We start from the raw sequence: 101,905 nt of genomic DNA, 5'->3' as shown, positions 1-101,905 counted from the left end.
CTGTCACCAACCGCTTGCACAGCAGCACCCCCGACACGAGTTAACAAAGTACTACTAGGGCCGACAGGTATCGATTCGCGACAGTCCTGTGCTCCTGCTAGAGTTGACGACGTCGCCGGGAGGCCGACCGGGAGGCCGGTCAGACCGAAACGCGGCGGGCGTCATTAGCTCAGTTGGCAGAGCAGCTGACTCTTAATCAGCGGGTCCAAGGTTCGAGTCCTTGATGACGCACGAGCAGAGTGGCCTCGGCCGAGGTGCCGGGGTCACGCTTGTTCCGAGGCCGGTGGAACGTCTCACATCGGCCCGCGTCCGATCCGGAGCACGTCGAGGTTCCGGTACACTGGGTGGAGGAAGACAGGGCCGAGAGCCCGGTCTCCGAACAACACGCGTCATTAGCTCAGTTGGCAGAGCAGCTGACTCTTAATCAGCGGGTCCAAGGTTCGAGTCCTTGATGACGCACAGGAGTGAGCAAAGGCCCCGGTCCGTGGACCGGGGCCTTTTTCGTGCGGGCGCCCCGGCCGGACCCGGCCCATGCATATCCGTGGGAACCGGAGAGTCTTCTCGGGCATCCCACCTGCGGAGAGGGGGACACCGAACAGCTGTCCTCCGAAGTGGTGCGGAACAGGAAAAATGTGGATCAGATGAAACCGCCGCCACCGCTCTCACGTCGTTTCCTTACGGCGGTCGAGAGCTGCCCCATCGGCCCGGAGCGGCTGTGGCCAGGAGCGAAGAGTGATTCCCCGAGTGTTCTCGGTGCGCTGCCGTGGTCCGGGAAAACGGAATCGACGTGCAGGACCCGATGAGGGAAACCTGCCTTGTCCCGTCCATGCGGGATCCCCTGAAAACCCCTGGAGTACATTCATGCCCTCAGTCCTCAACGCCCCCCGCATCGCCTCCTCCGTCGTCGCCCTCGGCGCAGCGGCCGTGCTGACCGGCTGCGGTGTGCTGACCAGTGCGCTCGGTGGCGGCGAACTCGGCGGGAACGTCCTCTCGGTCGGGGTCGGTGACTGCTTCGTGGTCTCGGAGATGGACCAGTCGTTGTTGGAGGGCGAGGTCTCCGATGTGCCGCTGGTCGACTGCTCCGAGCCGCACGACGGCGAGTTCTTCCACGTCGAGGTGCTGCCCGACGGCGACTTCCCCGGGGACCGGTCCGTCGGTGAGCGGGCCACCGAGGCCTGTGAAGGCCAGGCCTTCACCGACTTCGTGGGCACCGACTACGCCTCGAGCGAGATCTGGGCGTACCACCTCGTGCCCACCCGGCAGAGCTGGGAACAGGCCGACGACCGCGAGATCCTCTGCTACCTGGAGACCACCGGGATGGTCAACGGTAGTCAGCAGGGCGCGGGGATCTGACGAACGTGAGCGGCCGCTCACGCCTGCGACCAGCACGGGCACGGTTGCGGGTGCGATCCGGCGCCGTACGTCCGTGCCGCACGGCCTCGGGTTGATACCAGCTGCGAGGTGTGCGTATCCGTAACGTGCCACCGGCCGAGATGCCGGTGTGCGAACAACGAATCAGTGGAGTGCTCATGTTGTCCGAAACGCGCCGTCTGCTGGCCGGCCGCATTGTCCTCGGGAGCCTCGCAGCCGGTGCCGCGTTGTCCCTCTCGGCGTGCGGCCAACTGCCCCTGCTGCCCCCGGCCCTGAGCGGCGACAGCGCTGAGGAGACCGCTTCCCCCGAGCCGGCCGAGGAGGAGCCGGCCCAGGAGGAGACGACCGACGACCCGTTCGAGACGCAGGACACGCCGGAGGAGGTGGACCCCGAGGACACCGACGTGTTCTCCCTCCGTGTCGGCGACTGCCTCAACGAGATGAATTCCAACATTGACGAGACCGTCTCCGAGGTGCCGAAGATCGACTGCGGGGAGCCGCACGACTTCGAGGTCTTCCACACCACCGACCTGAACGGTGGCGACACCTTCCCGGGCGAGGAAGAGGTCGCCGATCTGGCCGACGAGGCCTGCGTCGACGCCTTCGAGGATTTCGTGGGGGTCGCCTGGGAGAGTTCCAGCCTGGAGTACACCACGCTCTTCCCGACCGCTCAGGGTTGGGAGGACCACGACGACCGCGAGGCACTGTGCATGGTGCTCGACCCCGCGGGTCAGACCGAGGGAACCCTGGAGAACGCCCGCTTCTAGGACGCTTCCGACGCTGAGGGACCCCCGGGGCTCTGCTCCGGGGGTTCTTCGTGTCCGGACCCGCGCAGGTGCAAGGTCTTCCTGCAACAAAAAACCTGCGCGCCCCTGGTGCGGGGGTCGTCGTTCCGTTACGGTGACTCTCTATTAGGAAAGTTTCCTAATAGATGTCCTTCAGTCCCCCCGCCGAAGGAGCACCCCTCCCGTGGCCACCGACACCGCGGCTCCGACTCCGCCGCCCGACGCCGGGGGCGACGCCACGACCGCACGGGACGACGGGGCCCGCCTCCCGCCACTGCGCCGGATCTGGTCGAACTACGTGTTCGTGAAGGTCCGCAAGGCCCTCGTCGTCGTGTTCGTCGTCGCCAACGTGACCTTCTTCCTGGGCCGGGCCATGCCGGGCGACCCCATCGACGTCATGGCCGGGCGCCTGACCCAGGGCGGCATGTCCATGGAGGAGGCACGCGCGATCGCGGCCAACTCCCTGGCCTACGACCCCGATGCCCCGCTCTGGAGCCAGTGGTGGGAGTTCGTCACCGGCCTGGTCACCCTCGACATGGGCAACACCATCAACCGGCCCGGACAGAGTGTGGCCGAGGCCATCACCGCCTACCTGCCCTGGACCATGTTCAGTATCGGGATCGGCACCCTCCTGGCCATCACCACCGGCTTGGCCCTGGGAATGGTCATGGCCTACTGGCGCAACCGCGTCCTCGACCACGTTCTCAGCGTCGTGGCCTCCGTGCTCGGGGCGACCCCCAACTATCTCATCGCGATGCTGCTGGTCGTCGGCGGCGGCATGTACCTGGGCTGGTTCGACCCCGTCGAACTGCGCGGCACACTCAGCCCCGGGGTGCGCCCCGGCTTCACCGCGGAGTTCCTCGGGGACGCCCTGTACCACGCCGCCCTGCCGATCTTCACCTACGTGCTCGCCATCATCGGTACCTGGATGCTCGTCATGAAGGCCTCCACCACCGAGGTGCTCGGCGAGGACTACGTCACCGTCGCACGCGCCCGCGGACTGCGCGACCACCGCATCGCCTTCTCCTACGTCGGCCGCAACGCGGTGCTGCCGCTGGTCGCCCAGATCGCCATCTCCTTCGGGACCCTCGTGGGCGGCGCGATCTTCGTCGAACAGGTCCTGGTCTACAAGGGCGTGGGCGGACTGCTCCTGGACGCCGTCAACTACCGCGACTACCCGCTCCTGCAGGGGCTGCTGATCATCATCACTTCCTGTGTGGTGCTCGCCAACCTCGTCGCGGACCTGCTCTACAGCCGTATCGACCCGCGCGTCCGCACATGAGGGGGCACCGTATGGCCGTCACCACCGCTGCTCCCGCCGCCGGCGTCTGGGGCACCATCTGGCAAGGGGTGACCCGCAGCGCCAGCGGGGTCATCGGGCTCTGCCTGGTCCTGAGCGTCCTGGTCTTCGCCTTCGTGGGCCCGTACCTCATCGACCCGCACAACCCCACCGACACCACCGCCATCTGGGGCCCCATCAGCTCCGAGCACTGGTTGGGCACCAACCACGAGGGCAAGGACACCTTCGTCCAACTCGTCCTGGGCGGACGCGAACCCATCTGGGTGGGGACCGCGGCCGCCTTCATCACCGTCGCCATCGCTGTCGTCCTCGGCGGCATCGCCGGATACGTACGCGGACGAGTGGACCATGTCCTGCTCCAGATCACCGACATCACGATGACCGTCCCGTTCATCGTGCTGATGCTGGTCGTGGCCTCCTTCTACCGCACCTCCTCACCCCTGATGGTCTCCTTCATCATCGGGCTGGTGACCTGGCCCTTCCTCATGCGCTCGATCCGCGCACAGGTCCTGACCCTCAAGGAACGCGAGTTCGTGGAGGCCGCACGCCTGCAGGACCTGGGCACCGTACGCATCCTCTTCGTCGAAGTACTGCCCAACATGGCGGGCTACATCTTCGTCAACTTCATCATCGCCATCACCAACGCGGTCTACGCCGTCGTCGGCATGTACCTGCTCGGACTCCTGCCCAGCACCGCCGACAACTGGGGGCTGATGATCCAACAAGCCTGGGACAACAACGCCTTCCTGCTGCCCTCGGCAGCGCCCTTCCTCATCGCACCGATGGTGATGATCATGCTCTTCCAGGTCGGCCTGGTCACCATGACCCGGTCCCTGGAACAGGCCCTCGATCCCCGACTCCGGGACAGGTGAGCTCCGTGACCCACACATTCCCCGCCTCCCCGCCCGCCGGCGGACCCCTGCTGTCCGTGCGCGGCGTCGACGTCGGGTACCGCACCGGACGCCGCACGCAGCTCACCGCGGTCCACGACGCCACCTTCGACCTGTATCCGGGCCAGTCCATGGCTCTGGTGGGCGAGTCCGGTTGCGGCAAGACCACCCTGGGGCTCGGCCTCCTGCGCCTTCTGCCCCGCACCGGAACGGTCTCCGCCGGCAACATCCTCTTCCGCCGCAAGAGCGGGGACGTGGTCGACCTGCGCAACCTGGCCGAGCAGGACCTGCGCCGGTTCCGCTGGAACGAGGCGGCCATGGTCTTCCAGGGGGCGATGAACGCCTTCAACCCGGTCCTGCGCGTGGAGGAGCACTTCCTCGACACCTTCCGCGCCCACGAACACCGAGCCCGCCGTCGCAGAGAGCTCCTCGAGCACTCCGCCGAACTGCTGTCCATGGTCCGCCTGGAGCCGGCCCGGGTACTACCCAGCTACCCCCACGAACTCTCCGGAGGCATGCGCCAGCGCGCCCTCATCGCCCTGGCCCTGGCGCTGCGTCCCCAACTGCTGATCCTGGACGAGCCCACGACCGCGCTCGATGTGCTCACCCAGCGCTCCGTCGTCGAGCAACTCACCGAACTGCGCGAGCGCCTGCGGTTCGCGATGGTCTTCATCACCCACGACCTCGGCCTGGCCGCGGAGCTCGCCGACCGCGTCGGCACCATGTACGCCGGGCGCCTCGTCGAGACCGGAACGACCAGGGACGTCTTCCACCGTCCCCGCCATCCCTACACCTCGGCGCTCATCGGTTCCGTGCCCCCGGTCACGGGCGACCTGACCGTGCCAGAACCCCTGACCGGCGGCCCTCCCGGGATCGGTGCACTACCCCCGGGATGCTCCTTCGCGCCCCGCTGCCCCCGGGGGATCGACGAGTGCACCACCACCCGACCCGAACTGCGGATCCTGCGCGCCAGGGACGAAGGACTCAGCCACGCCGCCGCGTGCCTGCGCGCCGACGGCGCCGAACTCTCCACCGAGGAGGCCACCCGTGATTGACCCGGCCGCACCGACCGAGACCGGGGGCCGCCCCGCCGATCCCGTCCCGGGGGCGGCGGGTGGTGGTTCCGGAACCGTCCCGCCCGTGCTCAGCCTGCGCGGTACCAGCCGGGTCTTCTCCACCCCGCGCGGCGAGGTGCCCGCCGTGTCCGGGGTGGAGCTGGATGTACGTCCCGGGCAGGTCCTGTGTCTGGTGGGCGAGTCCGGCTGCGGCAAGACCACCACCGCACGGATGGCCGCCGGCCTGGCCGGACCCACCGGGGGAAAAGTGCTCTACCGCGGCGCCGACCTGCGCGGACTCGACAAACGGGCGCGGTCCGGTTTCCGCCGCTCGGTCCAGTACATCCACCAGGACCCCTACGCCTCCCTGAACCCTGTGCGCACCGTGCAGTCCACTCTCACGGCGGGTCTGCACCGCCACGGATCGGTCAAGGGCGGAGCCCAGGCACGCCGTGCCGCGGCCGCCCTGTTGGAACGGGTCGACCTCGTTCCCGCCGAGGACCACCTCGACAAGTACCCGCACCAGTTGTCGGGCGGCCAACGCCAGCGGGTGGCCGTCGCCCGTGCCCTGGCCATGGAGCCGGAGGTGGTCATCGCCGACGAGTCCACCTCGATGCTCGATGTGTCCGTCCGGATCAGCCTCCTCAACACCCTCGGGGCGCTGCGCGAGGACCTCGGGGTCGGTTTCCTGTTCATCACCCACGACCTGGCCGTGGCGAAGTACTTCGCCTGGGACGGCGAGATCGCGGTCATGTACCTGGGCAGGATCGTCGAGCAGGGGCCCGCCCCCGCGATCGTCAACGACCCCCGCCACCCCTACACCCGTGCCCTGGTGTCGGCGGTCTGCGAGCCCGACCCCGACCTGGCCCGTACCAAGGAACGGGTGCGTCTGCGCGGGGCCGACATCCCCGACCCGACCGACCTGCCCTCCGGGTGCGACTTCCATCCCCGCTGCCCCCTGTACGAACAGGGCCGGTGCGACACCGAACGTCCTCCGCTGGTCGAGTCCGGGGGCCGCCGTTCCCTGGCCTGCCACGTCGTGAACGGGGCGGGGTGAGCGGTGTGCTCCTCATCGGCCGTTCCGGTCTGGCCGTCGGGGCGCTGCTGGTGGTCACCAGCACATTCACCGCGGTCGTCAGTCCCCCGGGCACGGCCGAGTCCGTGATCAGCGCCCTCACCGTCGGTATCGGCGTGCTGGTCGTCGTCCTCGGTCTACTCGCCCTTCTCCTGGAAAGGAAGCGTCACGAATGACCTCCACCCCCCGACAGAACGCATTCCTTCACGATTTGAGTCGGCGCCGTCTGCTGCGCGCGGTGGGGTTCGGTAGCGCCGGTGCGGCCGGTGCCGGGCTCCTGTCCGCGTGCGCCGGCGGTGACGCGGCCGACGGCGCCCCGACCCGGTTCAACGGGGTCTTCGACTTCGACCTCGACGCCCAGACCCGTAACGTGCACACCGAGGACGGGGCCCTGCTCCTCAACTCCGTGTACAAGGACCTCTTCCTGTGCACGGGCGCGATGTTCAACTGGGCCACCGGGGAATGGGAGCACCTGCTCCTGGAAGGACACGAGTGGGACGGCGACGACCTGCTCGTCACCCTCGAGCCCGAGCTGCGGTGGAGCGACGGCGAGGGGCTCGACGCCGACGACATGCTCTACAGCTACGCCATGCGGATCCTGGAGGCCCCGCCGTGGGGTTCCGGGTTCCCGCAGGTGCAGGAGATCGAGAAGATCGACGATCTCACCGTACGCCTGGGTTTTGAGGACCCCTTCGACAACATCGAACGCAGCATCCTCAAACACCGCATCGTCTCCAAGATCACCTACGCCGACCTGGGGGAGCGGGCCCTGAACCTGGTCCGGGAGGGGATACGCCAGGGCGACGTCGAGCACACCGAGTGGAACGCCGAGTACATCGAGTTCAGCCCGGAGGAGATCGTCTGCAGCGGCCCGTACAAGTTCGACGAGGCCCGGATGTCGGACGCGCGTATCACCCTGGTGCGCAACGAGGACGGGTACCAGGGCACCGAGGTCAACTTCGACGAGGTCGTCGTGCACAAGGGGGACAACCGGCAGTCGGCGCTGCTGGTGCAGCAGGGCGAGGTGGACTATTCCACGCTGGCCCCTTCGGCCGCCGACCAGCAGGCTTTCCAGGAGGTGGAGGGGTTCACCTGGATCGAGCACGCCGGGTACGACGGTGTGGGCCTGATGTTCAACTACGCGGCCAAACCCGAGCTGGAGGACGTGCGGGTACGCAAGGCCCTGGCCCGCGTCCTCGACGGCGACCAGATCGGCCGGGTGGCCCGTGGCGAGGGCTATCACCGCGTCGAGTACTACACGGGCCTGGTCGACCGGCAGGCGGAAGAGATCATGTCGGCCCAGGAGTTGGCGGGGCTGGAGACCTACGAACAGGACCTGCAGAAGGCGGAGGAGCTGCTGGAGGAGGCCGGATGGAGCAAGGAGGGCGGTTCCTGGCTCCTGCCCGACGGGTCTGCGGCCGAGTTCGAGATCATCGGGGTGGCCGGCTGGAACGACTTCGAACTCACGGCCACGCAGGTCGAGGAGGCTTGGAACGGCTTCGGGATCAGCACCACGGCCCGCAACGTGCCCGAGGACAATCCGTGGGGGATCTGGGGCGCAGGTGACTTCGAGGTGGCGGTACGCCACTGGGGCAACCCCGAGCGGCCCGACCACTGGGGCGCTTTCCAGATGAACTTCCTGACCGAGAACGACCCGGGAGGTGAGGCACCGGGACAGTCCTTCGAGCTGCAGGTGGAGAGCCCTTCGCAGGGGGAGGTCGACCTGGAGGAGCTGGTGGAGGCCGCGCAGCGCGGCCGTACGGAGGAGGAGCGCACCGAGGCGCTCAGGACGATGATGACCGTCTTCAACGAGTTGCTGCCGCGGATCCCGCTCTGGGGATACACCTACCTGTCTCCCGCGGTCGAGGGGGTGCGGGTGGAGTCCTTCGACCAGGACCACCCGGCCGACCGGAACGAGCAGTACCAGGACAACCACGTGATGCTGCAGCTCATCCAGGGGGACCTCCGCCCGGTGCAGGACTGACGCGGCATTTCCGGACAGGGGTGCCCGTGATTTCGGCGGGCGCCCCTGTCTTCTTGTGTTCGAAATCTCGCTCGAACGGACGGGTATTTTTGCCCGTCAGCAGACCCGGAACCAGGGAGTAGCTAGAGGAATAAAACGGTCATACTCGTACTAAGCGACCTAAGGTCAGTGTGCTGAACATCCGGCATGGCAGGCGTTCCCGCATGTCAGCGGTGGAATGAGGGGCCTCTTTTCGGAGGATCTCCGATTCCTCTGTCAAGCCGGTCCGGCTTTGTTAGTCTGGCGAACCGAACGACGGTTCTCGGGGTAAGTGCAGGAATTGTGCAGGGTATGGATACATGTCTGATGTCCGGCTCACCCGGCCGGGCCGGAACCCGTACCTTCCGTGCACGTACCACCCGGGCCCGTCGCGGCGTTCCCCCGGCGAACGGGGCACCCGGCCGAGGCGGGGGCCCGTTCACGGCCCCCGGCACGCCCGCTCCTCGGCGAGGACGGCGACGGCGGGCCACCGCCGACCCGCCCACCCGAGTCGAGGAGACGAGATCGTGGCACAGGCGAAGTCACCGTACGACGGCGACGACCCCCTCCTGCCCCGGGCGGCGTCGGCGGAGGCCGGGCAGGCGATCAGGCGAGAGGGGCGGTTGCGCCGGGCCATCTCGCGGATGGTCAGAGCGTACGAACCCCCGGAGACCGAGCAAGGATTTCCCGTGCATCAGCCCGTGCATCGGCATTCGCAGAATCCAGACGGCCACCCGTCCGGAACCGGTGGCGAAGGCGCCGCGGACCCCTACTCCGGCTCCGCGGCGGACGGCCGCCGGCCCTCCGCCCCGGCGAGTGCGCCCCACCCCTACACGAACGGCCGTACCGGTGCTCACGACGGTACCGAGCAGGTCGGTACCTGGCGCGGGGACGGACCGGACGGGTCCGCACCGCGCAGCCCGCAGCCCCCTGTCACGACGACGGACACCATGACCGATACTCCTTTCTCGTCAGAGAACGCCGAGCCCAACGACCACCGCGGGCAACCGGCGCCCAGGTACACGGCTGCACCCGCTCAGGGTGCGCCTCCGCCCGCGCAGCCGCACTACGGAGGCCCGCCTCCACCCCCGCCGCCGCAGGGATGGGGCGAGGAACCCCGTCCCATGGCCCCGCCGCACCCGTACCCCGGCCAGTACCCGGCCCCGTACGGATACGCGTCGCAGCCTCCCGCGCCGCACCAGCCGCCCTACGACCCCTACTACTACGCCCGGCAGTCCGCCGCCCACGGCCAGCCGCCCCCGCCTCCGCAGGGCCACGGCCACCCGCCACAGGGGTACGGCCCTCCCCAGCAGGGTGAACAGCCGCCCCCGCCGCCGCAGCCCTACCCGCCGCACCCGATGGCGGTCCAACAGCCCCCCTACCCGGTGCACTACCAGCAGCCGGGACCCTTCCACCCGAACCAGCCGGTGATGTACCCGGGTCCCTTCGGGCAGCCGGTCCAGCACATCATCGTCTTCACCCCCGGCCAACAGCCGCAGGTCATCACCGCCGACGCCGTCGCCTCCACGCTCGTGCCCGAGCGCACCGAGACCGACCGGGCCACGGACGGCAGCTCCGGCCGCGCACTCACCACCGCCGACCCCGCCGAGGACGAGACCGACGGCGAACCGGGCGGTAGGGAAGCCGGGACCGGGGATCCCGCACCGGGGACGGCCGCCGGGGCCCCGGACCGGTCGGTCACCCGGGCCGCGTCCGGAGTCGAGAAGGAACCGGAGGCCGCCGTCCCGCGCTTCGGTTCCGACCCCGAGCTGCTCAACGAGGCCCTTGCCGGTCTGGCCATGCGCGACCTGTCCCTCGTGGACGCCCTGCTGGAGATGATCGAGGAGCTGGAGACCGATGCCCAGGACCCCGATCTGCTCGACAAGCTCTTCCTGATCGACAACTACGCGACCCGTATGCGACGCAACGGGGAGAACTTCCTGGTGCTCACCGGTCACGACGGCGGCGAGTCAGACGCCCACGACGAGATCGTCCCCCTGCTCGACGTCGCCCGTGCCGCGAGCTCCGAGATCAAGGACTACCCCAGGGTCCGTCTGGGCACCCTGCCGCAGACCTCGGTCACCGGTCTGGCCGCCGACGACATCAGCCACCTCCTCGCGGAACTGCTGGACAACGCCACCGCCAACTCCCCGGAGCACGCTCCGGTCACGATCAGTGCCCAGGAGATGGACGACGGCCGGCTCATGATCGTCGTCGAGGACGAGGGGGTGGGGATCCCCGAGAACCAGCTCTCCGACCTCAACGACCGCCTCAGCGGTGAACCGGTCCTGGACGACGAGGTCCTGCGCCACATGGGCCTGTACGTGGCCAGCCGGATCGCCCACAAGCACGGACTCGAGACCCGTCTGGAGTCCCGTTCCTACCGTGGGGTCAGCGCGTACACCATCATCCCGAAGGACCTGCTGCGCGTGGCCACCCCCCGGACCATGAGCGCCGAGCGCGCTCCCTCCACTTCTTCGTCGGTCGCACCGGTGGTGCCCATGAAACCCACGGGACCGGTCCCTCAGCAGCCGGCCGACGAGGCCGAGCAGCCCGAGAGCAGCACCTCTGCGGTCACTTCCGCCGGGCTGCCCCGGCGCAGCGCCACCCCGCACGGTTCGCCGCTGCGGATGATGCCGCACCCCGGCCACACCCCCGAGGCCCCGCCCGCCGCCAGGGAGGACACCCCACCCAAGCTCACCGGGGAGGCCCGGGCCGAGCAGATCCGTGACGAGTTGGGCGACTTCCTGGACGGGGAGCGTGCCGCCCGCGACGGAGAGGAACTCGAAGGCGGCGGTGAGTGAGCGCCAGGTCCGCCGAAGCATCCCGGGTGTGCGAGCACACCCCCGACCCCCATCGAGAACGACACCCGGCCGAGGACAGGTAGAACACCCGATGACTGAACCCGCAAACGACAGCGTTGAGAACTTCTCCTGGATCATCGATCGGTTCGTCCGGGACGTGCGCGGTGTGGAACATGCCGTCGTCGTCTCCTCCGACGGGCTGGTCCTGACACACTCCAGCGACTTCCCCGAGGAACACGCCGAACAGCTCGCCGCCATCGCCAGCGGCCTGCACAGTCTGGCTGTGGGCGGTGCCGGACTCTTCCAGCGGGGTGAGTGCGAGCAGCTGCTGGTCCGTTTCAACCACGGGCACCTGTTCATCATGGCAATCAGTGACGGCTCCTGCATGGCGGTGCTCACCGCACCCGGGACCGAGTTGAAGATCGTCGGTTTCCAGATGGCCAAGCTCGTGGAGAACGTCGCCCACGTGCTCACCCCGCAGCTGCGTTCGCAGTTGCGGGAAGTCATTCAGAACTGACGTCCGTGGTCCGAGAGGCTTGGCAGGAATGAGGTTGCCGCGGCTATGAGCTTCCGCAGGCGAAGGAGTAACCGTGTACGGCCCTTCACCTTCACGGGTGGACGTACACGGTCAAGGCATCCGCTGATGGTGCAGACCCTGGTCTCGACGTCCGAGCCTGGGCAGGAGCCTCCTGGCACCCTCATGCCGGAATCGATCAACATCTACAAACTGTGCCGGGAAACGAGGTCGCTCGCCGAAGTGTCGGCCGAGCTGAACGTTCCCCTCGGTGTGACACAGGTTCTGGTCAGTGACCTGGCAGAGCAGGACCTGGTCTACATCCACCCGACCATCACCGGTAGCAGTCCGTCCGAAAACCAGGTTCTGGAGAGGGCTCTTCGTGGTCTCGAACGACTTTTCCAGTGACAAGCGGTCCAATCGCAAGAAGATGTCGAGCAAGATCGTCATCGCCGGAGGCTTCGGCGCCGGCAAGACGACCTTGGTGCGCTCGGTGTCGGAGATTCCGCCCGTCACGACCGAAGCGATCATGACCGAGGCCAGCGTGCCGCACGACGACACCTCGGTCACCCCGGACAAGACGACCACCACCGTCGCGATGGACTTCGGTCGCATCACGATCGACGACGAACTGGTCATGTACATGTTCGGTACACCCGGCCAGGCGCGGTTCTGGTTCATGTGGGACGACCTCGTCCGCGGGGCGGTGGGAGCGGTGGTCGTGGTCGACTGCCGTCGGCTCGCCGACTCCTTCGACGCGGTCGACTACTTCGAGACCAACAAGCGCATTCCTTACATCGTGGCGCTCAACAAGTTCGAGGGCCAGCTCGACTACACCTCCGAGCAGGTCAGGGAAGCACTGGAAGTCAGTCCCGAAGTACCGATCATCGACTTCGACGCCCGCAGCCGACTCTCCGGCGGCGAGGTGCTCAAGACCCTGCTCCGGTACGCCCTGGAGCACAACCGCACGAGCGAGCCCGTTGCCTGACGGGCGGGCCCGGAGCTCCCCCTGACCCCGTAGGTTCCCAGGAAAGTAAGCGATACATGCGCAAGATCCTTATCGTCGGCGCGGGCCACGCCGGGCTGCATCTGGCCCACGGGCTCCTGAGCCATGGCTACGACGTCACGGTGATCACGGGGCAGTCCTCACAGGAGATCCGGACCGGTAAGCCCTCCATCTCCCAGTGGACCTTTCCCACCGCGTTGGAGTACGAGCGAGCCCTCGACCTCGATTTCTGGAGCGCGCTCTCCCCCCAGGTGCGCGAACAGAAGTTCTTCATGGTCCCGGAGGAGGACGAACCGCTGCACATGGTGGGCAGCGCCAGTGCGGGCAACGGCTACATCGTCTCGGTGGACCGCCGGGTGAAGATGGCCGACTGGCTGGAGTCGTTCGAGGACCGTGGCGGCAAGGTCGTCATCCACGGGGTCACCGTCACCGACCTCGACTACTTCTCCCGGATGTTCGACCTGATCGTCGTGGCGGTCGGGCACGGCGAGCTCGGACAGCTCTTCGACCACGACACCAGCCGTTTCAGCGGTACGCGCCCGCGTGCGCTCGCCCAGGCCTACGTGTACGACCTGTGGCCCGACCAGGACGAGTCGGAGAACATCGGCTGGGCCGGTGCCACCCAGGACGCCGGCAACATCCTGTTGTTCCCCGTTCTCACACAGGAGGGCCCGGCCCACAACCTGCTCATCGTGGACAAGAAGGGCGGGCCGATGGACGCCTGGCCCGACCGTCCCGGGCCCGATGAGCAGCTGCGCCGCATGAAGGATCTTCTGCGCAAGCACGTGCCGAACTTCTTCGAGCGGAGCAAGGACGCCGTCCTGGTCGACGGTCCCAGTACCCGGATCGAGGAGCTCACACCCCAGGTGCGCAACCCCGTGGGGCGTCTGCCCTCGGGCGGGTTGGTCCTGGGCATGGCCGACGTCGTGGTGACCATGGACCCCTTCGTCGCTCAGTCCTGGAACAACTCGACCCGGTGCGCCGAGTCCTTCCTGGCCAGCATCCGCGAGCACGGTGACCTCCCGTTCGACGAGACCTTCCTGGTCAATACGTTCGACCGTTTCTGGGAATTCGGTCAGGAGAACCAGCAGTGGGCGGAGTTCGTCTCCACGATGTGGAGCGGGGCCACCTCCGAATTCATGCAGAACATGATGCTGGCCGCCACCCAGTACCGGGAGATCGCCGACCGCTGGATCCAGGGTTGGGACGACCCGACCGACTACAAGAACTGGCTCTTCGACCCGGACGAGGCCCAGAAGTACCTCGCTGAGGTGAAAGCACGGCACGGCGACTGACCCCGAGTCGGCCCCGCGCGGCGCCCGGTGCCCCTGTGGCATCGGGCTTGTCGTGTTGCAGGTGAACTTTTGGTTTCGTCAGTACAGGTAACGGTGGCGGGGCGGAGCCGAAATGCCTCTTTCCGTTGTCACAGAGGTGAGTGGGAAGCTACGATCCTTCGATTGATACCTCTTCGAGCGACATTGTGACTCGTGAGTCCTGTGTTGCGTTTGTCGTGGTTTTTCCTGAAATCAAGATCGGTCACCCGCCGACCGTCCAACGCTTCGGAGGGTTTGTCGTGTACGCGCAACCAGCGCCACCATTCAGCGGCTCCACACCGCGTCCTGTCGACCCCTTCCGCGGTACGGAGGAACACGGCTCCCGCCGTCTCCTCCCCGGGTTCCACACGTGCATCTGCACGCGCGTGAGCGGGGGGCGACCGTGACCGACGCCGAGCACACCCGAAGCGCCCAGTCAGCGGCCGACGTCCCCGTCGCCGTGGTGGGCCTGTCCTGCCGCCTGCCCGGCGTCTCCACCCCCGATGCGTTCTGGCGCCTGCTCTGCGAGGGACGCGAATCGATCGTGCCGCCCCCGGAACGGTTGGGTGAACCCGCCCCCGAGCGCGGCCTGCGCTGGGGCGGTTACCTCGACCGGGTGGAGGAGTTCGACGCCGCCTTCTTCGGCATCTCCCCACGCGAGGCCTTGGCCATGGATCCGCAACAGCGGCTCATGCTGGAGCTGAGCTGGGAAGCGGTGGAGAACGCCCGCGCTGCCCCCGAGACCCTGCGCGGCACGAACACCGGCGTGTTCACCGGAGCGGTCTCCTCGGAGTACGAACGCCTGCTCGCCGGATCGGCCACCCACCACACCCACACCGGCACCCAGCGCGGCATGATCGCCAACCGGGTCTCCTACACCCTCGGGTTCGGCGGCCCCAGCCTCACCGTCGACAGCGGGCAGTCCTCCTCACTGGTCAGCGTGCACATGGCCATGGAGAGCCTGCGCCGGGGCGAGTGCGACCAGGCCCTGGCCGGCGGGGTCAACCTCATCCTCACCCCCGAAGGCACCGAGAACATCGAGCTCTTCGGCGGCCTGTCCCCCGACGCCCACTGCTACACCTTCGACTCCCGCGCCAACGGCTATGTGCGCGGCGAGGGCGGAGCCGTGGTCGTCCTCAAACCCCTCGAACGCGCCCTGGCCGACGGGGACCGTGTCCACGCCGTCCTGCGCGGGGGAGCGGTCAACAACTCCGGACAGACCTCCTACCTCGCCCGCCCCGACACCGAGGGCCAGATCGAGGTCGTGCGGACCGCCCACCGGCGCTCCGCCGTCGAACCCGAGCAGGTCGGCTACGTCGAACTGCACGGTACCGGCACCCCTGCCGGAGACCCGGTCGAGGCCTCCGCGCTCGGCGAGGTCTTCTCGACCACCCGGGAAGAGGCGCTGCGGGTCGGTTCGGTCAAGACCAACATCGGCCACCTGGAGGGCGCCGCCGGGGTCGTGGGCCTGCTCAAGGTCGTGCTGAGCCTGTCGCACGGCCAACTGCCGCCCACCCGCAACTTCGCCGAGCCCAACCCCGACATCGACCTGGAGGCCCTGCGCCTGCACCCGCAGGTGGCACGCGAGGCCTGGCCCACCGAGCGCCCCCTGGCCGGGGTGTCCTCCTTCGGCATGGGGGGCACCAACTGCCATCTCGTGCTGGGACCGCCCCCGCCCGAGTCGCCGGAACAGGCAGGGCCCGGCCTGGGGGAGAACGCCCTGGACCCGGTCCCGTGGGTGCTCTCGGCCCACTCCGAGGCGGCCCTGCGCGCCCAGGCCTCGGTCCTGCACTCCTACGTCTCCCAGAGGCCGGGCCTGCGCGCCGAGGACGTGGGGTACTCGCTGGCGACCACCCGCTCGACGATGGAGCACCGCGCGGTCATCCTGGCCCCGGGCGAGAGCGGTACCCGCGAACTCGACTCCGTGCGCCCCAGCGGACCGGTCGACGTCCACCAGGCCGGCCCCGTCATGGTCTTCCCCGGCCAGGGCGGCCAGTGGGAGGGCATGGCCCGCGCCCTGCTCGACTCCCGCGGTCCCCTGTCGCAGGTCTTCACCATGCGCCTGCGCGAGTGCGAACGCGCCCTGGACCCCCACGTCGACTGGTCCCTGGTGCGGGTACTGCGCGGCGAGGCCGACAGCCCCGCCTGCACCGGCCCGGACGCGCCCGTGGACGTCGTCCAGCCCGTGCTGTGGGCCGTCATGGTCTCCCTGGCCCGGGTCTGGGAGACCATGGGTGTGCGCCCGGCCGCCGTGATCGGGCACTCCCAGGGGGAGATCGCCGCCGCCTGCGTGGCCGGTGTACTGAGCCTGGACGAGGCAGCCCGAGTGGTGGCCCAGCGCAGCCGGTCCCTGACCGAGCTCGCCGGTACCGGGGGGATGGCCTCGCTGGGGATGTCGCGCCGACGGGCCGAGGAGCTCGTCGCCCGCGTCGACGACCTGCACCTGGCCGCCGTCAACGGGCCCGAGTCGGTCATCGTCTCCGGCAGCCCCGAGGCGGTGCGCCGCGCTGTGGACCACTGCGTCGACAACGGGCTGCACGGCGCCCTGGTGGACGTGGACTACGCCTCCCACTCCGGGCACGTCGAACACATCCGCGACAACCTGCTCGACCGCTTGCAGGGACTGGACCCGCAACCGGGCCGGGTGCCGGTGCTGTCCACCCTCACCGGCGAGCCGCTGGACGGCGAGGGGCCGGCCATGGACGGCCGTTACTGGTACCTGAGCCTGCGCGGGACCGTGCGTTTCGCCCAGGCCGTCTCCGCCGCGGTCGAGGCCGGGCACACCGCCTTCATCGAGGTCGGACCGCACCCGGTGCTCTACCACGGGATCCGCCACACACTGGAGCAGGCCGGGGTCGAGGGCACCGTCCTGGCCACCCTGCGCCGCGACCACGGAGACCAGGGCCAACTCCTCACCGCCGCCGCCGAGGCCTACACCTCCGGTCTGGACGTGGACTGGGGCGCCCTCCTGCGGGGTGCCGGGGCGCGCCGTGTCGACCTTCCCACCTACCCGTTCCAGCGTTCCCGGTACTGGCCCGATACGGTCCCCGCGGCACCGGCCGCCGCGCCGGCGCCGCAGACCGGAGCACCGCGGACGCCCGCCGAGGGGGACACGGCCACCGTGGACACCCTCGGGCTGGTCCGTACCCTCGGAGCGCAGATCCTGGAGGTGGAGGCCCTGGCCGAGACGGACGACACCCGGGCCTTCCGCGACCTGGGCTTCGACTCGGTCATGCTCATGGAACTGGCCGACCTGATCGAGGACGGGACCGGGTACCGGCTCGAGGACACCGACCTGTTCGACCTGCCCACACCGAGCGAGCTGGCCGCCTTCCTCACCGAGCAGCTCGGGGAGGGCACCCACGACCTGGCCGCGCCCGCCGCCCCCGCCCGCACCTCCCCGGCAACGATGCCGGCACCCGCAGCCGTGGCCCGCACCGCACCGGAGGACGACCCGGTGGCGATCACCGCGATGGCCTGCCGCCTGCCCGGCGGGGTGCGCTCGCCCGAGGCGCTGTGGTCGCTGGTCGACTCCGGCGGCGACGCGACCGGGGAGTTCCCGGACAACCGCGGCTGGGACCTGGACCGCATCTTCGACCCCGAACAGGGCAAGGCCGGACACACCTACACCCGGCGCGGCGGTTTCCTGCACGACGCGGACCAGTTCGACGCCGCCTTCTTCGGTATCAGCCCCCGTGAAGCCGACGCCATGGACCCCCAACAGCGCCTGCTGCTGGAGACCTCCTGGGAAGCGGTGCACCGTGCCGGTCTGGCCACCGACGAACTGCGCGGACAGCAGGTCGGGGTGTTCGTCGGCGCCATGCCCACCGAGTACGGCCCGCGCCTGGCCGACCCCGGTACCGGCACCGACGGCGGGTACCGGCTCACCGGCAGCACCCTGAGCGTGGCCTCCGGACGCATCGCCTACGTGCTGGGCCTGCGCGGTCCCGCCCTGACCATCGACACGGCCTGCTCGGCCTCCCTGGTGGCCCTGCACCAGGCCGCCGCCGCGATTCGCCGTGGCGAGTGCGGGATGGCCCTGGCCGGCGGCGCCACCGTCATGGCCACACCCGGCATGTTCCTGGAGTTCTCCGCTCAGCGCGGGCTCTCCCCCGACGGCCGCTGCCGTGCCTTCGGCTCGGGCGCGGACGGCACGGCATGGGCCGAGGGCGCGGGCATGATCATGCTCGAGCGTGTGTCCCAGGCCCGACGGGCAGGGCGCCCGGTGCTGGCCCTGATGCGCGGCAGCGCCGTCAACTCCGACGGGGCCTCCAACGGGCTCACCGCACCCAACCGCGAGGCCCAGGAACGGGTCGTCCTCGCATCGCTCGCCTCCTCCGGGCTGGAACCCCACGACATCGACGCCGTCGAGGCGCACGGCACCGGGACCCGCCTGGGCGACCCGATCGAGGCACGCGCCCTGATGTCGGTCTACGGCGCCGGCCGGGGCGAGGCGGGCCTGCCCGACCTGCGGCTGGGCTCGCTCAAGTCCAACATCGGCCACACCCAGGCCTGCGCCGGTGTCGCCGGGGTCATCAAGATGGTGCAGGCCCTGCGGTTCGGCCGCCTGCCGCGCACCCTGCACGCGGACGAACCCACCGGCGAGGTCGACTGGTCCGACAGCGGCGTGCGCCTGCTCGCCGAGAACGAGGAATGGCCCGACACCGGGCGCCCGCGCCGCGCCGCGGTCTCCTCCTTCGGTATCAGCGGAACCAACGCCCACCTGCTGTTGGAGGGTGTGGCCGAGGAGGGCGCACCCGTCATCGTGCCCGACGACCCCTTCGAGCGCTCCCGCCACTGGATCGTGCCGGCACCGGCCGAACCCGAACCCGAACCCGAACCGCTCCTCGGCCCGGGGCTGGAACTGGTCTCCGGCGAGACGGTCTTCGCCGGTTCCCTGGGCGTCGCCGACCACCCCTGGCTGGTCGACCACCGCCTGTGGGGACGCGCCGTGGTCCCGGGCACCGCGTTCGTGGAACTGGTCGCACAGGCCGGCGCGCGTGTGGAGGCTCCCGTCGTGACCGACCTGACCCTGGAGAGCCCGCTCGCCCTGCCCCGGTCCGCCCCGGTGTCCGTACAGGTCAGTGTGGGTGCGCCCGGTTCCGACGGGCGCCGCCGGGTCCTCCTGCACTCGCGCGGACCCGATGAGGGCACCTGGACCCGTAACGCCGAAGGCGCACTGGCCCCGGTCCCCGACACCGCCGAGGCCGTGGAGGGGCCCCTCACCGAGTGGCCGCCGGCCGGGGCCGAGGAACTGGACGTGCGAGGTACCTACCCAGCGCTGGCCCGCCGCGGCTACCAGTACGGTCCCGTCTTCCGCGGGCTGGAAGGGCTCTGGCGCCGCGGACAGGACCTGTGGGCCGAACTCGCGCTGCCCGACGGCGCCGGCAGTACCCCCTTCCACGGCCCCCACCCGGCCCTGGCCGACGCGGCCCTGCACGCACCGATCATGTACGGGCCCGAGGACGGACGCGACCTGCTCGTGCCCTTCAGCTGGGACGGGGTGCGCACCCACCCCAGTACCGGCACGCCGCCCGACCGGCTGCGCGTGCTCGCCCGCCCCCTGGGCGGGGGCCGCTACCTGGTCCGGGCCTGGGACACCGGCGGACGCCCCGTACTGTCGGTCGGCGACCTGGCCCTGCGTCCCCTGTCCGCCGATGCGCTGCCCGACGACGGCCGCGAGGAACCCGGCCTGTACCGCCAGGAGTGGCGTTCGGTGCGGGTCCCCATGCCCGACTCCCATCTGCCCAAGGGCCTGGCGAGCCTGGACTCCTTGGCCGAGGGCGCCCCCGTCCCCGACGTGGTCTTCGCCGAACCGCCCGCGCACGCGGTCTACGTCGAGGACGACGCGCCGCCCGCTGCGGTGCGCCAAGGCCTGGAATGGGCCCTGGAGACGGTCCGCGCATGGTTGTCGGACCCGCGGAACGAACACGCACGCCTGGTCCTGGTGACCTGGCACGCCGTCTCCACCGGACCCGAGGAGGAGATCACCGGCCTGGCCGCCGCTCCGCTGTGGGGCCTGCTGCGCTCCGCCCAGCGAGAGCACCCCGGACGCCTGGTCCTGGTCGACTCCGACGGCTCCGAGGAGTCGCACCGCCTGCTCACCTCCGCCGTCGGGCTCGGCGAGCCCGAGGTGGCGCTGCGCCAGGGCGCGGCCATGGTCCCGCGCCTGGTCGCCGAGGAGACCTCCACCGCCGGGGCCGCCTGGCGCCTGGACACCCGCGAGCCCGGCACCCTCACCGGGATCGTGCCCGTCCCCGCCCCCGAGGCCGTCGCGCCCCTGGGGCCGGGCGAGGTACGTGTCGCCGTGCACGCCGCCGGCGTCAACTTCCGCGACGTCGTGGTGGCGCTCGGCCTGGTCGAGGGCGAGACCGGTATGGGGATCGAGGGCGCGGGCACGGTCACGGAGGTCGGAGCCGACGTGGCCGACCTCGCCCCCGGGGACCGGGTCATGGGCATGTTCGAGGGGGCCTTCGGTCCGACGGCCGTGGCCGACCGGCGCCGCCTGGCCCGGGTACCCGCAGGGTGGACGTCGGAGGAGGCGGCCGCCGTACCGGTCGTCTACCTCACCGCCTACTACGCGCTCGTGGACCTGGCGGCGATCCGACCGGGCGAGAGTGTGCTGGTGCACTCGGCCGCCGGCGGGGTCGGCCAGGCCGCCGTGCAGCTGGCCCGCCACATGGGCGCCAAGGTCTTCGGTACCGCGAGCCCGCACAAGTGGCCCGGGCTGGCCCGCCTGGGGCTGACCGAGGCACGGCTGTCCTCCTCCCGCACGCTGGAGTTCGCCGACCGGGTCCGCGAGGCCAACGAGGGCCGCGGCGTGGACGTGGTCCTCAACTCCCTCACCGGCGCCTCCATCGACACTTCCCTGGGGTTGCTGCGCTCGCCCATCGACGGCCAGGGACCCGGCGGACGCTTCGTGGAGATGGGCAAGACCGACATCCGGGGGCAGGAATGGGTGAACGCGCACTACCCGGGTCGCGAGTACCAGGCCTTCAACCTGCCCGACGTGGACCCCGCACGCATCGGAGCCATGCTCGAACGCGTCCTGGAACTGTTCGAATCGGGTGCGCTCAACCCCGTACCGCTGAGCACCTACGACGTCGGTGACGCACGCGAGGCCTTCCAGACGCTGCAGCGGGGCGAGAACGTCGGCAAGACCGTCCTGACCGTCCCGGCGTACTTCCCGCAGGAGGGCACCGCCCTGATCACTGGCGGGACCGGCACCCTGGGCCACGTCATGGCCCGCCACCTGGTCAGCGCCCACGGCCTGCGCCACTTGACGCTGCTCAGCCGCAGCGGTGGCGACACACCCGGCCAGGACGCACGTACCGAGGAACTGCGGGCCCTGGGCGCCGAGGTGGACGTGCGCGCCTGCGACGCCGCGGACCGCGATTCCCTGGCGGCGCTGCTGGATTCCCTGGACCGGCCCCTGTCCGCGGTCGTGCACACCGCCGGTGTGCTCGACGACGCCACCGTGCTGGGCCTGGACACCGAACGGGTGGAGAAGGTCCTGCGACCCAAGGTCGACGCGGCCTGGAACCTGCACGAACTCACCCTCGCCCACCGGCCGGGAGCGTTCCTGCTGTTCTCCTCCGCGGTGGGCACGCTCGGCAACCCCGGACAGGCCAACTACGCAGCCGCGAACGTCTTCTGCGACGTGCTCGCCCAGCACCGCCGCGGCCAGGGCCTGCCCGCCACGTCCCTGGCCTGGGGACTGTGGCAGGAGGCCAGCGGTATGACCGCCCACCTGGGCGCCGGCGACCTGGACGTGCTGGGCCGCGGTGGACTGCTGCCCATGCCCACCGCCAAGGCACTGGCCCTGTTCGACGCGGCGCTGGCCTGTGAGGCCCCGGTCCTGGTCCCGGCCATGCTCGACCTCGTGGACGGGCCCGACCTCCCGCTGCTGCGCGAGCTCGACCGGCCCGAGGGCACCCCGGAGCCCGCCGCGGCGCAGGACCGGGGCCCGCACCTGTCCACGGAGGCCCTGGAACCCCTCGGTGTGGACGAACGGCGCCGCCTTCTGCTCACCGAGGTGTGTGCACAGGCCGCCGTCGTCCTGGGCCACGACCCGGACTCCGGGGAGGCCCGCGTTCCGGCGGAACGGCCCTTCAAGGAGCTCGGTTTCGACTCCCTGACCGGTGTGGAACTGCGCAACCGGCTCGGCGCGGCCGTCGGGGTCCGGCTGCCCGCGACCGCCGTGTTCGACCACCCCACACCGCGTGAACTCGGACTGCTGCTGGACGAGCTCCTCTTCCCACAGGCCGCAGGGGCCGACGAGGAGCCCCCGGCGCCGACGGTCGGGAGGAACGGCGAGGAGACCGGCGCCGACGGGATCGACGGCATGGCGGTGGACGACCTGGTCAGCCTCGCGCTGCAGGGGCAGAGCCCCGCGTCCGGCGAAGGGGACGGGTGAGGACCGCTGGTGACCCGCCGCCCCGCACGGGCGGCACCGCAACGACAGTGCAGGACCCCGCGGCCGCGGCCACACCAGGCCCGGCCGTGCCCAGGACGCAAGGAGAATGGCGATGACCGCCGACGAGGGGCGACTGGTCGCAGCGCTGCGCAGCGCGATGAAGGAGAACGCCCGGCTGCGCGAGGAACGCGACCGGGCCGACCGGGACGCGCAGGTGGCGATCACCGCCATGGCCTGCCGCCTGCCCGGTGGGGCCGACACCCCCGAGGCCCTGTGGGAACTGGTGGAGCGCGGCGGCGATGCGGTGGGGCCGCTGCCCCGGGACCGCGGCTGGCAGGAGCCCGGCGACCCGCCCCGGTCGATCATGCGTGAGGGCGCCTTCCTCGACCGGGCAGGCGACTTCGACGCCGGCTTCTTCGGGATCTCCCCGAAGGAGGCCCTGGCCACCGATCCCCAGCAGCGGCTGCTGCTGGAGACCTCCTGGGAGGCGATCGAACGGGCCCGCATCGACCCGGCCTCCCTGCGCGGCACCGACACCGGCGTCTACGTGGGGCTCACCGCCCAGGAGTACGGGCCGCGCATGGCCGAATCCACCGACGACGGGCTCGCCCTCACCGGCACGACGGCGTCGGTGGCCTCCGGACGCATCTCCTACACACTGGGACTGCACGGGCCGTCCCTGAGCATGGACACCGCCTGCTCCTCCTCCCTGGTGGCGCTCCACTCGGCGGTACGGGCCCTGCGCAGCGGCGAGTGCTCGATGGCCCTGGCCGGGGGCGCTGCCGTCATGAGCAGCGACGGCCTGCTCGTGGAGTTCACCCGCAAGGGAGGGCTGTCCCCGGACGGACGGTGCCGCGCCTTCGGGGCCGACGCCGACGGCACCGGGTTCTCCGAGGGCGCGGTCGTGCTCGTCCTGGAGCGGGTGGCCGACGCCCGCGCGGCCGGCCGACCCGTCCTGGCCGTGGTCCGTGGCAGCGCCGTCAACTCCGACGGGGCCTCCAACGGGCTCACCGCGCCCAACGGCCCCGCCCAGGCCCGCGTGATCCGCGCGGCCCTGTCCGATGCAGGGCTGGACCCGCACGAGATCGACGCCGTGGAGGCCCACGGCACCGGCACCACCCTGGGCGACCCCATCGAGGCGCAGGCCCTCGTGCGGGTCTACGGAGGCGAACGCGAGGAGCCCCTCCTCCTGGGCTCGCTCAAGTCCAACATCGGCCACGCCCAGGCGGCCGCGGGCGCCGCCGGGGCGGTCAAGGCCGTGCAGGCGCTGCGCCACGGGACCTTCCCCTCGACACTCCACGCCGCCGAACCCTCCCCGCACGTGGACTGGCAGGACAGCGGCATCGCCCTGGCCCAGACCAACCACACCTGGGCCGAGGCGTCACGCCCGCGCCGGATCGCGGTCTCCTCCTTCGGTATCAGCGGCACCAACGTGCACCTGATCCTCGAACAGGCCGAGGACGACCGCTCCCTGCCCCGGACGGCCGCCGACGCCGAGACGGCCGTGCAGGAATCCCCGACGGGACAGGCCCCCGGGCACTTCGCGGCGGTGACCGGCCCCCTCACACGGAGCAGCGGGGCCGAGGAAGCCCCTGCACCGGACGAGGAACCGGTGGTCTGGCCGCTCTCGGCACGCGGCGGACCCGCCCTGCACGGGCAGGCCGTGCGCCTGCTGCGCCACCTCGAACACGCCCCCTCCCGCCCCTGCGACGTCGCGCTGTCCCTGGCCACCACCCGCGCTCACCTGGAGGACCGCGCCGTCGTCGTGGGCGCGGGCACCGACGAACTGCGCCGCGGACTCCGGGCCCTGGCCGCGGGGGAGTCCGACCCCGGCGTGATCACCGGTTCGGCCGACGGGGCCGGGCCCACCGCCTTCCTGTTCACCGGCCAGGGCTCCCAACGCCCCGGCATGGGCAGGGAACTGCACGCCGCCCACCCCGTGTTCGCACGCGCCTTCGACGAGGTCGCCGCCGAGTTCGACCGGTACCTGGAACGCCCCCTCACCGACGTGGTGTGGGCCGGACGAGACACCCCCGAGGCCGAACTGCTGGACCGCACCGGCTGGGCCCAGATCGCGCTGTTCACCTTCGGGACCGCCCTGTACCGGCTCCTGGAGTCCTGGGGCGTACGGCCCGACTACGTCGCCGGCCACTCCATCGGCGAGATCACCGCCGCCCACGTCTGCGGAGTGCTGACTCTGCCCGACGCGGTACGGCTCGTGGAGGCCCGTGCCCGCCTCATGCAGGCCCTGCCCGAGGGCGGCGCCATGGCCGCCGTGCAGGCCCCGCCCGAGGAGACCGGACCCGTCCTGGAGGAGGCCGCCGAACGCACCGGCGCACCCGTCACGCTCGCAGCCGTCAACGCACCCGGTTCCGTCGTGGTCTCCGGAGCGGCCGAGGCGGTCGACCACGTCGTCTCCGCCTTCACCGAACGCGGCCACCGCACCCGCCGCCTGACGGTCTCGCACGCCTTCCACTCCCCGCTCATGGACCCCATGCTCGAGGACTTCGCCCGAGTCGCCTCCGAGGTACGGCTGAGCCCACCCGTCCTGCCCCTGATCTCCAACCTCGGCGGCGGCCGTGCCGGCGAGGAGATCCGCTCGGCCGACTACTGGGTGCGGCACGTGCGCGAGCCCGTCCGGTTCGCCGAAGGCATCGCCCACCTGCGCCGCGAGGGGGTGACCGCTTTCGTGGAGGTCGGCCCCGACGCCGCCCTGACCGCGATGGTGCGGCCCACCGCCGGCGACCAGCACCGCGCCGTGGCCCTGCAGAGTCGGCTGCGGCCCGAGACCGAAGCGCTGGCCACCGGGATCGGCGAGGCACACGTGGCCGGGGTCCCGGTCGAATGGGCGGTCCTCAACAGCGGCGCCCGCACCGTCGACCTGCCCACCTACGCCTTCCAGCACCGCCGCTACTGGCTGGACACCGTCCCCTCCGGCAGCGCACCAGCACCCGCCGCGGACGCACCGGCCCTCGATGAGGCCCCGGCCGTGCCGGCCCTGCGCGCCCGGCTCGAAGGGATGTCCGCCGACCTGCGTGAGGAGGAACTGCTGCAGATCGTGCGCCGCGAGAGCGCCGTCCTGCTCGGCCACACCCGTGCCCAGGACGTGCCCGCCGACCGCGGCTTCCTCGACCTGGGCTTCGACTCCCTGGCCGCGGTCCGCCTCGGCGCCCGACTGGGTGAGCTGACCGGCCTCGAACTACCCAGCACCGTGCTCCTGGACCACCCCGCGCCCCGGGCCGTGGCCACCCGTCTGAGCGAGGAGATCGGAGCCGGCGGGGACGGGACCGGGGCCGCCGCGGCCTCCGGCGCCGGACCCGCGCCCGAGGACGAACCCGGGACCGCCCCCGAACACGGCCCCGACGACGAGGAGGTCGACGGAATGGGCGTCGACGATCTCGTACGCATGGTCTACGACAACTGAGCCGGAGGAACGCATGACGGAGACGGACAACAGCGACAAGGTCGTCAGGGCACTCCGGGATTCGGTGAAGGAGGTCCAGCGCCTCAAGAAGGAGAACCAGCGCCTGAACGAGGCTTCCCGCGAACCCGTCGCCGTCGTGGGGATGGGCTGCCGCTTCCCCGGCGGCGTGCGCACCCCCGAGGACCTGTGGGAACTCGTGGACGGGGCCACCGACGCGGTCGGCGACTTCCCCACCGACCGCGGCTGGGACCTGGACGGCCTCTTCGACGACGACCCCGAGACCCCCGGCACCACCTACGCGCGCCAGGCCGGGTTCCTCTACGACGCGGGCGAGTTCGACGCCGCCTTCTTCGGTGTCTCCCCGAAGGAGGCCACCGCCATGGACCCCCAGCAGCGGCTGCTGCTGGAGACCGCCTGGGAAGCCGTCGAACGCGGCCGTCTCGACCCGGCCTCCCTGCGCGGCAGCGACACCGGCGTCTACGTCGGCATCACCGCACCCGACTACGGCCCCCGGGCCACCCACGCCGAGGACGGTCTCGAAGGACACCTGGCCACCGGCACCGCCACCAGCGTCGCCGCCGGCCGGATCTCCTACACGCTGGGCCTGGAAGGGCCCGCGATGTCGCTGGACACCGCCTGCTCCTCCTCCCTGGTGGCCCTGCACAACGCCGTGACGGCCCTGCGCCGCCAGGAGTGCACCCTGGCCCTGGCCGGCGGGGCCACCGTCTTCTCCGACCCCGGCGCGTTCCTGTCCTTCAGCCGCCAGCGCGCCCTCTCGCCCGGCAGCCGGGCCAAGGCCTTCGACGCCTCCGCCGACGGCACCGCCTGGAGCGAGGGCGCCGGCATGGTCCTGCTGGCCCGACTCGGTGACGCCGAACGCCTCGGCCTGCCCGTACTCGCCGTCGTCCGCGGCACCGCCGTCAACCAGGACGGCGCCAGCAGCGGACTGACCGCCCCCAACGGCCTGGCCCAGCGGCGCCTGCTGCGCTCGGCCCTGGCCGACGCCGGACTCGGCCCCGCCGACGTCGACGCCGTCGAGGCCCACGGGACCGGGACCCCGCTCGGCGACCCCATCGAGGCGCGTGCCCTCATGGACGTGTACGGGCGCGGCCGCCCCGCCGACCGCCCCCTCCTCCTGGGCTCGCTCAAGTCCAACATCGGCCACAGCGTCGCCGCTGCCGGGGTGGGCGGGCTCATCAAGTCCGTGATGGCCCTCAACCACGACCACGTGCCGGCCTCCCTGCACCTGAACGAACCCACCCGGGAAGTGGACTGGTCCGTGGGCAAGGTCCTCCCCGTCGCCGAGCACACCCCCTGGCCCGACGTGGAACGTCCGCACGTGGCCGGGGTCTCCTCCTTCGGTATGAGCGGAACCAACGCCCACGCCCTGCTCGAACAACCCCCGTCCCGGACGGCCGGGACCGGGAAGGCCCAGGACACGGCCGGAAGCACCCACGGGCGGACCGCCGAGGCGGAGAGCGTGGCCGCCCGCCCCGCCGGCACGCAGAACGCCCACGGAACCGGTCCGGTGCTGTGGCCGCTTTCCGGGCACACCCCCGACGCACTCACGGCCCAGGCCCGGCGCCTGCTCGACCACCTGGACACACGGCCCGTCCCGGACGCCCGCGACGTCGGCCACGCCCTGGCCACCACCCGCACCGGCCTCGACCACCGCGCCGTCGTCGCCTCCGCCGACCCCCTGCGGCGCCGCGAGGCCCTGACCGCGCTCGCCGAAGGCCGGGACCACGACGCCCTCGTCCGCGGCCGCGCAGGAAACGGGCACCGCATCGCCTTCGTCTTCCCCGGCCAGGGCGGACAGTGGCCCAGCACGGTCCGCGGCCTCCTCGACGGCTCCCCACGCTTCGCCACCCACATCGACGAGTGCGAGAAGGCCCTGGCCCCCTACGTGGACTGGTCCCTGACCGAGGTCGTCCGGGGCGGGCCCCACGCGCCCGACCCCGCCCGCATCGACGTCGTCCAACCCGCCCTGTTCGCGGTCATGGTCGCCCTCGCCCGCCTCTGGGAGGACCACGGACTCACCCCCAGTGCCGTCGTCGGCCACTCCCAGGGCGAGATCGCCGCCGCCCACATCGCGGGGGCCCTCACCCTGGACGAGGCCGCCCGGATCGTGGTGCGCCGAGGCCAGTTGTTCCGGCGTATCTCCGGCGCCGGCGGCATGGCCGCGATTTCCCTACCGGTCCGGGAGGTGGAGGAGATGCTGCGGCGCTGGGAAGGCCGTATCGAGGTCGCCGCCGTCAACGGACCCAACGCCGTCGTGGTCGCGGGCGATGTCGACGCCCTCACCGAGCTCGCCGCCGTGTGCGAGAAGGAGGGGACTCACCACCAGCGCATCGACATCGACATCGCTTCCCACAGCCACCACGTCGTGCCCTTCGAGGACGAGCTCCTACGCAGCCTGGAGAGCATCGACCCCACGAGCGCCGGTACGGAGTTCTACTCCACCGTCACCGGCGGCCCCTTCGACACCGCCGGCCTCGACCCCGCCTACTGGTACCGCAACCTGCGCGGCCGGGTCCGGATGGAGGAAGCCGTCCGCTCCATGAGCGAGGCCGGCTACACCGCATTCGTCGAGATCGGCCCGCACCCCGTCCTCTCCCACGGCGTCACCCAGACCCTCGACGACGCCGGTATCGAGGGCGCCGCCGTGCTCCCCACCCTGCACCGCGACCACGGCGACCCCGACGGGTTCGCCACCGCCCTGGCACGCGCCCATGCCCACGGCCTGCGCCTGGACTGGGACACCGTCCACCCCCGGGCCGGCACCGTCGACCTGCCCACCTACGCCTTCGAACACCGCACCTACTGGCTCGCCCCCGACGGCGGCGGACGGGCCCTGCCCGCCGAGGGTGTCGACGAGGCCGGCCACCCCCTCCTGGGCGCACGCACCTTCCTGCCCGGCACCGGGGGAGAGGTGGTGACCGGACGGATCGGCCCCGACACCCACCCCTGGCTCACCGACCACGCCGTGTCCGGAACCGTGCTCCTGCCCGGGGCCGTGTTCTGGGAGATGGTCCAGCACGCCGCAGCTCCCGGTGAGGACGTCGCCGACCTGACCCTGCACACCCCGCTGCCACTGTCCGGACGCACCCGCGTGCAGGTCACCCTGGCCCAACCCGTCGCCCCCCACCACCCTCAACGGACGCCTCCGGCGCAGCCCTCCCCCCAAGAGCCCTCCGGCAGCCGCACCGTACGCGTGCACTCACGCCCCGAGCACGCCCCCGACTCCTCCTGGACCGAACACGCCACCGGGCTGCTCGCCCCCACCGGCGCGCCCGCCCCCGCACCCCTGACCGCCTGGCCCCCGGAGGGCGAACGGGTCGATCTGGAGAACCTCTACACCGACCTGGCCGAACGCGGATACGAGTACGGCCCCGCCTTCCAGGGACTGCACGCCGCCTGGCGCGACGGCGACACCGTGTTCTCCGAGGCCGCCCTGCCCGAGTCCCTGCGCGGGGACGCCGCCGGTTTCGGCCTCCACCCCGCCCTCCTCGACGCCGCACTGCACACCGTGGCCCTGACCAGCGACACCGGGGTGCGCCTGCCCTTCGCCTGGACCGACGTCACCCTGCATGCCGAGGGCGCCACCGACCTGCGCGTACGCGTGCGCCCCCTCGGCCCGGACGAGTACACCCTCGACCTGTTCGACCCCTCCGGGCAGCCGGTCGCTTCCATCGCCTCCCTGGCCGTGCGGCCCCTGCCCGAACGCATCGACACCGGTGTCCCCGAGGACCTGTACTCGTTGACGTGGAACCCGGTCCGGCCACACAACACCGGGCTGCCGAACCTGACCGTCATCGGCGCCGACCCGCTGGACCTGAGCACCCACCTGGGTGTGGCTCACCAACCGGATCCGCGCGCCCCGCTGCCCGCCGGCACCACCGCCGTGCTCGGTTCGGGAACCGGCGCGGGGGACGACCCCGAGGCCGCCCGCCGCACCACCCGCGAGATGCTCGCCCTCCTCCAGGAATGGGCCGATGACGAGACCCGGGAGGAAACCCCGCTGGTCGTCCTCACCCGCCGCGCAGTACCCGTCCTGCCGGGCGAGGACGTCACCGACCTCGAACAGGCGCCCCTGTGGGGGCTCGTACGTTCCGCCCAGACCGAACGCCCCGGCCGCTTCGTCCTCGTCGACCTCGACGACATCGCCGACGGGGCCCCGCACCTGCCCGCCGCGCTCGCCACCGGGGAGACCCAGCTCGCCCTGCGCGGGGGCCGCCCCCACGTGCCCCGCCTCGTACGTGACGACACCTCCGCGGCAGAAGCACCCGGGACCGGGGCAGACGGGCCCGGGACCGGCGAGCAGACCCCCGCCGGCCTCGGCGGTGGCACCGTTGTCGTCACAGGCGCCACCGGCACCCTCGGCTCCGCCGTCACCCGCCACCTCGTCCGCGCCCACGGCGCACGCGACCTGCTGCTGATCAACCGCCGCGGCCCCGACGCCCCCGCCGCACAGGACCTGGTCGCCGAACTCTCCGGACTCGGCGCCCGCGCCGACGTCGTGGCCTGCGACGTCTCCGACCCCGAGGCCCTACGCACCACCCTGGACCGTGCACGCGGACCCGTCGTCGGCGTCTTCCACCTGGCCGGAACCCTCGACGACGGCGCCCTGGCCACCCTGACCCCCGAACACGTCGACCGGGTCATGGCACCCAAGAGCGACGCCGCACTCCACCTGCACCGGCTCACCCTCGACCAGCCGGTCCGGGCCTTCGTCCTGTTCTCCTCCGCCGCCAACGTCCTGGGCAGTCCCGGCCAGGCCAACTACGCGGCCGCCAACGCCGCCCTCGACGCCCTTGCCCACCACCGCCGCGCCCACGGCCTGCACGCCACCGCCCTGGCCTGGGGCCTGTGGGCCGACCTCGGCGGCATGAGCGCCCACCTGGACACCGCCGACCTGTCCCGGCTCTCCCGCATCGGCATGGCCCGCCCCCTGGGCACCGACGAGGGCCTGCGGCTCATGGACCATGCCCTGGACCTGCCCGCGGCCCACTTCATGCCCATGCCCGTGGACACCGCCGGACTGCGCTCGCGCGCCGAACGCACCGGTACCGTCCCCACGGTCCACCGCGCCCTTGTTCCCCTGCCCCGGCGCCGCGCCGCCAAGGCCGCCGACCTCGATCTGACCACCCTGCCGCCCGAACAGCGCGCCGACGCCCTGCTCGACCTCGTACGCACCGGCACCGCCGACGTGCTGGGGCTCGCCGGGCCCGCCGACGTCCCCTCCGACCGCGACTTCCTCGAACTGGGCCTGGACTCCCTGACCGCCGTGCAGCTGCGCGGCGAACTACGGGAGGCGACCGGGGTGCGCCTGGCCTCCGGAGCGGTCTTCACCCACAGCACCCCCGAGGCGCTCGCCCGCCATCTGGACACCGAGCTGCCCTCGGACGGCAGCAGTTCCGCACCGGCACCCGCTGCCGCGCCCGCCGGGACCGACGCCGGTCTGGAAGGGGTCGTGGCCCTGTTCCGCGACGCCTGCGTACGCGGCCGCATCGACGACGGCATCGCCCTCGTGCGCGCGGCCGCCGCTTTCCGGCCCGCCTTCACCGTCCCCGAGGGATTCGGGGCCCCGCCGCGCCCCGTCGAGGTCGCGACCGGGCCCGCACGCCCGCGCCTGATCTGCCTCCCGTCGCTGGTCATGGTCTCCGGGGTGCAGGAGTACGCGCGCTTCGGCGCCGCCCTCAAGGGGGAGCGCGACACCGTCGTGCTCCCCCAACCGGGGTTCGCGCCCGGCGATCCCCTGCCCGCCACCCGGGAGGCCGCCGTCGACCTGCAGACCCGGGCGGTGCTCGAACTGGCCGGCGAGGAACCGTTCGTCCTGGTCAGCCGGTCCTCGGGCGGGTGGATGGCCCACGCGGTCGCCGAACGCCTCCAGCAGGGCGGGTACGCACCCGAAGCAGTGGTGCTCATGGACACGCCCACCCCGCAGGACCGCACCACCATGCCCGTCATCGAGACCGGTGTCGTCGAACGCGAACGCCGCTTCGGGCTCATGGACCCTGCCCGGGTCACCGCCATGGGCCGCTACCTGGAGCTGTTCGCCGACTGGGTCCCGGGTGAACTGGACATGCCGCTGCTGCTCGTGCGCCCCACCGACCAGGTGCGCGACGGCGACGGCAACCCCGTCGGCGGGCCGGACTGGCGGTTCGACTGGCCGCGCGAGCACGTTCCCGTCGACGTCCACGGCGATCACATCTCCATGCTGGAGGAGCACGGCGCGACCACCGCCCAGGCCGTGCACGCCTGGCTGAGCGAACACGTGGTCCGCTGACCGGGGAGCACCATCGTGGACCCTGCTACCGGGGCCGACCTCGAGGGTCGCTCCGTTAGCAGGATCCACTGGAGATCATGGCCGGTGTCAGGGAGGGTTTCGACGGCACACCCGCGCTCCCGGACCCGCCCTGCCTGGCCCACGGAACACCCGCGCCCGCATGAGTGTTACAACCCGAGGTACAACCAACCCGGGAAAACCGGTTGCCGCCCCTCCTACCCTTGATGACTGATGAGCACCACCATGCCCGCGACCGCGGACCCGACCCCCAGCGCCCTGCGCGCCCGGCTGCGCGACCTCATGCCCGCCGACCGGCACCGCCTGCGCAGGCGCCTGGACGGACTGGACAAGATCCGTGACGAGCGCCGCAAGCCCGCAGTCCTCGCGCAGATCGCCCGTGACGTCGACGAGGCCGATCTGCGGGTACAGCTGCGCCGCGAGTCCCTGCCCGAGCTCCACTACCCCGAGGAGCTCCCGGTCAGCGACCGGCGGGCCGACATCGCCGAGGCCATCCGCGACAACCAGGTCGTCATCGTGGCCGGCGAGACCGGGTCCGGTAAGACCACCCAGCTCCCCAAGATCTGCATGGAACTGGGCCAGGGCGTCATGGGCACCATCGGCCACACCCAGCCCCGGCGGCTGGCCGCCCGCACCGTCGCCGAACGCATCGCCGACGAGGTCGGTACCCCCTTGGGCGAGACGGTCGGTTACAAGGTGCGTTTCACCGACTCCTCCAGCAGCAACACGCTGGTCAAGCTCATGACCGACGGCATCCTGCTGGCCGAGATCCAGCACGACCGGATGCTGCGCCAGTACGACACGCTCATCATCGACGAGGCGCACGAACGCAGCCTCAACATCGACTTCCTGCTGGGCTACCTCAGACAACTCCTGCCCAAGCGGCCCGACCTCAAGGTCATCATCACCTCGGCCACCATCGACCCCGAGCGTTTCTCCCGCCACTTCGACGACGCCCCCATCGTCGAGGTCTCCGGCCGCACCTATCCCGTGGAGGTGCGCTACCGGCCCATCAGCGACGAGATCCTCGACCCCGAGGAGAAGAACCCGGGCGGAGGCACCGACCGCGACCAGACCCAGGCGATCCTCGACGCCGTCGACGAGCTCGGCAGGGAAGCACCCGGCGACGTCCTGGTCTTCCTCAGCGGTGAACGCGAGATCCGGGACACCGCCGAAGCCCTGGAGAAGAAGAAACTCCCCGGCACCGAGGTACTGCCGCTGTACGCGCGCCTGTCCGCCGCCGAACAGAAACGGGTGTGGAGCTCGCACCGGGGCCGCCGCATCGTACTGGCCACCAACGTCGCCGAGACCTCCCTGACGGTGCCGGGCATCAAGTACGTCATCGACCCCGGCACCGCGCGCATCTCCCGCTACAGCCATCGCACCAAGGTCCAGCGCCTGCCCATCGAGGCGGTCTCCCAGGCCTCCGCGAACCAGCGCAAGGGCCGCTGCGGGCGTGTGTCGGAGGGCATCTGCATCCGCCTGTACTCGGAGGAGGACTTCCTCTCCCGCCCCGAGTTCACCGACCCCGAGATCCTGCGCACCAACCTCGCCTCGGTCATCCTGCAGATGGCCTCCCTGGGCCTGGGCGACGTCGCCGCCTTCCCGTTCGTGGACGGCCCCGACCACCGTCAGATCAAGGACGGCGTCAACCTCCTCGACGAGCTCGGTGCCCTCTCGGGCGGCAAGGGCCCCGGCAAACGCTCCCTGACCAGGACCGGGCGCCGCCTGGCCCAACTGCCCGTCGATCCGCGCCTGGGCCGCATGGTGCTCGAGGCCGAGGAACGCGGGTGCCTGCCCGAGGTCCTGGTCATCACCTCCGCGCTGTCCGTCCAGGACCCCCGCGAACGCCCCGCGGACCAACAGCAGCAGGCCCAGCAGGCGCACGCCCGGTTCGCGGAGAAGGAATCGGACTTCCTCGCCTACCTCAACCTGTGGAAGCACCTGCGTCAGAAGCAGCGCGAACTCTCCGGGAACCAGTTCCGCAAACTGTGCCGCGAGGAGTACCTCAACTACCTGCGCGTCCGTGAGTGGCAGGACATCCACGGCCAGCTCAAACAGGTCCTGCGACGGATGGACGTGGAGGTGCCCGCGCCGAGCGAGAACGCCGCCGACCCGCGCGGTGTGCACATGTCCCTGCTGGCCGGTCTGCTCTCCCACGTGGGCCTCAAGGACCCCGACAAACACGAGTACCTGGGCGGGCGCGGTGCACGGTTCGCGATCTTCCCCGGGTCCGGTCTGTTCAAGAAACAACCCCGTTACGTCATGGCCGCCGAGCTCGTGGAGACCTCCAAGCTCTGGGGCCGCATGGTCGCCAAGATCGAACCCGAGTGGGCCGAGGAGCTCGGCGGCCACATCGTCAAACGCAACTACAGCGAACCGCACTGGGAACGCAAGAGGGGCGCCGTCATGGCGTTCGAGCGCGTGACCCTGTACGGCGTGCCGATCGTGGCCGGACGCAAGGTCTCCTACGGCAGCATCGACCCGGAAGTGTCCCGGGAACTGTTCATCCGCCGCGCCCTGGTCGAGGGCGACTGGGACACCCGCCACCACTTCTTCCACGACAACCGCAAACTGTTGAACGAGGTCGAGGACCTCGAACACCGTGCGCGCCGCCGGGACATCGTCGTCGACGACGAGGCCCTGTTCGACTTCTACGACCGGCGAGTGCCCGACCACGTGGTCTCGGCGGCCCACTTCGACTCCTGGTGGAAGAAGGCCCGCCGTACCGACCCCGAGCTGCTCGACCTCACCCGTGAGGAGCTCATCAACGACGGTGTCGACGAGGTCAGCGAGGACGACTACCCCGACCTCTGGCGCCAGGGGCCGTTCACCTTCCGTCTCACCTACCAGTTCGAACCCGGCAGCGACTCCGACGGTGTGACCGCGCACGTGCCCGTCAAGTACCTCAACCAGGTCGAGGACAAGGGGTTCGACTGGCAGATCCCGGGTCTGCGCGACGAGCTCGTCACCGCCCTGATCCGGTCCCTGCCCAAACCGCTGCGCCGCCACTTCGTGCCGGTGCCGGACAACGCAGCCAAGGCCCGCGGCGGCCTCGACCCGGCCGACGGGTCCCTGCTCGACGCGCTGGCGGCCGAACTCACCCAGATGTCGGGGGAGCGGGTGAGCAGCTCCGACTTCGACCTGGACCGGGTACCCGACCACTTGCGGATCACGTTCCGTGCCGTGGACGACAAGGAGCGCAAGCTCGCCGAGTCCAAGGACCTGGAGAAGTTGCGCGTCAAGCTCAAGCCGCGGCTGCGCGAGGCCATCGTCACCGAGGCCAAGGGCGTCGAACGCCGGGGCATCACGTCCTGGGACTTCGGGAACCTGGAACAGACCCTGGAACGCAAGGCCCTGGGACCCAACGTCAAGGGGTACCCGGCGCTCGTGGACGAGGGTGAGAGCGTCGCGATCCGGATCTTCGACACCCCGGCCGAGCAGCGCGCCGCCATGCGCGCCGGCACGCGCCGTCTGCTGATGCTCACGGTGCCCTCGGCCGCGCAGGCGGTCAGCAAGGGGCTGAACAACCCCGACAAGCTGGCTCTGGCCGACAACCCGCACGGGTCGGTGAAGAAGATGCTCGACGACGCCGAGGAGGCCGCGGTCGACCATCTGCTCATGCGCGAGGGCGGTCCCGTGTGGAACGCCGAGGCCTTCGCCACGCTCGCCGAACGGGTACGTACCGACCTCGGGGAGAAGCTCGCGGAGGTACTCGACAAGGCCGCGCGTGTGCTCGTGCTGTGGCGCAAGGTCTCCAAGAAGGTCAAGGGCAGCACCTCCATGGCCGTACTGCCCTCCCTCAACGACGTGCAGGGCCAGCTCGGCGAACTCGTCTTCGACGGTTTCGTCACCCGGACGGGCACGGAGCGCCTGGACGACGTGCACCGCTACCTGCGCGGTATCGAGCACCGCCTGGACAAGTTGCCGGAGAACCCGCGCCGCGACCAGGTGAACATGGCCAAGGTCGTGCAGATGGCCCAGGCCGTACGCCAGGTGCGCGGACGCCTGAAGCCCGGACGTGAGGCCGACCCCGACGTCGTCGAGCTGTGGTGGATGCTGCAGGAGTACCGGGTGAGCCTCTTCGCGCAGGAACTGCGGACCGCCTACCCGGTCTCGGACAAGCGCATCACCAAGGCGATCGAGGCCGTCAAGTCCGCAGGGAAGAAGTGACGGCCGCTCGGGCCCTACCCGTTCGGTGCCTCGGTGCCGCGTGCGCGCCAGTACTCGCCGTCCCGCTTCGCGCCGAAGAAGTCCCCGCCCTTGCGGAGAGTGTCGTCGGTGCCCCAGGACTCCTCCGAGCTGCCTTTGTGCAGCTGGGGGATGTGCTTGCGGCAGTGGATGTAGGCCTCCTCCACCTCGACCACGATCCACATCAACGCCTTCTGTCCGGGTATCTGCGGCAGCGGCAGATCCGGCACGTGCTCCCGTAGGCGCTCGTCCTCCACGAGCCTGGCGCGTCCGTTGACGTGCAGGCCGATCCGGTGCCGGAAGAAGTCGAGGAACATCAGGCCGATGTGCGGGTTCTGCGCGATGTTGCCGACGCTGGCGAACACACCGTTGCCGCGGTACTCCGGGTAGGCCAGAGTGCGGTCGTCGATGACGTGCACAAACCCGGGCGGACCGCACCTGAAGCTGGAGTCGCATTCGCCCCGGCTGTCCGAGGTGGCGATGAAGAGCATCTCCTGCTCGGCCACGAAGTCCCGCATCGCCGGGTTGAGGTGGTCCAACATCTGGTCGCGGTAGAAACGGGAGGCCCGTTCGGACGTGCCCAGGACGTTCTGGACGTGTCTTTCCCCCACGTTCGTGGCGGTCGGGTGCTGACTGTTCTGTGTCACGGGAGAGGAACTTCCATCGTGTGCGGGAGCGGAGGCCGGAAGAGCGCTTGTCAGTGTGTACGGCGGTGACCGGAGGAAACGGAAGCGGCCTCCTCTGCCCCGGCGAGCATGTGGGCGGTGACCCACCGGTAGACCAGCACCCACGACGAACTCATCGAGGAGGTCCACCCCGGTGAGACCTCGCTCACGGCCCGGATCAGGGCTCGGCCGACATGGGGGTAGTGCTCGGGGCGCACCCCGAGCTGCCTGTGGTGTTGGGCGCCGAGCTCCTGGAGGTACTCCGCGATCTCGTCCGGGGTGTCGAGGTAGCGGACCACGGCCAGGAGAGCGTCGGCCATGCGCTGTTGCTGCGGGCCGAGATCGTCGGCGAACATCTCGCGCAGCTCGGGGACCATCTTGAAGAGGTTCCGGTAGAAACTACCGGCCAGCAGCGTGGACCCCTCCGGGATGTCGGCGCACGACTGACGGACCAGCTCGACGACTTCTTGGCTGGGCAGGGACACATGGGGGAGTGAACGGTGGGACAAGAGGATTCCAGAACTCTGAGGGCGGAGTCCAAAGTGACGGAGCGTGACCGTTCGGACCGGACGCTGGACATGCGATGCCGAAGAACGTAACAGACGAGGCTGAGGGACACATAGCGGTGTGAACCGTGCACTGAGTGCCCTGTGGCCCCCGAGTTCCGCAGGTCCTGTGGTTCCGCCCCTGACCTGGGGTTCCGTTCGGTTCGGTCCGAGGGCGGACGGGGGCGGTCGCGAAACGTTCCGGGCCCCGTCGGGGGTGTGCTCGTGCCCTTCGGGCACCGCCCGTGGTATGGACCACATGGACCATCCGCCTCCGCGGGAACGAGGACCCACGTGAACACAGGCGCCACGACGCCCACCCCCGACCCCACCCCGGCCCCCGAGCACGACCCGCTGACCGGTCGGCGCATGCTCTACGTGGGCACCTACACCCCCGGCTCCGAACCCGCGGGCCGCGGTGGGGGCGTGCACCGGGTGTGGTTCGACCCCGACACCGGCGAACTCGCGGACGGCGGTGTGGCCGCGCCTGTGGTCGGCCCGTCCTTCCTCGCCCTCAACGCCCACCGGCCCTGGGTCTACGCCGTCAGTGAACGCACCGGCGGCACGGTCACCGTCCTGCGCGTCGAACACGACGGTGGCCTGACCGAATTCGGCGTTCAGGCCACGTACGGCGCCTTCCCCTGCCACGTGTCCGCGCTCGGGGACCACGAGGCGGTGGTCTCCAACTACGGTGACGGCCGGGTCGCCGTGACCGGTTTCGGCTCCGACGGTCGCCCCGACGGCGAACCCGACCACTACTCCGGCGAATACGAACCCTGGCAGCTCTTCGAACACACCGGCCACGGCCCCGTCACAGGCCGGCAGGAAGGCCCGCACGCCCACAGCAGCCTCCTTGTACCCGACACCGTGGACCCGGATCTGCGGACCCTTCTCGTCGCGGATCTGGGCACCGACGAGCTACGCGCCTACCGGGTGGCCGAGAACGTCGCTGCCGACCCCTCCGAACCGCCCGGCGACGGTGCTCCCGGGATGAAGTTCGTCCCCGGCGGCCTGCAAGGCCGGGTGGCCCTTCCGCCCGGCTCCGGGCCCCGGCACATGCTCCTGAGCCCGGACGGCCGCCACGTCTACGTCACCGGGGAGCTGGACTCGCGTGTGCACGTGGTGCGCTGGACCGGCGACATCGACCACGCCCGGTACCTGGGGTCGGTCCCGGCCACCGGGAAGGAGGCCGTGGGCGAGAACTTCCCCGCCGAGCTCGCCCTCCACCGCGACCACCTGTACGTGTCCAACCGGGGCGCGGACGTGGTCTCCACCTTCGCCCTCCACGACGGCACCCGCCCGGAGCACCTCGCCGACACCCCCGTGGGTGCCTGGCCGCGCCACTTCGCCGTCGTGCGCGGTCACCGGGACGAGCCCGACCACCTCGTCGTGGCCGGCCAGAACGGCGGAGACCTCAGGTCCCTGCGTCTGGACCCCGGAACCGGGTTGCCCACGGACACCGGTCACCGTCTGGCCCTGCCCGACCCGGTGTGTGTACTCCCGGTGCCGCTGCGCCGCATCCGCCGCAACCAGCGCCCCGGGGGGTGAGGTGTCGCCGGCCGGGAAGTAGTCGATGGGGTCGGGACGAGTGGCAAAGGGGCGGTTCGGGATCGGGGAGTGGGGCGCACCCTGCTTCGGCGACTCGCCGCCTCTGTTTCTCGGTGCGGATAGTGGCGGGGTGGCGCGGATTGGGGCACCTCAGGTCGGTGGCAGTGGCGGGCTGGTTCGGGGCTGTGGTGCGGGGTTTCTTGTGGTGCCTGGGGTGGTGGTTCGTCGGGGTCGGGAATTGTAGCCCGGCCGGGTCTGCGCGCAACCCACTCGGCGCGACCCCCACACCCCGGCGCCCTGGCAGCAGAAGAAACGGTGGGCGCTTTCCTCCCCCTGTGGTGCGGCATTGTGGCCACCGCTTGCGGCGTGTGCGCGGCCGCTCGCTCCTGCGGAAGGCAACTACGGGCCCCGGCTGCTCCCGGTGGCGCATTGAGGCCGGGGCAGTCTGGCGTGTGCGTCCTCGGGAAAGGCCCTGACCTCGTGGATCTTGCTCCCGGAACCGATATCGAGCCCCGGTAGTGCCGGTCTTGCTCGTGGGGGCTGGTCTCGGCGGTTGTTGGTGCTCTTTCGGGCACTGAAAACGTTTTCTTCTGCCTGTATGAGCACTGACACCGGCCGCCGGTGCCTCCGCAGGAGCGAGCCACCGTGCCCACGCCGCAAGCGGTGACCGCAATGGCCCGCCCCTGGGGGTTGGTAGTTGTGCCCCCACTTCTTCGGGCGGATGGTTGGTAGCGGCCGTGGGGTGTTCGGCGGCGAGAGCGGGCCGGCCCGGGGAAGGGGTGGACCGCACACCCCGAGGCGCCGGCACCAACCCAGCGCACCCCTGCCACATTCACCGCAATGAAGCAGGTGTGGCGGGGCGCCGACAGGGTTGCGGGGAGCCCCGGCCGGGCTACGCTCGACGCTCCGACGAACACCACCCACCTGAACCGGTCCATGAACCCCGTCACCAGTCCATAAGCCGTACCACCCGTCACCGATCCATGAATCGTCCCAGCTCGACCGACCCAACCGGCTTCCCTGTCCCCCAGCCCACCGACCGGGCCCCGCAGAACATGTGTTTTCCCGGTTCGGCGCGTTCTCTGCGTGAGAATCATCGGCATACGGACAATGGCCGTGTCCGTCCCCGCCCCGCCGGGGAACGCAGAAAGCTGCGTCGAGCGCTGCCCGAACCGGGAAGAAGGCCGCTGTGAGCGACGACCGTATCCGTACGAACGGGGGCGGACGTGCCCCCGGGACGAGCGCGACGGGAGAGCAGCCCCAGACCCTGCTCGTCCTCGGCGCGGGCGGCGACCTGACCACCAGACTGCTCCTGCCTGGCTTGGGCGGACTCGTCGACACCTCGTCGATGGCCGATCTCCTCCTCATCGGCAGCGACCGCGGTGAGGAGAGCGACGAAGGATGGCGGTCGACCGTCGCGCGGGCCTTCGCGGACGGGGGAGCGGAGGGGCCGGCCGTCGACACGGTCGTCGCCAACACGCGCTACATCACCGCGGACGCCACCGACGACCACGGCCTGAACCGCCTGCTGGCCCACTGCCGGGGCCGTACCACGATCTACCTGGCGCTTCCGCCGGCGGTCATGGTGGAGACCTGCCGGGCCCTGGCCCGCACCGGTGTGCCGCACGGTACGCGGCTGGTGCTGGAAAAACCCTTCGGGACCGACGCCGACAGTGCTTCTGCGCTGAACGAGCTGCTCCACGGCCTGGTGCCGGAGGACCACGTGCACCGCGTCGATCACTTCCTCGGCATGACGACGGTGCTCAACATCCTCGGTGTCCGCTTCGCCAACCGGGTGGTCGAGCCGTTGCTCAGCTCCGAACACGTCGAAGCGGTCGACATCACCTTCGACGAGACGCTCGGTCTCGAGGGCCGTGCCGGCTTCTACGACGGGGCGGGCGCCCTGCGTGACATGGTCCAGAGCCACCTGCTCCAGGTCCTGGCCCTGGTGGCGATGTCGCCGCCGAGCACGCTCGAGGGGGTCGACGTCCGCGACGCCAAGGCGCAGGTCCTGCGCGCGACCCGTGTCTGGGACGACCGGCCCGACAGGTACAGCCGCCGCGCCCGTTACACTGCGGGAACCGTCGACGGCCGCTCGCTGCCCTCCTACACCGAGGAGGAAGGTACCGATCCCGCACGGGGGACCGAGACCCTGGCCGAGGTCGTCCTCGCGGTCGATACGTGGCGATGGGCCGGTGTGCCCTTCCGTGTCAGGTCGGGTAAGGCGATCGGTGAGCCCCGGCAGGAGGTCGCCTTCCGGTTCCGCGACCCCCAGCACATCCCCGCCGGGCTCACCGGCGAGGTCATCGGGAACCGGCTGCGTATCGGTCTCGGCCCCCGCCGTATCGAGATGGAACTCAACGTCAACGGACCCGGAGACCCCTTCGACCTCTCACCGGTCACGCTCGAGACGGGGTTCGGCCCCGGCGACCTGCTCGAGTACGGCGAAGTGCTCCGGGGTGTGCTCGAGGACGAGAAACCACTGTCGGTGCGCGGTGACATGTCGGTCGAGTCCTGGCGCATCATCGAACCGGTCCTGGACGCATGGCGCCACGGACGTGTCCCCCTCCACGACTACCGGGCCGGGAGTACCGGCCCGGCGAACTGGGAGAGCTGGGAGACATGAGCGAACCGTTGAACACCCGCCCCGCGGCCGAGAGCCATCTGGTCGATCTCACCCCGCAGGGGCTGCGCAGGGTCCGTGCGTGGGGGGTCTCCATCGCCCTCGGAAGTTTCCTGTTCGGCTTCGACACCGGGATCATCTCCGGTGCGTTGTTGTTCATCAGGGAGGACTTCGACCTCACCTCGTTCCAGCAGGGATCAGTGGTGAGCATTCTGCTGCTCGGCGCCGTCATCGGCGCCCTCACCTGCGGGAACATCGCCGACCGTTACGGGCGGAAACCGGTTCTCGCCGCTCTCGGAGTCGTGTTCTTCCTCGGGATCGGGGCCACCGCCTTCGCCCCCGGTTACTGGACGGTGCTGCTCGGCCGGGTGGTGATGGGGCTGGCCGTCGGCGGTGTGTCGGCCACGGTGCCGACCTATCTCGGTGAGATGGCCCCGGCCCAGGTCCGAGGCCGCATGCTCAGCCTCAACCAACTGTTCATCACCTTCGGACTGCTCACCTCGTACCTGGTGAACTGGGCGCTGTCCGGCGCCGAGGCCTGGCGGGCGATGTTCGGGGTCGGTCTCGTGCCCGCCCTCCTCCTGTTCCTCGCGGCTCTGTGGTTGCCCGAATCACCCGCGTGGTTGGTCCGCAAGGGCAGGATGGAGCAGGCCCGGAAGGTGGTCGACAGGGTCGCCGAGCCGGGCGACGCCGACCGGTTCGTCGACCGCGTGCACGATGCGCAGCGCGAGGAGGACCGGAGCGGGTCCTCCGGCGGTGTGGGGGACCTGTTCCGGGGGACGGCCCTTGCCGCGCTCCTGGTCGCCTGCGTCCTGGCCGCGCTCCAGCAGTTCGCCGGGATCAACACGATCTTCTACTACGCGCCCACGATCATCAGCCAGGCCGGGCTCTCGGCCTCGAACGCGATCTTCTACTCGATCTTCATCGGGACCGTCAACGTCGCCGTCACGTTCGTCTCCCTCGCCCTCATCGACCGGGTCGGCCGACGCCCGCTGTTGCTCGGCTCCCTCGCGGGGATGACGGTCTCCATCGCCCTGCTGGGCCTGGCCTTCGCCGCGGGTATGAGCCCGTTGGCCATGCTCGTGTTCATGATGTTGTTCATCGTGGCGTTCGGGGTCGGCATGGGGCCGGTCTTCTGGGTCCTGCTCGGTGAGGTCTTCCCCTCCGCGCAACGTGCGGAAGGGGCGAGCGCGGGCGCCACCGTGAACTGGCTCTCCAACTTCCTGGTGAGCCTGGCGTTCCTGCCTCTGGTGAACGCCGTCGGGCAGGCGGCGACGTTCTGGGGCTTCGCCGTCCTCTGCCTCCTGGGCTTCGCCTTCGTCGCCAAGTGGGTGCCCGAGACGCGTGAACGCAACGCCGACGAGGTGGGAGCGGACCTCCGCCGGCGATGGAGGATCTCCGAGGGGTGACCGGGCCCCGGGCCCCGGGGCCCGGGGCTGAGACCGGATCGGTGGTCGGGGCCCGGAGCGGGTGGGCCCGACCGACCTCATGTGCCACCGCCGGTGCGACCCGGTCCGGCGGTGGCACGTTCGTGAAGGGTTGTTCACCCCTTCCGGCGGCGCGCCAGCGCGGCGCCCAGCGCCGGACGGTCGATCTTGGCGTTGTGCCGCCGATCCACGGGCAGGCGCCGCATCTCGACGAAGGCCGTGAGTCCCCGTGTCGCCTCGTGGCGGCCCATCATGTTCCGCAGCTCCGCGGTGATCACCCCGGTGTCGCGGTCGTCCTCGCCGGAACGTTCGATACACACCACCGGAACCGTGCTGCCCATGCAGGGGACGGCGACCAGTGCCGCGCGACGCACTGCCTTGTGCGTGGCCACCACGGGTTCGACCTGCAGCGGCCGGTAGATCTTGCCTGGGGTGACGACCTGGTGCGAGCGGCGTCCGCCGAGCCACAGGCGCCCCTGCTCGTCGAGGGAACCGACATCGCCCAGCCGGTGCCACACCGACCCGTCCGGAGCGGCGATCTTGTTGGCCGCCGTCGGCCCCGGAGCGTCGAAGTAGTCCTCGCTGATGTGCGGGCTCCGGGCGATGACCTCGCCGATCTCACCCGTCGGCAGCGCTTCGACGTCATCGATGCCGGCGATGGGTTTCTCGGTCGCGGGCACGATACGCAGCTCGACGCCGGGCAGTCCCCGCCCCACGCACAGGCCTTCACCGCGTTCGGTGCGCTCCCAGGTCTCCTCCAGCACCGTCGTGCCGTCGATCTCGCACAACGGGAGTGCCTCGGTCGCCCCGTAGTTGGAGTACAGTTCACCCTCGCTGCCGAGCATGTCCCGGACCGCGGCGAACAGCGGCCCCTGCACCTCGGCACCGCCGGCGACGACACGGCGCACGGACGGGATCTTGATCGACCCCTGACGGGCGTGCTCCGACAAGTTCCGCAGCAGCGCCGGAGAGGCGAACATCGACCGGACCCCGTGTTCTTCGACGGTGCGCAGCAGGGCGGCCGGGTCGGCGTCGCCGGGGCCCTTCATGGTGAAGTCCATCGGCGGGACCACCACTTGGCCGCCGGCGGACAGGGCGATGATCCAGAACATCGGGAACGTGGGCATGTCGACCACGTCGTCGCCGTTGCCGAGCGACCACTGGTCGCCGACCAGTTCGATCATGGCGGCGAAGTTGCGTTGGCGCAGCACAGTGGGCTTCGGCATGCCGGTGCTACCGGTGGTGAAGGCGATGACGGCGGGGTCGCCCGGGTCGACGTCGGCCTGGGTGGGCTCGGCCGGGGCCGTGTCCACCATCAGGTCGTCCAGGGTCTCCAGGCCGGGGAACGTGCCGTCCACGACGTACTGCTGACGTACGGTGCGCCTGCCCCAGCCGAAGAGCCGTTTGGCCAGGTGTGCGCTGGGCGTACCGAAGAACACCTCGGGGCCGACGCGGTCCAGGCAGCGGGTCACCCGGCGCAGGCCGTGGCTGAACGGTTCGATGCCCACCAGCGTGGCACCGATCCGGAAGAGGGCGGTACCGAGCACGAGCGCATCGAAGCTCGGCGGCACCATGAACGAGCAGAGGGTGCCTTCGCGGATGCCGTTCGCACGCAGGCCCGCGGCCAGGCGTTCGGCACGGTCGGAGAGTTCGCCGTAGGTCCGTTCGTGGTGGACCAGGCTGCCGTCGCGGCGCTTGGTCGTCCGGACCAGGGCCACGCGGTCGGGGTGGGCGCGTGCGACTTCCAGGACCAGGTCGGCCACCCTGACCCGGTCAGGGGTGACAGGGATGTCACCGTGGGTGGCCGCACCGGTGTGTGGGTGCTCGAGGGGAGCGCGGCCTGTCATCGGATCACCTCTGGACGTCGGGGGAGGTTCGTAGGCGGCCGGTCGCGGCGTCGGCCAGGAAGGAACGGATCGTCCCGGTGACTTCGTCGGGCCGTTCCAGCATCGGCATGTGTCCGGCGTCGTGGACGAGCATGCGGCGATCGGAGCGCAGCACCTTGTCGAGGCGGACACCGGCCCGTGGCGACAGGACCCGGTTGCGGGCACCCCAGATGGTGCACAGAGGAGGGCTGTCCGGGCCGCGAACGATGCGGTAGCTCTGGGGCAGGTCGGCCAGGACGTCGGTCAGTGCGGGCGCTTCGTCGTCCCGCAGCAGGCACGCCGTCAGTTCGGGGTCGTGGTGGAGGCCGGCGCGTGCGCCGGCGGGGCCCATCTGGTAGCGCAGCACCAACGGGGCGATCGCGCGGGGCACGCGCAGGCGCCGGAGCGCCGCTCGCAGCGGTGCCCTGGCCTTCGCCCACTTGCTGTCGGGGGCCATCAGCAGCCCGAGTCCGCCGGCGCGGAACGTGGCGTCGGTCAGCGGGTTGACCATGACCAGCGCGCGTACGTCGCTGGAGCTGTTGGCGGCCACACCGGCGGCGATGGCCGACCCCATGCAGTTGCCGACGAGGGAGACCGGGGGCAGGCCGTCGTGCTCGATCAGGGCCGAGACCAGTTCGATGTGGTCGGCGAGGTCGATCGGGCGGGAGGGGCGCGGGGAGTCACCGAAGCCCGGGAGGTCGACGGCCACCACGCGGTGGTCGGTGGCCAGGTCGGCGATCTGGTGGCGCCAGATGGTGTGCGACGTGCCCCCGTTGTGGAGCAGGACCACACCCGGTCCGCTGTCTCCGGCTCGACGCACTGCCATCTCCAGTTCGCCGTGCCGGAACCGCTCCAGTGGAGCCTCTTTCGGGGACCCGATACCACTCACCGTGACCTCCCACGCAACTTCAGAGAATGGTTGTTCGCCGAATGGAGGTTACGTGAGTGTGGTCACAGCGACAAGACCCCCAGGAGCAGCGGTCCCCGAACGGCCGTCACCGCTCCGGAGCGGCCCCCAGCAGTAGCCAGTCCACCGACTCGACCAGCTGCGCCGGCGACACGGAGTCCTCGTCGGCCAACCGCTGCATGGCATAGCCGTAGGCCAGCGCCTGCACAGCCACGGCCATCCGCTCGGCCCGGTCGGGATCGGTCACCACGCCGGCGCCGACGATGCTCGCCGCGAGGTTGGCACGCACATCGGCCAGCAAATCGGTGACGGCATCGGCCTGCGGCGAGTTGCGTAGCGCGTACAGCCAGAACTCCGCCATCAGGAGCACGACCTCGGGCGCGGCGTCGACCGTGCTCGTCCACGTCGTGACCATCTGCTCGAGCAGTTCGTCGCGGTCGGTGATGTGATCGGCCGAACGTTGCCGTGCCTCCGCTCCGGACTCGATCACCCGTCGCATCATGGCCAGGAACAGTTCGTGCTTGCCGGAGAAGTTGGCGTAGATCGCGCCGGTGGACATCCCGGCCTCCTGGGCGATCTGCGGCACGGAGGCGCTGGCGTAACCACGCTGGGCGAACACCGACGCGGCGGCGTCGAGCAGTGCCAGGCGGGTGCGCTGCTGGCGCTGTTGGCGGATCCCGACCACGGGGGAGCCCTCCTCGGATGAGCGATCGGAGCGTGTCGCGACCGCGCCTGGGAAGCGCCCCTGCGAGGTGACCGCGAACATGACGGGTCCGAGGTTACCGAGGGCGGTTCGGGAACACCCCCGCGACGGTGCACATGGGGCCTGCGGGAACCTGTGAGTGAGGCGACGATTGCCGGGCCCCCGCGACGGCTAGGTTGGGGGTGATGAAGGGACTCTTCACGCGCGCCGATCGCGGGAGGTCGACACGACTGTGAGCAACGACTACACCACCGGCGAGGACCACGGCAGGCGACCGTTCGTCACCGACATCGAGAGCGAGAGCCTCGACAACCCCGACTACCGCCGCACCCTGTGGACCGGCGAGCACCTGCAGCTCACCGTGATGAGCATCGACGTCGGTGATGACGTCGGCCTGGAAGTACACCCGGACAACGACCAGTTCCTCCGGGTGGAAGAGGGGACCGGACGCACACTGATGGGGCCCGCCGAGGACGACCTGGACTTCGTCCGTGACGTGGAGGACGACGACATCATCATGGTCCCGGCCGGCATTTGGCACAACGTCGTCAACACCGGCGACGAGCCCTTGAAGCTCTACGCGCTCTACGGTCCGCCGGACCACGAACCCGCCACCGTGCACCCGACCCACCGTGACGCCGGGAAGGACCCGAACGAGGACTAGGGGCGGGGAGCCGGCGCCAGGAGAACGGTGTCGGAGCTGTTGTGAGCACCGGCACCGTTTTTTGTTGCCGCAAGAGCACCGTCGCTCCCCGCGGCCCCGCCCGATCAGTCCGAGAAGGCCTGGACGAGTTCCGGGACCTCGTGCAGATGGCTGTCCAGGATCTCCACGCTGCGGGCGCCGTCGTGCTGTTCGAGCGCCGCATGGAGTTCGCGGTGCTCGCGTTCGATGGTGCTCAGACGTTCGGGGAGCTCGGTCAGGGTGCGAACCGCCAGGCGCACCTGCCGGGGGCGCATGGCGTCGTACATCTCGGTCAGGACCGCGTTGCCCCGGTGGCTCACGATGGAGGAGTGGAAGACCTGGTCGAGCTGGGCGACCTGGTTCCAGTCCCGGTCCCGCGCAGCGGCTTCCATCGCCTCGATGAGCTCCATGGAGTCGGGGGGAGTGCCTTGGCGCCGCCCGCAGATCTTGCGCACGGCGTCCGCTTCGATGACGAAGCGGGCCTGGTAGATCTCGCGCATCTCGGTGGCGTTGACGACCCGCACCTGGGCTCCGCGGCGGGGGACGAGTTCGACGAAACGCTCGGCCTGCAGCCGGTGGAGGGCTTCACGTACCGGTGTCCGAGAGGTGCCCACCTCTCCGGCCAGGGCGATCTCGTCGAGGAATTCGCCCTCGGTGAACACTCCCGTCAGGATGGCGTTGCCGATCCACTCGTAGGCGCGTTCCCGCGCCGACTGCCGTTTCGTCCTGGCTCGACTGCTGTTCCCTTGATCTGACACGCGGCCAACCTTACCTTTGCACAAACGGGATACACCATGTATACAAGTTGTCCACGGCACATATTATTGGGCTGTGGGTCACATGGGAGGTAACACGTGAGCGATCAGGCACAGAGGCGGCACGGGGTCTGGCTGTCCGAGCCCTCGGCCGCAGCAGTGGAAATGGCCCGTCTGGCCGGATACGACACCGTCGTGCTCGACGTCGAGCACGGACTGTTCGACCTGGCCGCGCTGGATTGGCTGATCCCGTTCATCCGTTCCAACGGCATGGACGTCATCGCCAAGGTGCTGGGGCCCGAGCGCGGACCGATCCAGCAGGCCCTGGACTTCGGCGCGAACGCGGTGGCCGTCCCGCACGTGGAGTCCGTCGAGCACGCCAGGACGGTCTGCGGTTACGCGAAGTTCCCGCCGCTGGGGGACCGCTCCTTCGCCGGCGGACGCACCTCCAAGTACCGTGGGTTCACCGACGCGTGGGTCACCGAGCAGGACCAGGGCACCCGCTGCTACCCGATGATCGAGGACGCCTCGGCGTTCGAGGACATCGACGCGATCCTCCAGCTCCCCGTCGTCGACGGGATCTTCATCGGCCCCTCCGACCTGTCGCTGCGCCGCGACCGCGGTGCCTACACCGTCGACGAGGCCGACCTGGAGGACCTGCGCCACCTCGCCCGCGCCGCACGGTCGGCCGGCAAACCCTGGGTCATCCCCGCCTGGAGCGAGGCCGAGAAGCACCTCGCCGTTCAGGAGGGCGCCGAGACCATCGTCGCCACCATGCAGTACGGGGCCGTGCTGTCCGGGTTCACCGGCGCGCTCGACACCCTGAAGAAGATCGAGAACGAGCAGAGGAGCCTTTGATGTCCCTGACGACCGCCGTCGTGCAGTTCGCGCCCAACGAGGACAAGGCCGCGAACCTGAAGACGATCGAGGAACTCCTGCGGGAAGCGGCGGGACGCGGGGTACGCCTGGCCGTTCTCCCCGAGTACGCGGTGTTCACCGCACCCGCCATGGACGACAGGTTCGTCGACAGCGCCGAGCCGCTCGACGGTCCCACCGTCTCCCGCGTGCGCGCCCTCACCGCCGAGCTCGGCATCTCCGTCATCGCCGGCGTGAACGAAACGGCTCAGGACGGCCGTATCCACAACACCCTCCTGGGCATCCAGGACGGCGAGATCAAGACGGTCTACCGCAAGGTGCACCTCTACGACGCGTTCGGCTACAAGGAGTCCGACCGTGTCATCGCCGCAGACCCGGCCCAGCCGCAGCTCCTGGAGGTCGACGGCTTCAAGGTCGGCATGCAGACCTGCTACGACCTGCGCTTCCCCGAGGTCTCCCGTGTCCTGATGGACTCCGGCGCCGACGTCATCGCCCTGCCCGCCGAATGGGTGCCCGGTCCGCTCAAGGAGTACCACTGGAACACCCTCGTGCGCGCCCGCGCGATCGAGAACACCGTCTACGTGCTCGCGGCCGACCAGAGCGCACCCACCGGTTCGGGCAACAGCGCCGTCGTCGACCCGATGGGGATCGCCGTGGCCGCCCTCGGTGAGGCGCCCGGCCTCGGCATCGCCGACGTCGAACGCGCACGGCTCGACCACGTCCGCAAGGTCAACCCTGCCCTGTCCCTCCGGCGTTACCACGTGGCACCAACAGGAGACTGACCGATGAGAGAACTCGCGATGCGCGCCCGAGCCGGCGGTCCGAAGCGGATCACCGGGCTCGTGGCCTCGGGCGCGGCCCTGGCAGTCCTCACCGCGTGCTCCGGCACCGCAAGCGGTGACGACACCTACGTGCTGCACTACACGACCTACTCCAACGCGACATCGGACCAGTCGCGCACGGTGCAGCGGTGGGCCGACGAGGTCGAGGAGCTCACCGACGGCGGTGTCAGCGTTCGCCTCCACTACTCGGAGAGCCTCGTGGACGCCGACGAGTCGGCCCAGGCCACCTTGGACGGACGCGCCGACCTCTCCCAGGTCGGATCCATCTACGCGGCCTCGGACCTGTCCATGTTCACGGCCGTCGAGCTGCCGTTCGAGACAGACAACACCGAGGTGCAGATGACCGCGATCGAGCGGCTGTACGAGGAGAACGAGACCTATCGCGAGGACTTCGACCGCCAGGGCGTTCGTCTCCTCTTCCCGCTCCCGCTCGGCAACGCCACCATCGGGCTCCAGGAGGAGGCCGAGAACCTCGAGGACCTGCGCGGCAGGAGCCTGCGCGCAGGCGGCCTGACCTCGGACGCCATGCTCACGGCCGGGGCCAACCCGGTCGGTATGACGGCCAACGACATCTACGAGTCGATGAGCCGCGGTGTCGTGGACGGCTACACCTCGCTGGCCCTGGCGAACCTGCCCACCTTCGGTCTGTCCGAGACCACGCCGCACATCGTGGACCCCGGTATCGGGGCGTACTCGTCCTCGATCGTGGTCGTCAACGAGGACCTCTTCCAGTCCATGCCCGAGGAGTACCAGGAGGCGTTGCTGGAGGCCTCCGGCAACGGCATCTCCAACGGTCTGGAGGAGATGGGCGCGCTCGGCGAGGCCTCCTGCCGGGAGCTGACCGAGTCGGGGGCGGAGTTCACCTCCTTCTCGGACGAAGAGGTCTCCCAATGGCAGGAGGAGTCCGCCATTGCCGAGGACTGGGTGGAGCGCTACGAGGAGCGCGGCTACGACGCGCAGTCCGTGCTCGACGACTACCGGCGGATCATCGAGGAGGAGACCCCGGAGTCCGACTACACCAACCCGCTCACCGCATGCATGGAAGGGCAGGAACCGTGAGTCGCATCAGTTTCCCGCGGTCGATGAGGGGGGTGTCGACCGCGTTCAACCTCAGTGCCGGACTTCTGCTCCTCGCCCTGATGGTCCTGACCGTCACCGACGTGCTCGGCCGCAACATGTTCGGCCGGTCGGTCCTGGGGACAGTGGACATCTCCACCCTGCTCCTGGTCGCCATCGCCTTCCTCGGTCTGGCTTCCGCCGAGATCGATGGACGGCACGTCTCGGTCACCCTCCTGGAAGCACGTTTCGGTTTCCGGACGCGGATGGTGCTCTCGGGTGTGAGAGCCGTTCTGCTGCTGGGTGTCGGCGCCCTGGTCGTCTGGGGCCTCGGCGACGTCATGCTCAGCGCCGTCGAACGCGGCGAGACCACCAACGACATCCTCCGGTTGGTGACCTGGCCGGCCAAGCTCGTGCTCTTCGCTTCCTTCCTGCTGTTCTTCGTGACGGCCGTCTGGAAGGAAGTCCTCGAGTTCAGCGCGTTCCGCTCCGGCGAGGTCCCCGAGACCAACGAGGTGGACGCAGCCATCGAACAGGCCCACTCGGCCACACAGACCACCCACGACCGAGAGAGCGAGGACCTCCGATGACCGCTGGAACCCTCTTCATCGTCATCGCGGTCCTCGCGCTCTTCCTGGGCCTGCTTGCGATCCGCTTCCACGTCGGACTCTCCCTGATGCTGGCGGGGATGGTCGGTGTCGTCCTCATGCGCGGCACCGACGCAGCGGTCAGCACGGTGGCCAACCAGCCCTTCTCCACGGCGGCCGACTACTCCCTGACGATCATCCCGCTGTTCATCCTCATGGGTGTGTTCGCCGTGCACGCCCAGCTCGCCCAGGCGGGGTTCGACCTCGCCTCGCGGGGGCTGCGCCGTTTCCCCGGGGGCGCCGCGTTCGCTTCGTTGTCCGGGTCGGGGCTCTTCGCCGCCGTCACCGGATCCAGCGTCGCGACGGTGGCCACCATGGCACGGGTCTCCACCGACGCGATCGTCAAGGCCGGGAACGGGATCCGTCTCGCGGCCGGGGTCGTCTGCGCGGGCGGAACCCTCGGCGTCCTCATCCCGCCGTCCATCGTGCTCGTGCTGTACGGAGTCGTCACCGACGAGAGCATCGGGGAACTGCTCCTGGCCGGTATCGGCCCCGGCCTGCTGACGGTCCTGGCCTACGCGGTCACCATCGTGCTGCTGGTCCTGGCCCGGCGTAAGCGGCAGGCCGCCCGCGCGGCCGGGCAGCAGGAGAAGGAACCGGCCGCCGTCGGCGGGTCCTCCCCGGCCGGCGGGACCACCACGGCCGAGGGGGCCGCCCCGGCCGGCAGGAGCACCACTACGAGGGACAAGGAGACCTCCGAGCCCAGGTTGGACGTGCCCGGGGTCCTGCTCCTCGGCGTCATCTTCCTGGTCTCGATCGGTTCGATCTACCTCGGTCTGGCCACCGCCAACGAGGCAGCCTCCTTCGGCGCGATGGCGGCCTTCGTCATCCTGCTCATCCGTACCCGGCCGCCCCGGTGGCTGCGCACGATCAAGGAGTCGGTCAGCGAAGCCGTCGGCCTGACCGCCATGACCTTCCTCCTCATGTTCGGTGCCGGGGTCTTCACCTACTTCCTCGCCCTGTCCGGGGCGAGCACCGCGGTGGTGGACGCCGTCATCGCCGCCGACCTGGAGCCCTACGCCGTCCTGGTGCTCTGCCTGCTGCTGTTGCTGCCGCTGGGCATGTTCCTCGACGGCATCTCGATGATCCTCGTCGCCGCGCCCCTGCTGCACCCGATCCTGGTCGGCTACGGCTTCGAGGGCATCTGGCTGGGCGTGCTCATCGTGAAGGTCGCCGAGATGGCACTGATCACGCCACCCGTCGGGATGAACGCGTTCGTCTACTCCGGCTCGGTCCCGGAGGCCGGCCTGGGCCGCATCTTCCGCGGCATCGTGCCGTTCATCATCGCCGACCTCCTGGTCGTGGCCGTCCTCATCATGGTGCCCGAGATCGTCACCTTCATCCCCGAACTCTCCAGCGCGAAGTAGCCCGTCCCACGCTGCTCCCGGGAAAGGACCACCTGTGTTCACCATCAACGACATGCCACGGCAGATCGATGACCACATCATCGACGAGCTCGGCAGGACGTGTGTCTCCACGCTCGGCCACCTGCGGGACCACGGCTTCGCCCTCGGGCTCCAGCCGAACCGGCGCCCGCTCAAGTTCGTCGGTACGGCCGTCACCGTGCGGATCCCGCACCTGGACTCCACCGCGGTGCACATCGCGGTCGACATGCTGCGTCCCGGCGACGTCCTCGTCGTGGACCAGTCCGGTGACCAACAGCGTTCGTGCTTCGGCGGGCTGGTCTCCTACACCGCCAAGGCCCGGGGCGCAGCCGGCGCGGTGATCGACGGGGCGGTCAACGACTACGACGAGACCCTCGCCTACGACTTCCCGGTGATCTCGCGCGGGTTCAGCCCGCTGACCACGCGTATCGGCGGGATCGAGGGTGCGATCAACGTGCCGGTCTCCGTCGCGGGCGCGGTCGTGCGCCCGGGCGACGTCGTCTTCGCCGACTCCGACGGCGCCGCCTTCCTCACACCCGAGGAGACGGTGGGTCTGGGTGACCTGCTCAAGTCCAAGGAGGACGCCGAGATCCCGGCCCGGGAGAAGATCTCCGCCGGCGGTCTCCTCGCCGAGTTCTCCGGGGCTGCCAAACACCGTCCGTGACACGGGTCCGCGCGCACGGGGCCCGCGCGGGCCCAGCCCGACCCCGGGTGTGCGGCGGCGAATCGGCCGCCGCACACCCGGGGTCGGTTCGTGTCCGGGGGCTCCGGGCACGAACACCTTCGGCGTGGGACGTCAACCCATGGTCTTCTGGCCGTCGAGAGCCTCACGGATGATGTCGGCGTGCCCGCAGTGCTGCGAGGTCTCCCGGATCAGGTGCAGCAGTACCTTGCGGGCACTCCAGAAGATCTCGCCCTCCACCCAGGGCGCCGGAGCGAGCTGGTGCTCGCGCTCGAGATCGCTCAGAGAGCGCACGTACTCCTCGGTCTCACGCGCGGCCCGGTCGTAGTCGGCCAGCACACTCTCCAGGGTCTCCTCGCCCACGAGCCGGAAGGTGCGCTCGTGGTGCTCGATGGCCTCGGGGGAGGCCTGGTCGGCCTCGAGGTCCTCGCCCCGCTCGATGAAATCCATCCAACCCCGCTCCACCGCACTCAGGTGTTTGACCAGGCCGACGAGGGTCAGTTCGCTCGCGGTCGTTCGGGTGGCGGCCTGCTCCTGGTTCAGCCCTTGGAGAGTGTGGCGCAAGAAGTGGCGCTGCTCGGCGAGTACCTCCAGCATGGTCTCGCGCTCGTGGTCGAGGGTGCTGGAGGTGGCGGTGATCGGCACGCTCATGGTCGGCTCCTGTCCTCAGTACGGTCGTGGTCCGCCGAACGCTACGCCGCACCGACGACATTTCACCGAGCACACAGGTTATGCTCGTTCGACTGGAAGAGCATCAGTGCCCGTATACATCGCTTCGAGCGCCGACCTTGACGACAACAACGGTGACGCGGCCGTCGTCCACCGTGTAGATCAGACGAAAGTTACCGACACGGATCCGGTAGCCGTCTCTGGCTTTGATCTTCTTGTATCCGTCAGGCCGAGGGTGTATGGCCAGTCCTTGGATCGCGGCAGCGATCCGCTTCCGCGTGACCGTGTCCAGTTTCCGCAGTTCTTTGCGGGCAAGAGGCTGTGACCTCGATGAGGTACTCGCTCACTCGTAGTCCTGGAGCCGGAAAGGGGCGGTCTCCTCGCCCGCTCGGGCTGCGATGGCTGCGCTGTCAGCGGCGTCTTCGAGCTCCTTGAGATACTCGGCGGACACCAGCCCCAGGCCTCGGGAAGCCAGTGCCTCCGCCAACTCGGACACCATTGCGCCGGGCTCGGTGGGTTCGGCGGCCATGGTCTTGTTACTCCCTCCCTCACGCCACAGCGCAGTGCACGCGCTCTGGAGACAGTTGAGAACGCTCGGCGGCCTCGGAAACGGTCTTGCTCCATGGTCGGCTCCTGTGCCCGTGCGTGACTGGAACCGCGGAAGCTACACTGCACCGACGACATTTCCGTGTGCCTCGGCTCTCAGGAGGGACCCCACAACGTTCCGGCCACCGGTTCTGTGGATCCCGCCCTCCACCCCGGTCGTCCGTGTGACGCACAATGAACCTGATCCAGACCTCCCACCCACCCGAGGAGAAGACCCATGCCCGTGCAGGAGACGACCGGCGTCCGGTACCGGGGCCTGACGACCCGCGACCTCGCGCTCATCGCCGTGTTCGCCGCGTTCATCGCCGCCCTGAGCGTGTCCGTGGCGATCCCGATCCCGTTCTCGCCGGTCCCGATCACCCTCCAGACCCTCGGCGTCATGCTCGTGCCCGCCCTCATCGGCTGGAAACGCGGAACCCTCGCGGTCGTGGTCCTCATCGCGCTCGGTCTGGCGGGCCTGCCCCTGTTCGCCGGCGGACGCGGCGGTCTCGCGGTGTTGGCCGGCCCCTCCGGCGGCATGATCGTGGGATGGGTGTTCGGTGCCCTGGTCATCGGTGTGCTCACCGAACTCGTGCTCCGTAGCGGCCGGTACCGCTTCTGGTGGGGTGTGGCCGTCAACGTACTCGGCGGCATGCTCGTCATCTACGCCGTCGGGGTCCCGTGGATGGCGGTCGTGCTCGGCGACAGCGCTCTGGCCTCCCTCATGGCTGTCGCCGTATACCTGCCGGGCGACCTGGCCAAGGCGGTCGTGACGGCACTGATCGCCGCGGCCGTCCACCGGGCCTACCCGATCCCGCCCGCGGGCCGACCGGTGACGCCGTCCCCGGAGCGGGACCGCGCCTGATGCTGCGTCTGGAAGGGGTGGGCCACGCCTACGACGACCGCCGGGTCCTGGACGGAATCGACCTCGAACTGCCCGAACACCGCATCGGGGTGGTCGGCGCGAACGGGTCGGGCAAGTCCACCCTCGCCCGCACCCTGAACGGACTGGTCCTGCCCGACGAGGGGCAGGTGTGGCTGGGGGAGTGGAACACCCACCGCCATGCCCGGCGGATCCGCCGACGCGTGGGGTTCGTCTTCTCCGACGCGGCCAACCAGATCGTCATGCCCACGGTCGCCGAGGACGTGGAGGTCGGCCTGCGCCCCCTGAAGCTGGGCCGGGCCGAGACCGAGCGCCGCGTCGACCGGATCCTGGACCGCTACGGGCTCGCCGACCACCGCGATCATCCCGCGCACCTGCTGTCGGGGGGCCAGCGCCAGATGCTCGCACTCGCCTCGGTGCTGGCCACCGAACCCGAGGTGCTGGTCTGCGACGAGCCCACCACCCTGCTCGATCTGCGCAACACCCGCATGGTGCACCGAGTCCTGGCCACGCTGGAACAGCGTGTGGTCCTGTTCACCCACGACCTCGGCCTGCTCGCCGGTTTCGACCGGGTCCTGGTCATGGACGGCGGCCGGGTGGTGCACGACGGTGCTCCGGACGAGGCCGTCGACTTCTACACCGGCCTCATGGATGCTGCTCCCGACGAGGCCGTCCCGCTCGCCTCGGGCACACCCGGCCCTGCGGTACCCGGTCCCGTGGCGCCGGACCGGGACCCGGACGGCTCCTCCTCCCGCTCCGGTGCACACACCCCGCCGGCCGCCCCCGGTGGTGGCCGGCCATGAGCGCGGTCGGCCTGTACGTCCCCGGGTCAGGGCCCCTCCACCGGGTCCCGGCCGGGGGCAAACTCCTGGCCCTGCTGTTCGTGGGCGTCGCCCTGGTCGCCGCCGCCCGTCTGTGGGTCTCGCTCGCCGTCCTGGTCCTGGCTGCGGCCGTCTACCCCCTGGCCCGCCTGTCCCTGCGCCACGCCTACCGGGTGGTGCGGGTGCTGTGGCCGTTCCTGCTGGGCATTGCCGTGTTCCAGGCGCTGGTGGGGGAGTGGACCGAGGCCGTGCGTCTGGGGGCCCAACTCGCCGCGCTCGTCCTCCTGGCCAACGCCGTCACCCTCACCACCCGCGTGAGCGCGATGTTCGAGCTGTTCCAGAACCTGGCCCGTCCCCTGCGGCGCGTGGGTGTGGACCCCGACCGGGTCGGCCTGGTGCTCGCCCTCACGGTGCGGTCGATCCCGATGGTCGGCCAGGCCTGGCGGGCCGCACACGAGGGGTACCTGGCCCGCGGCCTCTCCGGACGTCCCCACCTGAGGGTGGTCCCGGTGATCGTGCAGCTGCTGCGAATGGCCGAGGCGACCGGCGAGGCGTTGGTGGCGCGAGGTATGGACGAGAGTGAACGGGAGCGCTGAGTCCGCTGAGGACCGTGGGTCCGTGAGGCCGGGTACCGATTCGGCATCGAGTGGGTGTTTTCCGTCCTTTTTGCGTGGACAATGGTAGTACAGCACCTCCACTCCCCGTCGATGAACCCGGTGATACCGTGCTTCGGCGCTCCCCCGCCACTTCCCGAGCCCGGACCAACACTGCGGTCGTCGTGGCCGCCTTCGTCGTACTGGTCGTCCTGTCTGCTTCCGGCGCCCCCGTCCGTCCCGAGGCACGTATGGTCCAGTCCCTGATCACCTGGGACGACGCCGAACTCCAGCCCTTCGAGCCTGTGTCCGGTCCCCCGGGGGACGTCCCGCTCGGAAGCGGGCGCCGGGCCGAACTCACCGCCGAACTCGACGACCTGGCCGAGGAGCACGATTTCGGCCTGGCGGTGCAGGACCTGCGTACCGGGGCCACCTTCAGCCACGGGGCCCACACCCGGTTCCCGACCGCGAGCGTGGCCAAGTTGTCGGTCCTGGCCATGCTGGTACGCGCCGCGGAGCAGGACGGGCGTGACCTGACCGGCGGCGAGCGCGCCCGTGCCGAGCAGATGATCCGTTACAGCGACAACGGGGTCACCGACGACCTCTACGACCGCATCGGCTTCACGCGGGGGTTCGAGGAGGGCGCGGAGGCCTTCGGCCTGCACGAGACCGAACCGCACCCGAGCGGCAGGTGGGGGTCGACGCTGACGACCGCATCCGACCAGCTCCGCCTCCTGCGCGCCCTCTACCTGGCGGAAGGGCCGCTGACCGGGGAGGGCCGTGCCCGGGTCCGGGGGCTCATGGAGTCGGTGGCGCCCGAACAGGTGTGGGGCGTGGCCGCGGCGGCCGGCCCGGAGGACACGGTCGGGCTCAAGAACGGATGGGCCCCTCGCGAGGACAACGGCGGCCTGTGGACGATCAACTCCGTGGGTTACGTCGCGGGGCCGGGCCGGGAGTACCTCGTTGCTGTGCTCTCCGACGGCCTCTCCGGTTACGGGAGCGGGGTCACGATGGTCGAGGACGTGGTCGTGCTCGTCACCGGTGCCATGGAGGAGGGCACCGAGGCCGACGAGGCACGCCCCGCCCGCTGAACCCGCGGGCGGGGCGGCCGGGTCTCAGCCCTGGTGCCGCAGCACGCTCACGGCGAAGTCGGCGCTTTCCGACCACGCCTTCAGGTCCCAGGTCGCGAAACGGTGCTCCACCCGCAACCCAGCGGCCACCACGTGCCGGTCGAACTGTTCGATCGTGAGCGTGCGGCCGAGGCCGAAACCCACGACGACGAACCCGTCGGCCACGACGTGGCGTGCCACCGAGGACAGCACGTCGGTCTCGGAGTCGGGCGCCACGAAACACATCACGTTGCCGGCCAGCACCGCGGCGTCGAACGGTTCCCCGATCCCGTGCGCGGCCAGGTCCAGGCCGGCCAGGTCGGCGACCGCGTAGGCCGGCCCGGGGTGGTCCTTCCGTGCGGCCTCGATCAGCGCGGGGTCGACGTCGACCCCGACGGCCCGGTGGCCGCGGTCGTGCAGTTCACCCGCGAGGCGGCCGGGACCGCACCCGGCGTCGAGCACCCGGGCCCCACGGGGCAGCATCGCGTCCATCAGGCGTGCTTCCCCGGCCAGATCGGCGCCTTCGGCCGCCATCGCACGGAAGCGCTCGATGTACCACTGGGAATGGCCTTCTTCTGTCTCGGTGAACCACCGTGTCGTTCTGCTCATGCCCCAGAGGCTAGAGGTGTTGTCCGGCGCGGGGGCGGAGGGGGAGGGATCGAGGCCCCGCACCGGGCCGGCCCGGTGGCAGCGCCCGGGAGAACGCTGACACCGGTCACCGGTGCACGGAAGAGCGCCGGAGACGGCCCTCCCGTGGGACCCGCCGCGTTCGGCGGGTCTCAGTCCAAGGGGCCGCCCGCGACGTAGACGACCTGACCGGACACGTACCCGGCGTCCTCACTGGTGAGGAAGGAGATCGTGTTGGCGATGTCCTCGGGCTGGCCCGCGCGGCGGACGGGGATCTCCGACTCCTTGAAGGCCTTCATGTCGTCGAAGTTCACTCCGATGCGCTCGGCGGTGGCGCGCGTCATCGCGGTCTCGACGAAGCCGGGGGCGACGGCGTTGCAGGTCACACCGAACTTGCCGAGCTCGATGGAGAGGGTCTTGGTGAAGCCCTGCAGGCCGGCCTTCGCGGTGGAGTAGTTGGCCTGGCCACGGTTGCCCTGCGCCGAGGAGCTGGAGAGGTTGACGATGCGGCCCCATCCCTGCTCGGTCATGTGCGCCTGGGCGGCCCTGCTCATGAGGAACGCACCGCGCAGGTGCACGTTCATGACCGTGTCCCAGTCCTCCACCGACATCTTGAAGAGGAGGTTGTCGCGCAGGACCCCGGCGTTGTTGACCAGGATCGCGGGCGGGCCCAGACGCTCGGCCACGGTCCGGACGGCGGCCTCGACCTGGTCGGGGTCGGAGACGTCGCAACCCACGGCCAGGGCGGACCCGCCTTCGGCCGAGATGCGGTCGACGACCTCCTGGGCTTCCGACTCCTTCAGGTCCAGAACGGCGACGGACCGGCCCTCACGTGCGAGGCGCTCGGCGGTGGCGGCTCCGATACCACGGGCCGCCCCGGTCACGATCGCCACTCGAGGTGTTGCGGACATAAGTGCGTGTACCTCCATCTTTCACGCGGTGGGCGCGGGGGAATACTATCCCCATGCCTGCCGGTCGGTAAGCGACCGGGGTGCCTTTCCGGAGCGGACGAGAGGCGTGCCGGCAACTTTTCCGGGCGCTACGACCAGGGGTTTGTCAGTGCACATGCACCGGGTTTCCGGTTTCCCTGATCTTTGGCGGGACGTGGCTTACGATTGCCTGCAAGAGTCAGGTGCACGTGCAAAAGACCCGTGCACGGGCACACCCGGAGAGGGGTGGAAGGTTATGGAGTGCGCGGAGGCGACCGCCGGCCCCGCTCGGGGGTGGTGGCTCAAGGTCCTCACGCACGGGTCCCGGCGTTGGAACACGCCGGTCTGCGGCGACACCCACGATGCCGTCACGTGGACCTTCGGTCCGCGCCCCCACACGGTCGGTGTCGCACGCGAGATTTCTGAGGTCCTTCTGCATGAATGGGAGATGCAGTACTTGTCCGGGGGTGTCATGGTCGTCGTTTCCGAATTGATGACCAATGCCGTCCGGCACGGAGCGCCCTCCGGCGCGTCCCTGTCCCGCGACCGGGATATTCAGCTCTCTCTCATGCGTAGCGGCGGAGAATTCATCTGTGCGGTTCGTGACGGATCTGATGCCTTGCCCAGTAGAAGACAGGCCGACCTCACCGTGGAAGGTGGGCGAGGGCTTGCCTTGGTGAGTGCCTTCGCGCGAGAGTGGGGGGTGATTCCCACGCAGCCCGGCGGAAAGTTCGTCTGGGCGCAATTCGTGTGATCCCCTCGAGGGCGCGTGCCCGCGGCGCAGCGTCCCGGGTACGGACCCCGGCCGGTGGTGATCCGGTCTTCCCACGGGGTCCGGTGAACGCGGTGGGCCGACCGTACGGGGGACGACCTCGGGTCGGACGGCTCGCTTCGTAATGGCCTTGTCGTGTATGTGTAGTCTCCCGTCGACACCCCCGAACTCTCCCGAACTCGGATACTCTTGTGCGGCGGAATGACAGAGAGGCGGCGAACGTGGATATCGCTCGATTGCGTGCGGGGAGCGGCCCCACTGTGCGTCGCATGCTCCTTGGACACGAGCTGCGTGAGTATCGCGAGGCGCGCGGTATCTCACGCGAGGACGCGGGTGAGCGCATTCGTGCCTCCGCGTCCAAGATCAGCCGTATGGAACTGGGCCGCGTCGGTTTCAAAGTGCGCGATATCGAGGACCTCCTGAAGATGTACGGGGTCACCGACCGTGCACGGATGAAGGCTTACCTGCAGATCGCGAAGGAGTCCAACGAGCCCGGGTGGTGGAAACGCTACGGGGACTCACTGCACAAGTGGTTCACGCGGTACGTGGGTTTCGAGGAGGCCGCCGACCACATCCGGGTCTACGAGTCCCAGTTCGTCCCGGGGCTGCTGCAGACCGAACCCTACGTGCGCGAGGTCATCTCCGCGGGTGGGGCCTCCGACGAGGTCACCGAGCAGCGTATCCAGGCCAGGCTCGAGAGACAGCAGCGCGTCGAGACCGACGAGAAGATGCGCATGTGGGTGATCCTCGACGAAGCCGCGGTACGCCGCCCCGTCGGCGGGCAGACCGAGGAGGGCCTGCGCATCATGAGCGGCCAGATCCGCCGTCTCATCGATCTGGCCGAGAACTACTCCAACATCACCATCCAGATCGTGCCCTTCTCCGCCGGCGTGCACGCCGCCGAAGCGGGTTCCTTCACGATCCTGCGGTACTCGGAGTTCGAGCTCTCCGACCTGGTCTACCTGGAGAACCTGACGGGTGCGGAGATCGTCGACCGCCGTCCGGTGGTGGAGGCCTACACCAAGGCCATGACGGGGCTGAGCGTGGCCGCCGCGACCCCCGAACAGACCCGGGAGATGCTCGAACATATCCTCGACGACCTGGAGAAGGGCCGCTCCGACGGCTGAGGTCCCGTACCGCCTGCGTCCTGGCCGCCCTCCTCGTGGGGCAGCCGACGTGTTTCTCGTGGCGGGTCCGACACGTGCTGCCGGGTTCCCGCAGGTGCCTTCTGCCGGCTTCCCGTGCGACCCGGGTCCGCTCTCGGGAGGGGACCACGGCCGCGGGGTCGCCACCGGTCGAGCACCGTCCGGGTGGCGGCCCCGCGAATCACCTGTGTCCGGAGGGCCCCGGCCGGGCGGTCAGCCGAGGAGGTTGTCGAAGTCCCCGTCCTTGGCGCCCAGGATCAGGCAGTCGATCTCTTCCTGTGTGTAGACCAGGGCCGGCCCGGACGGGAACCGGGAGTTGCGCACGGCGATGGAACCGTCTCCGAGCCGGGCCATCTCGACACAGGCGCCCTGGGAATTGCTCCGGCGTGCCTTCTGCCAGGTGGTCCCGGACAGTTCGGTCGCGCTGATGCCGTTGTGTGCCGTCATGCTCGCTCCTTCTTTCGAGGGGAGAATCGTGTGCGGATGCACTGTCATATGCACGTGCATGCGCACTGACATTTTCATAAGCATAGCGTGACCCAGACCACTTGTCCGGGCGTTTTCCCGGGATGTAAGCGCGATGTAATCACTCTCCCCCGGCAAGGAACCCTGCGCGGCCCCGTCGATCGGGGAAGACCGCAGTCGCAGGTCGCGGGGGTGCCCCCGAACGGACGGCGGGGTGGGCGGCACACGGCCGCCCACCCCGCCGGATGTTCACCGGATCCCGCTCAGCTGCAACCGAGCGCGTCGGTCAGCGCATCGAGGTTGCCGCGCATGATCGAGGGATAGTCGTCGCCGGGGGAGTCCTCGGTGACGCCCTCCAGCGGGTCGAGTACCTTCACCTCGGCGCCGGTCTCCCCGGCGATGGTGTCTGTGGTCGCATCCGGCATCAGGGGTTCGGTGAAGACCGTGTCGATGCCGCGCTCGTCGACGATGTCGGAGATCTCGGCGATCTGGGCGGGGGAGGGTTCGCTCTCGGGGTCGACACCGCTGAGGCCCACCTGCTCGAGGCCGTGGGCCTCGGTGAGGTAGGTGAAGGCGGTGTGGCCGACCACGACGTCGCGCTGGTCGCAGGAGTCCAGGCCCTGTTCGTACTCCTCGTTCAGGGCGGAGAGCGTCTGCGAGACCTGCTCGGCGTCGGCCTCGTAACTGTCGGCGCCCTCGGGGTCGACCTCGCTCATGCGCTCGGCAAGTGCGGTCGCGGCCTCGTCCATGCGTTCGGTGTCGAGCCAGAAGTGCGGGTCGTGGGGGCCGTGGTCGTGCTCGTCCCCGTCCTCGTGGTCGTGCTCGCCCTGGGTTTCCTCGGCCGGCAGCAGGTCGACGACCTCGCTCACGTCGAGTGCGTTGTCGGAGGCCTCCTGCTCCACGGCCTCGTCCACGGCCGGTTGGAGGCCGGTGACGTAGAAGGCGATGTCGGCCTGGCTGACCTCGCCGATCTGGCGTCCGGTCAGTTCCAGGTCGTGCGGTTCGGCGCCCGGTTCGGTGAGCTGGCTGACGGAGACCCGGTCGCCGCCGATCTCGGTGGCCAGCCATTCGAGGGGATAGACGCCGGTGACCAGGGTCAATTGCGCATCTTCGGGGGAGACGCCGTTCGCGCCGGTCCCCTGTCCGCCGCAAGCGGTGAGCGTCATCAGTGTCGCGGCGCCGAGGGCAGCGGTCCGCACGGTGGTCCCAGTTCGCATCCCCCAATGATCAGGAAAATGAAAACGGTTGTCAATTTGTCCGACTCATCGTGGTTCTCACGAGAGCTCGGCGAAGCGTTCGACGTCCTTGGTCCGTCCTGCGACGACGATGAGGTCACCCGAGTCGAGCACGGTCTGTTGCGTGGCGTAAGTGAACGGATGTCCCGAATGCTTGACCGACACCACGGTGATCCCGAACTCCTTCCGGATGCCTGACTCACTCAAGGAGACCCCTTGCAGACGACGTGGCGTGGGTGTCTTGATGAGTGAGAACCCTTCCTCGATCTCCACGTAGTCGAGGACCCGCCCCGACATGAGGTGGGCGACGCGTTCACCCATGTCGTGTTCCGGTAGGACCACACGGTGGGCTCCCACCTGTTCGAGGATGCGTCCGTGGCGGCGGCTGGTGGCCTTGGCCCAGATGAGGTCGACGCCCAGGTCGACGAGCAGGGACGTGGTGAGGATGCTCTCCTCCAGGTGAGTGCCGATCGCCACCACCGCGCGGGTGAACTGCTCCGCACCGATCTGGCGGAGGGCCTCTTCGTCGGTGGCGTCGGCCACCACGGTGTGGGTCAGGGAGTCCGCGAAGTGCTGAACACGCCGCGAGCTGGTGTCCACGGCGAGCACCTCCCAGCCGTAGTTGACCAACTCCAGGGACAGAGAACTGCCGAACCGGCCCAGGCCGATGACCAGGACACCTTTGTTCTTCTCACGGCTCCTTCGGTGAGACATTGCGGACTTCTCCTGTCGGGGTAGGAAAGAACGGGCACGGCAGGTCAGCCGACGATCGGCCGGTCCTCCGCCAAGGTGTAGCGACGCCGCCGATCGCTCATGGCGAGCGCGGTGACGAAGGTGATGGGCCCGAGCCGTCCGGCGATCATGAGCACGATGATCATCACTTGGGCCCATGAGGGCAGCTCGGGTGTGAGACCGGTGGAGAGGCCGACCACACCGACGGCCGAGGCGATCTCGAACAGAGCGGGCAGGAGTTTGTACGAGGTGGTGGCCAACAGGAGCAGAGTGCAGAACGCGACCACCGTGGCCGACATGAAGATCAGACTCAACGAGTGCCGGATCACTGCGGGGGGAAGCTGGCGGCCGTAGACGTGCACCTGGTCATGGGAGCGGGCTTCGGCGAGGACCACACAGAAGATGATGGCGAGTGTGGTGACCTTGATACCGCCGGCCGTGCCCGCGCTGCCCCCTCCCACGAACATGAGCATGATCGTGAACAGAAGGGTGGAATCCTCCATCGCGCCCGTGTCCGTCACATTCAGCCCGCCGCTACGGGGCATGACCCCGTGGAAGAAACCGTCGGTGATACGGGTCCACCAGTGGAGTTGGCCGAGGGTCTGGGGGTTGTCCCATTCCAGGGCCGGGATGGCCAGGCACGCGCCCATCAGGAGCACGGCGGAGGTGGCCAGGGTGATCTTGGTGTGCAGGCTCCACGCCCTGGGGAGACGGAAACGTCGCCAGAGCTCGATGATGACCGGAAAGCCGATGCCGCCCAGAACCACGGCCAGCGCGATGGGAAAGAGGACCAGAGCGTCGCCCGAGAAGCGGCTCATGCTGTCGTCGTACAGGGAGAGTCCGGCATTGTTGAAAGCGGAAACGGAGTGGAAGAAGCCGGTGTAGAGCGCTTCTCGTAATTCCATGTCGTAACCGAGCCACATCCGCGGGGTGATCAGGACGAAGGTGAGGCTCTGGACCACGACGAAGATGAGAGCCACCCGGCTGACCAGTCCGCGCACGTCACCGACCCAGAGGCTCTTGGTCTCGGCCTGGACGTTGAGCTGCATTCTGAGGCCGAACCTGTGGACCACCGCTGTGCCGAGCAGCGCGGCCAAGGTCATGATGCCCATGCCGCCGATCTGCATGAGTGCCAGCACGACACCCTGACCGAAGTGCGTGAGGTCACCACCGATGGAGATGATGCTGAGTCCGCACACGGCCAGTGCCGTGGTGGAGGTGAAGAGGGCTTCGACGAAGGTGAGGTTCTCCGAGCCCGCCGATGCGGCCGGTGTGAGCAGGAGCCCGGTTCCGAGGAGATCCACGGCCACGAACATCAGGAGGAAGACCCGCGCGGGCTGGAGCCCGCCTTTTCCCTCGTGCGGCAGGCGCCGAGGGAAAACAGAGGGGCTCGGCCGCTCGGCCCCGGGGCGCCCGAACAGGCGACGCAGGAGTGTGTTCGGGGAGAGCGCTGGTTCGCCGGTCACGGTCGTGCCCTGAAGTACGCGGGTGTCACCTTTACCTCCTCATCGGTAGCCCGGAGGAATTGTGCCAGAACTGCGCAGCTCAGTGGGCCACGACCGATCGCTCCGCCCCTGCCGGTCCTGCACTCCGGTGTCCCTCGCCCGGAGTCAGTGGTGCCGGGCGCCCTCGTGGTCGAAATGGCCCGGCGGTTCGAGCTGGAGGGTGGAGTGCTCGACGTCGAAGTGTCCCGACAAGCAGGCGTGGAGCTGATCGAGCATGAGGCCGGTGTCTGCCAGGTCCTCCTCGCGCACCACCACGTGCGCCGACATGACCGGGACGCCGGAGGTGATGGTCCAGGCGTGCAGGTCGTGCACGTCCACGACCGAGGGGTGGCTCAGCAGGTGGTCGCGGACCTCGGCCAGGTCCATGTCCTTGGGGGTGGCCTCCAGCAGCACGTGCACGGCCTCGCGCAGCAGCGACCAGGCGCGCGGCACGATGATCGCGGCGATGATCAGGGACACCAGGGTGTCGGCCTGGCTCCAGCCGGTCAGCCACACGATCGCACCGCCGGCGATGACCCCGATCGAGGCCAGGGCGTCGCCCATGACCTCCAGGTAGGCGCCCCTGACGTTGAGGCTCTCCTTGGCGCCGGAGCGCAGCACGAACAGGGCGGCGATGTTGAGGACGAGGCCGAAGGCGGCCACCGCCATCATGCCGGGGCCGGAAACATCGGCCGGGTCCTGGAGGCGGTTGACGGCCTCGTAGGTGATGAACCCGAACAGCGCGAACAGCATGATCGCGTTGACGGCGGCGGCGAGGACCTCGGCGCGTTGGTAGCCGAAGGTGCGCCGGTCGGTCGCGGGCTTGGCGGCGACCCAGACCGCGACGAGGGCGAGCCCGACCCCGAGGGAGTCGGTGACGGTGTGTCCGGCGTCGGAGAGCAGGGCCAGGCTTCCGCTGTAGGCGGCTCCGATGACCTGCACGACCGCGACGGTGAGCATCATCCCCAGAACGATCGCCAGACGGCCTCGATTGGCGGCCCCGGCGGTCACGTGACCGTGATCGTGCCCGGCACCCATGTGCGCACCTTTCTCAGGGACAGTTCAGCCGTCACTGTTTATACAGCCTCTGCTGTCTATACACCAAACTTTGTACAATGATTTTCATGTTGACTTCCACTCAACGCCTCGACGCGATCCAGCGGCTCGGGCGCGCGCTGTCGGATCCCACGCGCTCGCGGCTCCTCCTCGCCCTCCTGGAGGGGCCCAACTACCCGGCCGGCCTGGCCGACCAGCTCGGGCTCACCCGCCAGAACGTCTCCAACCACCTGGCCTGCCTGCGTGACTGCGGGTTGGTGCGCACGTTCGCCCGCGGGCGCCAGGTCAGCTACGAACTCGTCGACGCTTCGCTGGCCCATGCCCTGGAGGACCTCCTCCAGGTGGTGTGGGGTGCCACCCGTTCCCATCAGAGTCCCGTCGAGAAGCTCGACCCGGCCTGACGGCGCGCCGACGCGCCCTCCGCTTTCCCCGCGCCCGCATCCGGTGCTCCTGGCCCCGGGGTCTCTCCTGCGTCCCTCTGCCGGTGTCCGTTCCCTCGGTAGTCGGTCTTCTTGCGGTTGACCGAAAATGGCCAGTGTGATGTCCGTTACAGTCCCGGTGTCCTCGGTGCCAGTGGGGAGAGCCGCCTCAGCAGGGATGATCTTCGTCTTCCGGTCGATGTCCTTAAATAGGATCGGGGTCGAACCCCGACAGAAGGCCGACGCGACCCTGAAAGTTCCCTGAACCCTCCTTGGGCCGCCGGACTTCCGATATAACGCGACGTAGGGTGAATTGGGTGACCGGCGGAGACGGGACCCCTCTCCGCTCGGGTCGCGCACGAAGGCGCGGTTCGGGCCGCCACCACTGAGGGCCCGGTCCCCCAGAAACCCCCACACGAGGACTCGGACGCCGCTCGAGGCACGCACACCGCTGCAGGACCCAGCGGCAATGGGCACGTGTGGGGCCCGTGCACCCACAGACACTCCGGCGGGAGCCCCTGACGGGGGCGGCGCCCGCCGGGCACACGGCAGCGAACAAGGAGCGAGGACACTCATGTCCATATTGGCCGCCGGAACCGGTGGAGGGGGCGTGCCCCGCGCCGGGCGCACGTGCCGCCGGGCACGACCGGAAGGGGTGGCGGAATGAACCGTCTTGCGAGGATGTCGCTCGGTAACCGGGCACTCGTACTGCTCATCACCCTCGCGGTGCTGTTCTTCGGGGTCTTCGCGGCCACCTCGGCCAAGCGTGAGCTCTTCCCGGAGATGGACCTTCCCATGGTCATGGTCTCGGCCAACTACGAAGGTGCCACACCCCAGGTCGTCGAGAGCCAGGTCACCGAGACGGTCGAGCAGGCCGTACAGGGTGTGGAAGGTGTGGAGAGCGTCACCTCCACCTCCAGCACCGGCAACGCCCAGATCATGGCCGAGTTCGACTACGACCAGGAGCAGGACGCCGTCGTCCGCGAGACCCAGGTGGCTGTCGACCAGATGGCCGGGATGCTCCCCGAGGACGTCGAACCCCAGGTCGTGTCCATGAGCATGGACATGATGCCGGCCATGATGATGGCCATCGGCACTTCCGAGGGTGACGAGGCCGAGCTGGTCTCCACGGTCGAGAACGTGCTCATCCCCGACCTCGAGTCGGTGCCGGGCGTGCGTTCGGCCAGCCTCAGCGGCACCGCCGAGGAACGCGTGGAGATCGACCTCGACGACGGCGAGCTCGAGGACGCCGGCCTGTCCTCCCAGGACGTCACCGACGCCCTGGAGACCAACGGACTGGTCCAGGCCGGCGGCACCGTGAACGAGGGGGAGCGCACCCTCAGCGTCACCACCGGCGAGGAGTTCACCTCGCTCTCCCAGATCGAGGACGTGTGGGTCCAGCCCTCCCAGGGCATGGAGGGGCCCGGCGGGACGCCGGGCGCCCCGCCCGAGCCGGTACAGCTCGGCGAGCTGGCCGAGGTCTCCCTCGAGGAGGAGGACACCCGGACCATCGCCCGCCTCGACGGCGAGCCCAGCATCGCCCTCATGATCATGGCCACCCCCGACGGCAACACCGTCGAGATCTCCGAGGGCGTCAACGACGTCCTGGACGAGCAGTCCGATCTGCTCGGCGATGACGTCAACGTCGGGGTCGTCTTCGACCAGGCCCCGTTCATCAACGACTCGGTCTCCGACATGCTGGAGGCCGGCGGTTACGCGCTGGTCGCCGCCGTCATCGTGATCCTGGCGTTCCTGCTGTCGATCCGTTCCACGCTGGTGGTGGCCGTCTCCATCCCCACGTCGGTACTGGCCGCCTTCATCGGTATGGCCGGCTTCGGGTTCACGCTGAACATGCTGACCCTGGCCGCCATCACCATCTCCATCGGCCGTGTGGTCGACGACTCCATCGTGGTGCTGGAGAACATCCGCCGACACCTGAGTTACGGCAAGGAACGCGCGGCCGCGGTCAAGGACGGGGTCGGCGAGGTCGCGACCGCCGTGGCCTCCTCGTCCCTGGCCACCATCGCGGTCTTCCTGCCGATGGCCTTCGTCGGGGGAATGGTCGGCGAGATCTTCATGCCTTTCGCCGTCACCAGTGCTCTGGCTCTGGGCGGTTCGCTGCTGGTCGCACTGACCATCACCCCGGTGCTGTGCTACTGGTTCCTGCGCCCGCGCGAGGTGGGGGAGCGCACCCAGGCCGAGATCGAGGCGGAACAGAGCGAGTCGGAGAAGCGCACGCCCCTGCAGCGCGCCTACGTGCCCGTCATCCGCTGGATCACCACCAAGCGCCGTTCGGCCACCGCCCTGACGCTGGCCGCGAGCGTGGTGATCATGATCGGCACCGTGGCCATGGCCACCACCGCCGAGACCGACTGGCTCGGGGAAGCGGAGGAGAACAACTACTTCGTGGTCCAGGAGCTGGAGCCGGGCACCTCGCTGGAGGCCGCCTCCGAGGAGGCCGAGCAGGTCGAGGAGATACTCGGCGGCAAGGCCTGGGTCGACACCTTCCAGACCAACATCGGCGGCGACCCGATGACGGGCGGGGGAGGCGGCGGTGGCGGGGTCGACCAGATCGACTACACCATCACCGCCGACCCGGAGTCCGACCAGATCCGCAACCGTGACGTGCTCCGCGAGGAGTTCGAGCGGATGGACACCGAGAACGAGCCGCGCCTGGACGCCACGGGCGGTATGGGCGGCTCCGACCTCCAGGTCCAGGTCACCGCCGACAACCAGGAGACCCTGGCCGAGGCGACCGGCCTCGTCGAGGACGCCATGCGCGACATCGAGGGTGCCGAGGACGTCACCAGCGACCTGAGTGAGACCCAGTCCTCGTTGGAGGTGCACGTCGACGGCGAGGAAGCCGCCGAGCACGGCCTCGACGAGGCGATGATCGGGCAGATGCTGTCCTCGGCCTTCAACGGCCGGACGGTCGGCAACGCGACCCTGGACGAGGTGCGCCACGACACGGTCGTGCTCGCCGACGAGGCCCCGCAGACCCGGGGCGAGCTGGAGGACTTCGAGCTGACCTCGCCCACCGGTGAGGACCTCGTGCTCACCGACGTCGCCGAGGTCGAGGAGGTCGAACAGCCGCCGGAGCTGACCCGTATCGACGGGGTCACCAGCACCACCGTCTCGGGCTCGGCCACCGCCAGTGACCTGGGCGCGGTGACCCAGGAGATGACCCGGACCCTGGACGGGCTCGACCTGCCCTCGGGGGCCTCGGTCAGCATCGGAGGCGTGAGCCAGGACCAGACCGAGGGCTTCGCCCAGCTCGGGCTGGCGCTCCTGGCGGCGATCGTCATCTCGTACCTGATCATGGTCGCCACGTTCAAGAGCCTGATCCAGCCGCTCATCATGCTGGTGTCGGTGCCGTTCGCGGCCACCGGTTCGCTGGGCCTGCTCCTGCTCACGGGCACCCCGCTGGGTGCGGCCGCGCTGATCGGCATGCTGATGCTCATCGGCATCGTCATCACCAACGCCATCGTGCTCATGGATCTCATCAACCAGAAGCGCAAGCAGGGCATGGAGATGAGCGAGGCCATTGTCGAGGGCACCCGCCACCGTCTGCGGCCCATCCTGATGACCGCTGCGGGCACGATGGTCGCGCTGGTGCCGCTGGCCACGGGTATCGCCGGCGGCGGGATGTTCATCTCCGGCCCGGTCGCGATCGTGGTCATCGGTGGTCTGTTCACCTCGACCGTGGGAACGCTCGTGCTGGTCCCCGTCCTCTACCAACTGGTGGAGTGGCGCCGGTCCAAGCGTGAGGCCAAGTGGGCCGCGCGTTACGAGCGCAAGCGCCGCCGTCGCGCGGAGAAGGCCGCCCGGGCCGACTGACAGGCGGTCGTAGTGAGACGAGGATCACATTTGCCGGTGCCGATGTGATCCGGTCGTCCCCGTGGCGGGTCCGTGAAGGGCCCGGCACGGGGACGGTTTCGTTCGTGCCCTCCCGTGATGGCCGGATCCGGTCAGAGGGCCTTCCTCCACTGCCGACGGAGTGCCGATTTGTGCTATCCGGGCAGTCCAGGCAGTCTTTCGAGACATGAGTGAAACGAAGAAGAGCCTCGACGACCTCGTCCGTGCCGAGCTCGGCGAGGAACCCTCCCAGGAGGCCAAGGACTACGCCCGGCAGCTCTACGAGCGTTACCGCATCCCCCGGACCGACGACACCGGCGACGGGAGTGCCGACAGCGGAGCCGCGACCGACACCGAGGGTTCGGCTCCGACCGAGAACTGACGGGCGCACACGTGCACGCATGCGCCGGTACAGCGGCACTCGTGCGTCCGTGGTCCCCTCGGGCCCCGAATTTCCGCGGGGCCGTCAGGAGGGCTCGTCCTCGCTCCATTCCAGCTCGAACCAGACTTCGCGGCCCCTGCCGTTACGGCGGGGTTCGCTCCCCCATTTGCTCGCCAACGCCTCGACCAGATCCAGGCCCCGACCGTTCTCGGACGTGTCGTAGGGGGTGCGGTGCTGGGGCTCGGGCGTGCGACCCAGGTTTCCCAGGTCTCTGACCTCCACGCGTGCCCACCCCGGGGCCCGGCGGACCCGGATCTCGAACTTGCCGGCCTGTTCCCCCGACGCGCTGTGGGTGATCGCGTTGGTGGCCAGTTCACTGGTCAGGAGCGCTGCGGTTGTCGCTTCGGGTGAATTGTCGAGGTGGCGCGCCACGAACCGTCGTGCGTGGGCGATCTGGTTGGGCAGTCCGGGAAAACGCCTCCGGTCTGCTCGTCCTGTCTCGTCGTTCATGGAACTCGCCGGTCGTCGGAGAAGCGCGGAAGAGGGATCGAGGACCCGTGGGTCCTCCGGCGATGGCTGCACGGTCAGGAGCGGACTGCTGTTCGCTGCATTCTCAAACATCTCTACTTCCCGAGTGGATGTGCGCGTCCCGAGCGCGTCCGTGCCCGTCGTACGGGGCGCAGCGCGGTGTCGCGCACCCAGGTCGGAACCCCTGGGGCAGGGAGGGGAAGCGGTGTCGCAGGGAGAGCCGGGCGGCCTCTCGTGATGGTCGGTCGTCTACAGCGGCGGACGTGCCCGACGACACTGAAGGGCGCGTATGGCCCCAAGCATACGCATCGTGCTTCTTCCGTGACCCCACAACCCCGGGTTCTGACAGCGTATCCCCGTGCGAGCTGGGAAAAAGGGGGGCCCGGGCCGGTCGGGGGAGAGGCGGGGCGTGCGATCCCGTGACTGGTGGGACACCCGTGACTCTGTAACGATCAAATAACGCATGTACTGCCTGTGGTGCTCTTGCGTCCTGAGTGCCCGGAGATACAAGGTATGGGGATGCCTGCCCCTGTTGTTCCCCTTGCCCCTCTTCCTGGCGATCACGGGCTCGACCTCGACCCCTCGACCCACCTCACCGACGAAGGACACCTGCTCGTCGGCGGAAGCCCCACCCGCATCATGCGGCTGACCTCCGCCCAGGTCAGTATCCTCCTGCGCTGGATGGGTGGTGCCGCACCCACCGGACGCCAGGCCCGCACCCTGGCCACATGGCTGGTGTCCGTCGGCCTGGCCCGCCCGCGCCCGCCTGCCGGGGCCGGTGCGTCCGGCGCCGTGTCCGGCGAGGCCTCCACGGCCGGCACCGACGTGCTCGTGCTGGTCCCGGCCGGGGTGTACCCCGAGCCCGGATGGCTCGCCCCCGCCCTGGAACATCTGGAGGACCCCCGTGTGGGCGCCGTCGTGCCCCGAGCCCTCGTCGACCCCGAGGACCGTCTCGACGTCGGCCCCGCACGCGCCCGCCTGGCCGCCCGGCTCACGAGCCTGACCCTGCCCGGCATCCCCGGCGATCGCGCGGTCGAGCACACAGCCGCCGATCCGCTGCAGCGGATCCCCGCGCTCGTGGTGCGCCGCAGCGCGCTGTCCGCCCCGGGTACCGCTCCTCCCGACCCCGAAACGGACACCGCTCGCCTTCCGCCCGCCGAGTCCCTCTCTCGGACACTGCCGCCCACCCTCCTGCACGATCTGGTAGCCGACGGGTGGTCGGTGCGCCACGAGCCCCGTTCCCGGGTACGGGTCGAACCCCTGCGCGGACCGGGCGCCTACCTGTGGACGTGTCTGCAGATCGGTGCGGCCGCCGGTGGCCCGGGGCGCGCCGTCGCAGCCGGGAGCGGGCCGGGCCGGGGCAGTGCTGCCGGGCCCGAGTTCACCTGGGCCGGTGCGGCCGCAGCGACCCTGGCTCTGGCCGGGCGGCCGGTCACCGGGGCCCTGGTGGGCCTGGCGGGGTACACGGTGGCCGCAGGTGCACACAGGCTGCCGGCGGGGACGGCGGTACGTGCGGTGGGTGCGTGTGCGCGCGACGACACCCGGGCGGTGATGCGCGCGGCGGAACAGGGGTGGGCCCCGGTCGCCGTCGCGGCCTGCCTGCGGCGTCCGGCGGTGGCGGCGGCCGTGGTGGCCTCGGCGGGGGTGGCCGGAGGGGCCTCACCAGTGCGTACGGCGGCCTGGGTCGCCGGGGGAGTGGCCCGGTCCGCGGGGACGTGGTGGGGCGCTTGGCGCTCCCGCTCCGCCGCGGCGCTGGTTCCCCGGGTACGTGCGCCCTTCGGCAGGGGCCGGGGTCCGCGCGCATGAGGGGGCGACGTGTGTGCTCCGGTCCTGCGGGACGCGGGGCGGGCTCCGGGCGTGGAACAGACCCGCTCAAAGGGTGATGTTAGCAGTGGTTAACTGCCTCATTACTGTAGGTGAAAATGGTACTCGGTCCTTTTTGCGGGGAGGGGTCTTTTGTGTCTGCAGCGAAGGCGCACGAGGGGATCCGGTGCGGCGGTTCTTGTCGGCCTGTTGCGGGAAACGCCAGAGGCTCGGGCAGGCGTCGCCGCACCGCATTCATGTAAACGGTGTTTACGAACTGGGGTCGCCCATGCCCTTGAATCCCGGCGGCTGGGGGCTTCCGTGATGGGCCGTGTCGTGGTAGCGGTCGACATTGAAAGTTCGACAAATTGCCAGCCCTGGTGTGCCTAAATCAGTACCGTTGTCTTTTCTTGATGTGCTGGTTACCGTCAGGTGTCTAGTGGCCCCGCAGAATCATGACATTCCGGTCACTGATCGTGCTCCGGTGGAAAGTGTGAATCGGCAGTCACCGGGAGTAATCCCCGCCGGTGGTCGCAGGATCGCAGGAGCTTAACGGAGACCCTCCGGTCGGCTCACGGTCCAGGCTCCCGGGCTCCCCTGTTGCGTGACCGACCACAACGCAGACAAGCGCCGGGCTCGGCTGTGAGGTTCGGAGATAGTTTTGGGCAAGTTCCTGGCCAGACGGCTGTTGAACTACGTCGTGTTGATCTTCCTCGCGACGAGTTTCGCCTATGTACTCGCCGCGACGAACCTCTCGCCGCGCGACTACTTCGAGCAGATGCAGCCCCCGCCCGAACCCGCGCTGGTCGACGCGCAGCTCGACAAGCTCAACCTCAACGACCAGACCCCGCTGGCCCAGCGCTACGTCACCTGGATGAGCGGTGTGTTCACCGGTGACTTCGGCCAGACCATCCAGGGCGGCAGCGTCTCCGACCAGATGATGATGAAGGCCGGGGTCACCCTGCGCCTGATCGTCGTGGCCACCCTCCTGGGCAGCGTCATGGGCATCGCCATCGGTGCCTACGCCGCCATCCGCCAGTACCGCGCCTTCGACAAGGCCGCCACCGGCGCCTCCTTCTTCGTCCTGTCGATCCCGACGGTCGTCATCGCGATCGTCATCCAGGTCGCCGCCGTGGCCGTCAACGACATGCTCGGCATCCAGTTCTTCCGATATTCGGGCGAGTACACGGCAGGCTTCGAAGGCGATTGGTGGGAGATGCTGGTCAACCGCGTCTACCACGCGATCCTGCCGACACTGGTGCTCGCCCTGGCCCTGTTCGCCACCTTCGCCCGCTACCAGCGCAACATGATGCTGGACGTGCTCGGCTCGGACTTCGTGCGCACCGCCATGGCCAAGGGGCTCACCCGGCGCAAGGCCCTGTTCAAGCACGCCCTGCGCACCGCGATGATCCCCACCATCACCTACTTCACCTTCACCTTCGGGATGCTGGTCTCCGGCGCGACCTTCACCGAGAAGATCTACGCCTGGCAGGGCATGGGCGCCTGGCTCATCGACTCCATCGCACGGCAGGACGTGCACGTGGTCACGGCGGTCTCCTGCTTCATGGCGGTCACGATCATGGTGGCCTCCCTGCTCTCCGACATCCTCTACGCCTGGCTCGACCCGAGGGTGAGGGTGTGATGAGGACCGGCCCCCGCCACCACGCCCCCGCCCCGCACCGTCCGCGCCCCACCGCGGCCGCACCGTTGGAGACCACGGCATGAGTACGAGCACCGACACCACCCCTCAGAACACGGAGGGCCAGGCACCGGCCGTGCCGCCCGCTCCCAGCCGTTCCAAGGACATCCTGCAGCAGCTGATCGGTACCCGCCGCGTCATCATCGGGCTGGTGATGCTCGCCGTCCTGGCCCTGGTGGCCTTCCTCGGGCCCCTCATCAGTGCTTGGGATGTCAGTGAACGCGACTACCTCAACATGCTCCAGGCCCCCACACCCGAGCACTGGTTCGGTACCAACCGCACCGGCCAGGACATCTTCACCCAGGCCACCGCCGGTCTGCAGAAGTCCCTGCTCATCGGTCTGCTCGTCGCGCTGATCTCCACCGTGGTGGCCGCCCTCGTGGGGGCCTTCGCCGGCTACTTCGGCGGGCTCACCGACAGGGCCCTCATGTGGGTCGCCGACCTGGCCCTGGTCCTGCCCAGCTTCGTGATCCTGGCGATCCTGTCCCAGCACTTCATGGGCTCGAGCGGCTGGTTGATCCTGGTCGTGCTCCTGGGCGGTCTGAGCTGGATGGTCACCTCCAAGATGGTGCGGGGCATGACCATCTCGCTACGTGAACGCGAATACATCCACGCCGCCCGCTTCATGGGCGTACCCCCGCGCACGATCATCCTGCGCCACATCCTGCCGAACATGTCCTCCCTGCTCATCGCGGACGCCACCATCATGGTCAGCACCGCGATCATCGGGGAGACCGCGCTGAGCTACTTCGGCCTCGGTGTGCAGCCGCCCGACATCAGCCTGGGCATCGTCATCGCCGACGGCGCCGATTTCGCCACCACCGCCCCGTGGATGTTCCTCTTCCCCACGGTGCTGCTGGTGCTGCTGGTGCTCGCAGTCAACATGATCGGGGACGGGCTCCGAGACGCCCTCGACCCGACCACGAAGTCCCGCCGCTAGTGAAGGCAGCACACCAATGAGCATCGACACCATCGAGGGCACCCACCCCGCACCCGGCGCCGAAGAGACGGGCAAGACCCCCGTCCTGGAGGTCACCGACCTGCGCGTGACCTTCCGCGGGTTCAACAGCAACCCCGACGTCACCGCGGTGCGCGGCGTCAGCTACCGGGTCCACCGGGGCGAGGTCCTGGGGATCGTCGGCGAGTCCGGCTCCGGCAAGTCGGTCTCCTCCATGGCCGCCATGGGCCTGCTGCCCGAACACGCGACCATCACCGGATCGGTGCGCCTGCACGGCGAGGAGATCCTCGGCCTGGACGACAGGACCATGGCCCGCAAGCGCGGCAAGGTCATCTCCATGGTCTTCCAGGACCCGCTCTCCGGACTGACCCCCGTCTACACCGTCGGTGACCAGCTCGCCGAGGCCGTCACCACACACGACAAGAAGGTCCCCAAGGCCCGGGCACGCGAGCGGGCCATCGAGCTCCTGGAACTCGTGGGCATCCCCAACCCCGAGCACCGCTACCGCTCCTTCCCCCACGAGTTCTCCGGGGGCATGCGCCAGCGCGTCATGATCGCCATGGCCATGGCCAACAACCCCGACGTCATCATCTGCGACGAACCCACCACCGCCCTGGACGTGACCATCCAGGCGCAGATCCTCGAGCTGCTGCGCGCCGCCCAGCGCGAGACCGGCGCCGCTATCGTCATGATCACCCACGACCTCGGTGTCGTCGCCGGTTTCGTCGACCGCATCCTGGTGATGTACGCGGGCCGGCCCGTGGAGATGGGCTCCGTGGACGAGATCTACTACGGCAGCCGCATGCCCTACACCATGGGTCTGCTGGGCGCCGTGCCCCGCATGGACCTGGAACGGCAGGGCGCTCTGGTGCCCATCAAGGGCAACCCGCCCTCCCTGACCGACCTGCCGCCCGGCTGCCCGTTCGCGCCGCGCTGCCCCATCGCCCGGCCCGAGTGCGAGATGGCCGAACCCGAGCTCCTACCGGTGGGTGAACAGCCCTCCGCCGAGACCATCCGGGCCACGTCCGAGGAGGCCGGGCACGCACCCGCCCAGGTCCAGGACACCGGTGAGCGCCGTGTGGCCTGCATCCGCTCCGGGGAGATCGACAGCAACGCCTGGACCGCCCAGGACATCTACCCGGTGCCCGACATCGCCGAGTTCGAGGGGTACTCCTCCGACCGCGAGCAGCGCGGCGACATGCTGCGCGTACGCGACCTCATCAAGCACCACCCCCTGATGAAGGGCGCCGTGCTCAAACGCCGCGTCGGCACCGTCTACGCCGTCGACGGCCTCGACTTCGACATCCGCGAGGGCGAGACCCTGGCGCTGGTCGGAGAATCCGGGTGCGGCAAGTCCTCCACGCTCATGGAGATCATGGGCCTGGACAAACCCCAGCGCGGGTCGGTGGAGGTCATGGGCCGCGACGTGTCCACCCTGTCCAAGGCCGACCGGTTCGCCCTGCGCAAGGACATGCAGATCGTCTTCCAGGACCCCATGAGCTCCCTGGACCCGCGCATGACGGTCTTCGACATCATCGCCGAGCCCCTGGCCACCCACAAGGTGCCACAGGACCGGATCACCAAGCGTGTGTACGAGCTCGTCGACCTCGTCGGACTCGACACCGAGCACGTCACGCGCTTTCCCGCCGAGTTCTCCGGCGGCCAGCGCCAGCGCATCGGCATCGCCCGCGCCCTGGCCCTGGAACCGCAACTCCTCGTGCTGGACGAGCCCGTCTCCGCCCTGGACGTGTCCATCCAGGCCGGCGTCATCAACCTGCTCGAGGAACTCCAGGCCGAGCTCGGCCTGGCCTACCTGTTCGTGGCACACGACCTGTCGGTGGTCCGGCACATCGCCGACCGGGTCGCAGTCATGTACCTGGGACGGATCGTGGAGATCGGTGACACCGAATCCATCTACAACCGCCCCTCGCACCCCTACACCCAGGCGCTGCTCTCGGCCATCCCGGTCCCCGACCCGGAGAAGGAGCGCGGGCGCGCCCACATTGTCTTGGACGGTGACCTGCCCAGCCCCGCGAACCCGCCCTCGGGCTGCAGGTTCCGTACGAGGTGCCAGAAGTTCGCCACGCTCTCGGCGCAGGACCAGGAGCAGTGCACGAACATCGAGCCGCAGATCCTGCCCACCAACGGTGGGGACCAAGGAGCTGCCTGCCACTTCGCTGACCGGCAGGAAGGGGACCGATGACCTCCGAGGCCCGAACTGGCAGAGCCGGCGCCACCCCGCGCGCCGGACGAAACACCCGTGGAAGGAAAACCCCCATGCGTATCGGGAAGTGGCGTTACCTCGCTCCCGCCGCGGCACTGGTCCTCGTGGCCAGCGCCTGCGGTTCCTCCGAGGACGATGACCAGGGCGGAGGCCAGGAGGCGGCCGCCGAACTGGCCGCCGAGGACCTCAACCCGGCCGACCGCGACGACCTGCAGGACGGCGGCGACTTCGTCTGGGCCCTCAGCGAGTACGAGGACCAGCACAACATGGCCCACGTGCAGGGCAACAAGGGTGACGTGCGCCGGGTGGTCGCGGCGACCATGCCCAGTGCCACGCGCTACGACGAAAAGGGCGGCTACGAGCCCCGCGAGGAGTACGTTCTCGACTACGGGGTCAGCGACGACGGCCTCGAGGTCTCCTACGAGCTCAACCCGGAAGCCGAGTGGTCCAACGGTGAGCCCATCACCTGGAAGGACTACGAGGCCAACGCCATGACTCGCGGGGGTCACCGCGACGACGAATTCGAGCTCGGCACCACCGTGGGCTACGAGCGCATCGACTCCGTCGAGAAGGGCGAGGACGAGTACTCGTTCACCCTCCGGATGGAGGAGCCCTTCGGTGAGTGGCAGACGTTCTTCAACGAGCTCTACCCGGCCGAGTACATGGAGGACGAGGAGAAGTTCGCGGAAGGCTACTTCGGCGACCTGCCCGTCACCGCCGGTCCGTTCGGAAACGCCGAGTTCGACGAGGTCGCCGAGCGCATCACCGTCGAGAGGAACGAGGACTGGTGGGGTGACGAGGCCAAGCTCGACCGCATCATCTTCGACGCCATGGACAGCAGCGCCCAGGCCGGTGCCTTCGACAACGGCGAGATCGACGCCTTCTACCTGGGCTACGACGCCGCCGCCTACGAGCGCCTGAAGGACCAGGAGGGCAACGGGGCCTACTTCACCCAGGCCGTCAACCACGGCCACCGGTTCATGAGCCTCAACGGCTCCAGCCCCCGCCTGGAGGACAAGCGGGTGCGCCACGCCGTGGCGATGACCATCGACCGCGAGGTCATGGCCGAGGTCGCCCTCGGTGCGGTCAACTGGCCGATCACCGGTCAGGTCAACCGCCTCCTGCGCTCCAGCCAGAACGGCTTCCAGGACAACAGCGGAGACCTGGGCGAGGTCGACACCGAGCGTGCCCAGGAGCTGCTGGACGAGGCCGGCTGGACCCTCGAGGACGGGGACGAGTTCCGCACCAACGAGGACGGCGACACCCTGACCCTGAACTACGTGGTCTCCGAGGGCCTGGACCTGGCCCAGGACGAGGGCGAGATGGCCCAGCAGATGCTCGCCGAGGTCGGCATCGAGGTCGAGGTCCAACCTGTGCCCTCCAACGCCCTGTTCAGCGAGTACATCATCCCCGGCAACTACGAGCTGGCCGCGTTCGTGACCGTTGGTGAACACCCCTTCAACGCCGACACCAAGGGCAACTTCGGCGGGCCGCTCGACGAGGACGGCGAGGACTGGGGCAACAACACCAGCCGCCACTCCACGCCCGAGATCAACGAGAAGTTCGACGAGCTCGCCGAGACGACCGACGACGAGCGCTACACCGAGATCGTCAACGAGATCGACACCCTGCTGTGGGAGGAGGTCCTGACCATCCCGATGTTCGAGCGTCCCGGCTTCTGGGTCATGGACGAGAACCTGCACAACTTCGGTGAGTACGGCCTGGCCACCGACTACGTCTACGAGGACATCGGTTGGGCAGCCGACGAGTAGCAGTGTGGTCCGGCTCCGCCCCGCTCTGTTCCTGAGCGCGGGTGGCCGGTACTGACAGGTGCTCTCCGGGGCGCCGCATCCCCTCCGGGGTGCGGCGCCCCTTCGTAGTGCGGTATCGCCTGCTGCGTAGGGTCTCCCGGAACAGGACAGGTCCGGAAGATGCAACAATCAAGGGCATAACGCCCCCTCGAGGGCCGCCTCACCCCCGCCCTCCCTCGCCGGAAAGTACTCGATGAGACTGCACTCGCTCCTCCTGCAGGGCCCGGTCGCCCTGCTGTGCGCCGCCCTCGTCGCCTGCTCGCAGCAGCAGGAGGCCTCCCCCGAGCCCTCCGACCCGACCCTCGGTCCCGAGTCCGACACCTCTTCCGAACAGAACCGGGCCGACGAGTCCGTTCCACCCCACGAGGGAGGGACCGAGCCCCCCGTCGGCTGGGCCACAGAGGTTCCGGAGGACGACGGGGACGAGGAGGACGAACCGAGCGGGGCGCCCGAGAACCGGGCCGGGACCGGCGGCGGGCAGGACGCCCCCGTGACCGCCGCCGACGCCGACGAGCTCACCGGCCACCTGGAGGCCGACGGCCCCCTCGTCGTCGAACTGGACGGCGAGATCGACCTCGGCGGCGACGTCCAGGTGCCCTCCGACACCACCCTGGTCGGGTCCGGGGAAGGCACCGAACTCACCGGCGGGCGCCTGGTCGTCGAGGACGCCGACAACGTGGTCCTGACCGGTCTGGCCTTCGACTCCGGCGACACCGCCGTGGCCGTGCGGGACGGAGCCCGCAACGTCCGGGTGGCCCACTCCACCTTCACCGGAGGCGGCGACGGCGCACTGCTCGAAGTGGCCGACGGCGCCGACCACGTCACCGTGTCCTGGAACCGCTTCCAGGAGGCCTCCTCGGCCCTGACCATCGGCGGCGCCGACGACGAGCCCGGCGCGCTGCACGTGACCGTGCACCACAACCACTTCGACGGCACCTCCGGGGACCACCCCCGCGCCAGCAACGCCGAACACGTGCACGTGTTCAACAACTACTTCCACTCCAACAACGACTACGGGGTGGAATCAGCCCACGAATCGAACGTGCTCGTGGAAGGCAACTACTTCCAGGACACCGAACTGTCGGTGCGCCCCGCCGAGGAGGAGCCCGGCAACGCCGTGGCACGCGACAACCTGCTCGTGGACACCCCGCAACCGGAGCTGCGCGGAGAGGTCCCCGATCCCCCCTACACCTACGAGCTCGACCCCGCCACCGAGATCCCCGACCTGGTCGGCGACGGCGCCGGCGTCCCCGGCTGAGAGGCGCTCGGGCGATGGTGACCACACCTCAGGAGACCCGGCGGTAGTCGTAGGTCTCCCCGGTCCCCGCGCCGCCCTCGTGGACCAGACGGCGGGGGATCCCCTCACCGTCGATCCACAACTCGAACTCGGACCCCTTCACCGGTGTGAGCACGGTGGCCCCCGACTCGGGGGCGTAGCCGCCGATGAGTGTGGTGAAAGTACCCGTGTACCGGTGCGCGGTCACCCGCTCCGGACCTTCGGGGGCGCGGTCGGCGCCGCCCTGCCCGTTCAGCGGCACCAGCTCGGTGGCCTCCTCGCCCGTGTACTCCAGATCCGTCGACGAAGCCAGGATCTCCCACAGCTTCGCCGAGGTGAAGTCGCGTGTGCACAGGTACCCGTCGGCGACGGAAGGGGACTCGACCGCTGTCGGCTGCGGTGTGCCCGGGCCCGTGACCGTCAGGCAGCGTTCTCCGTCCCACCCGTGACGGAAGACCTGCGTGCCGCCGAACGTGGTGAAAGCGCGCACGAACTGCGGATCCGAAGCGGCGTCGAAGACGGCGTACCCGTGCCCCGGATCGGGGGCCCTCCCCGAGGGGGAAGCCGGTTCCGCCGGCGCGTCCGTGTCCGCTCCGTGCGCGAAGAAACTCACCTCCGACCGCCGTGCCGTATCCACCCGCACAGCGGCCGAGCGCACGAAGCCTGCGGCATCCTCCGGTGCGGTCGCCTCCACCGGCGGGGCGGCCGGCAGCGGACGAACGTCCTGCCGGCGCGGGGCCTCCTCCGCCGGGTCGTGCGCGACCAGGTGCCCGGCCGACCACCCGGCCACCACGACCGCCGGGCACAGCACCGCCGCCGCGGTCACGGTCAACCAATGGGGTCTGTGCCGCTGTGGACGGGCGGGTCCGGTATCTGTGCCGGGAAGGGGGGAAGGCGACGGCGACACGTCCTGGGGCTCGATTCTGACGGTCTGCGCCCGACGGGGCCGGAGACCTCGCGCGGGCATGGTGCGTACGCGTGGTATGACGCAGCGTCACCGTGTTCCGTTCGAGGACGGGGCGTACGTATCGGGAACCGGTCCGGACGAAGCGCAGCGCGTACTGCGCACGCGGGTCCTCCAACACCGGACGCAGGAACGCGAACGTGCTCGTGCGCACCAGGCGTTCCCACACCCGCTCGGAGGAGTGCTCCCACACCGTACGCACCACCCGGCGCGCCACCGTCGAGGCACTGAACCGCCCGCTGGTGAACAACTCGTGCAACTCCTCCGCCTCCAGGAGCAACACCGTCCGCTCCAGTACCGGGGCGTCCAACAGCCCGAGCAGCGCCAGCGCGCAGTCCACCCGCGAGACCGGGTCCGGCACCCACACCCCGTCCAGGCACCGGAGCACCGCATCGGCCGCTTCCGCCGGGTCCAAGGTCCACTCGCCCTCCGGCGCCGGAACCGGCAAGGGTCCCCCCTCACGGCTCAGGGCCCGGTCCACCGCCGCACCCGCCCCGTGCGAGAGCCGGTCCCACGAGATCCCCGCCGCCAACGCCACCGTCAACGCGGCCACCAGCACCACCACCGCCACGTACTCCAGAACCCCAGCGCCCCCGTCCGTGCGCACCCGCGCGAGCATCACTGCGACACGGGCGCGTGCCTGCGCAACCGCCACAAGGACCGGTCGATGCGCTCCGCCTCCACCGGGGTGCACGACCACCCGCGCTCCTGCAACAACACGCGCATCCGCTGAACCAGCGCCCGCGCGCCCGGTCCCAGATCGTGCAGATTCACCGACACCACCACCCATCCCGCCGCCCTCATCGCCCGCCACCGCACCGCGTCCCGACGGCGCTGCACGAGTGTGCTGTGGTGGCGCACGCTGTCGAACTCCACCGCTGTGGCCTGTCTCGGCCACCCCAGGTCGGAGTGCAGCACCCCCAGCTGTGTGCGCACCCGGCATTGCGGCAAGGGCGGAGGCAGCCCTGCCTCACAGAACAGCACGCGAGCCCAGCTCTCCGGCTGTGACTGGCTCTCCGGTGATGCCAACGCCAGCACACGCTCCAACCGCGCCTGTGCCGGCCGCGACCATGGTCGTTCCACCTGGCTCGCCAGCTCGTCGGCGCTCACCAGCCCCGCCGCCAAGAAACGGTCCACCAGCCCCGTCGCCAGGTACAACGAGCGCGCGTTCACCGCGCAGTCGACCGCCGTGCGCATCGGCGCCGTCAGCGGTATGCCCTCCGTCTCGGCGCGTTCCTGCGGCACCAACCGGGCGCGATGTACACGCACCGAGGACTGCGCCCGACCGCGCGCCTGAGGGGGCAAGCACACGTGCTGCACCTGCCCGGCCATGCTCCCGGCCCTGGGAAAAGCGTCCACACCCCACAGGTAAGCGGCCGAACGCTCGGCCAGGACGACCGCCGGGTGCAGCTGCGGCAGCAACGCCGTGGCACAGGCCAGCAGCGCGTCATGGTGGGGCAAGCGGGCGGGAGGGTTCGTATCGACGCTCATGGACCCAGGTTCGGCATGGCCCGAGTCGGCCACAAGGCCGAATTCTGTGCCTGTGGACAACCATGGACGCAAGGCATGCCCGGGCCCAGCCATGTGTGGGGTTGGGCCCTCTGCATGGTTGAGAGGCCTTGTTGCAGTGGGAGGTCAGCGCATGGGCGGTGGTCCGATGGCCAGGTGGATGTGGTCCACGTGCCCTTCGGTGTTGCCCGCGTTGACACCGTGCGGTCGGCCCGTGCCGGGGAAGGTGCCGCTGGGATCTTTCGCGGGGTTCCAGATCTCCCGGTTGTAGATCAGTCCCTTGACCCCGAGCTCCTGGTGGTTCTCGATGGCCCAGTTGACGACGGTCAGCGCGGTCTGGTGCATCCGGCCGGTCGGCTTACCGCCCAGTGGCGCCACCATGTAGTCGATCGCCTGGCCGTGGCCGTGGTCGCTGCCCTGCTCCGCGCGGAAACCGCCCGCGGACAAGTAGAAGTCGGGGAACTCCTCGTTGATGATCTCGTGGGTGGCACACGCTTCGGGGATCACGCCCAGGGACCCGCAGGAGGTCGTGACCCCGCTCGCGAAGACGACCGAGCCCGGGTCGAAGGTGTACTCGCCCTCCTCGTCGACGAGGTTGACGTCGACGAGCCCCCGGGCCCCGGAGACGTCGTCGATGGCCGAACCACCGCAGTTCAGGTCCGGGCCGTCGCGGTCGCACTCGTTGGGCGGATGCACGATGGCGATCGCCGAGGCGTTGCCGGCGATGGTGTCGACGTCCTCCTCCTCGCCGTCGCAGACCACGTCGTTCCAGCCCTGGCCGCCGGCGCCCTCCTCCAGTTCCTTCTGGCACAGGGCCCCGCGCACCTCGACACGGATGATGTTGCCGTTGCGTCCCATGGTGTTGTCGCTGGCCCGGATGTCGGTGAGGACGGCGTCGTTGGCGCGGGCGTAGTCCTCGGCGCGCTCGGTGGCGGCGTCCTCCTCGTAGACCGGCATGGGGAAGATCCCGTTCGCGAGGTCCTGGGCGGCCTCGTCCTGGAGCGCGCTCGCGGCGGCCAGTGCTGCGGAGTCCGCTGCGGTCTGGGCCTGGGAACGCAGGTCGTTGGCCCCGCCCACACGCACGAAGAGCACGGTGAGGGCGAGCAGTGCGAGGGTGAGGCCGAAGAGCAACAGGACACTGGCTTGTCCCTGGTCGTCGCGGAATCGTCCCATGCTGGATCCTGAAGAGTGGGGGAACGTGAGGAGAGTGGCCGCACCGCGCAGGATATCCCTCCGTGTGGAGGTTCGGTAGTGGGCTGTGGACAAAACACGAGGGGAGCGCAGGACATTCTGTGGAAGGTCCCGAACCCCACCACCGAGGGCAAATAGTATTGCTGGGCGTGCGGCCTGAGAACGCCCGTCGGATTTTCGGTGCGACTAGAAAGCGATCCCATGAGTGCCCGAAAGGCGATGTCCCCTGTCGAGCAGGACGAACTCCTCCGCCGCGTATCGGGCGAGCTGCTCGCGTCGGCCCCGGCCGACTGGGTCAAACTCCGGCTGGTCTACACGGGGCTGGTCGACTTCGCGGCGGTGCGGCTGGAGGCCATGTTCTCCGACGGGCGCACCGAACACTGGCTGCCACCGTCCGCCGCCCCCGAGGCCATGAGCGACCTGCGGCGCGGCATGTACCAGGAGGGGCAGGGAACTTGGTACACCGCCCACCTGGAGGTCGACCGCCCCGGCCGGTACTCGGTGCGCTACAACTACGACGAGGAACCCCACTTCGGTGAGGTACGCCCCGACCACAGCTTCGCGCTCGACCACGTGTGTTTCCCGCGCGGGGTCGACCACCGCCCGGACTGGCTCCAGCTCAAACTCATGGGCGCAGCAGAGGAACGCACCGCGCCCCTGCCCGAACACGTGGAGGACCGCCCCCGCGAGTGGGCTGCGCACACCGATCCCGCCCAGTTGCGCGGGACCGATGTGTCCCCGGGCGGGATCACCCCCGAGGTGATGATGGACCTCGTGCAGGAGATCGTCGACCGCACCTTCGACGCCCTGCGCTCCAAGGGCGCCTGGACCGGCATCGTCATCGACCACAAGGAGGTCCTGGGGGCGACGGACACCCGCGTGTTCGTGGACTGGGACGAGGCCGGGACGCAGCAGGAGTGGTTGCCGGCCGAGGCCGACCGGCTCCTGTGCACCTTGCGCACCGGCATGTACCAGCAGGGCAAGGGCACGTGGTTCCGTGCGAGGTTCCGGATCGCGGAGTCGGGGGAGATCGGGCTGGAGTTCGACCAGAAGAACCCGCCCGAGTTCGACCCGGTCCCCGATCCCCGGTGTTACCTGTGGGACGTGCAGCGTTTCCCGCGCAGTTCCGACCACATCCCGGACTGGTTGTTGGACCGGTTGAGCGAGGCGCAGCGGCTCGTCAAGGCGCAGGCGTGAGGCTCCCGGCATGGATGCTTTTCGCCCATTTTCGTCCTTGCTGACTTTTGTGGCGCTCATGGGGGCTATGGGGCGAATGTGCAGCAAAGGGCCCCGTTTTTCCGGGGCCTCTTGTCCAGGACGGGAACGCTGGACCGAGCGGACCGAACGGACCCGGCGGTGCGTCGGCGCGCCCGCGCCATCGGGGCCGGAGCCGGTCAAAGCACCGACCGGCGCAGGCCGCCCTCCCCGGCACAGGAGCCGGCCCCGGGGGGCGCAACGGCGGCCCCGCCCCCGTCCAGCGTCGGCCCGTACCGTTGTCGGCAGAAGTCCTGCAGCCGCCGCGCCAAGGCCTCCAGAGCCGCCGGCGCGTGGTGGTCGTGGGCCCACACCGCGTGCAGGGCCACCTCCAGGCACCGCCCGCCGTCGGTGATCCGCCGGGGCCGGAGGCCGAACCGGCTGTCGTCGGTGACCACGGCCACGCCCCGCCCCGCTGCCGCCAGGGCCTGGGCGATCTCGCCGTTGAAGGTCTCCACCACGGCCCCGTAGTGCCTGCCCAGGCCCCGCACGGTGTGGTCCAGCAGACGCCGCGCGGCGAAGTCCGGGGTCGGCAGCACCAGGTTCTCCTCCACCAGAGCGCCGACCTCGATGCTCTCCGCTTCCGCGTGCGGACGGTCCCCGCGCACGTACGCCCACACCGGCAGCCGTGCCAGGGTCAGCGTTGGAAACCCCGGCGAGGGCGGCTGCGTGGTGATGGCGATGTCGATCCTGGACATCAGGTCCGGCAGGTCCGGATCGATGTCGATGCTGGTCACGCTCGGTTCGGGGTCGTCGGGGGCGAAGCCGGCGATGAAGGGGGCCACGATGTCGACCAGCGTGGTGCTCGGAGCGCCGAAGGACACCGATGTCAGGTGCCCGGCCGACAGATGGGCGGCGAGCCGTTCGGCCTGGTCGAACCGGCGCAGCAGGTCACGCGCCTCGCCGAGGAACTCCTCGCCCGCGTTGGTCAGTCTCAGCCGCGCCCCCGAACGTTGGAACAACCGGACTCCGATCGCCTTCTCCAGCTGCTTGACCTGCCGGGACAGTGCCGGCTGGGTCATGTGCAGGCGCTCGGCGGCAGCCGAGACCGTGCCCTCGTCGGCGACGGTGACGAAGTAACGCAACAGGCGGATTTCCATGCCTGGTGAGCATACTCCATCAAAGAAACAGGCATTGGACAGCATAGGCATCCGTGCGGACGATGAAGGCGAACCCACGACACACCTTCAGGGGGCTCCCATGGCCGAGATCGACCAGTCCCGACACCTCGGGGACGCTTTCCCCGGGCCGCGCGCACAGGCGCTCGCCGACCGCCGCGACGCCTCCGTCCCGCGCGGTGTCTCCGCCGTGATGCCGACCTTCGCCCATCGGGCCGGCGGCGGCATCGTCGAGGACGTCGACGGCAACCGCCTCATCGACTTCGCCTCCGGCATCGCGGTGACCACCGTCGGGGCCTCCGAGCCGCGCGTGGCCGAAGCGGTGCGCGCCCAGGTCGAGGAGTTCACCCACTCGTGCTTCATGGTCACGCCCTACGAGCACTACCTGGAGGTCGCCGAGCGCCTCGCCGAGCTGGTGCCCGTGCCCGGTCCCGCCAAGACGGCACTGTTCAACTCCGGCGCCGAGGCCGTGGAGAACGCCGTGAAGGTCGCCCGCGCCCACACAGGCCGGCAGGCGGTGGCCGCGTTCGACCACGCCTACCACGGGCGCACCACGCTCACCATGGGCCTGACCGCCAAGACCATGCCCTACAAGCACGGTTTCGGCCCCTTCGCCTCCGAGCTCTACCGGGTCCCGGGCTCCTACCCGCTGCACGACGGACTCGACGGCGCCCAGGCGGCCGCGCGCACCATCGACCAGCTCGACAAGCAGATCGGGGCACAGAACCTGGCCGCCGTCGTCATGGAACCGATCCAGGGCGAGGGCGGCTTCATCGTCCCCGCACCCGGGTTCCTGCCCGAGATCGTGCGCTGGTGCCGTGACAACGGGGTGCTCTTCATCGCCGACGAGGTCCAGACCGGCTTCGCCCGCACCGGAGACTGGTTCGCCTCCGAACACGAGGGCATCGAGCCCGACATCGTCATCACCGCGAAGGGGATCGCCGGGGGGCTGCCGCTCTCGGCCGTCACCGGACGCGCCGAGGTCATGGACGCACCCCACGCCGGCGGTCTCGGCGGCACCTACGGGGGCAACCCCATCGCCTGCGCCGCCGCCCTGGCTGCGCTGGACACGATCGTGGAGGAGGGCCTGCTCGAGCGGGCCGCCCAGGTCGAGAAGATCGCCACCGACCACCTCTCGCGCGTGCGTGAACAGGATCCCCGCATCGCCGAGGTCCGGGGACGCGGTGCCATGCTCGCGATCGAGCTCACCGACCCCGCCACCGGCGAGCCCGACGCCGCCCTCACCGCCCGGGTGGCCCAGCAGGCCCGCGAGGCCGGGGTCATCACGCTGACCTGCGGTACCTGGGGCAACGTGATTCGCCTCCTGCCGCCGCTGAGCATCGGCGACGACCTGCTCCGTGAGGGCCTGCAGATCATCACCGACGCCTTGCGGCGTTCCTGAGCCCGACCGACCCACAGGAGGACGAACATGGAACCTTCAGCCGACACCCGCTTCGAGGTGACCGACCCCGCCACCGGCGCCGTGGTGGGCACGGCCCCCGACCACGGCCCCGACGCCGCACTGAAGGCGGTCGCCGAGGCCCACGACGCCTTCGCGGCATGGTCGGCGACCCCGCCGCGCCACCGCTCGGAGGTGCTGAGCGCCGCCCACCGGGGCATGATCGCCGCCAAGGACCGCCTCGCCGCCCTCATCGTCTCCGAGAACGGCAAGTCCAGGGCCGACGCCGAGGCCGAGGTGGGCTACGCCGCAGAGTTCTTCCGCTGGTACGCGGAGGAAGCGGTCCGCATCCCGGGCAGCTTCGGCACGGCCCCCGCCGGCGGGGTGCACAACATCGTCACACGCGCCCCGGTCGGTGTCGCGGCACTGGTCACGCCGTGGAACTTCCCCGCGGCGATGGCCACCCGCAAGATCGCCCCCGCCCTGGCCGCCGGGTGCACCGCCGTACTCAAACCCGCAGCCGAGACCCCGCTGACGGCGCTGGCGATCGGGGAGATCCTGCTGGAGGCCGGGGTGCCCGAGGGCGCGGTGCACGTGGTGCCCACGACCTCGGCCGCGCCGGTGGTCTCGGCCTGGCTCTCCGACCCGCGTGTGCGCAAGCTGTCCTTCACCGGTTCGACCGGGGTGGGGCGCACGCTGCTGTCCCAGTGCGCCGACCGGGTCCTCAACACCTCCATGGAGCTGGGCGGCAACGCCCCGTTCGTGGTCGCCGAGGACGCCGACGTCGACGCGGCGGTGCAGGGCGCGATGGTCGCCAAGTTCCGCAACTCCGGGCAGGCCTGCACGGCGGCCAACCGGTTCTACGTGCACCGCCGGGTCGCCGACACCTTCGTGGAGCGCTTCGGCAAGGCGGTGGAGGCCCTGAAGGTGGGCCACGGTGACCAGGGCGCGCAGATCGGACCGGTGATCTCCGCCGGCGCCGCAGACGGGATCCGTTCCCTCGTCGAGGACGCCGTCGCCGGCGGGGCCCGGGTGGCCCACCACGCCACGGTCCCCTCGGAGCTGCCGCGTTCCTTCGTCGCGCCCACCGTGCTGACCGGGGTGTCCCACGACGCCGCGATCGTGCGCGAGGAGATCTTCGGCCCGGTCGCGCCGGTCCTGGTCTGGGAGGACGAGGACGAGCTGATCGAGCAGGCCAACGCGACCGAGTACGGGCTGGCGGCCTACGTCTACGCGGGGTCGGCCGATGCCGCGATGCGTATCGGCGGCCGGCTGGAGGCCGGGATGGTCGGCATCAACCGCGGGCTCGTCTCCGACCCCAGTGCACCCTTCGGCGGGGTCAAGCAGAGCGGTCTGGGCCGGGAAGGCGCTGAGCTCGGCCTGGAGGAGTACCTGGAACCCACCTACTTCTCCGTCGCGCACACCTAGTTCCCCGAGGTGACGGGACGGGGGCGGATCCGCCGGTTTTGCTCTCCGGCGGACTCCCCCGCCCTGCCCGCTGTCCGGATCGCACCATTACCCTCGGGGATCGTCCGCTGCGGTGCGCGGGCGTGAACGCGAACCGAGGAGGTACGCAGGCATGGAGTCCGTCGAACGCCGGGCACACGCCCTCGAAGCCCTGGCCGCGGAAGGGGTCTTCGACAACGACGACCACCCGCTCATCGGTGTCCTGGACCGGCAGGCGGTCCGCGACCGTGTCCGCGAACTCGAGGACGCCTTCGACGGCCCGGGGCGCAGACTGCACACGGTGGCCGCCAAGGCCGCGACCCTGGTCCCGGTGCTCGGCTGGTTCGCCGAGGCCGGGATGGGGTGCGAAGTGGCCAGCCCCGGCGAGCTCGCCATGGCGCTGGAGGCCGGGTTCGACCCCTCCCGCATCGTCTTCGACTCCCCGGCCAAGACCCGCACCGAACTACGCCGCGCCCTCGAACTCGGCGCCGACCTCAACATCGACAACGTCCAGGAACTCCAGCGGATCGACCGGCTGCGCCAGGACGTGGACCACGATCCCGCGCGCCCCGCGCCCGGCATCGGGTTCCGTATCAATCCCCAGACCGGCGCCGGCAGCATCGAGGCGATGAGCACCGCCTCGCACACCTCGAAGTTCGGCGTGGGCCTGGCCGACCCCGGCACCAGGCGGATGCTGTTCGAGGCCTACGCCGCGCGCCCCTGGCTCAACCAGCTCCACGTGCACTCCGGATCCCAGGGGATGGAACTGAAGCAGATCGCGGCCGGGATCGCGGCCGTGTACGAGTTGGCTGAGGAGATCAACGCACGCCTCGGCCACCGCCGGATCGACCGGCTCGACATCGGGGGAGGGCTCCCGGTCAACTTCGCCTCCGACGAGACCACGCCGACCTTCCGGGAGTACCGGGCGGCGATCGAGCAGATGGTGCCGGGGCTCTTCGACGGCCGTTACTCCCTCACGACCGAATTCGGGCGTTCCCTGCTGGCCAAGGCCGGCACGATCGTGGCGCGGGTGGAGTACGTCAAGCACATCGGCGGCAGGCAGGTCGTCATCACGCACGCGGGTGCGCAGGTGGCGACCCGGACCGCGTTCGCCCCCGAATCCTGGCCGCTGCGGGTCAGCCTCCACACGCCCGATGGAAAGCTCAAGGCCGCCGGATCCGCGCAGGAGGGGGACGGGTCGGAGGGGGCCGGGCTGCGCTCGGACGTGGCCGGACCGTGCTGTTTCTCCGGGGACCTGCTCACCGAGGACGTGGAACTGCCCGCCGCCGAACCCGGGGACCTGGTCGCCGTGCACGACACCGGGGCGTACTACTTCTCCACGCCGTTCGCCTACAACGCCCTACCGCGCCCCGGAGTGCGGGGATACGGGGTGGACCCCGCCGACGGCGGTGTGCGGTGGGAGGGCATCCGGCGTGCGCAGTCGGTCGAGGAGATCCTCGCTGAGTCCGGGGGCGGGCGGGCGGCATCGCTCGACTGAGGCCGCGGGCGGGGGACGGATGGGCCGGTGGAGGCGGGCGGTGCTCGCCGGGGCGTGTGTAGTGCGTGCTCCGGACACACGTGGGGCGCCTGCGCAGCAGACGCCCCACGGACCCGGGCCAGCCCTGGTACCACCCGTCAGAACACCCGCCGCCGCAGGGCGTCGACGACGTGCACGTCCGCGACGGTCACACGTACGTCCCCCGAGTCCATCGGAACCACCGTCGCCGACCGCACGTGGCCGCCGTGGTGCCAACGCCGGTGGGTGCGTCCGGGGACCGTGCTCGCGGGCACCCGGTCCAGCGCACCGGGCGGGCCCACCAGGAACCGCAGCTGCCACGAGGACCGGGCGGAGGTTCCCCCGTCCAACCCGAGGCGCTTCAACACCCCCTGCAGCCGCGTCGGATCCGCCCCCCGTGCGGGGGTCACGTGCAGCGGGAACCGTTGCCCGGCCCCCACCCCGCGCACGATCTCCACCGCGCATTCGGCGCCCTCGGGCAGTACCTTGTCCAGCAGCACCTCCATCTGCAACTGTCCTTCGTGCCGCGGCCGCACGTCGGTGGCCTGCACCCCCAGTGTCGGAGGCAGCGGGGAGGTCATCAGCGCCAACCGGTCGTTGACCGTGTAGTAGGGCTGTACCTGGGACCCGTACGCCTGGTTCGGGCTCACCTCCACCGACGGGTACTCGATGATGTGTTTGTAACCCACCACGCCCGGCAGGTGCCGCCCGACCGTGGCCTCGCTCCCGTCGGACAGGACCAGGCGCAGCTCCCAGCGTTCCGACTCGCCCTGTCCACCGCGCACCACGACGGACGGGTCCACGACCGCGGTGAACTTCCCGTCGGGCGCCACCGGGGCGGAGAACTCCCGCATCACCTTGGACGCCGACCGCAGCCGTACCGTCAACCGCGCGCGAGGGTCGGGTGTCGTGCGGCCGAGCAGGTGGCCCTGGACCGTGATGAGCCCGTCCTGCACCTCCACGTGTTCGACCTCGGCGTGGTGGGCGGCCCGCCGTACGTGCAGCTGCAGCCGCCCCTTCGCGCTGCGCGTGGGGATCGCCAACGCCAACTCCGGGGTGTCCTCCGGCCGCAGCGGATACCCGTACTGGTGGATCTGCACGTCCTCCACTGCCGTGGACCGTTCCCCGTCGACACGCATCACGTCCCAGGCCCGCGCAGTCAGGTGCCCGACCGAGGGGTCGATGACCACGCGCCCCCTCTCGTCGGGTACGTGGGTGTAGCGCTCACCCGGCATGGACAGCACCATGCTGTCGGGCGGCTCGGTGAAGGTGAGCGTGGTCAGCCCGTCGCCGGTGGCCTCCACCAGGCAGGAGGAGGGCTGCTCCATGCGCGGCGCGGGCGCACGGAAACCCTCTGTCCCGGTACCCGTGATCGGGCCGGGGACGGGGTCTCCGGGCAGGTCCTCGTCCATGGCGATGCTGTCGTCGGCCGCGAGCCGTGCGGCCGGGACCTGGGTGGAGTTCAGGTGGATCAGCCCGGACTGGGCCTTGTCCAGGCGCAGCTCGTCGAAGAGCTGCTCGTGCAGGCGCACCACGCGTGAGGGGTCGAAGCGTTCGGAGTCGTTGAGCGCGGCCGAGGCCATCCGGCGGCGCAGAGGATCGTTGCCCATGAGTTCGGACAGGCCCCTGGCGATCCCCGAGGCCGACCGGTTGGGCACGAGCAGTCCGTCCTGCTGATCCTTGATGATGCTGGAGGGCCCGTGGGGGCAGTCGGTGCTCACCACGGGCAGTCCCGAACGCATCGCTTCGACGATGGTCATGCCGAAGGGTTCCTCACTGGAGGTCACCGCGGCGAACGCGCCCTGCGCCCAGGCCTCCTCCACGCGCGGGTGGGCGCCCATGAGCCAGATGCGGTCCTGCATGCCCAGCTCGCGCACCTGTCTGGCGAGGCGGCCGCGTTGGCTGCCGCGCCCGTAGATGCGCAGGGTCCAATCGGGGTGTTCGTCGGCGACCTGGGAGAAGGCGTCCACGAGCAGGTCGTGCCGTTTGCTGGGCGCCAGCCGCCCGGCCGAGACGATGGTGCGGGTGTTGGTGCCGTCGGTGGTGAAGGCCGGGCGGGGGACGGAGTTGGGGATGGCCACCAGCCGTACCCCGGGCAGCGGCATACGCACGGAGTAGGTGCGTGCGTCGGCCTCGGTGACGGTGACGAAGGCGTCCAGGTCCCTGTAGGTGCCGGCCATGACCCGGCGCAGCGGTTCCTGGTGCTGCTCGAAGGTGAGGTGTTCCTGACCGACCTTGACCAGGCGGGCCGGACCCACACGCGCGATGATGACGTTGAGTCCGGGGCGGGTACCGACCACGACGTCGGCGTCGGTGGTGGTGAGGAACTCGGCGAGGCGGTCGTCGGTCAGGCGGCTGTGTTGCTCCCCCCGGCCGTCCTCGACGGGGAAGAGCTCCGGGGGCTGCCCGGCGCGGGGGTCGTTCTCGTGGAGGGGACGGCCCCCCTCACCGGTGGATACGTGCTCCTTGTCGCGGGTGTCGACGAGCCACCGTAGGCGCACGCCCGGCGGTACGGGCAGTACCGGTTCGTCGCGGTGCCGGAAGACCGAGACGATCTCGACCTCGTGGCGGCTCGACAGCGCGGCCGTCTGGTTGGCGACGGTGCGTACTGTGCCCCCGATGCCGTACATGTCATTGATCAGGTAGGCGATCTTCACCCTGCCCCCGAAGTGTGAAGTCTGGAAATGACGATCCCGCGCCCTGTTCGAGCCCCTTGTTGTCCGCATGTGGCGCGATGTGTCCGGTGTGCCTCGTGTGCGCCTCTGATATGCGGATCCGTGGCGGAAGAAGGGTGCGGGACGGCCTCAGGTTAGGGGTGTTCTCCAGGTCAGCGCGGGCTGATTGTGAAGTTCTGGACAAAGATTTGCGGGCCTCCGAGCGCACGGTGGGGCGAACGCCCGTGTGTGCCGGAGGAAGCGCCGCCGGAGACCCTGGCCGAATTTTGAGGACATGATGACCGGGTGTGTTGATGGTGTTCGAGGAAAGAAGCGGCGCCGACCGTGCTGATGACTGTTTTGATGGTGCATGCCCGGTAAGCGGTGAGTGGTGCTGTTCCGATGGCGCCCGGGCACAGGACCCCGACCCGCGCCCTCCACCCCCGTGGAACGCAGGGTGTCGTTACTCCCGGACGGAGAGTACGTTACCTAGCGTGCTCACCATGACTGTGTGCAAACGTGGCGTGAGCGCTGTGTCGGCGATCGGCCTGGCAGCAGGGGTCCTGTACGCGGCGGGCCCGGCCCCGGCCGCCGCGGAGAGCGTGACGGAGAGGTACACCCACCGGGACGGCGCGGAACTGTCCTTCACCCTGCCCGGCGACCCGTCGACCACCTGCGAGGTCGAGATCGTCGCCTCCGGCTCCAACGGCGCCGACGCCTCCGACGGGCGGACGGGAACGAGCGCGGGCGGCCACGCCGCCCAGGTGACCGCGACCGTGCGGGCCGGTCCCGGGGAGAACTTCTCCGTGGACACCGCCGGGACCGCATTCGGGGGCAGAGGGGCCACCGGCGGCGACGGCCGCGACGGCGGCGACGGAGGGACCTCCGGCGGCTCCGGGCTCCAGACACTGCGCGGTGGCGGTGGCGGCGGCGCGACCGTGGTCACCCGCGCGGGCCAGGACCTGATCATCGCCGCGGGTGGCGGTGGAGGCGCCGGCCGCGGCCATGACGGATCCTCCGGCACCTACCATCCGGGAGGCAACGGGGGAGACGGCGGTCGGACCGGCCAGGACGGCCGGCCCCACTCGGACAACAGCGGGCTCGGGGGAGGCGGCGCAGGCGCGACCACCGATGCACCCGGTGCCGGCGGGGACACCACGGACGCGGGGCTCCCCGGAGCACCCGGCAGCGGTGGCGCGGGCGGGGACGGGGCCGACGGCCCCTCCGACGACGAGGACCTCGGTGCCGCAGGTGGTGGTGGCGGTGGCGGGGCCCAGGGCGGAGGCGGTGGCGGCTCCGCGGAGCTGACCGTGCTCAACGGCGGAGCCGGCGGTGGAGGCGGTTCCAGCCTGGGGCCGGAGGGATCGACCGTCACCACCGTCGACGCGATGTCGGGCAGCGTGAGCTTCAACTACAACAGCTCCGACTGCGGGGCGCCCATCGGCGGACTGTGGAGGAACGGCACCACGCACACCGGCCAGAGCGAGCGGTCCATCGGGGGCGCCGGGCCGTACGAGTCCGTGCGCCCCAGCCACCCCGGAGGCTCCCTGTGACGGGCCCTGCCTGACACGCACCAGTTCGAACGCACAAGGCCGGCTGGGGGCCGGGGCTGCCCCGGCCCCCACCCGGCCCCTCGGTCCCCCAGGGCCTCGGAAGAAGGTGTGCTCCGACCGGTGAGTCGCCTTCCCCTGCTTCCCGGCTGCCGACAGGCCCCCGCGGCCGCCGGCCCTCGGGGTGCAGTTCCTGCGCCCGGAGGGTCTGTGGTCACTGCTTCGGCAGGACGAACACTCCACGTCCCTGCACAGCGTGTAGGACCCCTGCGTCTTCCAGATGACCAGTCGCCTTCAGCACCGTGCCTCTGGAGACACCGAACTCTTGCAGGAGCTGTGTCAGCGAAGGGATGGCTCTGCCTGCCGGGTACACCTCCGCGTCGATACGCGCGAGGAGGATCGCAGCAAGCTGCTTCCACACCGGGTCCATGCCCTCGTCGTCGATTTCTGTGTTCGGCCCGTAGCCACTCGGCAAGTCCATGTGAAGAGCATGGCTGGGCGGAGGTCAATGGCCCCTAGTGGGTCAGTCTGTTGAAGTCTATGTACGGGTAGGTAAGAGTGACGTACCATCAGATCAGCAGGTGAATGAAGAAACCCCGGCGACGTGTAGCAGCACGTCCCGGGGCCATGGCCGACCTGAACGGACAGATCGACATGCAAACCCTACTTGCCGCGCCACGTGAACACTCGTTCGCTCACGCCCCGGTCCGTGTGGTGCCGGGGATCCGTACTTCCGCCCGGCCGACGACCCGGAGCCCTCGGAGCCGCTCCCGGCGGATCCGGCGCTATGCGGCTGACCTGCCGCCCGCGCGCTCCCTCGCCCTCGTCGCCGTCTCTCCCGCGGCCGCCTCCTGGGTGCCAGAACCTGAGGGGTTCGCCCAAACTCTCATGTTCGAGAGTCCCGATGGGGTCTCCGGTCGACCGCCGAATGGTCCGAGGGAAAAAATTTTCTGTGCTCGGGAGGGGGAAGTCAGTGAGTGATCGACGCCGGAACACGGCAGAAAATGCACATATCGGTTGGTGGCGGAGCGTCACCAAAGACGAAATGTCTACGTCCCAAACCCGGGGCGAGTCCCTCGACCTGGCAGGAGAGCCCCCTTCCTCCAGGGTGAAGAAGCGCTATGACCAGCGATTTCGCAGGAAGTGGCTGGGGTTGGAGGCGTGCCCGGAGTCCGATTGCGCGCTCTCGGCCTATCACTTGGGGGCACACATGACGTTCGACCACGAGGAATTCTCCGGACGGAAAGAGGAGCCGAAGTTGGATTCCCTTGTCGCTGTTATGACGGGTATGGTGTTCTCACCAGGGCTTCCAGCGCACTCGGTCGAGCGGCTGAATGCGGCCGACGAGCTCTTCGGCCGGCTCGATGTGCGTCTCCGTGCAGGGGAGGAGCCTCCTCTCTCCTGGCGGGTGCTCGGTGCGGACGACAATGAGGGGCGGGCTTTTGTGACTGATCGGTACGACGTTCTCTCCGAGGTTCTCAGAACCTCCGGCGGCGCCACGGAATGCCGACAGGCCTTGCGGAAAGCCCGGAGGGAATGGGGCCAGTTGAACGAGACCATGAAGGAAGGGTCGGCGATGCCCGAACCCTGGTGGAGGTCGGCCAGGCGGCTCTGACTGGAGGGGAGGGCCGAGGTCGACGGTTCCGGACCGCAGGAGCTTGGGGACCCTTGCCTGCGTGTCCGGACCTCCGAGCCCGGTTCGCAGGTGAGAACAAATATCAGTGGACCGGGCTCACTTCCAGAGGGAGCCCCGGGTGTGTAAGGCATGAAACCGCCCGGGGATCCCTGGGGAGGCAGCCATTGTGTAATGGCGGGTGCGGCCCCGTGGTGCGATCCACGGGGCCATTTTTTGGTTGTTGCCCGGGCGATTCATAGGTTTTTCGGATTTTAGGTACTCGAACCAGTTGCGTCGATTTTTCAGGAGCCGTTCCCCTGGCGTGTTTCGGAATGGTTGCTCCGGAGGGCTCGCACAACTCATCGGTCACGGATGCGATTCGAGCAATGCCCGTGACCCTGTCTCGTGGCGCCGGTCCGCGAGAGTCCCTGAGGTTTCCTCGGGCCGTGGGGACGGCGACCGGCCCCGCACAGGGTCGGCACGGTGGGAACGGTACGCCGGAGCCCCCGGAACCGTTCGCCCGGATCTGCTCCGGTGGCCGACGCTCGGCGAGGACCGGGGAGGGGCGGCAGAAGACAGGTGTCAGTAGGAGCGGGAGTTCTCCCACTGGGCCCACGCCACACACGGGGACCCGTGCTCAGCGGAGATGTAGTCCAGCCCCCAGGAGACCTGGGAACTCGCGCTGGCCTCGAAGTCGTCGGGCGGCGGATGATCGCCGTGGACCTCGGGATCGTAGCCCGGGATGCCTCGGGTGTCGCCGTCCGTGGACCGCTCGAAGTCGGAGACGTTGCTCCAGAGGTTGTCGAGACAGCTCCACTCCTGGCCTTCCCAGCCGTGGTCCTTGGCCATCCTCATGGCGATGGACTCGTTCTCGGAGGAGTTGTCGGACCCGCTCGCCCCGTCGTAGCTCTCGGGCTCCTCGGGGCGGTCCTCCTCGGTCCAGGACTCACCGCACTCGGGGCCCTCGACGAGGCAGACCATCTGACGGACGGCGTTGTTGAAGGTCCGGCTGAGTTCGAGCTGGTAGACGGCCACCATGATGGCCGCCGCGAGAATGAGGACCGCAGCCGTCTCGAGGATCGCTGCTCCGGAGTCGGAGTTCCGGCCGGCTCGGTCGCCTCCGGCACGTGCGCGTGCGCGGACGAGGAGCATGCGGGAACGCGAAAGGAAACCCGGGCGGGGGCTCGGCCGCTCGGAAGCGCCAGGGAGCCCGGAGGGGCCGCGGGCGTCCCCGTGTCTCTCGGGGGTGGGGGTACTCAACTCCGTCTCCAAGGTGGCGATGGGGAGGGTGGGGTCAGTCGATGGGGATGTCCTCGATGGGCTCGAACCCGGGGACCTCCAGGGTCAAGGTCTCAACATCACTAGGTGTCGAGAAGAGAGACCAGTACGTTAGTTGACCATCTGGATGGACATCTCGATTGAAGTACCTTGATGTATTTCCTGAGCACAGGCACTCATTGTTCCCATCCATGACTGGATGATGAAGTGTTCCGGAATCTTCGTCCGTAGCAGTCACTGCAGAGAAGTAGGAGCCAGAATATGTGTATGATCTGTCGTGGAGCCATGTTAAAGTCACGTAGTCATCTGTGAAGTTCTGTACGCTCCAAGTTACGGAGACTAGGTTTCCATTTCCGTTTCTCTCCGCAGAATTGGCTTCGACCTTGAGGCCATCAGCCTCTTCGGAAATACCTTCGCCTATTCCTAGTGATTCGAGTTCTTTATATTGAGGGCTTGCACTCGCATTGGCTGTCAGCGCAAGGGGTAGCATCGCCAGTGCGCAAGTTATTGCCGTGGCGGCTCTTTTGTTTTTCATCGGTCAATCTATTTCTCAAAAGTCACAGTGACTCGCCTATTTCTTTTCTTGCCTTCTTCGGTTTCGTTGTTGGCGATCGGGTCTGCTGAGCCATGTCCTTCAGTTTCGAAAGATACACCATCTCGGGAAATTCGATCTGAGATGGCTTCTTCCACAGCTTCGGCTCGCTCTTTAGAGAGCGGAGTGTTCACAGCGTCTGAACCAGTGTTGTCTGCATGGCCATCGACCTGGACGGTGCTTGATTCGGATTGGTCAATCTCTGAAGCTACCTGGGCGATGATTTCCTGAGAGTCATTCGTGAGATCTGAGCTTCCTGTGTCAAACAGTACGTCTGAAGAAAGCAGGATGCTTACGTCGCCTTCGCTTTCCTGGCGTCCAGTTTCGTGTTCAATGTCATCGGAAATCATGGTGAGTGGGGTAATTTCAGGTTCAGAAATACTATCATTTTCAATCGATTCTGATGACTCAAGGATCGGCACGTCTAGAAAGGGTGGTGTGATTGGAGTGGTCACAGTCATATATTCGACATCGTCAGGAGGGGCTGGGAAAATAACCCAAAGGTTGACAGTTTCCCCGCTGTCGATTCCGTTGTCCGCGGTGGAACAGAAGCAAGATCCATTTTCTTGGTCGTAGCTTAGGTGTCTAGTTTGCGATGATGCGTCAATAAGAGATGCATTGCTCGCTGAGTATGGATCGTCTCCGTCGCTTAATGCATCTTGAAGTATATAATGACTTCCTGAATTGTTTGTGAGTGTCAGGTTGAGTCGAAGAAAGTCACCGTTAATTAGCTCAAGTGGATGAACGCTTATTTCTAGGTTGCTGCCGAGTTTAGTGGCAGTTGTCGGGGCGGTTTCGATTATTTCGCTCTCGCTCTCGCTGTCGGGTTTTTCTTGTTCTTGGTTTCCCTCTTGAGTGTCGGATGTGGCGTCGTTAGATGTTTCGCTAGGGGCAACAACGCAGCCTGAGAGGGAGGCGATGAGAGGGAATATGGCTAGTACGTTAAGGGTGCTATTTTTTTGGCGGTTGGTGCTCATAGTGCATCACATGTGAATCATGAGGGGCTGTCTGGCGGTGTTTCACTGTCTCCTCCGCCGCGCAATATTTCTGATACTGCTCCGTCGATCGCACCTCTTATTTCCTCTGGGAGGCCAATCGCGAAAACCGCCGCGGCCACTGCTGCTACCAGGATGATGACTGCGGCGTACTCGATGATGCTGGCCCCCTGGTCGCTCTTCCGGTGTGGGGGCACCAGGCACGTTCGGGATCTGAGCCAGAGCTCTCGAAACTTACTCATAGGGGAACGGCTCCTCCAGGGGACAGTTTTCTGTGTGTGGCAGCCGAGGGGTCTGTCGTCCGGCACCACCACGTGTTCTTCCCCGAATATCGCTTCACACGTGGCCGAATGCGGCCATCCCGGTCCGGGTGCCGGTCTACTTGGACCACCTGGTTCGGGGGCGCATCCGGGGGGCCTCCTGTGCCTCGCACCAGCTCCTGCGGATGCACACGAGCCCCCTGGTCATCGGGCGCCCCATGATCAGCTGCATTCCGTCGGACCTCGACGGTCACCGGCACCGGGTGGGGCGGGGTGTTGTCTCCGTTCGGGGGAGAACATCAATCAATTCAGTTGGAACAGAGCCATCTTCGCATGCATCCCATCACCGCGCCATGCTCCCCCGAACCTGGGGACAATCATCGGAGGAGCGCGGTGGTTCGGGTTCCGAGTGTTCTTGTGCCGCTCTTTGTTCTGTGTCTTGCGGGGAGGGCGAATGTGCTCGTGAGAGCGCTGCTCGGGTCCGCCGCTTCCTCCGTCGGGCTCTCCTGAGCACGGGCCGGCAGCGGAGGGTTCCCGGGGTGTCCTCACGCGGACCCGTGCCGGTGTCCGGGCCTGGTGGTGCGTCCTTGCGGGCTCCTCTTGAGGGGCATAAGAAGCTGAGACCAGAGGTGTGGGGAACCGGTGCGTGTTCGGGTCCGAAATCCGTGGCCGACGTTCGATCGGGCCCCACGTCTGCTCGTGCGGGGCGCTCAGGTTGCGGCCGGAGGAACCACGGTCGGCGGACCGTTCTTGAGGAAGCCATCCCTGAACAGGAAAAACCCCAGGGATCCTCGTTCCGTCCGAGGTAAAACCCGCTTCGACGTGCGAGCCGGGATACGGAGC

73 protein-coding genes, 2 tRNA genes and 1 pseudogene are annotated in these 101,905 nt (G+C 69.5%); 50 read left to right on the top strand and 26 right to left on the bottom strand.

Translation table 11 applies throughout. The features are described 5' to 3' along the window. Window positions 1-158: 158 nt before the first annotated feature. The 19 genes from D456_RS0111705 to hrpA all read left to right on the top strand — a co-directional run bounded on the left by D456_RS0111705 (window position 159) and on the right by hrpA (window position 36,435). A tRNA-Lys gene (locus tag D456_RS0111705) sits at window positions 159-231 on the top strand. Window positions 232-386: 155 nt separating this feature from the next. Continuing rightward, window positions 387-459 (top strand) — tRNA-Lys (locus tag D456_RS0111700). 402 nt (window positions 460-861) lie between these two features. Then, window positions 862-1,353: a septum formation family protein gene (locus D456_RS0111695; protein WP_017576370.1), complete on the top strand. Its 492-nt coding sequence runs from the start codon at window positions 862-864 to the stop codon at window positions 1,351-1,353. Window positions 1,354-1,529: 176 nt separating this feature from the next. Continuing rightward, window positions 1,530-2,138, top strand: coding sequence for a septum formation family protein (locus D456_RS0111690; protein WP_040699164.1), 609 nt, complete (start codon window positions 1,530-1,532; stop codon window positions 2,136-2,138). 202 nt (window positions 2,139-2,340) lie between these two features. Then, window positions 2,341-3,438, top strand: coding sequence for an ABC transporter permease (locus D456_RS0111685; protein ID WP_017576368.1), 1,098 nt, complete (start codon window positions 2,341-2,343; stop codon window positions 3,436-3,438). A gap of 11 nt (window positions 3,439-3,449) precedes the next feature. Next, window positions 3,450-4,328 carry an ABC transporter permease gene (locus D456_RS0111680; protein ID WP_017576367.1) on the top strand — a complete coding sequence of 293 codons (879 nt, stop codon included), beginning with the start codon at window positions 3,450-3,452 and terminating at the stop codon, window positions 4,326-4,328. Continuing rightward, window positions 4,325-5,401: an ABC transporter ATP-binding protein gene (locus D456_RS0111675; protein WP_017576366.1), complete on the top strand. Its 1,077-nt coding sequence runs from the start codon at window positions 4,325-4,327 to the stop codon at window positions 5,399-5,401. Before D456_RS0111680 ends, D456_RS0111675 begins: the two co-directional genes overlap by 4 nt. Next, the gene (locus D456_RS0111670) at window positions 5,394-6,458 is read left to right on the top strand and encodes an ABC transporter ATP-binding protein (RefSeq protein ID WP_017576365.1); all 1,065 of its coding nucleotides are present in this window, start codon (window positions 5,394-5,396) and stop codon (window positions 6,456-6,458) included. Before D456_RS0111675 ends, D456_RS0111670 begins: the two co-directional genes overlap by 8 nt. Further along, entirely contained in the window at window positions 6,455-6,652 is a 198-nt protein-coding gene (locus tag D456_RS0111665; protein WP_017576364.1) for a hypothetical protein, read from the top strand. The genes D456_RS0111670 and D456_RS0111665 overlap by 4 nt, the downstream gene beginning before the upstream one ends. After that, the gene (locus D456_RS0111660) at window positions 6,649-8,460 is read left to right on the top strand and encodes an ABC transporter substrate-binding protein (RefSeq protein WP_017576363.1); all 1,812 of its coding nucleotides are present in this window, start codon (window positions 6,649-6,651) and stop codon (window positions 8,458-8,460) included. The genes D456_RS0111665 and D456_RS0111660 overlap by 4 nt, the downstream gene beginning before the upstream one ends. 1,142 nt (window positions 8,461-9,602) lie before the next feature. Beyond that, window positions 9,603-11,282 carry an ATP-binding protein gene (locus D456_RS0111655; protein ID WP_017576362.1) on the top strand — a complete coding sequence of 560 codons (1,680 nt, stop codon included), beginning with the start codon at window positions 9,603-9,605 and terminating at the stop codon, window positions 11,280-11,282. Window positions 11,283-11,373: 91 nt separating this feature from the next. Beyond that, complete coding sequence (locus tag D456_RS0111650) at window positions 11,374-11,799, top strand: roadblock/LC7 domain-containing protein (RefSeq protein ID WP_017576361.1); 426 nt, start codon at window positions 11,374-11,376, stop codon at window positions 11,797-11,799. 45 nt (window positions 11,800-11,844) lie between these two features. After that, window positions 11,845-12,204, top strand: coding sequence for a DUF742 domain-containing protein (locus tag D456_RS0111645; RefSeq protein ID WP_083904564.1), 360 nt, complete (start codon window positions 11,845-11,847; stop codon window positions 12,202-12,204). 22 nt (window positions 12,205-12,226) lie between these two features. Next, window positions 12,227-12,784 (top strand): GTP-binding protein, encoded by a 558-nt coding sequence (locus tag D456_RS0111640; RefSeq protein ID WP_017576359.1) that lies wholly within the window; start codon window positions 12,227-12,229, stop codon window positions 12,782-12,784. Between the two features lie 56 nt (window positions 12,785-12,840). Next, entirely contained in the window at window positions 12,841-14,097 is a 1,257-nt protein-coding gene (locus D456_RS0111635) for a styrene monooxygenase/indole monooxygenase family protein (protein WP_017576358.1), read from the top strand. A 421-nt stretch (window positions 14,098-14,518) separates the two neighbouring features. Beyond that, window positions 14,519-22,531, top strand: a complete 8,013-nt coding sequence (locus D456_RS0111630; protein WP_017576357.1) for a type I polyketide synthase — start codon at window positions 14,519-14,521, stop codon at window positions 22,529-22,531. A gap of 112 nt (window positions 22,532-22,643) precedes the next feature. After that, window positions 22,644-25,955, top strand: coding sequence for a type I polyketide synthase (locus D456_RS0111625; protein WP_017576356.1), 3,312 nt, complete (start codon window positions 22,644-22,646; stop codon window positions 25,953-25,955). Window positions 25,956-25,968: 13 nt separating this feature from the next. Then, window positions 25,969-32,244, top strand: a complete 6,276-nt coding sequence (locus D456_RS0111620; RefSeq protein WP_017576355.1) for a type I polyketide synthase — start codon at window positions 25,969-25,971, stop codon at window positions 32,242-32,244. Window positions 32,245-32,475: 231 nt separating this feature from the next. Further along, on the top strand, window positions 32,476-36,435 hold the full coding sequence (hrpA, locus tag D456_RS0111615) for an ATP-dependent RNA helicase HrpA (protein ID WP_017576354.1): 3,960 nt from the start codon (window positions 32,476-32,478) through the stop codon (window positions 36,433-36,435). Window positions 36,436-36,449: 14 nt separating this feature from the next. Here hrpA and D456_RS0111610 read toward each other — a convergent pair whose 3' ends face one another. Further along, on the bottom strand, window positions 36,450-37,100 hold the full coding sequence (locus D456_RS0111610; RefSeq protein WP_017576353.1) for a pyridoxamine 5'-phosphate oxidase family protein: 651 nt from the start codon (window positions 37,098-37,100) through the stop codon (window positions 36,450-36,452). 50 nt (window positions 37,101-37,150) lie between these two features. After that, entirely contained in the window at window positions 37,151-37,603 is a 453-nt protein-coding gene (locus D456_RS0111605; RefSeq protein ID WP_017576352.1) for a globin domain-containing protein, read from the bottom strand. Window positions 37,604-37,957: 354 nt separating this feature from the next. Between D456_RS0111605 and D456_RS0111600 the strand changes: the two genes are divergently transcribed. The 3 genes from D456_RS0111600 to D456_RS0111590 all read left to right on the top strand — a co-directional run bounded on the left by D456_RS0111600 (window position 37,958) and on the right by D456_RS0111590 (window position 43,243). After that, entirely contained in the window at window positions 37,958-39,211 is a 1,254-nt protein-coding gene (locus D456_RS0111600) for a lactonase family protein (protein WP_017576351.1), read from the top strand. A gap of 1,189 nt (window positions 39,212-40,400) precedes the next feature. Further along, the gene (locus tag D456_RS0111595; protein ID WP_017576350.1) at window positions 40,401-41,837 is read left to right on the top strand and encodes a glucose-6-phosphate dehydrogenase; all 1,437 of its coding nucleotides are present in this window, start codon (window positions 40,401-40,403) and stop codon (window positions 41,835-41,837) included. Continuing rightward, on the top strand, window positions 41,834-43,243 hold the full coding sequence (locus D456_RS0111590) for a sugar porter family MFS transporter (RefSeq protein WP_017576349.1): 1,410 nt from the start codon (window positions 41,834-41,836) through the stop codon (window positions 43,241-43,243). The genes D456_RS0111595 and D456_RS0111590 overlap by 4 nt, the downstream gene beginning before the upstream one ends. 134 nt (window positions 43,244-43,377) lie before the next feature. Here D456_RS0111590 and D456_RS0111585 read toward each other — a convergent pair whose 3' ends face one another. From D456_RS0111585 to D456_RS0111575, 3 genes are all read right to left on the bottom strand, one after another. Beyond that, complete coding sequence (locus D456_RS0111585; protein ID WP_017576348.1) at window positions 43,378-45,108, bottom strand: fatty acid CoA ligase family protein; 1,731 nt, start codon at window positions 45,106-45,108, stop codon at window positions 43,378-43,380. Between the two features lie 4 nt (window positions 45,109-45,112). Then, window positions 45,113-46,015 (bottom strand): alpha/beta fold hydrolase, encoded by a 903-nt coding sequence (locus D456_RS0111580; protein WP_152442542.1) that lies wholly within the window; start codon window positions 46,013-46,015, stop codon window positions 45,113-45,115. A gap of 106 nt (window positions 46,016-46,121) precedes the next feature. Then, entirely contained in the window at window positions 46,122-46,799 is a 678-nt protein-coding gene (locus D456_RS0111575) for a TetR/AcrR family transcriptional regulator (protein ID WP_017576346.1), read from the bottom strand. 169 nt (window positions 46,800-46,968) lie between these two features. Between D456_RS0111575 and D456_RS0111570 the strand changes: the two genes are divergently transcribed. Then, window positions 46,969-47,400 carry a cupin domain-containing protein gene (locus D456_RS0111570; protein ID WP_017576345.1) on the top strand — a complete coding sequence of 144 codons (432 nt, stop codon included), beginning with the start codon at window positions 46,969-46,971 and terminating at the stop codon, window positions 47,398-47,400. 104 nt (window positions 47,401-47,504) lie between these two features. Here D456_RS0111570 and D456_RS0111565 read toward each other — a convergent pair whose 3' ends face one another. Beyond that, window positions 47,505-48,176 (bottom strand): GntR family transcriptional regulator, encoded by a 672-nt coding sequence (locus D456_RS0111565; protein WP_040699124.1) that lies wholly within the window; start codon window positions 48,174-48,176, stop codon window positions 47,505-47,507. Window positions 48,177-48,272: 96 nt separating this feature from the next. Here D456_RS0111565 and D456_RS0111560 point away from each other — a divergent pair, with 96 nt between their 5' ends. The 6 genes from D456_RS0111560 to D456_RS0111535 are packed head-to-tail and all read left to right on the top strand — an operon-like array spanning window position 48,273 to window position 53,643. Then, window positions 48,273-49,031, top strand: a complete 759-nt coding sequence (locus D456_RS0111560; protein ID WP_026115779.1) for an HpcH/HpaI aldolase family protein — start codon at window positions 48,273-48,275, stop codon at window positions 49,029-49,031. Next, entirely contained in the window at window positions 49,031-49,831 is an 801-nt protein-coding gene (locus D456_RS0111555) for a carbon-nitrogen hydrolase family protein (RefSeq protein ID WP_017576342.1), read from the top strand. The genes D456_RS0111560 and D456_RS0111555 overlap by 1 nt, the downstream gene beginning before the upstream one ends. A 3-nt stretch (window positions 49,832-49,834) precedes the next feature. Next, window positions 49,835-50,950, top strand: coding sequence for a C4-dicarboxylate TRAP transporter substrate-binding protein (locus D456_RS0111550; RefSeq protein ID WP_017576341.1), 1,116 nt, complete (start codon window positions 49,835-49,837; stop codon window positions 50,948-50,950). A 23-nt stretch (window positions 50,951-50,973) separates the two neighbouring features. Then, window positions 50,974-51,537 carry a TRAP transporter small permease subunit gene (locus D456_RS0111545; protein ID WP_017576340.1) on the top strand — a complete coding sequence of 188 codons (564 nt, stop codon included), beginning with the start codon at window positions 50,974-50,976 and terminating at the stop codon, window positions 51,535-51,537. Beyond that, on the top strand, window positions 51,534-52,961 hold the full coding sequence (locus tag D456_RS0111540; RefSeq protein WP_017576339.1) for a TRAP transporter large permease: 1,428 nt from the start codon (window positions 51,534-51,536) through the stop codon (window positions 52,959-52,961). Before D456_RS0111545 ends, D456_RS0111540 begins: the two co-directional genes overlap by 4 nt. A gap of 34 nt (window positions 52,962-52,995) precedes the next feature. After that, window positions 52,996-53,643 carry an RraA family protein gene (locus D456_RS0111535; protein ID WP_017576338.1) on the top strand — a complete coding sequence of 216 codons (648 nt, stop codon included), beginning with the start codon at window positions 52,996-52,998 and terminating at the stop codon, window positions 53,641-53,643. Window positions 53,644-53,775: 132 nt separating this feature from the next. Here the strand turns inward: D456_RS0111535 and D456_RS0111530 are convergent, their stop codons facing one another. The 3 genes from D456_RS0111530 to D456_RS0111525 all read right to left on the bottom strand — a co-directional run bounded on the left by D456_RS0111530 (window position 53,776) and on the right by D456_RS0111525 (window position 54,859). Beyond that, window positions 53,776-54,312 carry a DinB family protein gene (locus tag D456_RS0111530; protein WP_017576337.1) on the bottom strand — a complete coding sequence of 179 codons (537 nt, stop codon included), beginning with the start codon at window positions 54,310-54,312 and terminating at the stop codon, window positions 53,776-53,778. A gap of 103 nt (window positions 54,313-54,415) precedes the next feature. Further along, on the bottom strand, window positions 54,416-54,598 hold the full coding sequence (locus D456_RS25620; RefSeq protein ID WP_230479926.1) for a type II toxin-antitoxin system RelE family toxin: 183 nt from the start codon (window positions 54,596-54,598) through the stop codon (window positions 54,416-54,418). 75 nt (window positions 54,599-54,673) lie between these two features. Next, window positions 54,674-54,859, bottom strand: coding sequence for a hypothetical protein (locus tag D456_RS0111525; RefSeq protein ID WP_017576336.1), 186 nt, complete (start codon window positions 54,857-54,859; stop codon window positions 54,674-54,676). 294 nt (window positions 54,860-55,153) lie between these two features. Here D456_RS0111525 and D456_RS0111520 point away from each other — a divergent pair, with 294 nt between their 5' ends. The 4 genes and pseudogenes from D456_RS0111520 (at window position 55,154) to D456_RS0111505 (ending at window position 58,303) form a co-directional block, all read left to right on the top strand. Continuing rightward, window positions 55,154-55,780 (top strand): biotin transporter BioY, encoded by a 627-nt coding sequence (locus D456_RS0111520; RefSeq protein WP_017576335.1) that lies wholly within the window; start codon window positions 55,154-55,156, stop codon window positions 55,778-55,780. Continuing rightward, window positions 55,780-56,451, top strand: a pseudogene (locus tag D456_RS0111515) (energy-coupling factor ABC transporter ATP-binding protein); the annotation flags it as partial. The gene D456_RS0111520 and the pseudogene D456_RS0111515, both read left to right, overlap by 1 nt. Before the next feature lie 146 nt (window positions 56,452-56,597). Then, window positions 56,598-57,215 (top strand): energy-coupling factor transporter transmembrane component T family protein, encoded by a 618-nt coding sequence (locus tag D456_RS0111510; protein ID WP_017576333.1) that lies wholly within the window; start codon window positions 56,598-56,600, stop codon window positions 57,213-57,215. A gap of 182 nt (window positions 57,216-57,397) precedes the next feature. Next, window positions 57,398-58,303 carry a serine hydrolase gene (locus D456_RS0111505; RefSeq protein ID WP_017576332.1) on the top strand — a complete coding sequence of 302 codons (906 nt, stop codon included), beginning with the start codon at window positions 57,398-57,400 and terminating at the stop codon, window positions 58,301-58,303. Window positions 58,304-58,327: 24 nt separating this feature from the next. Here D456_RS0111505 and D456_RS0111500 read toward each other — a convergent pair whose 3' ends face one another. Further along, entirely contained in the window at window positions 58,328-58,930 is a 603-nt protein-coding gene (locus D456_RS0111500) for a class I SAM-dependent methyltransferase (RefSeq protein ID WP_017576331.1), read from the bottom strand. A 170-nt stretch (window positions 58,931-59,100) separates the two neighbouring features. Beyond that, window positions 59,101-59,859, bottom strand: coding sequence for an SDR family oxidoreductase (locus D456_RS0111495; protein WP_026115776.1), 759 nt, complete (start codon window positions 59,857-59,859; stop codon window positions 59,101-59,103). A gap of 274 nt (window positions 59,860-60,133) precedes the next feature. Between D456_RS0111495 and D456_RS27910 the strand changes: the two genes are divergently transcribed. Continuing rightward, on the top strand, window positions 60,134-60,631 hold the full coding sequence (locus D456_RS27910) for an ATP-binding protein (protein ID WP_017576329.1): 498 nt from the start codon (window positions 60,134-60,136) through the stop codon (window positions 60,629-60,631). A 287-nt stretch (window positions 60,632-60,918) separates the two neighbouring features. Beyond that, window positions 60,919-61,776, top strand: a complete 858-nt coding sequence (locus D456_RS0111485; RefSeq protein ID WP_017576328.1) for a helix-turn-helix domain-containing protein — start codon at window positions 60,919-60,921, stop codon at window positions 61,774-61,776. Between the two features lie 231 nt (window positions 61,777-62,007). Here D456_RS0111485 and D456_RS0111480 read toward each other — a convergent pair whose 3' ends face one another. The 5 genes from D456_RS0111480 to D456_RS0111460 form a co-directional block, all read right to left on the bottom strand. Continuing rightward, on the bottom strand, window positions 62,008-62,241 hold the full coding sequence (locus D456_RS0111480; RefSeq protein ID WP_017576327.1) for a DUF397 domain-containing protein: 234 nt from the start codon (window positions 62,239-62,241) through the stop codon (window positions 62,008-62,010). Between the two features lie 281 nt (window positions 62,242-62,522). Then, entirely contained in the window at window positions 62,523-63,476 is a 954-nt protein-coding gene (locus tag D456_RS0111475) for a metal ABC transporter substrate-binding protein (RefSeq protein WP_040699121.1), read from the bottom strand. Between the two features lie 57 nt (window positions 63,477-63,533). Further along, window positions 63,534-64,208 (bottom strand): potassium channel family protein, encoded by a 675-nt coding sequence (locus D456_RS0111470; RefSeq protein ID WP_017576325.1) that lies wholly within the window; start codon window positions 64,206-64,208, stop codon window positions 63,534-63,536. 44 nt (window positions 64,209-64,252) lie between these two features. Then, the gene (locus D456_RS0111465) at window positions 64,253-65,542 is read right to left on the bottom strand and encodes a TrkH family potassium uptake protein (protein WP_026115774.1); all 1,290 of its coding nucleotides are present in this window, start codon (window positions 65,540-65,542) and stop codon (window positions 64,253-64,255) included. A 294-nt stretch (window positions 65,543-65,836) separates the two neighbouring features. Beyond that, the gene (locus tag D456_RS0111460) at window positions 65,837-66,748 is read right to left on the bottom strand and encodes a cation diffusion facilitator family transporter (RefSeq protein WP_017576323.1); all 912 of its coding nucleotides are present in this window, start codon (window positions 66,746-66,748) and stop codon (window positions 65,837-65,839) included. Window positions 66,749-66,834: 86 nt separating this feature from the next. On the opposite strand from D456_RS0111460, the gene cmtR reads away from it, so the two are divergent. From cmtR to D456_RS0111440, 3 genes are all read left to right on the top strand, one after another. After that, window positions 66,835-67,167, top strand: a complete 333-nt coding sequence (gene cmtR, locus D456_RS0111455; RefSeq protein WP_017576322.1) for a Cd(II)/Pb(II)-sensing metalloregulatory transcriptional regulator CmtR — start codon at window positions 66,835-66,837, stop codon at window positions 67,165-67,167. A 681-nt stretch (window positions 67,168-67,848) separates the two neighbouring features. Further along, complete coding sequence (locus D456_RS0111450; RefSeq protein ID WP_230479916.1) at window positions 67,849-71,022, top strand: efflux RND transporter permease subunit; 3,174 nt, start codon at window positions 67,849-67,851, stop codon at window positions 71,020-71,022. A 205-nt stretch (window positions 71,023-71,227) separates the two neighbouring features. Beyond that, a complete protein-coding gene (locus D456_RS0111440; RefSeq protein ID WP_017576320.1) occupies window positions 71,228-71,422 on the top strand; it encodes a hypothetical protein in 195 nt (64 codons plus the stop codon). 84 nt (window positions 71,423-71,506) lie between these two features. Here D456_RS0111440 and D456_RS0111435 read toward each other — a convergent pair whose 3' ends face one another. Then, window positions 71,507-71,932 (bottom strand): ATP-binding protein, encoded by a 426-nt coding sequence (locus tag D456_RS0111435; RefSeq protein ID WP_017576319.1) that lies wholly within the window; start codon window positions 71,930-71,932, stop codon window positions 71,507-71,509. Between the two features lie 537 nt (window positions 71,933-72,469). Between D456_RS0111435 and D456_RS0111430 the strand changes: the two genes are divergently transcribed. The 6 genes from D456_RS0111430 to D456_RS0111405 all read left to right on the top strand — a co-directional run bounded on the left by D456_RS0111430 (window position 72,470) and on the right by D456_RS0111405 (window position 81,703). Continuing rightward, window positions 72,470-73,756 (top strand): hypothetical protein, encoded by a 1,287-nt coding sequence (locus tag D456_RS0111430; protein ID WP_193373829.1) that lies wholly within the window; start codon window positions 72,470-72,472, stop codon window positions 73,754-73,756. A 658-nt stretch (window positions 73,757-74,414) separates the two neighbouring features. Then, window positions 74,415-75,395 (top strand): ABC transporter permease, encoded by a 981-nt coding sequence (locus tag D456_RS0111425; RefSeq protein ID WP_017576317.1) that lies wholly within the window; start codon window positions 74,415-74,417, stop codon window positions 75,393-75,395. 79 nt (window positions 75,396-75,474) lie between these two features. Beyond that, window positions 75,475-76,392 (top strand): ABC transporter permease, encoded by a 918-nt coding sequence (locus D456_RS0111420; protein ID WP_017576316.1) that lies wholly within the window; start codon window positions 75,475-75,477, stop codon window positions 76,390-76,392. A gap of 16 nt (window positions 76,393-76,408) precedes the next feature. After that, complete coding sequence (locus D456_RS0111415; RefSeq protein ID WP_017576315.1) at window positions 76,409-78,613, top strand: dipeptide ABC transporter ATP-binding protein; 2,205 nt, start codon at window positions 76,409-76,411, stop codon at window positions 78,611-78,613. A 74-nt stretch (window positions 78,614-78,687) separates the two neighbouring features. After that, window positions 78,688-80,406, top strand: a complete 1,719-nt coding sequence (locus tag D456_RS0111410) for an ABC transporter family substrate-binding protein (protein ID WP_017576314.1) — start codon at window positions 78,688-78,690, stop codon at window positions 80,404-80,406. A 232-nt stretch (window positions 80,407-80,638) separates the two neighbouring features. Beyond that, on the top strand, window positions 80,639-81,703 hold the full coding sequence (locus D456_RS0111405) for a pectate lyase family protein (RefSeq protein WP_017576313.1): 1,065 nt from the start codon (window positions 80,639-80,641) through the stop codon (window positions 81,701-81,703). Window positions 81,704-81,731: 28 nt separating this feature from the next. Here the strand turns inward: D456_RS0111405 and D456_RS0111400 are convergent, their stop codons facing one another. The 3 genes from D456_RS0111400 to D456_RS0111390 all read right to left on the bottom strand — a co-directional run bounded on the left by D456_RS0111400 (window position 81,732) and on the right by D456_RS0111390 (window position 85,367). Next, a complete protein-coding gene (locus tag D456_RS0111400; RefSeq protein WP_230479928.1) occupies window positions 81,732-82,547 on the bottom strand; it encodes a hypothetical protein in 816 nt (271 codons plus the stop codon). 756 nt (window positions 82,548-83,303) lie between these two features. After that, entirely contained in the window at window positions 83,304-84,176 is an 873-nt protein-coding gene (locus D456_RS0111395) for a hypothetical protein (protein ID WP_017576311.1), read from the bottom strand. A 144-nt stretch (window positions 84,177-84,320) separates the two neighbouring features. Next, window positions 84,321-85,367 (bottom strand): pilus assembly protein TadG-related protein, encoded by a 1,047-nt coding sequence (locus D456_RS0111390; protein WP_017576310.1) that lies wholly within the window; start codon window positions 85,365-85,367, stop codon window positions 84,321-84,323. Window positions 85,368-85,586: 219 nt separating this feature from the next. Between D456_RS0111390 and D456_RS25030 the strand changes: the two genes are divergently transcribed. Continuing rightward, window positions 85,587-86,582, top strand: coding sequence for a hypothetical protein (locus D456_RS25030; protein ID WP_152442541.1), 996 nt, complete (start codon window positions 85,587-85,589; stop codon window positions 86,580-86,582). Window positions 86,583-86,779: 197 nt separating this feature from the next. On the opposite strand, the gene D456_RS0111380 is transcribed toward D456_RS25030, so the two are convergent. Next, on the bottom strand, window positions 86,780-87,739 hold the full coding sequence (locus D456_RS0111380; protein WP_017576309.1) for a LysR family transcriptional regulator: 960 nt from the start codon (window positions 87,737-87,739) through the stop codon (window positions 86,780-86,782). Window positions 87,740-87,839: 100 nt separating this feature from the next. On the opposite strand from D456_RS0111380, the gene gabT reads away from it, so the two are divergent. From gabT to D456_RS0111365, 3 genes are all read left to right on the top strand, one after another. After that, window positions 87,840-89,159 (top strand): 4-aminobutyrate--2-oxoglutarate transaminase, encoded by a 1,320-nt coding sequence (gene gabT, locus D456_RS0111375; protein WP_017576308.1) that lies wholly within the window; start codon window positions 87,840-87,842, stop codon window positions 89,157-89,159. A gap of 27 nt (window positions 89,160-89,186) precedes the next feature. Further along, a complete protein-coding gene (locus tag D456_RS0111370) occupies window positions 89,187-90,584 on the top strand; it encodes an NAD-dependent succinate-semialdehyde dehydrogenase (RefSeq protein WP_017576307.1) in 1,398 nt (465 codons plus the stop codon). 151 nt (window positions 90,585-90,735) lie between these two features. After that, complete coding sequence (locus D456_RS0111365; protein ID WP_017576306.1) at window positions 90,736-92,100, top strand: type III PLP-dependent enzyme domain-containing protein; 1,365 nt, start codon at window positions 90,736-90,738, stop codon at window positions 92,098-92,100. Window positions 92,101-92,237: 137 nt separating this feature from the next. Here the strand turns inward: D456_RS0111365 and D456_RS0111360 are convergent, their stop codons facing one another. Beyond that, window positions 92,238-94,775: a glycosyltransferase family 4 protein gene (locus tag D456_RS0111360; protein WP_017576305.1), complete on the bottom strand. Its 2,538-nt coding sequence runs from the start codon at window positions 94,773-94,775 to the stop codon at window positions 92,238-92,240. Between the two features lie 500 nt (window positions 94,776-95,275). On the opposite strand from D456_RS0111360, the gene D456_RS25025 reads away from it, so the two are divergent. Then, window positions 95,276-96,325, top strand: coding sequence for a hypothetical protein (locus D456_RS25025; protein WP_152442540.1), 1,050 nt, complete (start codon window positions 95,276-95,278; stop codon window positions 96,323-96,325). A 211-nt stretch (window positions 96,326-96,536) separates the two neighbouring features. Here the strand turns inward: D456_RS25025 and D456_RS0111350 are convergent, their stop codons facing one another. Continuing rightward, window positions 96,537-96,803, bottom strand: coding sequence for a GntR family transcriptional regulator (locus D456_RS0111350; RefSeq protein ID WP_017576304.1), 267 nt, complete (start codon window positions 96,801-96,803; stop codon window positions 96,537-96,539). 729 nt (window positions 96,804-97,532) lie between these two features. On the opposite strand from D456_RS0111350, the gene D456_RS0111345 reads away from it, so the two are divergent. Next, a complete protein-coding gene (locus tag D456_RS0111345) occupies window positions 97,533-97,937 on the top strand; it encodes a hypothetical protein (protein ID WP_230479918.1) in 405 nt (134 codons plus the stop codon). Window positions 97,938-98,519: 582 nt separating this feature from the next. Here the strand turns inward: D456_RS0111345 and D456_RS0111340 are convergent. The 3 genes from D456_RS0111340 to D456_RS27085 form a co-directional block, all read right to left on the bottom strand. After that, window positions 98,520-99,089, bottom strand: a complete 570-nt coding sequence (locus D456_RS0111340; RefSeq protein ID WP_017576302.1) for a hypothetical protein — start codon at window positions 99,087-99,089, stop codon at window positions 98,520-98,522. Window positions 99,090-99,231: 142 nt separating this feature from the next. Beyond that, window positions 99,232-99,750 (bottom strand): hypothetical protein, encoded by a 519-nt coding sequence (locus tag D456_RS26565; RefSeq protein WP_152442539.1) that lies wholly within the window; start codon window positions 99,748-99,750, stop codon window positions 99,232-99,234. An 8-nt stretch (window positions 99,751-99,758) separates the two neighbouring features. After that, window positions 99,759-100,784 carry an OmpA family protein gene (locus tag D456_RS27085; protein WP_169335999.1) on the bottom strand — a complete coding sequence of 342 codons (1,026 nt, stop codon included), beginning with the start codon at window positions 100,782-100,784 and terminating at the stop codon, window positions 99,759-99,761. Between the last annotated feature and the right edge of the window lie 1,121 nt (window positions 100,785-101,905).

Source organism: Nocardiopsis kunsanensis DSM 44524 (genome assembly GCF_000340965.1).
Lineage (GTDB): Bacteria > Actinomycetota > Actinomycetes > Streptosporangiales > Streptosporangiaceae > Nocardiopsis > Nocardiopsis kunsanensis.
Note: the sequence above shows the minus strand (reverse complement) of the source record. Positions and strands in the feature narration are given on the sequence as shown.

Coding starts and splice junctions, on each gene's coding strand:
- D456_RS0111645 (WP_083904564.1), top strand. CDS start 11,845: ATGAGCTTCCGCAGGCGAAGGAGTAACCGTGTACGGCCCTTCACCTTC.
- D456_RS0111350 (WP_017576304.1), bottom strand. CDS start 96,803: ATGGACTTGCCGAGTGGCTACGGGCCGAACACAGAAATCGACGACGAG.
- D456_RS0111420 (WP_017576316.1), top strand. CDS start 75,475: ATGAGTACGAGCACCGACACCACCCCTCAGAACACGGAGGGCCAGGCA.
- D456_RS0111525 (WP_017576336.1), bottom strand. CDS start 54,859: ATGGCCGCCGAACCCACCGAGCCCGGCGCAATGGTGTCCGAGTTGGCG.
- D456_RS0111395 (WP_017576311.1), bottom strand. CDS start 84,176: ATGAGCGTCGATACGAACCCTCCCGCCCGCTTGCCCCACCATGACGCG.
- D456_RS0111540 (WP_017576339.1), top strand. CDS start 51,534: ATGACCGCTGGAACCCTCTTCATCGTCATCGCGGTCCTCGCGCTCTTC.
- hrpA (WP_017576354.1), top strand. CDS start 32,476: ATGAGCACCACCATGCCCGCGACCGCGGACCCGACCCCCAGCGCCCTG.
- D456_RS0111555 (WP_017576342.1), top strand. CDS start 49,031: ATGTCCCTGACGACCGCCGTCGTGCAGTTCGCGCCCAACGAGGACAAG.
- D456_RS0111415 (WP_017576315.1), top strand. CDS start 76,409: ATGAGCATCGACACCATCGAGGGCACCCACCCCGCACCCGGCGCCGAA.
- D456_RS26565 (WP_152442539.1), bottom strand. CDS start 99,750: ATGAAAAACAAAAGAGCCGCCACGGCAATAACTTGCGCACTGGCGATG.
- D456_RS0111495 (WP_026115776.1), bottom strand. CDS start 59,859: ATGTCCGCAACACCTCGAGTGGCGATCGTGACCGGGGCGGCCCGTGGT.
- D456_RS0111635 (WP_017576358.1), top strand. CDS start 12,841: ATGCGCAAGATCCTTATCGTCGGCGCGGGCCACGCCGGGCTGCATCTG.
- D456_RS0111345 (WP_230479918.1), top strand. CDS start 97,533: ATGACGTTCGACCACGAGGAATTCTCCGGACGGAAAGAGGAGCCGAAG.
- D456_RS0111550 (WP_017576341.1), top strand. CDS start 49,835: ATGAGAGAACTCGCGATGCGCGCCCGAGCCGGCGGTCCGAAGCGGATC.
- D456_RS27085 (WP_169335999.1), bottom strand. CDS start 100,784: ATGAGCACCAACCGCCAAAAAAATAGCACCCTTAACGTACTAGCCATA.
- D456_RS0111465 (WP_026115774.1), bottom strand. CDS start 65,542: ATGTTCGTGGCCGTGGATCTCCTCGGAACCGGGCTCCTGCTCACACCG.
- D456_RS27910 (WP_017576329.1), top strand. CDS start 60,134: ATGGAGTGCGCGGAGGCGACCGCCGGCCCCGCTCGGGGGTGGTGGCTC.
- D456_RS0111430 (WP_193373829.1), top strand. CDS start 72,470: ATGCCTGCCCCTGTTGTTCCCCTTGCCCCTCTTCCTGGCGATCACGGG.
- D456_RS0111520 (WP_017576335.1), top strand. CDS start 55,154: ATGCCCGTGCAGGAGACGACCGGCGTCCGGTACCGGGGCCTGACGACC.
- D456_RS0111620 (WP_017576355.1), top strand. CDS start 25,969: ATGACGGAGACGGACAACAGCGACAAGGTCGTCAGGGCACTCCGGGAT.
- D456_RS0111650 (WP_017576361.1), top strand. CDS start 11,374: ATGACTGAACCCGCAAACGACAGCGTTGAGAACTTCTCCTGGATCATC.
- D456_RS0111435 (WP_017576319.1), bottom strand. CDS start 71,932: ATGAACGACGAGACAGGACGAGCAGACCGGAGGCGTTTTCCCGGACTG.
- gabT (WP_017576308.1), top strand. CDS start 87,840: ATGGCCGAGATCGACCAGTCCCGACACCTCGGGGACGCTTTCCCCGGG.
- D456_RS0111410 (WP_017576314.1), top strand. CDS start 78,688: ATGCGTATCGGGAAGTGGCGTTACCTCGCTCCCGCCGCGGCACTGGTC.
- D456_RS0111500 (WP_017576331.1), bottom strand. CDS start 58,930: ATGAGCAGAACGACACGGTGGTTCACCGAGACAGAAGAAGGCCATTCC.
- D456_RS0111440 (WP_017576320.1), top strand. CDS start 71,228: ATGAGTGAAACGAAGAAGAGCCTCGACGACCTCGTCCGTGCCGAGCTC.
- D456_RS0111510 (WP_017576333.1), top strand. CDS start 56,598: ATGAGCGCGGTCGGCCTGTACGTCCCCGGGTCAGGGCCCCTCCACCGG.
- D456_RS0111590 (WP_017576349.1), top strand. CDS start 41,834: ATGAGCGAACCGTTGAACACCCGCCCCGCGGCCGAGAGCCATCTGGTC.
- D456_RS0111680 (WP_017576367.1), top strand. CDS start 3,450: ATGGCCGTCACCACCGCTGCTCCCGCCGCCGGCGTCTGGGGCACCATC.
- D456_RS0111690 (WP_040699164.1), top strand. CDS start 1,530: ATGTTGTCCGAAACGCGCCGTCTGCTGGCCGGCCGCATTGTCCTCGGG.
- D456_RS0111585 (WP_017576348.1), bottom strand. CDS start 45,108: ATGACAGGCCGCGCTCCCCTCGAGCACCCACACACCGGTGCGGCCACC.
- D456_RS0111390 (WP_017576310.1), bottom strand. CDS start 85,367: ATGGGACGATTCCGCGACGACCAGGGACAAGCCAGTGTCCTGTTGCTC.
- D456_RS0111340 (WP_017576302.1), bottom strand. CDS start 99,089: ATGCTCCTCGTCCGCGCACGCGCACGTGCCGGAGGCGACCGAGCCGGC.
- D456_RS0111405 (WP_017576313.1), top strand. CDS start 80,639: ATGAGACTGCACTCGCTCCTCCTGCAGGGCCCGGTCGCCCTGCTGTGC.
- D456_RS0111480 (WP_017576327.1), bottom strand. CDS start 62,241: ATGACGGCACACAACGGCATCAGCGCGACCGAACTGTCCGGGACCACC.
- D456_RS0111545 (WP_017576340.1), top strand. CDS start 50,974: ATGAGGGGGGTGTCGACCGCGTTCAACCTCAGTGCCGGACTTCTGCTC.
- D456_RS0111625 (WP_017576356.1), top strand. CDS start 22,644: ATGACCGCCGACGAGGGGCGACTGGTCGCAGCGCTGCGCAGCGCGATG.
- D456_RS0111450 (WP_230479916.1), top strand. CDS start 67,849: ATGAACCGTCTTGCGAGGATGTCGCTCGGTAACCGGGCACTCGTACTG.
- cmtR (WP_017576322.1), top strand. CDS start 66,835: ATGTTGACTTCCACTCAACGCCTCGACGCGATCCAGCGGCTCGGGCGC.
- D456_RS0111470 (WP_017576325.1), bottom strand. CDS start 64,208: ATGTCTCACCGAAGGAGCCGTGAGAAGAACAAAGGTGTCCTGGTCATC.
- D456_RS25025 (WP_152442540.1), top strand. CDS start 95,276: ATGACTGTGTGCAAACGTGGCGTGAGCGCTGTGTCGGCGATCGGCCTG.
- D456_RS25030 (WP_152442541.1), top strand. CDS start 85,587: ATGAGTGCCCGAAAGGCGATGTCCCCTGTCGAGCAGGACGAACTCCTC.
- D456_RS0111370 (WP_017576307.1), top strand. CDS start 89,187: ATGGAACCTTCAGCCGACACCCGCTTCGAGGTGACCGACCCCGCCACC.
- D456_RS0111380 (WP_017576309.1), bottom strand. CDS start 87,739: ATGGAAATCCGCCTGTTGCGTTACTTCGTCACCGTCGCCGACGAGGGC.
- D456_RS0111575 (WP_017576346.1), bottom strand. CDS start 46,799: ATGTTCGCGGTCACCTCGCAGGGGCGCTTCCCAGGCGCGGTCGCGACA.
- D456_RS0111530 (WP_017576337.1), bottom strand. CDS start 54,312: ATGAGCGTGCCGATCACCGCCACCTCCAGCACCCTCGACCACGAGCGC.
- D456_RS0111655 (WP_017576362.1), top strand. CDS start 9,603: ATGGCCCCGCCGCACCCGTACCCCGGCCAGTACCCGGCCCCGTACGGA.
- D456_RS0111460 (WP_017576323.1), bottom strand. CDS start 66,748: ATGGGTGCCGGGCACGATCACGGTCACGTGACCGCCGGGGCCGCCAAT.
- D456_RS0111640 (WP_017576359.1), top strand. CDS start 12,227: ATGTCGAGCAAGATCGTCATCGCCGGAGGCTTCGGCGCCGGCAAGACG.
- D456_RS0111485 (WP_017576328.1), top strand. CDS start 60,919: ATGCTCCTTGGACACGAGCTGCGTGAGTATCGCGAGGCGCGCGGTATC.
- D456_RS0111695 (WP_017576370.1), top strand. CDS start 862: ATGCCCTCAGTCCTCAACGCCCCCCGCATCGCCTCCTCCGTCGTCGCC.
- D456_RS0111660 (WP_017576363.1), top strand. CDS start 6,649: ATGACCTCCACCCCCCGACAGAACGCATTCCTTCACGATTTGAGTCGG.
- D456_RS0111475 (WP_040699121.1), bottom strand. CDS start 63,476: ATGCGAACTGGGACCACCGTGCGGACCGCTGCCCTCGGCGCCGCGACA.
- D456_RS0111365 (WP_017576306.1), top strand. CDS start 90,736: ATGGAGTCCGTCGAACGCCGGGCACACGCCCTCGAAGCCCTGGCCGCG.